This window comes from uncultured Umboniibacter sp., from assembly GCF_947497555.1.
In the GTDB taxonomy this organism is placed as follows: domain Bacteria; phylum Pseudomonadota; class Gammaproteobacteria; order Pseudomonadales; family DSM-25080; genus Umboniibacter.
This window is the reverse complement of record NZ_CANMGY010000010.1, coordinates 1-84,581: the sequence shown is the minus strand read 5'-3', so window position 1 is coordinate 84,581 and position 84,581 is coordinate 1. Positions and strand designations below refer to the sequence as shown.

The following is an 84,581-nucleotide window of genomic DNA, read 5'->3' as shown; positions in this document are numbered from 1 at the left end:
GTAGCGGTGTTGGGGGTGTGCATAATTATGCACGGATAAGTGATCGCCCTGCCCTCGCAGCGCGGGCTTTTCTTTGGGTGCCCCGTGGGGCACTCGGGGTTTTTTAGCTAAGAAACCCAGTGTTCTAGCGGTCTGTAGCGGTGTTGGGGGTGTGCATAATTATGCACGGATAAGTGATCGCCCTGCCCTCGCAGCGCGGGCTTTTCTTTGGATGCCCAGTTGGGCATTTGGGGGTTTTTGAGCTAAGAAACCCAGTGTTTTAGCGGTCTGTAGCGGCGTTAAGGGGGTGTGTCCAAATGGGCGCGGATAAGTGATCGCCCTGCCCTTGAAGAACTGGGCATACATACCGCAATCATCCCTAACCTCCCACCGAACCAGATCATGTTGAGACTGGGTTATCAGGCACATAGCACCATTGGGTTATGCCCTAACCTACCATCGAACCAGATCAGTTTAAGACTGGGTGATCAGGCTGTCAGGGAGTTGAGTTACGGAAAGGCCGGTAGCTTTGTAAATTCCGCAGAATAGATCGAACCTAATGGTAATAGCCCGTCCGACACGTATAGCGAATAACCCGTCCGACACGTATAGCGAATAACCAGTAGAACAGGTGTAGGTGTAACCAGTCCGACACGAGTAGCGAAACCCCTAGCCTCCCATCGAACCAGATCAGTTTAAGACTGGGTGATCAGGCTGTCAGGGAGTTGAGTTACGGAAAAGTCGGTAGCTTTGTAAATCCCGCAGAATAGATCGAACCTAACGGTCGCTTGGTAATTTGCGTATTTATCAAAGTCGAGATAATAGAGAGGCTAACAAATAGGAGGTTTTATGTCGTTCAACGATGAAGCGGATGAGATGGGTTTTGATGGCTGCCCGAAATGTCACTCGAATAACGTACAAGGGGGCTCGTTTGATGTGTCGGACAATACGGTAAGTCAAAAGATGTTGTGTGATGACTGCGAGGCTGAATGGTACGACGTCTATCAGTTAGTGACTCAGGAGATAGTGGAATGAGCGATGCTGAAAATGTGTTGATACTTCCTCAGTATGAGGCGGAGATTTACGGAATCAAAAACGGCTTGATTCGTGTCGAGCAGTCCCTCGGTAGGCTGGTGTTCACCTGCAACGATAAAACTAACGGGGACAAGATTGTAAGGTCTTACCCCGTTGGGAGGGTGGCTGAGGTGGCTGATCGGTTTAAGTTAGACATAGGCAACCGCACATGTGCGGGAGGAGTGGCATGATGATTAAAAAGAGCTTACATTGCCCAGCGTGCGGCTCGGCGGATTTTTTGGCGGATGTTGGTGCGACCTGGGATGTGGAAAGGCAAGAATTCGTAGTCGTGACTAATTTTGACATCTGCACCTGCAACACCTGTGCGACAGATTTTGATAAGCCCGAAGAGCGAATTCTTGCGGAGGAGGGGACTAACAACTAGGCTTTGTGTCGGAGGTGGTATCGGTGAAGTGGACAAAAGTAATTGAGTCAAATCAATCAGGCTCTTCGACCAAAATTGGTATTCGTCGTGGCCAAGAATTCCTTGGCTCCACGCACGATGACAACAAAGTGAATAGTGAGATTTTTGGGATGTCACTCTCCGACAAAGAACAATACCTGTGGTCTGTGTTAACAACGTTAATTAGCGATCGAGAGGCGGTTGATGTCGTGATCGCCGCCAGGTTTAACCTCTGGGCTGAGGTGGAGCCCGATCAGCATGTTCCTGGTAATGTTGTATCACTACGTCAACCAGTCAGTTTGCCAGCGCTCTATCGGAGTGGGGATGGATTAGGGCGTGTTGTGGTATTGGGTTTCGCTGACGAGGCCAATGCCGTGTGCGTATGCGTACCGATCGACGCAATATATCTTCGCAATAATGGCCAATTAATTCGCTATCAATCTGAGTTAGTTTTGATACCGATGCATCAGCTATCGGACTGCTTCTAAACTCTGTGTCACGCGACGCAAAATAGCCTTTTAAGCATTGTCATTGCTCAGTTTGCACTCCTAAAAAACATGGTTTAATAATCCTATAATTCTTAGGAGAGATTATCATGTCAGATGCAGAAATCAACGCTTTTTTAGCGTCCACACCGAAGGGTTCTGAGTACTACTTTACGGGCGATAAATCACTTCAACACCGCGAGGACGGATCGGTACTCTATAACGATCGGGGTAACGCATATCACCTGTTTAGCGCGATGAGTGACTTCGTGATGTTCTTCTTCGAAGGTAAGCGCGTCAACCATCAGGTATCCCTTCGTGTGGGAGAACGCGGGGATTCTGGCATTGAGTGGTTTGGTCGACCTTATAACGAGAATGAGTTGGACCCAGAAGAAGACGGCGATAGTGTCTATACGCGGTTTGTAGACAGCGATCACTAATGCCGTTCGCGCACGTAGTCTGATCGCGTGCGGCGGGAGCGTCAAGTTTCGGCCTAACTCTGCCCCTATGGGGCGGAGATGTTGAAGAAGGGCGCAGGGCAATATGCAATAGTGGTCGTATGAATATTTTGAAATGGCTTCCACTGACGATCGGGCTCATCGCGTGTCACTCAGGAGAGGTGTCTACTCCCCAGCGCGTCATTAATCTGCACCACGAAGCGGTGGAGCGGGGCGTTACGACGGTTTCTGAGTTCGAGTCGTTTATCAACGATCCGCAGCTCTTTAGCGATCGAGACAGCGCGAAGTACATCTTTAACCGAAACGGTTGGCCAGCGCGATCTCACGACGAACTGTTCGAAGAGTGGGTGTCCAGCGCAAACCTCGCAATCACTTCAATGTCGGTGACGCTCAATGAACCACCGATTGTGTATGTCTCACCACACGGCTACGCCGCTGGCGTAATGACCAAGCTAAACGATCGGCTAGTTGTGGTATTAAACCCCCTAAGAGCGGAACGGAATTGGCAGCCTGAATTTGTGACGCTTCATGAGCTTTACCATCTCTACAGCTACCAGAATGATCCAGATCGACTCGATGACTTGGATCGTCGTGCTCCGACATTCAAAGGAGTGATCCTTGATGAGGGCACAGCGACGATTAATGCGTTGTCGGATTTGAACCTTGAGTTATTGGATGTGTTTAGTCAGCCAGAGCTGGGCTTCAACGAGGCCTGGGAGCAATTCAACAACCTGCCGTTGTCTTACGACAACGAAAGGGCGATCGGTCAATGGTTTGACAATGTTAATGAGGGCTATGTCAACGCGGCATTGATCGTGAGTCGTGTTGCAGCGTGCAGTCAATTATCCGTTAGGGAGTTGAGCGTGCTATCACACCAGAGATGGATTGAGCTGGTCGAACGCGACGTAATAATGAAATGTGTGAGTCGGTAGTGAGGTTGCAATCATGGCGCTAGGTGCTCTAATCCTGATCACATTCTTGGGGTGTGCTTACGGCATCATAGGGTTGAAGCGATTACAGGGTATGTCGAGGTTATGTTCGTCTGCTCGCAAAGAGCGATATATCGATGCGTTGTTCTTCTACCTCATGAATGCGTTTGGGTTGGTATTCTTTTTACTGGTGGGCGGTATTCGTCTAGTGGGAGTGGTGGCTTGAGAGCAAAAAAGGGTGTTAAGAGGCGACTCTCTACGCGTCAGGTAAGGGCGATTCAATTTCATGGGATGTTGGCAGCGTTGGCCATTTTCTTTGGCGTGTTGATAGTAAAAGGTTTGAGTATTAATTAGGAGACTTAATCATGAAAGGATTTATAGCGCGAAATACATATCGAGCCATTGATGGCGGAGTGATCATCGTTGGTGTGGCGCTGCTGCTCATGCTTGGTGGGTTTTCAGCGACCCCAGTGACGGCAGACTCCGATGAGAAATGTCCATCGCAACTTACGTTTGGTGTTGCACCTATCGGTTACGACCATACTCGCTTCAGTCCAGCGGCGAAGTCCAGTGATCGGCTTTTTAGCGCACAGTCATTTGTCGCTGCGGTGGATGGGCTAGATGATGATAATAACGATGGGGAGAATGAATACACGATCACGCCATCTTGGGTTTCAGCCGAAATCAGGGGGCACTCAGCGAGCAGTGGTTACGCGTCAGGTATTGACCGGCCTTCGAAATGGTATCGCAATGATATTTTCGACGTAGAGCGCGACTATTTTTCTGAGCGAAATCGCGTTGATGACTCATACCGAGGCGTTGGCAATACGTGGAATCGTGGTCACATGATCTCTCGCACCGCAAGTAACCGAGTTAATGCCATGGCGGGCTGCGAAAGTCATGTTTTTGCCAACGCGGTGCCGCAAGCGGCAAAGTTTAATCAGGGGATTTGGTTAGCGCTGGAAAACCGAGAGTTGGCGATGGCGAACTACTTCGGTGCAGCGTGGGTAACCAGTGGTACTTTGTTCGAAGGAGACTTGGAAACCATCGGAGATAGCGATGAACTCCCGGTGGCGATCCCGTCGCATCTTTATAAGGTAATCGTGATTGATACTAACCAGGGTGTCGTGGCGTATTCCTTTATTTTCCCTAACGTCGCTACCGTCTCTGATGGCTCATATAAAAGCGGTCGGTGTGCGTCGGACAAATCCTATGACATAGAGCAGTATCAAGTCTCGCTAACAGAGATTGAGCGTCGTTCTGGGTATCGCTTCGCTGTGCACGACTCAACGCGATCTCGCGATCTACTGGAAATGCCCGTCGATTACCTTGATAAAGTTGGTAGCTGCTTTTAAGGCCAGCGTGGTGAGTTGCATTTTAGAGAACTGAAACATACTAAAAGTCCAATTAAACAACACCAAGGAAACTAAAAATATGTTGCAGTCGGAAGTCGTGAAATCAGCCCACCTTGTATTTTCTCAAGGCGGTTCGGATAAAGAGTATAAAGCAAATATCGAAGCGGTCTCAGAGGGCTATTTAGTCAACTTCTCCTACGGTCGACGAGGCTCAGCGCTGAAGTCGGGGTCAAAAACCACTAATCCCGTCACCTTGGAAGCGGCTGAAAAGACCTTCGCTAAGTTGATTAAATCGAAGTCCTCAAAGGGGTACACAATACTTGATGCGGAGGGCGCTGACGAGGTCATTAGCGTGCTGACAATCAAGGACGAGAGTGGTGTCCAATGCCAACTTCTTAACGAAATTAGTGAAAGCGAAGCGACCGTACTGTGTGCAGACAATCACTACGTGGCGCAGGAAAAGCATGATGGAGAGCGGCGTTTGTTGGCGTTGAGCAACGGTGAAGTAAAAGGCATTAACCGAAAGGGTTTTTACGTGCCAGTCAATCCTTCGCTCGCTACGGCGGCGCTCGCCAGCTTCCCAATGGACAGTGTTATCGACGGTGAATTGATCGGTGAAGACTTCCATGCGTTCGACGTACTCAACGTACATGGTGTAGATGTCACTGGGTTGGGATTTGGAGAGCGATACAAGATGTTGTGCAACGAGACAACTGAGTCATCACTCATCGCTGTCAGTCTCGCAGCCGCTACTGCGACGAGTAAGATGAGCTTATTGAACGCGATTAAGAACAGTGATGGTGAAGGCCTCGTGTTCAAAAATATTCACGCGCCCTACGTAGCGGGGCGACCTAATTCAGGCGGCTCACAGCTTAAATTGAAATTCTGGTCTGAATGCAGCGTGAAGGTATCTGGTATTCATGCGACCAAGCGCAGCGTATCGCTACAGCTCTCAGATAACGCTACGTGGGTTGATGTAGGTAACGTCACTATTCCTGCCAACGCCAGCATCCCAGCAGTGGGCAGTATTATTGAGGTTCGCTATCTGTATGCCTACCAAGGGGGCAGTCTATATCAGCCAATTTTTGAGAAGCCTCGCTTCGATCAAGATTTTTCAGATTGCCTCATGTCGCAACTGAAGTACAAGGCTTAAGGAAACGAACAGCGCCCTCTTAGGGCGCTTAACACGGAGATTTGAATATGCTGTTACTACTACGGACTAAAAGCCGATTCGCGCTGCTAGAAGTGAATGATAGTTTGGAGTCAATGTTGGCGAATGCCAAACAGGTCATGCTAGAAAATACTGTGCCAACGGCTTCGATGGGTTATCGCTGGAACGCTAAGGACATCGCCTTGACAGGTGTATCGCTCCAAATGGATGTTTTGTTGGAACAGGGTGATGTTGACGAATACATCAATCTGACTGACCGGCAGAATTACATTACTGTGTCGAATCTCGGGTACTGGGAGTTGGTCAGTGTTGATCGGCGACACGGTGATCGGATGGTGTTTGATGAGTGGAGTATCGACGACACGTTGAGCCTGGTTAAATACGAAGGGGGGATTCTTTACAGCTATGATAACGCTCACGGCATTGAGGATTGGTCAGATATGCTGGTGATTCGCTCAGCTTCCCCGACAATGGCTTAGCTTCTTAAAAGGCTTCTGTATTCACTTCCTAGAGCGGGGTTGATCCAGAACCCGCCTCACTTGCATTATCCAAACTGCTGTCAGAATAAGTCTATCAACTTTAGGAAGTTATTGTATGAATGCGCCAGTTAAACAGTTAGGACTTATTGCTACGGATGCGATGGCAGCAGCCGATGAACAGTGGGAGATACCCAATCAAACCTTCGAGGAAAAACTTGAGGTGGGTATCAATACCATTCGGAACCTGTTTCGAGACCCTTCGAAGCGCTGCCTAATCTCCTCGAGTTTCGGAAAGGACTCGAGCAGCGTATTGAATATTGTACTGTTAGCCGCGCTTGCCCATCGGGAAGCGGGTGAAGTTGTCCCTCGGTTGTACGTGATCAATAGTGACACGGAACTGGAAAATCCTCGTGTGAGTAACTACGCGAAGCGCGAGATACAAAAACTCAAAAACTGGGCAATCGAGCACGATTTTGACATTCAAGTCGATGTTGTCACACCTGGACTATTAGCGCACAACTTGTCGGCGATTATTGGTGGTCGGTTGATCGCATCTATGCCCGATTCGAATATGAAGTGCTCCATCGAGATGAAGGTAACGCCAATTCAAAAGCATATCAAAGCCATTCGACAGCAAGAAAAAGGCGACGGTAGAGAGTGTGTTTCGTTAATCGGAACGCGTTTTTCTGAATCAGATAAGCGTATGCGTAGCATGCTTCACAGGTGTGAGAATTCATTAATGCCAGTTAGAGATTCTAATGGTTTTTTGATGTTGAGTCCAATCGCCAGTTGGTCGTTAAACGATGTCTACACGATGCTTGGGCGGGTACGAAGCGGGGCATTACGCACCTACTCTGACTTTGAAGAACTGACGGAAGTGTATCGCGATAGCGAGTCGGGGGCGTGCATGGTCATGGCATTTTATGATGGTGACCGTCATGGTGAACAACGGGGATGTAGCGCTAGACATGGCTGCTTCACTTGCCAGGCCGTACACAAGGACCGATCGCTTGAAAATATGATCGAAAACGAAGACAACGCCTATATGCGGCCACTCAATGCCTTGCGAAACTTCATCCGCGAAACGCACTACGATCCAACCAAGCGAAACTGGATGTCACGATCCATCAACAGCGACGGTACGGTATCGTTGGCACCGAACACCTACTCGCCGGATCACGTATTGGAACTTCTGCGAATTTGCTTAAGTATCGATGCAGACGAACATGAAGCAGCCTATCAGTTAGGTATTGAGCCGCGCTTCATGATTTTATCCTTACAAAACCTACTCGCGATTCAAGTTCAATGGTTACGATATGGACTGCACGAGGGGCTAAAGGTCTTTGAAGAAGTGCTTAAGGTACAGAACGGCGCTCGGTATCACATTCCATCCGTGGGGCACGTTCACACCAAGCTGCCAAGCTATCGGGTGACATCGGTGGTACTTGGCGACGAGTTTATCGGCGACGACTATTTAAAGCTGGCCAGTGGTTCATTCCGATCGGTAGCCGGTGAGGTGGCGGGAATCTCGCCTATCGTTAAATCGTCATCAAAGAACGGTGAACGTTACTTCTACGATTGCGCGACCAGCAACGCCTTTAATGTTGATTTTGAGGGTGCTGCGGATTGGTTTACTTACTGCATGGAAGAAGATGTAGGGCGGGATTACCTCAATGCCAGTGATGCGCTAACCCGCTTGTTGTCCTATGGATTCATTGAACTCGGTAGTGGCTCTCACAGCGAGTACGATCGCATGTTGGCACGCGCCAACAAGATCAAAGAGTTGGGCTTGCAGCCGTATTTGAATGATCCAGCGAAGTTGGCAGAGATGTTGGGTACGAAGATTAAAGGTCAGGCGTCGCTTAGTTTATGACCTGGTACATCGTTACTAACTGGTCATTGCTTGCTGCGTGAAGTCGTGAAAAACAATGAGCTTTGTATAGGTTGACTAATCTGGGGTTGTCTTCACATTCGAGGATGATAAGGCGACCACCAATGACTTCCTGCGCGACGAGTATTTTCGAATACGCTTCTTGGAGAATAGACGCCAAATTAAGTGGGTTGCTAGCAATTGAAAAATTTTTACCAAGCTGGCCAATGAGAAAAGCCCTTGCTAGTTTGGTTTGGCTTTTTGTTGTGGGGATCAATTTTCTTTTAAGGGTGGCGCTTAGGTCTGCGTCACTAAGCTCGACTTCTTTAGAGGAAATAGTGAAATAAGCGAGAATATCGAAGCGTTCATCCTCGTTAACTATGATGAAGGTCCTAGCCTGATCTCTTTTTTGAAAAGTGATGGCCTTACTGTGAAGGAATTCTTTAACGTCTTGGTTGGGGGAGCTAAAAGTTTGAAGCTTGCCGGATATGGTTGATTCGTCAAACTCTTTTAGAAGATCGGCTAGCGAAACAACGAGCGTTTTAATAGTTCGATGCCCTTTTGTTTTTCAGCTTCGTAGTCTCTGATGGTCGGTTGAATTTTCCGCGGGCGATCGAGAGCCCTATTAAGATTTTCAATAGCAGTTGGATTTGTCACTACGAACTTTTTATCAAATGAGCTAGTTGCCATTTTGTATCCAAATTTACCAGTTAGTCAGTTAGTCAGTTGAGTTAGGGCTGATTATAGTAAAAAAATCTTTACATTGCTATGGGTGATTTTTCGAGTTACAGGTGTTGTTGAATAAGCGAGGTTGCATTTTTTCAAGTGTCGGTAAGCTGTAAGCATAACCAAGGAGAAAACGTTTTGGCTATTCGAACCCCTGTTGAAAAAATCATGAGCATCAATATTGACGGCCCTGCTGGTAATCCAGTGATGTTATTCGCTGAAATCGCGCCGCTCTATGAGCGTCGATACGGGAGACATACCGCGTCGATGTTTGGCGAGCAGCTATTTAGTGGTGAGTTTGACTACGAAGAGATACTACTAGCGATTGAGGTAGAGCTCGGTGACACATTGGTCTTCGAGTCGGTTGAATCACACTACCTGAACTTATTTGATGACTTGGATCGATTGGCTGATGTCGCTGATCGACTCGAGGCGATGAGCCGTCGTAAGGAGGTGGCGTAGTGAGGCGGGTTAGCTTTGAAGATCGTCTAGCACGCATTCAGTGTTCGGAGGATATAGGGGTTGAAATTAAGCGGGCGAAGCGGGCAGCGATGAACGCACGGAAAGCGGTGTCGGTGGCGGCCTTGTTGCTTAGCGAGCTTGAGGAGGCTGAGACGAATGAACTCTTCCAGAGCGCCTCAGAGCGAGATCCTGACCTTGCAGCGAAGGTCTCTGTAGCGAAAAGAGACTTGCTCAGTAAGCGAGCGGATGAGCGATTTAACGACCGGGTATTGCGTCGTCTTCGCCAGGAGATGTTTTCAATTGAGTCAACGCTCATTAGCCAGCATCGCGAGGCGGCTTTCGGTGGTCTAGCGCTTGCTGAAATTCCAATATTCTAGGAGGACACGGTATGCTGACAGTGTTGACGAAAGTTGGGAAGAACAGGGAAAAACCGCGAATCTTCATCGAGGGTAAGCGATTATTGGCCGCGGGATTGGCGTATGAGCAGCGATTCGATGTCACGATTACCGCCTCAGAAATACGGTTGCAACGCAACGACGAAACTGGGGAGCTGGGGATCTCAAAACGATCACGCCGCAATATACCTTACCCTATCTTAGACATTAATCGTGCTGGGTTAAGCCAGTTCAACGCGGGAGTTGGCGCACCGATTGAGGTTGTCATCAGCGGCAATCGAATTATTATTCGGACGCTGACTAGCCAACTGGGGTACGTGAAGTCAGCCAAGCGTGTGCAGTCTGGCAGAGTGCTGCGTGTTGCCTCGCTGTATCATGGGTTAGGTGTGCTCGATGCGGCAGTTCGACAGGGCATGGCGAAAGAAGGCCTTCGCAGTGAACTGGTCTTGGCCAATGAATACTGTTCAAAAACCGTCGACGTCGCAATGAAAAAAGAACCTGGGGCGCATTGGATTAATGGGTCGATCGCTGAAGTTAGCTTACAGCGCTTACCTGACGTTGATGTCGCGATTATGGGTCCACCGTGCACGGCAGCATCGCCGCAGGGGATTTCGAGTAAGGGCTTGAAAAAGCCGGAAGATGATCCCTTGGCTGGTCAACAGGTGGTTTACTACTTGTCGTCTATCTTGGCGATGACGCCTGCGATCGTCGTGATTGAAAATACCGAGAACTACCGCAACACCGCCTCGGCATCGATCGTCAGGTCGGTCTTGGCGGATCAGGGTTTCGTGATCGATGAGGCTGTGCTAGACGGGAATGATTTTGGCGCCTTGGAAGCAAGGAAACGCTGGGTTTTAGTGGCCAGACACCAGGCTTTGTCGCCCTATGAACTCGAGATCACGGAGTCACAGGGTTGTATGAATACCTTGACATCCTCCCCGCCCTAAAGGACGGGGATTCCTCCTGCGAGACGCTCATGCCCGAGCGCAAGAATGTTTAATGCTGCGTTGATATCGCGATCGTGGGTGACACCACACCCACTACATTGCCATTCTCTTATTCCAAGCCCTGCGATACCTTTCGGCCGCTCCGGTGGCTTATCGCCACACGAAGAACAGGTTTGGGTGGTGTAACACTCATTAACTTCTTCAAAAACAATACCTGCGTGATCGCACTTATATTCCAGCATTGTTTTGAGTGTTGACCAGCCGGCATCAAGTACCGATTTGGCCATCCGTGTTTTAACGAGTTTTTGACTACTGACATCGCCGACGAAGATAGCGGCATTTTCATCCACCAGGCGACGACTGAATTTGTGCAATGCATCTTTTCTGCGATTGGCGGTTTTGGCATGAATAGCTTTAACGCGTTGCTCCTTGTTGGCTCGCTGAGCGACTGCCAATTGCTGCTCGGACTTCCGATACCACTGGACTGCCTCAAGCTCAGTACCATCCGAACACTGGGCCAAGGTTTTCAGACCCAGATCAATGCCAACTGAACCGACACCTTCTGATTGCTCTGTTTCAATCTGAACCACAACATTGAAATACCAGCGACCTCTGGCGTCCTGGGTGAAGCTACCTGCCCGAAAGTCATACTCGCTCAAACCGTAGCTGTCCCACACCTTAAAATACTGACCGGCATAGCGTACCTGGCCATTCACCCATTGTGCAGCGCCCTTTTTAAACGGTATCCATCCCAATGAGCGCTTGGCTCCGCGAGATACCCGCCAGCGCAGTTTGGCTTTTTTGAACTGTTTACGACGGATAGCAAACTCTTCAGCAATCGCTTGAATGGCCGTGCTATCCAGTAGCATCAGCTTGGACGCACCTTTACTGTACTTCTGGAGATCGTAGCCTGACAACCACTCGCCAGTACGCTGCAAATGTGTGTAACTGAGTTCGTTGTAGAAATTCCAGACAAAATTAGCCTCACGCGCCATTTGGTCGAGCAGCTTAGCGTGCTTGTCGCGAACGCGAACTTTGAGGCTTTTTGTGTGAGTCATACGCTGTATATTAATACAGTGTGGCTATATCAGCAATACTACGTATTGCCCGCTATCCATCCCCTGCCTGAAGGAAGGGACTTTTCGCGGATTATTGGTAAAGGAGCGAGCTCGAGGTTGTTTAATCGGGGATGCCGTAGCGTTGGATGGAGCGTTAGATGAATGTGTCAGACTAGGATGTTTGGATAGTCGCGCAGTAATAACTCGTTCGCTAAAGCGGGCAATGGAGCTTAACTTTGGTGGCTCAAAGGGTTGGGTGCGAAAGCGTGATCCGAAAGGAGGGTATCGCTATTATAAAACAGCGGTTAAGCTGTCCAAAATTAAACAAATGTGATATAATTGTTTAAAATTAAACTTATCGATGATCGGAGGGATTATGAGCAACGTTATTTTAGCTAGACAACGACCAACTATTAATCCGGGTAAGGCTTTTAAGTTGGGCAATAATATTTTGACGAAATGGGGCTGCTCTAACACCGATAAAATGGCCATCATGGGATTAAAGAAAGGAACGTTTTTTCGGTATTTAAAGGATGAATCTGTGGTCTCGTTGAGTGGGGATCAGCTAGAGAGGTTGAGTTACTTAGCTAATATCCACCAAGCGCTACGGTTGGTGTTTTCAAACCCAGATAATGTGTACGGTTTCATGAGCATGGAAAACCACAACCCATTCTTTAATGGTCGCACACCACTATCGATTATAAGTGGGGGTAGCTTTGGGGCGCTACACGACGTCTACAAACGGATTGATGCGCTGCGAGGCGGGCAGTGGTAGCTGCGCGTATGGTGACGCGTTCGCATCAAGTTGGGTATCGGTTGATCAACTCGAAATTTCCTCCGGTTTCGTTATTTGATGATGTGGCTGACGAGGAGGATTTTGAGTTCGCCTTTGAGCTTCAATCGTTGACAAACCCCCGACTTTTGACGGAATTGGGAGACCTATCAATACTGCCATTGAGTCAAATACCATTCGGTATTGAAGGGGTGAATTACGCGACAGCTCCGTTTACTCATGTCACTGAAGACGGGTCACGCTTTAGCGATGGCTCGTTTGGCGTGCTGTACATGGCCGAGACGGTAAATGCGGGGATTTCAGAAACTCGCTACCACACGGAAAACTATTTTCGAAACGTACAAGATTTGAAATACGACACCATTGATATGCGTTGCCTGAAGGTGACCTTCTCTGCTGAACTGATTGACGGAAAATCAGAAAGTGCGATTCACGATCCGAATGATTATTCGTATTCTCGAGGCTTTGGGAAAAAAGCCTATAAGGATAAGCGAGCTGGTATCGAATATAACTCGGTGCGGGAAGATGCTGCGGTGTGTTGGGCTCTTTTCTCGCCTCAGTATGTAGAAGAAGTGGTGCAAACTCGCCACTTTGAATACAAATTTGATGGGGAAGCGATTGTTACGGTGAGAGAGCTGGTATTAGAGTAGTCGTTAAAAGCGTGTCGACCGAGGAATGAGCTCGACATATTTGATTGGTTAGCTAAGGGATTATGAAGCTGATGTTGAATTCAACAGTTATATCTACACAATTTCCAATGGACCGGATAGAGGACATCAAGGCCGATCCATCGCAATTCCGATTACTTGAGAAAGTGGCTTTGGGGGGGCAACTTCCTGTAGCGCTAGCTGATCCAGTCGGAGATGAACGTGCCATGTGTCTACTCGATTTCGAGACGACCGGCCTATCATCGCAGACCGATAGGATCATTGAGCTCGGAATGATAAAAGTCGATTATAGCCCAAGCGCCAATCGAGTTACTCGAGTCCTTGATTCAGTGAGCATGTACGAAGACCCTGGCATCCCTATTCCTGAAGTGATTACCCAGATTACCGGCATTTGCGACGAGGATGTTAAGGGTAAGGCGATCGATGAATCGGTGGTCGAGGCGTGGATGAAGGAGTGTGGGTTGGTTGTCGCGCATAACGCTGGGTTTGATCGTGGCTTTTTTGACAAACGCTTTCCTCACCTAAACAGTCTACCGTGGGCGTGCAGCTTAAAGGATGTCGATTGGCGTGAGTTGGGGTTTGAGGGCAACAAGTTAGAGTATCTGCTGTTGAAATTGGGGTATTTTTACGACGGTCACCGAGCTGAAGTGGATTGTTTTGCGATGGCATGGTTGTTCCACCTTGTCCCCGAGTCTTTGGCGATGCTTCGGATCAACGCAGGACGGGTCGAGCGAGTCATTAAAGCGGTGAGAGCACCGTTTGAGGTAAAGGATTCGCTAAAAGGTCAGGGATACCGTTGGAACGGAGACAAAAAATACTGGCACAAATCAGTAGATGAAAGCGAACTTGAGGAGGAACTGTTGCGTTTGGGCGGCCTTTACGATCTGACTCGTTTCCCGCCTGATGTGACGGAGACAGTGACGGCAAAAAATCGATATAGCTAGCCTTCTCGTAGTAACTCCTCGCCCTAACATCTTAGGGCGGGATATGAGGAATCCAAGTAAGAAACCATTAACCAAAAACGCCAAATCCACCACTACAAACTTAGATCACACTGATGGCGCGTTGGCCAAAACCACCACAAACTTAGATCCAAGGTATGTTCGATAGCCAAACCACCACAAACTTAGATTATTAAATCGCCGCCGTGCCTACAACCACCGCAAATTTTAGGTTTTCCTGTATTGATTTGCCTACAACCACCACAAACTTAGATCGTTAAGCTACACGTCAGGCCCACAACCACCAAAAACTTAGATCGACGACTGGATAATGATGCCCACAACCACCACAAACTTAGATTGCAGTTCTTCAAAAAGGCCTACAACCACCACAAACTTATATTTCGTGGGTCACGCGCCCACAACCACTACAAACTTAGATCCTAGCTGTTTTAAGCAAGCCCACAACCACCACAAACTTAGATTAATGCTGAGTGTTAGAATGCCCACAACCACCACAAACTTAGATTTTAATGTTTGGGTTTTGCCCACAACCACCACAAACTTAGATTAATGCTGAGTGTTAGAATGCCCACAACCACCACAAACTTAGATTCCCCGGATGAGGAGTGGCCTACAACCACCACAAACTTAGATTAACAGCTCCAAGGCCTTTGTCAACACTGGCTAGTTGTGTTACTAAAGAGTGGTGAAACAAGGCGATATAGCGTTATATTAACTGCAAGAAATTATCAACAAACCCCGTCCTTCAGTTTCAAAGGGGGGAATGTCAAAAACAATGATAGCTTAGTCGGAGTGTGCTGCATCATGGACCTATACTTAACTACAACCTACACACTCGGTTTTATCGTCGCCATGGCAATATTTTGGGACTGCAGAACTGAGGGTATGAGTGCTATTGCTGCGCTGCTTGTATTCGTGAGTGCGCCGTTGTTTTGGCCTTTTCTCGGCATGCTTTTAGTAACTTATTTGTTGTTCAAAATATCGTGGATCGTTAAGGGAGTGGATCAAAAAACCGACAGAGAAAGGTGGGTGACGTATGACGCTAGAGAACGACGATTCATTGACGCTGATCGGTAGCACTAATCAGTGTTCAGGGTCGCCTCTTCTTCGCAATGACAGCAGCGCTGTATCAATCACGACTAAGCGAAACGCCTCGATAACATCGTCGTCAAAGAACTCAGTGTGCATTGCAGGAATGTCATCCAAGGTCACAATGATAGATTGAGTAGGAAGTAAGGGGTGCTCGCATAGAAAGACCACATCAATGATCTCTTCTGCCGTGTTTAGCGCTGCGATATTAGGGGTGATGAACTGGTTTTTACGCAAGCTAGTTAGGTTGAGTGTGTTCGGTAATTTAGCCTTGACGTGAGTGTCCGGGTAGTCCTGAAAAGCGACGGCTGCAAAGACTCGAATAATATCATCGCGGTGGAGTTCTTGGGCTAAGTGCCTATGTAGCCACTGAAGTAAATCCAGCTCTCCGGGTGTTAGTGGTATTTCAGCGTTGGGGTCAAACTTGTTAATCTTGGCGGCGTCGTAAAACGGGGTGACCTCGATCGATTCGTGGCTAGAAAGATCAACCATTGTATCGATTTCCAACTGATCATCGGCGAGGAAGACCACAAAGCCCTGGTGACGATCACCAAAACTGTCCTCGTAGACTTCCTCTCGAATTACCCATCTCATCACGATTAGTCTTTCCCATAGTTGATTTGCTATAGAAGCTTATCATCACCGTCCCGATAATACATAGAGGGTTTGAAGCCGGTACTTGCATTGTTTCGTTTTAGGTTAGCTTGGAGTGATCAAAGCGAATGAGGGAAATAACAATGGACGTCTCAAACTATCAACGAACAGAAGAAGGTGGGCTTCCCGTCGAAGGGCAGGGAGAGCTTGAGCGCCTATTGGTGATTAGGGAACGAGTATCGGGACTCGTGAGCGATCTAATTACAGCCATCGATACGCTCAATAGTGTCCTTCCAGCCAGCGAATTGCGAACAAAGAGACTAGGGCTGACGTATCAGCCCGATGCGGAGTATCTGGCCAATTTGGTTCTCAAGGAACTAAATCAATACAGTGACAAAAATCAGAGCCGTGCTGACCGAGTAGCGCGGAATATTGATTGCCTTTTTTGGCGTCGAGCGATGGATGATAGTGGGCTAGGTGAATTCATGTCAGCGAGTGTTCGTGACGCGTTTGACCGCTCACTAGAAGAAAATGAATTGAAGTTCGATAGATCGCGAGTCTATCAGCAATTCGAGTCCTTAGTTGGCGCTCATCAAGCAATTTTTGTTTCGTCGGTGATTGATGTTTTTGACTCACTGGCGCCAAGATTTAAAAGTAATGACGGGATTAGCTTCGGGGATAAATTGATCTTCCCTAGCTACTTTTCTAGCGGGACCTATAGCCAATTGTGTCACACACAGGTTGATGATCTCGAAAGGCTTATTCGTTTAATCGAAGCTTGTCCCGTTGCACGAAACGAGTCGAGCGCCACGAAAATCCGCGAAGCGTTTAACAACGGTCTCAATACCTATGAAGACAGGCTATTTTCGGCGCGAATGTTTCATGGCAACCGGAATCTACACCTAAGCATTAAGTCAGCGGCAGCACTCTCGCAAATGAACCAGATCCTTGCTCGGGAAAAGGGTAACTGCCTCGGTCACAGAACCCGTAAACGCGCCTAGTTGCGTTTCTGTAAAGCTCGATATGATGGAGCCATCACTAACTAAGAGGATTGGATGATGGGAACTCAAAATATGTTGTGTGTTGAAGCGGTGGCGAAAGCGTTATCTGTGGTGAGTCAGGAATTGGCATCATTAAGCGAAGCGAAGGCCGAGCAGATAACATCCGTTCGTGCTCGATTATTAAGGGAGCTAGATCGTTCTCTTTCAACACTAAAGTCGCTGGATTCGCCAGCAATGATGTATACCCTCCAATACAGCGTCGAGCATGGTGTGAGTATTGATCGGTTAGGGGTGGTATCAAATCCCGAGCAGGCGTTAATGTTGCTCATGAGGGACGGAGACGACCCGTTCAATCCTATGGCCTATATTGGTGAGATCGAGACGGACGATGGCACTTGGCCTTACCATGATGTTGAATGCGTGGAAGACCTCGAGGCCTTCGACTTCGATCACAGGATCGACCTGTTGCGAGCGAGTGTTGCACGTTGGTTCAGCGGTGAGCTTGATGATTTCTTCGCCGAGAGAGAGTATTCGTTTGGGTTCATGCCGGTGAATTAGTTCGCCAACACGCGCCCCCCAGCGTGCGAGTAGGTGAAAGGCCTACATTTTTCATTTAAGATAACGTGAATTATTAGGAGTACGATAACACAATGCTTTCTGATCGTAATATTGAGTGTTTACAACTTGCAGCATTGGGTTATAGGTGCAGAGAAATTGGGGATAAGATTGGAATATCCGAAAACACGGTTAAGTTCCACATGAAAACCGTGAAACGCGCCTTGGGTGCAAAAAACACATATCATTGTGTCTCCATCGCCATCGCGTTAGGGGTAATCAAGCCTGATAATCGGAAGGCGAGACAACTCGTAAAGCGTGCTGCTAGTCCAAGTCGTAATCGCTGAAATGTGCTGCTGACTTCCTCATCGCCTCTTGGTTTCGTGCACTCCAATCTCTTCCAAGATAGCTCAAGCTGATATGTAGTGCCTGTCCGTCATTGTTCACAACTTTGAGATCAGGTTCTCCTGCGCCTGTGTTGCCAAGGGTAACCCGTTGGATGATCTGCGTTTCTGCCGGGCGAATGAGTAAGGTCTTGGTTGTATTACAACAGGGAAGATGAAGGCGCTTTTCATACTGAGGTGTGCTGAATACTTCTCCCTCCCAGCCTTTCGCGAGATACCTTGTCATCATTGCAATGGCCACAGCAGGGCTTAGATCACACTCATTGTTAGGAATCGCATCGGGGTGTTTTGAATCATGGGCGAAGTGTGCAATACGGCCCGTTGGATGGCGCATCAACAATGGCGCTCGGCAGCTAGGACACACGCAGTTGCAGCGACGACCATTCAACGCCAAGGGGCTGCTTGGATCGATATATTTTGCTGTGTCGCGATGAATTCCGAACGGGATGAGTAACTCCATACGCTTAATGCTGGCCTCAGTTGCATTATTGGGATCAACAGTATGCTGGATGGGTAAAAGTAAGATCAAGCTCATTCATAGGGAGATAAAAATGTCTTTTCAAACTGAAAGCGTCATTGTGGCGTGTAGTAATGCTAGCGGTGAAGCGGATATGTTTGTCGCAACAGGTATTGAAGTCACTTACGAACAGTATCAGGTCGGAATCCACTACGATCTCGCAAAGGAAATGGCGGCCGATGAAGGTTACGGTGGTCCAATGGTCTGCTTCGATAAGAATGAAGTGGCGAACATTGATCGGGTCATGTCTGAGATTAACGGCGATTCGATGGAATTTGAATTGTTCGATGCGGCGGAAGGAGAGGATGCACCGTCAATTAAGGGGCGAGTGGATGTCTGTGATGTGTCTGGCCTGTGGGTACATGTTGAGGGATATGGTAATTACTCAAGCAAGGTGGGAGAAGGGTATGTGGCGTGTATCGAGCTATACGACGGAGAGCTTAATGCGCGACTGTACAATGACATTAATGTCGACGACCCAACGTTGGTATCGCTCGAAGATGCGAAGGAGCGAACCAAAGAATCATCGATATATTTACTGTCGCCTAAAGGCTATTGTTTTGTGTTGCATTGTCCTGAATACATTGGCGAGAGGTTGTTAGCCTCAGCGTTAACGTCGTTTGGCGTCTTTACCGACCGCGAGGCGCTATTACGTCATTACCTGAATGAGAATGGCGTTGAAGCGATCCCGTTCGAAGTTCGTCAGTCTCTCGACTATGACGATTTACGCTTTGAGTTTTCGGGGGTTAACGAGGTAAGCGATGAGCCATTTCCTTTTCCCTCCTGGTCGGCGCTTTGCGATTTCATCTCGGGCTTCGAGATGTAGCCATGAAATGCCGTATACACGTTAATCAGCATGTCGTTGCGGCAAATGCGAAGGCAGGACCTATTCGTCCTGTCTTCACTGCCAAAACATATAAAAGCAACCTGAAATCCAACGAAGTCGCCCTGTTTTTTGGCGAGGAAAGAGTCGCGACGCTACGTTACAGTGCGACGTTCAAAGGTAGGCCAAGTGGCGTGAAGGGGCGAGTTTGGATTGATGTTGCCAGTGGCGATGTGATTGAGGTGCTCAAGCCAACAATCAAACGAAACGATAAAGACAAGTGTTACCGGCAGCCGCCAATTCATGTGATGAAAGCAGACGGATCGAGTCGCTTTGTCAATGCTTACAGTTTTACGTGTCCTAACAGTACGGGATCAATCGCTGAGTTGGTGTACCGGCCATTAAAGCCGCTAAGCTGCGGCGCAAAGGTGTGGATTGAAACCGACGATCTGTATTTGCGTTTGGCATCCGCTATCTAGCCCCGCTTAGGCTGTTGCGTATCGCAGATCTCTTAATAACAATTTGCGGTTCTTTTAGCTTGCCGGCTACCACTACGAGGGCTTACTGATTACGCTTACTACAGAGAACGACCGGCATATCCATGCCAAATCCACTACAATCTTGATGCGCCAAGTACCGCGAATGCCTGCAACCACTACGTACTTGATGCTACTTGAACCAACGTTGCCTGCCACCACTACACACTTGATGAAACTTGCCTTTAACCCTGCCAACCCACTACGCGCTTGATGAATGTATAGCGCTTCCTGACCAAACCACGTACTTGAATGAACGCATTAGCCGTAAAGCCTGCAACCACTACGCACTTGATGCTAACGCTCTAAAAGTTCGCAAAACACCCACTACGCACTTGATGTTAACAGTTTTTAAGGCTTTGTCAAAGCTGACTAACTGTGCTATTAAAGAGTAATGGAACAGGACGATATAACGCTATATCAGCTGCGTAAATTTATCAAAATGAAGGTGGGTTCAGGTTGGTGGTATTACATTCCTTACCTGAGCCAAATCACGCATATCAAGTCGAGCGTGTATTCACTGCGCTACCAGGGCGGTGAGTGCCAGATCGATTTATCGTCGGCGATTAGTATTTTATTTCTTGGCGAGTCGGGCGACCTCCCGAGTAAGTTTCTATTTGCGTGTCGTAAACATCGCGTTTCCTTAACGCTGACATCGACCCATCTGGATGAACCGATGGTATTCCACCCGCATGTCCGTGCAGATCGATACGATTTACTCACAAAACAGTTAAAGACACGCGACAACATTAAGCGGCAGGCTGCCGTATCAAAGGCGTTAATTCAGGCGCAGTGGTCAGGGCGTTCTTGGCTGGTCAATTCAGCAAATCATTATGGCGTGGAACTGAAAATATCAGGGCATGTCGACGATATTCGGTTGGTGGAGGCTCGCGCCGCCGCGCTGTACTGGAGAAAGGTCGGTGTGTTGCTGGATATATCAGGATTCAAGCGCAGTCAGCCACACCCATTAAATTCGCTGCTCAATGCCGCTTACCATTTTGTTGCGGGGGTATTAATGCGCTGGGTGTTGCATCATGGGCTTAGCCCGTATCATGGTTATTTACATACCGCGACGAGTTATCCGGCGCTGGTGTACGATTTATTGGAACCGTACCGCGGTCGGATAGAGCGTGTCGTAATCGACGCCTATCGGGAGGATTCCTCCATTGGGGTCGATCAGGTAATTGACGGGATAAAGGCGTGGTTTGATACCGCAATTAAGACCGAACCAACGCGTCAAGAAGTTCGCGGAGCACAATTGTTACACGGGGTAGTGTTAAGTCTTCGGCACTACCTCTTGGATTTGTCAGAGGAAGGCAAACGAAATCGATTCAACGTGCCGATTGAGGTGGATCGATTCCCACCGGGAAGAAAAAAGGTGGCGTTCAAAATACCAGGGAGCATAGGATGAAAGATAAGAAAACTGTAGGTCAAGAGCGGAAGTTAAACTGGTTCGCGCCAAGTGGTTTTGCCGTGAAGGAGCCGGGCTTAATCGAGAAGATTGTCTCGGAAACTGGCGTTAACTTGCGAGAGGGTAGAGCGGCGTTCAGTGGGAAGTTCGCTCGGTTAACCAATACAGAGAAAAAAGAAGGTCTCAGTGACCTAAAAACAATCACAGTTCCCTGTGACAACATACCCAGTCAGTTTTTCTTCGATCATGTTGAGCGCGACTATATGACGTTGTTTTCCAACAACCAAGATAGTTTGAGCTATTTTCTGGTCGCCGCGCACGCGCTTGGTTTTAGAGTGTTTGCTTCGAGCGGGGCAAGGGCTAGCTACGCTGCGTTGAGTGTCTTGTCGGACGATAACATTCAAATTGCGAAACAGCTCGCCGCCCACAATTTAACGCTGCCGTCGTTTACGGCTTCGTCCTTCTATTCGGCGTTTACGACGCCAGTAAAGGGTAAAGATGAGATTATCTTAAGCGATGCGATGAACCGATTGTCAATGTCATTATTGGGGAGGTTGGGTCAACGCAACGAATCGGCGTTCAAGCCTGAAGATGTGTTACTTCATCGCTGGTCGAATCTACTTATTGAGCAATTTGGTACCTGGGCGAACCTTCTCAACGACATCGATGGGGTCCTGATCGCATTGAAGGACGAACTCTCAGCATTGGGTATCTATTCGCTGATCGCTTCCGGTGTGGAGAAGTATGTCGAAGTACGTCGGTCACTGACGGAGGTTGGTGAGGACGCGAAGGCACTTAAAACGTCCACCATCCACTTTGATGAGAGCGCATCGAATGAGTATACCGAGGACTATAGCTTAATGTTGCTCGCTGTGGTCCGTCGATACGCGCGCGAAGGTGCGTTACTGGATGCGAACATCAAGAATTACACAAAAGAAGCGATAACCACTGCCAATGGTAATGGGTTGGGGTGGTTATTTAACAAGGGTATTAAATCGTTTCGCACGCTGGAAGTATCGAAGCTGGCTGTTTTACTAGGGGTGCCGGAGTGCTCACTGGATCGGTTGAACGTCTTGGTTGATCTGGCAAAAAATCTTCCAGCCGTATCTGCCGTCGACGATGGAGCTGTGTCAGGATCACGCGCCAAGGTGCAGGGCAGTATCGATTCAGCGGTGGCGAATTTACTTGGTCGAGCGCTCTCTGATCTAGAGACGCTGGAAGCTTTTGATATGGCTCCTACGACCGAATTTTTGGACGAACTCAGTGAGTGCGATGATGCGGAAATCGCTCGGGTGCTGGGCGCCATTGACCTAACGGTCGAAAACGTATCGGACATATCAGCCGAGGTGTCGGTGGTGATTGCTGAGGCAACGCGAGCACTTGAGGTGTTGTTGGGGCGAATTGATGGAGACTTAGCGTGGTCGGTTGAAGCGCTGGCGCGTTACGATAGCGCAAGTGATCTCGTGGGCGGGATAAAGGGTGCGATTGATGGTGCAGCAAAGCGCGGTCGAATAGCGAAGATGAGCTCGGCGAAACTTCCACTGGTTAATCGACTTCCCACCTTTAATGCGCGAGTGCCATTGGCGGAGCTACGTCGGAACAATCGCGCTACGTTGGATGTCGCTAAATCGGAGTGGAGTGAGGTATTCAACGGCCTCGCTACGACGTTTAGCTTAAGTCTTGATGCAGCGATTGATGTCTTAGGACAACAATTTGGAGGAGCTGGAGAACTGGCGGGACGAACAACTGCGTTGCGGTTTGTGTTGAACCGTTTATGTCGACTGGCTTATCAGGGCAGTGATGTGTTTCGAGGGGAGTTGATCATCGAACTGATGAACCAAGGTGTCATCGGTAGAACAAAAAAACAGCGCAGAGCGATGAAAAACTTTGTCGAACGACAGGACGGAGTGGTGTTCTTGCACCCCTTAGCGACGCGTAAAAAACCGCTGATCTCGCTCGATCTAAAGGTGATTGACCTGACGGGGTTATTCGCGGCCTTGGAACAAAAATTAAGCAGTGTCGAAGCTGAAAAGGTTAATGGGTTAAAGGCAACGATTATGCTGGGGAATCTGCCAGCGAGGGTGGGCAAATCAGAGCTCCCTGAGTTGCTGGTAAAATCCATCAATGACGACAAGGATGTTGCGAGTCGTAACACGATTCAAAAAACCATCTCGCGCGTCTGGCTCAGTAAAATTAATGGTCTTGAGCGAAACCTCGCCAAAACCCAGTTTACCGATAAATTAAGTTTGTCCTTTGGTACCAAGCAGGCGTTTGCGCTGTCGCCTAATTTGGATCGGCCATGGTACTGGCAGTCGAGTTGGTCAGACAACCCTCGATTGTCGAAGCTACTGGGGTTCGTGGTGTTTGAGGACGAAGAGAAGGGGCTGATTGATACCAGACAAACCCTAAAGGCCATCACGAAGCTAAAGTGTGAGGCGGCTACAAGCCTGCGTGAAAGTGTGGGCGATCTGCTGTCGTCGATGCCGCATAAGTGGGTCGCGTTGGTGGAGGTAAAAGGCATGTCAGAATCAGCCCAGTCGACGGTGCTAGGGTTCGACGCAAAGGGCTTTAAGATGATGAAAGGCTCGGTGACCCCCATTAATTTGAGGACAACGCGCTATGCGTCAGAAGTCCAACGGCGACTGAGTGAAGCGCTTCGAGGTAAGGTGAAGCTCAGTCCACCGAGCATTAAGGTGGTGCGCTCATTTACCGTCGAGGACCAGGGTGACGTCAAGGAACAGGTCCATAAGCGCACGCTATTGCTTGATGTGCCGATTACGAGTGTGGTTGATACCTCAGAGCACAAAGTCTGGTGTCCTAATGTCGTGATTGGCGTCGACCCAGCAGAGTCGGGTTTCGGTGTCTCAGTGGTCGATATTGATTCCGGTAGCGTATTGGATGCCTGTTTTATTTCGGTGAATGCGATTACACGTTACTACCAGTTGACGGAAAAGCATCGACAGGCCCACCAGCCTAAAGCTGCTTATCGCTCGCCCTATTCCAATCACCTCGAGCTGGCTCGAAAAGGCGCGATGGGAATGGTGACCAATATGCTCGATAAGTTAATCCTTAAGCTGGAAGGGATTTTGGCGATTGAAAGTGTGAGCCAAGAGTCGGTGACGATACGAAAGTTTTGGGAGCATGTCGCTCAGCTTTACGCGTTTGGTGATAACGGGGCACAGAACGATGTACGAAAACAACACTGGGGCGGTGGGTTTACGTTTTCTACGAATCTGTTGCGAAGCGTGCGACTACCGACAGGGAAAATAGCAGCGCCGAAGCCGTTTAACGGCGGGCCGGGAACAACCGTCAGTGGCGCCTTTACTTCATCGATCTGTCCATGCTGCGAACGTAACGGCGTGATGGCACTTAGGTCGGCGATTGCCGACGCAGAGGAGATCGAAGTCAACGGTGGGCGTTTACGTTTTGGTGATCATGTTATGAAGGTTGATAAGCTGGACCAGAATCACTTGGATATTGTGTCGAGTCGACATATCGAGCGCAGCTACTCACCGATTCGGTCGATGGATCGACAGATTATCAAGCCAGGTAGTAAGGCCGAGAAAGACCTGGTGCGATCGTTACATAAGTCAGCTCGACGGTTGCCAAAGTATCGAAAGACGACGGGATCTCAGTATAGCGAATATCATTGCCTGTACGAGGATTGTGACTACGTTGGGCACGCCGATGCAGCGGCCGCCATCAATATTGCAAGGCGACTCGTCAATAGCTTAAGCGTCGATGAAAAGGCGCTGGAAAAGACGGTTGCATAGTCATAGAAAGTGTGTAATATTAATTAAACCAACGGAGCTTTATTGTGGTTCTGCCACAACAACGACTCATACGTGAGGACGCCACGAGCTCCGTAGCGCGGCCGACGCTCTACAAAAATCGGCCAATTATTCCAAAACCCAGTTTCTTATGAGACTGGGTTTTTTTATGGGTCATTGGGTGACATTTCAATGGTCAGCATTCCGACTAGCGATGCCCTCTCTTCTTTTGCTCAGCCAGAGCTGATATTTGCCTTTGATCAGTCTTTTAAGCTCTTTTTGATTTAAAGGCCTCATTTTACTCATGTCGGCAGGCGTAACCGCGTCTAACTGGTCGTCCCAGCTTGCTGGGTATTCATCAGCACTTAGACAGTATCCAGATCCTCTTATATTTCGAAATCCCTTTAACTTTGCAAGACGGAGCGTGCATTGTTTTTCTATGTTTTTGAACACACTCGGATGATTGGAACACTCGCTGCAGTGCAAAACTGCGATGGGTGGATATTTTTTTGTCCACGCTGAGCCCGTCTTACCGTTCATTTTGAAATGAGTCCAAAGGCGCAGCCCAATGTCCTTAGCAACACCCACGTAATACTTTTCTGATTCGAGTTGTAATACATAGACATACATGATTTCAGTCCACACCTTCCGCGATCGATGAGCTCACAAACGTTGAGATACAGATGACTAACTATTGCCATAACAACCACTACCCTACCAAGGTAACAGCTATTAGTTGGGTGTAAAGGATTAAGCGCTTCGTGGTATTGATAGGATCGTAAGCTTACGAAATCATCCGATTGAGTGAATGTGTGATAGGCCGAAAGCTGACGATTTAGGCGTGGTTGCGTTTCTGCTAGGACTGATAACTTATAAACTCACTAGCAGGAGAATCAGGATGAAAAATTTAAACAAGAAAGGCGATGTGGAACTAATTTGGGAAGCTCGCGATGAGGGTGAAGGTGTGATCGGTTGCTTTCAATTTACTCACGATGCGATAGATAAGTTGGAGCGCGTTGCACGCCACTTGAACTCGATGGTTGCCTTTGCTGAGGTTGATTTAGTTGCCTTTGCTCGGATTGATTTAGTAAAGATCGGTGCTCAGGCGACGTTCAGTTTCTCGAACACTAGCGCTTTACTGGCGAGCGAAGGGTCATTGGAAGCCGCGCACGCTGATGCTGCGGCCTGCCTAAACGAAACTTCAGACGGGGATAATCACGGGTTTACGCTGGCCTCAGTCGATTTGTACAGGGATGTTAACGGCGAGTGGCGTATCTCGCCTGTGGCAATCTATAAGGATGGGGCAGAGTCGTCAGGTTATGACGTTTCATTAGACTTTCTTAAGAAGGAGGCGCGCAGGTATTTTAGCCATTTTGTCAGCATCTATAGCTGTATAGAGGGCGAGCATGTGACGCACGATCATAAGGCGCTTGAGTTGCCGCTGGATAAGATTGACGAGGTGCGCTTGCTTGAGAACACGATTGACCCTTACGTGGGATTTAATGGGTGTCTATTCGAGACCTACGGTGAGCAGGCTGAGTTGGTGCAGCAGGCCTTCAATGAAGACCCGAGCCGCGTTTTCAAGTATGAGGAAAGCGATGGTCAGTTAACGATTACCCGAGGAATTGGCGGCGATTGTATCGGCTATCTGATTGCGGAACGACCTACCTATGGACATATCCGCTTTGTGGACGCTGTGGACCAACCCTCGTTGGTGTAGGTAATTCTATGCGTCTCTGCCCCTATTGGGCAGCGTCGCATCAGATCCATAACGGGAAGTAGTTTAGATTTATAGGTAGACGTTACACATCGAGAAGGAAACCGACAATGAGATTGTTAAACCCAGAAAATACTTGGTCTAATCACCTTAAACGAGTGCCCACCAATGAAGATTTGTCGAGGTGCAGATCGACGAGCTCATTGATGCACGGGGCGTGGCTGCTATCAGGTTCGAGTGAGGCTCACCGAAACAGCAAAGCCCGAGTTTGGTGCCCCACTGACAAAACCCTGTCCAGAGAGCTTATTGACGTCAAAACCCAACGTTTGGTGACGGCGCTGGCCCGTGAGTGCGAGGAGGTGCTGAGGCGTGTCGAGGTAGAGCATTCAAAAGCACTGAGAAAGCGGAAATGGCGCAAGGCCAGTATGCGAGGGGTATTAAAGCGGATGTCGATACTCGGAGGCGGAGGAGTCACGGTGACGGGTAGAGATTTCTATGAAGTGGTGGCGCTCTCGTCAACGGGTGAAATCGGTGGCGAGAAGGAGCTGTCATTGTCCATCATGTGTTTCGATAGTGACGGAATAAGCGAAAAAACGGTGTTCACGTTCACGTATCATGCGATGGCCAGGCTGGTTGAGCGCTGGGGTGGCGAAATCGATGGACAATTAGTGAATATCTTAGCCGCTAGCATGTTTCACGCCTTAATTAATGACGCGGATGATCGTGACGAAATCAACATCTATTGGTGGCGGAAGAAAACCATCGATCTGTACATCGAAGGTGTTGGGCTATTCATTATTGCATCGGGTTATGTGGTGACCTTCGTTGGGGATGAGATGTTGTCGTCAAGGCAGAAAAAAGAAGTGGTCTCGATAAGTCCTGAACTATCGGAACGGGAGGATACTGAATGAGCAGTACGGCGAACGTCGGCCTCAGTGAATTCCGCTCCAGAACGGTCGAGCTCATGAAATCACAGATGTTCGAAAGTGACGTCGGGATCGAACCGCATATCATTGAAAAATATAGTGATAGCTTGAAAGTATGGAGTCCGACCACGGGGCGATTATCGGCGCAACTCTGCATGACAAAATCGCGGCGATTGGTTCGCAACATCGCTAAAGAAAGTGAGCGAGTAATCGAGCGGATGATGAAAGCTCACGAGAAGGCTAATAGTAAGCGAAAGTGGCTAAAGCAAAGTCGCAAGGATACTCGCAAAGCGATGGCGGTGTTTGGGGGAGGCTGGGAGATTAACTGTAGCAAGAAGTCCTATGATCGAGTCACGTTAATCGATTTCCAGCCCACCGATAACGATGACGATAGGCGTTGTAGCTTAACGCTAGTGAATCTGCATTTTGACTGCACGGGCGTACAAGTGACGGGCCTATTAAGCTATACGTACCACGCCATTGCTCGACTCATAGGTCGATGGGGCGGGGAGATAGATTACGACACCCTAAACCTGCTGGCCGTTTACATTGACCTTCAGCTCGATGCGTATACCGATGGGGATAGGGACGCACGCTTGGTCGATTGCTTTGATGTCTATGTGCCGGGTGTTGGGTCCTTCATTGTTGAGGACTCAGTGATCTTAACGTTCATCGGTGAAGACATGCTTGATGAGGAACAACTTGTTCCCGTTAGAGTCGGAAAAATAAAAACCACTAATGATGGCGGGTGTCGCGATGACGCTACGCATTGTGATGCTAAAATAGCATCAACGTAGCGCCTGTGGTGTCCGATGTTTAAGAGCGAAATTGACCGACCGGCTGAAGTGTCGCATCGTCGATTACAATTTTATCACGCAACATCAAAAGTTGTGGCGGTATCCCGTCGAATTCTTCGGCGGTCAATATCTGCGGGCTCATAGGTAGGCCTGTATAGGAGACTTCCTTCATTTCGAAGGTGTCATAAACAAAGAGAATATTCGTGACACGGACCTCCTTCGCCTTTTCGCTTTCTAATCGCACTAAGCCAGAAATAACAAGCTCATCCATGACCAAGTCACCCGGGGCGAGATCCTTGAAATTGATATAGAAGGGTGTATTAGTGTTAAGCCCAGTCACCACCTGTCCATCGTCGTCGTAGAAGGCATACTGAATGATCGTGTGACTGATATTGGTATTAGGTAAGGCAGTGACTTCGAACTCAAAGTGTACGTCAACCGTGTTTGTCATGCCGATAGAATAGTGACTAAAGAAATCCGTGATGGCGAGATGGCTATTACTGCTTCGCGCCTTGGTTATCGCGTCATGATTGGGGGATAAGGGAAAAGTGGTTGTTGATGATTGGTCCATCTTGTGATCGATCTGCCATTGCTCGAGTGCGAGAGCGGGAAGGCTCAGTGTTGCCGCGAGGGAGAGAAGGATAATCTTGTTCATGTTTCACCTATCAATGTTGTTTGGTTGGCTTATTAAATCAGATCCGATGCGCTGATTTTGCGGTGACTCTGCCCAATAGGGGCAGAGATAAACAATAAGTTGAGCGTTAATGGGCTGAGTCGAATTTGCGTTATCGAGCGGGAAGTTAGAATGACTAGATCAAACAACGGATGAGGATTAGCAACCATGAACGCGATGAAAGACTACGTAGTGATGTGGAGAATTAACGCGGCAGTGCTCGAAGCAAATAAGTGTGATAACGAAAACATTGAGAGTGAATAGCATGGAAGAACGAGCGAGGAAGCTAACGCGTGTGTTGTCACGACTACATAGGCGGATTGATTGTCGTCGTCAAACAACTGGCCAAGTCGATGCGAGTTTTGAATTCCTCGCTACGGAACGAGAATTACGACTAAATCACAGGTTAAAACTGGAACTACAGCAGGCTGAGGGTTTGTTACGTAAAGCGAGGGTGACTGCGTTTCGGGCGCTGGCGGTGGAAGCCAAAGCAGTGGGTATTAGCTTTCAGCGGTGGCGGAGGAAGACGGAAGCGGAGCGAGCGTTGATTCGAAGAGATGGCTTGCAGTGCTACTAGCCGTTCGAGATTTTATAAATCGGTATCTGGCATACTTCTACCTCACTTTTATGGGTCCAAATTTACCATAAAACGTGTCTAGAGTTCTCAGTCCCTATCACTCATAACCGGAAGTTTTTGTGAGGCTGTCACATAGCTCTTCTATCACCTCTTGAAGACTTGACGAAAGACAAGTAAGGGACGATAATCGAAGATACCACTCGAGGACTAACGTTCTCCCTAAGGCCCGATCTAGCGCAAGCAGGTTGGGTTTTTTGTTTCTACATTTTCACCCTCCTTGTTCATTTACTGGCCTTACGGACATGGCTATCAACCTGGGCGCTAATGGCGGTGTAAATCCGATCAGCGAGTCTCGCGAACGGTAAGCTTTGTAACCACACATCACCCGTACCAGAGAGCGTGGCTAAGGCAATGCCTTCGCCTCCGAACATCATTGTCTTCAATCCCCCAATCATACGTACATCGTAATCAATGCCCTGGCTGAAGGCGACAATACAGCCACTATCAACATGGATGGTCTCACCATTGAGTCGTCGTTTGGTGACGGTACCACCAGCATGAAGGCACACGACGTCGTCACCCTGTAGGCTTTGGAGGATAAATCCCTCTCCGCCAAAGAACCCCGCGCCGAGCTTTTTGGTAAAGGCGACACCAATACGCGTACCCCGTGAGGCACAGAGAAACGCATCCTTCTGACATAGAATCTTATAATTATGCTCAGCGAGATTGAGGGCGATAATAGATCCTGGAAACGGCGCACTAAAGGCGACGGTTCGACGCTGGGGCGATTCGTTGATGAAGTGGGTGATAAAAAACGACTCCCCGGTCATCAGTCGCTTGCCTGCGCTCATTAGGCCGCCAAAAAATCCCTGGTCCGGTACAGAGCCATCGCCCATCCTGGCAGAGAATTCAATTCCATCCTCGAGAAAATTCATTGCCCCGGCTTCGGCGATCACGGTCTCTCCAGGATCGAGGGTAATCTCGACAACCTGCAGGTCGTTACCGTTAACCTGATAATCAAGTTCGTCACATTGCTTGGTTGCGGTGGTTGTCATCGACATTAGGCGAACCCTTTTGGAGTGATGAAGGTTTTAAAAATCATGTTAATACCGTCAAGTGATAGGCGCTCTGGCTCCTCGGTTGAAGTGTCAGTTCCACTGAGACGCTCAATCGCCGCTTCAAGCTGGTTGTAGGGACCTGGTTGTATTAATTGATAACCCGCCTGAGAGTATGCCCCGTAATCGGATTCATCCTCGGCAAACACAAACGATACCGTGATGACTTCGCCTCGATCAGCGCTGCGTAAACCGATTGCTTTAGAGAGGGTTTCCAACAGGAACAATTCGCTCTGGGTACTGACATGCTGTGAGGTATGGGTTAAACCAACGAGGAAGCAAGGGGAGACAAGACCCACATGAGGAGACACGGTAATGGGGTCAAGCGGTTGGAATAAATTAATGGCTCGGATTAATAGCGGGTGTTCATCTAATGCAACAATCATCTCGTAGGTGCTAGTCAGTCGCTTTAGATTTAATACCGCCATTGTCACCGCGTCTTCTTCAAGGACCTCACCGTCGCCATCAAGCGAGCTGAAGGTGACTAACTCCAACGCTTCGGTTTCGAATTCGGTGAGTTGGTGGCTAAGTCGGTAATGATGATGACGAGTTGGTGTAACCATAACTGCCTCAAAGTGGATAAGATTAAGTAAAGATTAGCGGATTATTTGATGAAGAACAGAGAGATCGCTGCCCCAAAAGGGCAGAGATGCGTTAATAATTGATCACGTTGCAAAATAGCGTAAAGGGATACAGTGGGAAGGAATCTAATCAATCAGAAGGATCAATCATGGCCATTACTCCAGCGCATCGCTTTCTACCCAAGTCAGTTCGTCGCCAAATCGACCCTCAATTCAGACGTGAGGACGATAAGGCCAAACTTGATGAATTACAGCGATTAAGCCCTGTGGCGAGCAAGCTACTCGCTTGTAATGATTTACGCCTGCTTTCACAGCCAATGAAGGTGGGTCCTAAGTCGGGCTTTGTGCGAGAGATTACGTTTCGAAGCGGTCACCAACTGAAGTCGTGGCTCAAGGTGTACGGCCGATCACACATCCATGTACTGAAAAGTCAGAGCAAAGCCGTTCACCAAATTGAGATTAATGACCTGACTCTGCCCCTATAGGGCAGGGTTGAGGGGTTTTCCTCTGATCGGAATAGGTATGCTATTGGGAAATGAGGAGAAAACTATGTTAGGAATTAGAGCACCAAGATTTCGATTACCGATGAAAGACACAGAGCGAATGCTGTGTGTGATTGCCAGTTTTATGGTTGCGATGGGACTCTATTTAGTGGTGTCGCGAATAGAGTTTGGACATCATTCATTGTTTATAACCTTGATGTTTGGGTTCCCACCGGTGCTTGGGTTACCACCGATAGTGCAGGCTGCGATAATCGTTATGGTGGTTAAGGGTGTTAGGGTAGGGATTCCGCTTTTCGTCTTTCTTAGTCCGCTGATTATGATGTGGTACGTGGCGACGATTTGGGTCGCTGTTAGCCACGGTCAAATAATTGTTTCGGCCATGTCGTCGCTATTGCTATGGCTTTCATTTTGGTCTATCGGGGCCTTGAGAAAGGACTCGCTCGCGGGGCGTTGATCGCGCAGTGGTAGGCCAAGTGCCGCATCACGACATTGAGGGCAGTTCTTGGATAATAACCGAGACAGATGGCGAGGGCTATACCCCCAACGTAGCGCAACTTCTTTTACGAGCCAGCCTTTCGATCGAATAATAGATTTTATAGAGCGTTGATTGATTTGTGTCATGATCCGGGCACCTGTTCAATTGAAGGCATGATACGTGGTAATTATTGATACATCAATTGAACGTTTTGTGTACAGGCTAAGTTTGGGACATTCGTCCAGTTATGGTATTAATAATTATTAATATGACGCTGCCGCTGGCCGAGATTTTCAGTGATTGCCACGCTGCGGATAGTCATCGTGTTTACCGCGACGTCATTTTTAAGGGTTTTTTAAAAATTTTTGGTCGGAGAGGCAATGCAAAAAATTACATCACCGTACCGGGCAGGCCATTTCCTCAAGCGAGGTCGAAGGGTTGATCTTATCGAACAACTTCCAACCGCGGTGAAGATATTGTCGAGATGGGGTGTCCATCCGAATGATCAACCGATGGTGCTGGGGTTCAATAGCACCCTCATGTTGACCAATATCCTAGAGGGATCAGTCATTCCCTTACTAACGGAGAACCAGGCCGCTCGCTGCGGTATCGTTTATAGCTTGAACTATAAACTGGTCGCGCAATTCCAAACGAAGGAACGAATTAATAATTGGCTCAATGCACCGTCGGGCAAGCGCTATGCGAACAAGTCGCCCATGGATGTCTTGTGCCAGGAAAATAATGCCGAAATGCGCCGAATTTTCGATATGCTGCGCGGCGAATAACTCACCAGGGAGTCACGAATGTTAGCCTTAGTCAAATATCCTTATACCGTCAATGTCAGCCTTAGAGAGATGGGAGGTGTCAACCGGGCAAAGCACGAAGTGATCGATACCTGCTGGGGTGGGGTCGACGATCTACTACAGCGGAACTTTTACGCACACGATAGCGAACACTTCCAAATGACACCTCCGGATCTGGACGACCTTCTGGGTCAGGGGTTTGATGACGGTTCAGCAATTTGGCTCGTGGTGAGTGATAAGGAGCTAACCGACTATCACGGCGTCGTTACTGAGTCGACGTTCGAAGAATACGTTGAAGGTGAAGGTTACTTCGACATCATCGACCAGGGTGTGATTATCTATCGGACACGTAGGGATCTGATCCAGATTACCCGATTTGTGCGTTTTGACGACCTGCGAGGTCGAGGCAACTACGCCTGGGTGATTGATGAAGACGATGGAACTTGCGAACGGGTGAATTGGAAAACTCAAAAACAAACCGCGGCAACTCAGGCCGAACAACAACTGATTGGCCACATACGATCACTTGAGGAACGCCTAAAGGGTGTCAACATTAAGGACCCAGCTGCGGGCGACGAGCTTATTCGTATTACTAATACATGGATGGGTAGCGCGCCGATTTCAGCCGTTAATCTCGATGGAATTTTGGATGAGGTTGAGGCGATGGCCAGTGAGAGCTAAGCGGAACTTAATCGCGGTGATCAGCGGTACAACCAGCGGTATCGGTGTTGCTGTAGCCAGTGCGTTGCACCGTGAAGGGTGGCAGGTGATCGGTGTAAACAGAAACCCGTCACTCCTAAAACAAGAGCTCGGCGAGGGGTATGCAGAGCTGATTGTTGGCGATTCGCTGGAAGACTATGAATCGATTGGGAAACAGCTTGCAACGATCACCTCACACATCAATTTCGTTTTTTGTAATGCCGGCTATGGTCTGCAGGTCGCGATGGAGGATGCCCAGCTTGATGCGTTGGAGCGCATGATGCGGGTCAATGTAACGCTCGCGGTGGCGCTGGCGAATGGTGCGCTACCTTTGATGTTCGCGGCGCCGACACCGAGTCGTAGACCCTGGTTATTGTTCAATTCATCCGTGTTAGGCATCGAAAGCTTAGCCTTCCGAGGCCCCTATGCGGCCAGTAAACATGCTCTGGAGGCGATGGCCACCAGCTATGGGATCGAGCTCTCTGGCAAGGTGGATGTGAGTACGCTACAACTCGGACCAGTCGGTACTGGGTTTAGGCAACGGGCGCTGCTTGAAATCAAACAGTCGAAGCTAACAGGGGCTCGACTTGATTATCGACGACATATACAACGCTTAGCCAATAAGAACGGAGCATCGGATACCCCGACGCATCGCGTTGCTGACCGTGTGCTTTCGTGCCTTGCCGGTCGTCGTCCGGCTCGATTGAGAGTGGGTGCTAAGGTGTTTGTTGTGGTCGTATTAAAACGATTACTTTCAACAAACTGGATGCGGGCTTTCCTTGGTTCCGTGGAGCCTGCAGAGGAAGTGAGGCGTATACCTCCTCGACTCCTCGATGAGTAGTTGCAATTTCCCTGCATCAGTCATGATGGGTTGATGGCGCCACGCCAGAAACGTTTGGAGGTTCTATGCAACATGCAAAGCACACAGAGTTACAGTCGTCACTGATGCGATCGCTGCCACTCTACAACCTAACCGCGCGATTAACCGCTCGCCAGCAGTTAATTGGCCCAATCTTGGTAGATAGCCGCCTGGGGCTTACTCGGGCTCGGCGATTCACGACGATTAAAGAGCTTAACCGGTGGATTGCTAGCGGTGGGTACCGGGTTTTAGCCACAAAACAAATCGATAGGTGGATGGTGTTCGATAGCGTGCACTACACGAAACTTAAAGACCGAGGGGGAGAAAAATGTACCCAGTAACCAACGCAGAAAATTATTCAATTCTTCGGCAGATGGATGTTGGCACGACAACGCGCTACCTGCTACGACAACCCGTCGATGAGGTCGTGACGATTAATCGTGTATTGACGACGCTGAAGGATAACGAAGCGATCGAGAAGCTAGAGTACAAGCAAGCCAAGGCACAGATCTTCGATCTGTTAGTCGCTCAGGGTTTTTATCGTCGCAAAGCCGCTGGACGTTATCAGCGTACTCAGAAACCTGGCGATGAATTTATCCCCGTTAAGGTTCTCATCTCACGGAGCGATCATGTATCGCTTTAACGACTAGCGTACTCAGACTCACGTCGTTGACGCTGAACCAAGGGGTTAGCTGAGTCTGTCGAGAAGGCGTTGCATGAAAAATAATGAGAATTAGTTCAAAATTGTAGTAATTAACGAGTTGATGATTAATAATCGAATCATAAGTGTTAAGTGGATGTAATGGAGTACATTTATGGTTTTAGCAGGACTCGCTTTAGGTTTGATTGGTCTAATGGATTGTCATTGCGATGCAATGAATTTAACTAAAAATTACATCTCTTCAAATTACGTGCAATTAGTGAAGATTGAAGCACGAACCCCCCATGACAATGTGGTTGATATTCAGCTCGAAGTGGTGATGGATATTAAGAAGCCCTTGGTTTCTGGACAGCCTAAAAGCAACTTCGTGATGCGATTTTCCAGTGATGAGTGTGAATGTAAGGCGTCAACAGGGGAAAATTATGCCCTGGTGTTCTTCGATGAGAGTGGGGTACTGGTTGACACGATAGGAGATAGTTGTCGGCAGTTTTACGAATTAGGCGGTAACCTAAATGACCCGGCTATCGACCACATGATTAACTTATCCAAACAGGTAGACAGCGATGATCTCGCGGCACTCATCGAAGCTGAAATGATCGCTCCGTAGCAATTTGCATAGTGGGAAAATCGGTTAAATTGGGTAATGAAACCCACTTAACCAGGACACTATTATGCGAATCAACAAGTACATCCTCTCGTTCGCCTTCGGCGACGTTTGCGACACTATTACCCCACGCGTTTCTCTCTTCAATTCAATCGAGGCGGCTTACGAGCACCTTGACCAAGCGGCTAAAACCTTTCTTGAGGGACAGGGCATTGCACTGGATAAAGACGGAGACTACTACCAGCAGCTTCAAGCCGAATTTGAATCGTTTATATTCTGCGACACCGTAGAGGCGGTTGAGATAGAAGTGAATGACCCGGATGTTCTGGGATTCACCAAGTCGGACTTCATGCACTGCGAAGAGTTCATAGCGGGTGTGCAGAACGAGAAATTTACGTCCATGACACCTGAAGGGCGAGGTGACTTCTTCGATTACGTGTTAGGGGAATTCGATTTCAGCGGGTGGAACGAGGACTTGAATTTCGCGATCGAACATTATCTACGCTAAGTGTAGCACGACAGATCAATGGCGAGTGATCACGCTCACCATTGATGTGAATCCCCGCCTAGTGCCTCGAGTTTAAAGAGGAACTGAAATCCCTGAGTATTCGCAATGGGATCGAGTATATTAGTAAACCCTGCGTCCTCATATTCAGCGTGTCCCACTTTATGAATGGTATGTGAGACAAGCAGCGCGTAGTCATTGGCTTCAATACCCACCACCTTCTGCGCTACACGATGCGCGACATCGTGCAGTATCGTTACTTCGTCGCTCGGAGTGACCTTATGAGAGATCCTTAACAGGACGACGATCGCGCGCGGCATATCAGGTCGACCACGAAGAAATTCTTGCTGGCAAGCAAGCTGACGAAATGCTTTCTTATTAGCATCGACGTCGAACAAGCTAATGGCAGGGATTAACTCCGCGTATGAATCCAGCAGGCATAAGAAACTATACGGCTTAACTTCCGAAGGTTCGAAGGCGGCGAATAATAAGTCGTGGTCGGTGGCGTATTCAGACCGATAGGTAATCAAAGCGGGGTGATCATCGAAAGACACGAGGTCAAAGTTATCAGCCTGGAAGTTCATTGTGGTATTAGGAATCATAGATGCCTCATTGCTGAATTTGTTGGGATAACCAGGGAAAATCCTCTTCGGTGACTACGCTGGAGTGATCGCACTGGTTGATCATTAACATCGATTCGGACGTCTCATTAGGTTGGCGTAGGGCAAAGACAAGATCACCAGGCTGGATTGACAGGCCGCAGCTCGATGTCTCAACGGAACTAACAAGGAGTCGAGCCGATTCAAGTCCGGGCGTGAAGGAATGGTGTAGTTCAACCTGGGCATGGAGCAAATCCGGGAAGTTTGGAAGAGAAGCCGGCTGTGTTTGTACGGACGTAACGCGGAATACGCTGGCCGATGAAGCGTGCTTCAGTGAGTCCTTTAGGCTAACTCCCGCACAAGTGCAGGAGGGTTCCTCAGCGAAACTGAGCAGCGGGAATAAGCAGAGTATGGCGAAGGTACCTCGAATCATGAATTTCTCCTAAAAAGAAAATCATAGCGAGAACCCGCGGGCTATTTTTGCGTGTCGCTGCCCAATAGGGGCAGAGCAGCGCTTATTTATGGCGAAGGTGGTCGAGCAGTGTTCGCGGTAGAAGTAAAATAACAGCGAGAAGATCTAGGGGCGTGTAGAGTCGCTGATGGATGGTTTTTGAGGATAACCTCACCAGATGAACCGATGCGCCGAGAACGCCTGACACGACGCCTACTGTGAGGTAAAACATCGCCATGACGAGTTCACTTGCAAACGAGGCGAGTAAAGCCTCGAGCGAGTACGCAAGGAGACCGATTGTAGCGATCACAGCAACAAGAATTAGGGCGGTGTTAATCTGGGTGAAGGTCGGGGTCACTTTTTTTATCATTGCTGTTTATCCTGCTTAGTTTTTCGATGTTGGGCAACCTGTAAGACTTGCCACCACAAATGGGCTCGGTAGGCAAACCAAGCATAGGCAACGAGAATGCAAAGAGCGCCAAGAATGAATAACTCACCGAGAGGGAGTGTCGTCGCCAAGACAAAGGGGGTAAAGACACCTAAAAATAGCATCAATCCAAAGGCGATAATCTGAGGGTGTTTTAATTTCCCTTGGCGGGTGATTAACCAGGGTGCGTAAATCAATCCTGATAGGGGCATGGTTTTGATGTGACAACGAACATAAAGGCGCCGGGTAACCGCGAGTAGTAACGTTAAGGTCGATGGCTCAGTCTTGCTCACGTAAATCCACCTCCAGTCGTGTCATTAGGTAGTCAAAGGTATCCAAGTTATCAAAGGACAGAATAATACGTCCCTGGGTTGCAGTATCGCCTTCAATTCGCGTCGCAACACCGACTTGGTGAGAAATCGCTTCAGCAGGGATTGAAAAATCCGCTGACGTATCTTCGGTAAAGACAGGGGTAGGATCACTCCCATCAATCTCGCTGCGTAATCGACGAAACGAGTAGTTCAGCTTAGCAAGCCACTCATTCTGTTCAGTATGCGGTAGCTTGGCGATGAGCCGGGCTTTTGAGACGCTGAGCGAACCGTTATCAAGTTTGCGTAAGGCAGAATTGCTCAATTGTCTGCCAATGCAGGCGAGATGCCGCAAATGACCTGCCGAGATCCCCACACCGTGGCTGAGCCGATCCGATGTTGCGCTGTAACCATGAAATAGATGATGACAACACGATGCCAGCTCCGCCGGGCTCAACAGATTACTGCCGAGGGCGTGCCGGTTGATTGCGCTACGTAACATCGAACGATCATCCCGAGTGGGGAGATAGTCTGCAATGTTATTCGGCTCATATTTTGAGGTGTCATACTTTCGTTTGGTCATACTATTGTTTTACCACGAGGCGATCAGAGTTCCAAACTCTCAGGGAAGCTGATCGCCTATCGGAGGGTGGCCAATTACATTAAGGTCGCTGTCGTTTCGGTTTGTAGAAGAATGAGTTTGTTGTTGTGGGTGTCGATGGTTAAATCGCCCTGAAGATCATCATCTTCGGTAATGGCGTAAAGCTGATCGCCGATCGAGATGAAGTCGATAGGGAGTGATTCGGACAGGGCGTTCATGACCAGAGGGATTGAATCGTCATCCAAAAAACTCAGGAAGTAGACACAGGTTTGATCGGTAAACGTAAAATAATCTTCGACCGTGGAAAAATCAGGGTGATGGGTTACCTGTGACGGGGCAACGCGTTGTAGTGTTAAGTGAACATCCATGTTGTGATCCTTGTCGTAGTGTTAAGTATTATATCCATCGGTGCAATAAGTACGAGATGTTGTTCTCCAGCGATACCAGGGCAGTCGATGAAGCGTAAGAGCGTGAGTGCCCTGGTTAAGCGTAATCAGTCCATCTAGTCGTTGGTCGGAACTCACAAAGAGCTCTCCGTCTATCAAGGTGAATTCAGCGCCGAGCGAATACGCAATCTGCTTAAGTGCTTCTTGGTAATCGTTGGATAGATCAATGTCGTAATATGGGCTATACGCTCCATCCTGAATACGGTTCGGGCCCCTTTCCCAAGCCGCCGTGACTTTATATGGCCCGAACTTAAAGCGTGTTGGGCGAAATAATGAATCGATAACGTGTCGCAACGAGAGGATCGTTCTTAAATGTATCTCACTGTACATAACATCGCTTTCTCCTAAGAAAAGAAACTCATTAACCTTGCTCGAGTGTCGCTTGCTCAATATACAAGTCGTTAATGTTGACAAGTTGGCGGTGCACTGCATCATATTTCGGATGGATCAACTCAAGCATTAATTCAGAGCATCGTGCGTTGCGCGGCTGACGAACGTTTAATGTCCAAATCCAGTTATTTAAGTCTTCCTTAATCACGGTACTGACGTCAAGTGTCTCGAGATATTGGTCACGGTACACGTCCAGGGCGTCACCATAAACTAACAACTCGACAATGTGCTGTGTCTCATCATAACTGTGATCATTCAGTCGGTCATCGTGTCCGGTCGGTGCAGGTTCAGAGCTAAAGGACACCTCGGAGGGGTCTTTTTGACATTGATAACCCGGATCTGGGGCGCTCGGATCAATCGCTTCTTCGTCGCCATCCGACATCGCGTCAGGCGGCGGCGCACTGGACTCACCGGCCGTTTCATGGGCATCAAGTAGGTCGGATGCCTGGGACGCTAGGTCATCCTGTTGAGCGCGAGCCTTCGACTCGGCCGCTTCCTCATCGGTGGGGACGTCGGCGTCGGCTTGGCGAAGCGTGCTCAGTACCTTGCTGGTGTCTGACCGGGTTAAGCGTGTGCTTGGATGCTCAGCCTTACTTAATAGTTCCTGGTAACGCTCCGCGTTGAGGGAAAGGATGCTGCGAAGGTTGTTAATGATATTAATGTCTTTAATGACGCCAGATTGAATTAATTCAAGGCCGCGATCATCGAGCTCGATGATATTAATGTAGCGCTGAACCTTATCATCGTTGGGCTTGGACTGTTTGCCCTTAGCTACTTTGCTTAACCAACCGATACGTTCTGCTATCTGAAGCGCGGTGAGGCCAAGTTCCTTGAGCTCGTTCAAGGCCACTGAAATCTCATAGGGATTAAGCTGGTTTCGTTGTTCGTTGGCCACAATCTGAGAAATTAATAAATTGGCACGATCGTCCCGATTGAAATCTAATTTCACCACGGCGAGAAGTTTAAATCCCGGAATCGTTTTCGCTGCGCGCCAACGACACTCACCATCGATGATGGTGTAGGTGGTGCCGGTCTTTTGGACAATAATAGGCAACTGTTGGCCGACCGAGCTTAACGACGCGGCCATCTCTTCAATCGCTTGATCATCGAATTGTCTCCTCACCTGCTCGAGCGCGGTAATGCTATCGGGAGAGAGGGTAATGAGTTCAGTATTGGCGTTGTTGTTCGCATCGGACAAAGTAATTGGCGCGTTCATTTCGTCGTTGCCTCCCGAGGGTGAGTGAGCGACTTGCTGTGAAGAGGGGGTTGAGGCAATTGAATGACCTCGATTAAATACCGGCAAAGTAGCCAATAATTTCTCAATTTTCGATAGTGAGCCCATGTCGCTTGTTGTCCTAGTTCCAATTCTAATCGGACCCGCTGTACTCTGAGGTTAAGATCTGCCTCAATAAGCCGAAGGCGATACCATGCGGCAGCAGGGGTGAGATGAACGATGCCAAACCAAGGCGATGAGCGGTAGTCTGCGCGGTTGGTGTTCGGAGAGAGATTCCAAGCAATCGCGGCCTCCAATGCCGTAGTGGACGGAGCGGCGGCGGTTGAACAACCGGTACAATGTGAGGTGTAATGTTGGGTATCACTCTTCTCGACAACTGCCGGTGCTCCACAAAGGCATGACGATAACGTCAGAAATCGATTATCGGACTCACCATAAATACGTGTAGGCACCAAATTGCGCTCTTCGAGAACGCCGATCTGCTTGATTACCGACACCAGGCTTCGGTAGACCGCGGCCTTATCCGACATTACGAAATAGCCCCCGCAAACCAAAAGTAGATGCGGTTCCACACTTGGGGAATGAAATGCGCCATGAGCAGCGCCATGAGATAGCCAAGTGCAAAAAAGAACGCTAGGTTGAGTTTCCGAAAATGACGGTATCGACGATATTGCCGTGCCATCAGTTCGGAAAGAAGAAAAGGGTTAGCCGCCGATAAGGGTGTGCGCGACGGCTTAGGCGCCGGGGGCGCCTCGCTAGCGGTAGGATTTGTCTTCTGAGTTGTGGACATAACGTCTAATTAATTACCTGTCTGCGGGTTCTCTTGTGACGTACTAATTTGAATCATTCGCTCAATCGTCGCCTCAACAGCCTGAAGGGGCTGAGCGCCTCGCAACATCACGTACTCTCCGGTTTGGTTATCAACAATAAAGCTCGTCGGCGTTGAATCGACACCCATCGCGTCGGCACGCGCTAGGTGGGCATTGACCGTTTCAAATTGACGACCTGATGAGATACAGTCTTGCGCCTTAGACGGGTCGACACCGTAGTCAGCGATTAAAGCGGGAAGATCTGATACGCCTTGGCCATTGCCCGCAGAACGTTTAAAGACGCCCTCAAGGAAGCCCCAAAACTTCTGATTACCGCCAAGCTCGCGTACACACTCCGATGCGACGGCTAAGACTTGTGCGGCCGGATTATGAAAGTCCAACGGCATGTGTTGCCATTGCCAATTGACCGCACCGTCATACTTATCAACGACTTGCTTTGGTGTGTCATGGAATCGCTTACAGAAGCCACACTCAAGGTCGCTGAATTCCACCAAGGTGAACCGGGCGCTGGGGTTGCCATACACCGAATTTGGGTTGGCATCACCAGTCACCACCTCGCGATAGCCAGAAAGACGAGATTCAATGGCCGCTTGCTGCTCAGCCTCCTTTTGTATGGCCATCTGCTCAGCGACGATCGCTGCAAGATCACCTGGATTGGTCACGGCGTCCTGTTGTGACGACGAATCGCTCGTTAGTAACACTACAATCGTTAAGCTTAGGCTCACCGCACAGAGTAAGAACAAAGCGATGATCGCCTTGAGTAACTTCGAGGTAGAATCTTGTAAGGCGGTGATTTGCTCAGTAGGGATGTTCGAGTTGTTGTCGCTCATGGCGCTCTCCTGTAATGCGGTCAAGCCGCTAAAATAAAGTTAATCCATAAAAAGTGAATACCGACCGCGTTAGCCGCGATCAGAAAGACCGCACCAAAGGCTGATAGCAGCGCGGAAACGGCGCGAGTAGTTACTTTTAAGCGGTGCTTAATTACCATTGCCATCTCATTGAATCTCCATGGTCTGACTCACGCCGTTAATGCCCTGGGCAATGGCTTGACTAACACCATCACTAATGCCCTGTTCAACTTTCATTGATAGCGCGCTTAAAAAATCGCGAGTGGGGGTATAGTTGACTTCGTTGTGATCGATGCCCGACGTAGCAGCGAGTTCCATTGGGGTTGCAAAACCATCAGCAAGTCCCAGCTCAACACTGCGACTACCTGTCCAAACTAGGCCCGTGAAGATGTCAGGAAAGTCTGGATGCTCATAGCTTAAGCGCTCACCGCGACCCTCAATGACCGCTTCAATGAAGTTTTCGTGGACCTCACCGAGCATTGTCTCCCAGTAAACACGAAGCGATTCAGGAAGCGGCTGATAGGGGTCCATCAATGACTTGTTAGTACCGGAAGTAATCACTCGACGCTCTACGCCAACCTTATCCATGAGTTCAGTGAAGCCAAAGCTCGAGGAAATCACGCCAATGGAACCGACGACCGAAGAGGGGTTGACGTGGATCTCGTCTGCCGCTGCTGCAATATAGTAGGCAGCTGAGGCACCCAAATCGCCGATGACAGCGTAAACAGGTTTATTCGGGTGGAGTGTTTGAAGGCGATCGATCTCGTTGTAGATACGATCCGCGTGTACCGGGCTGCCGCCAGGGGAATCTATCTTGAGTAAAACAGCTTTCGACAGGGAGGCTTCAAAGGCGCGCTGAAGCGCAGGGATGAGGACGTCAGCATCAACGCCACCTCCCGAACCCACATCGCCTTTAAGTGATAGTACAGCGATGTGAGGAGCGGTCTGATCGCCGGACGCGAGTGACATTTGACGGTCGCCCAGGTTGTACGCAATCACAACCAGCATTATTACAATAGCCGGCCTGAGAAACAACGCTAAAAGTCGTGAGCGACGCGCTGACCTAAGTTCCTTAGTGGGAAAGACGATAAGCTCTCTGGCCAAATCGATTGGAATCGAGACCGTCGCGACCGGTTCACTAGGTTCGGCAGATTCGTTGTTTTCGTGAGACATAGATTATTCCTTGGGTGGTGGAGAATTCAATCTCCTTAAGCGTCGCTTGTGTTCGACAGGAGCTGGAGCAAGTACCAGGAGGACGAGCAGGAGGACAAATAACTGATACGCACCCGTTACCAGGCTAATTAAGGCAGTTGAAATAATCAGTGATATAATTAATTTGTCCGACATAAGCACCTCCATATACGTTATTAAATCGGAGAAAAAGTGGTATGTCAGACGTTACTCTGCCCAAAAGGGGCAGAGATAGAACGATAATTTAAAGGAGTGTTGTGTGAGCGTTAAAGTGAAGCAGGGTTTGCCAGTGTGGTTGGTGGTCTACGTCAATCTTTTGTTTGGTTTTCTGATTGTACCGCTAGCGTTTGCGATTTGGCATACGGTTAAAATTAAACGGCGCTCAGTGACGATTAGTGATAAACAGATCGTATTACGAGAAGGTGGTAAAGACACGTCAGTCATTGAACGAGGCGATTTAACCTTCGCGGATATTTACCAACACTATATTCATCGAGTGACGGGAACCGGGGATCTGATGTTCAACGACAAGCATGGGAACGTCATAGGAGTGAGTAGCGCGTTGTTAAACGACGAGCTCGTAGGGGTACTACGTGAGATGGCGCCCGCATCGACAATTAACAAGCTCGCGGTGAGTACGTAAGTAGTGGTATTTCTCAACCAGCTTAGCCACACCCTGATGATCCTTGAGAGGAACCTCGACAATGGTCACTTCACCACGTTGGTTTTCACAACGAAGAAAGCCAGTGGTCAATACACGGTATCCTCGTGAACGTAAAATTTCCGCATAGCTAGAAAGTTGCGCTACATCACTCGGGTAATATCGAGTTCGCTCAGTCTGCTTATTGTCCACGACCGCAAGCTCACCGCTAGTCAGTTTGAACACCTGGTCGAAGCGACCGGCAATTTGAATCGCGTGTTTTTTAGGTGTGTTAAGAAAACGCTCATTGAGGAAAAGGCGACTGCCGTTGAAAATAGAGGGTAAGTCTCGCGTAAGGCGATGACGGTTATAGAGGAAGTACGCCCCCACGATCATCATGAACAAGGAGAGGGTGATCGCAACACTGGAAATCGATAGGTCGTCCAGCGATGCGAAAACACTCATCGCTTAAGCAGAGTCCCGGCAACGGTATTGCTCAATGTCGAAGACCGATGCGCGAGACAGGTTTTCCAATCTTTCGATGTTAAGGTGAGAACCATGCTCAAGTAATCTGAGAACATTAAACAGAAGCGAACCATCATCGACCCAATCGACATCAGAGCTATCGATGTACATAGTCATTCTCATCGGCTCGCCAAATTGATCGTGTCGGTAGGAATATTGAAAAACGACACCTACCCTAATTTTGGTCATCAACTCAGGATCAGCACAAAAACCCATCATCGACTCGACGACAAATTCCTGCTGGTGTGGCGACTCTGAGAGTTCCCTTAGTTCGTGAACTAAAACATCCCCAGACTGCTTGTTAGTTATCTTTATGGTCAATGGAATATTATTCATAATATTTTCCTAGTGCGACTCTAGGTGAAAATTGTGATTGCTATAACAATTGTAGTAGAGATTACGACGAGTGCGTATCCGTAGTTGCCCAAAGAATGAACTGTTCGATATTTTTGATGCTTTTTGATACCAATTTTGCGTTGACGTTCCTGTGATTTGGAAATCACCGCGTCGTGATGAACGCTCGCTTCACAAAACTCCATGGACGATAATTGCGTCGGAGTGACGAAAGATCGGACGTGTCTACTCATTTTCAAGCGCCTCGAACAATATCGGAAAGACCTGGCCTTTCATGGTGCAAGTGTTGATCGCCTTAAGCCCCTTAACAATCTCAATGAGTGTTAGCTCAATAGCTCTGCGACGGTCATCGTATTCGTGAATCATATCGATGAAAACTTGATCTTCAATGTACGACGTTTTGATGGCTTGACGACTGGTTAATTGATTTGTCTTGCCAATGGGAAGACGCCTATAAATGACACGCCTCTTTTGGGAAGATGAACTCGGTGTGCTGAAGTGAGCGGAGCAAAATCTGAACCGTGGGGTCTTGGACACAAGGTAGCTCACTTGATGTGTTTCGATGTCGTCATCGCAGTCAACCGTCAAAGACGGCCACGAAAAAACTCGGCGCTGGTCGTCGTTGATCAGGCGGTCCCTTGTTGACCAAGAGAGATCATTGAACTCCTGGGCAATATGCTTTGCAACGACGATGGTGTTGCGATACATCTGGCGGTAACCATCTCGGACCATTTCAATACCGGATACAGTTTCATCCAGTGCAGAGATCGCTTCATTGCGAGGTTGAATTGATATGGACATCAGAAAGCACCTAAATTTTCAAATTGCGTGAACCATTAATGTACTTTTTTTATCCTACAATATCTATACCATTTTTTAAAAAAATGGTTAAGAATGTTAATTCCGATAGTAAAAATCCATAAGGCGTTGATTTTAATAGTTTTTTTTAGCCTATTAGAATAAAAAATACCGCTATGTGTAAATTTAAAAAAAACACGGGAAAAATTAGTATTAAGTGAAAACGCTAGCGGTAGAAAATCGAGCAGAGCGGACAGCGTCAAGACGAAAAAATAAGCGTAAATAGTCGAATTTATGGAAGGGTAAACGTTTAGATACGAAGGGGTTTAGGGGCGTGACAATAGCACGAAACCATCTCATTGGTATGAGTAGTTTGGTATCCATAGGTGAGGCATTTAGGGCAATACTCCCAGAGAACCTCCTCGGTTACTAATGCGATATAGAACTCTGCTACGGCGTTGGCGAGGAGAGCGGAACGGTTAATTCCGATGATTTTTCGTGCAGATAAATAGCTCAGGTAGATGGCGTGAGCGCGAGTCATTGTGAGTGGAAGTTGGTTGAAATGCGAACCTAGTGTGGCAAAGATAATATGGAGAAGTAGGTTGTATTCCTGCATGTCGGAGAAGCGATTGTGTTTCTCTGCGGAGCGAAAAGCGCTGTAAATACGAAGCGATTGATCAGTGTTAGGTGTGTGCTCTTGTCGGGCCATTGAGGTGCGATAACGCTTGGTTGAAAGCGTGTGAAACGCATCAGTAGAGATCGGTATTTTTTGAAAAATGACGGGGGTAAATCCCGACGAAGTAAGTCGGTCAACGACGTCATCAAGCGCTTTTTTATGGGCGCCGGATGAGGTGGGAAAGGTTGGCTCCTTGAAGAGAGAGTGGGTAATTAACCGTTTCTTATGGGCAGCTGAAATTGACGTTAGGTACATGGTTTCGACGTCGCGAGCGTTTGACGGCGTTTTTTTAGCGATCAAGTCTGTCAAATATTTTTGACAAATTGTCACACCAACGTGAGGTTTAAGTGCATCATGTTCGGCCTGTAAAAGGACTTCATCGATGGGGATTCGACCTGATGAAGCAAGGTGCTCGTCGGTGATAGAAGGGTTGTTGAGAACGATCTGTATAGGGTGGCTGTCTTGAAGCTGGGTGCGTTCTCTGACAAGTGACGAAACGGCTATCTGGTTAAGAGTAAGGGGCATAGATTAAGCTCTGCTTAAATGTTTTTGTCTGAAAAGTTCAAGCTCTGATTCGGGAACAACTAGAGATTCTGAGTCGTTATCGCGAATGACTTCAGCGATCGGGATGATGGTCAATGGGGTAAAATATAAGAAGCGTTCCACAATATTGAGTTGAGATAAGTCGGAAATTTGAGGGTTACTCATTGTGGAAAGTGTCTCGGCGAGGGAGGCAGGTATTCCTTGGTAGGCTGGCTCTTCTAGCGCTCTGTCGAGGCCAAGCTGTTGAACATCGTGCGCTATCGCCTGAAGAAACGACTCATATCGCGACATCGATTTTAGCCTCGAACTTTGACATTTGAACGCTGACTATAGCGGGTAATTTATAGGCCAGTGCGGTAAGTTTTTCATCCGGACATTCAGCAATGGCGGTAGCAAGATCATAGGAGAGGTTGGGGTATTTGCAGGCTAATGAAATAAAGCCGCCACCTTTCATTTTATTCGTCATCGCCTCTTTAACATCGTGAAAAAAGAGCTCATTGATCAGCATGAGTTATGTCCTCTAACTTCATTAAATTGGAGTAAACTTTCAACACGCGCTGTCCGTATGCAATGGCGAGAGGGTGGCGTGAAGAATGGTATCGCCCAATCCTCAACTCCAAAGGTTCGTCACGAGATAAGTAGCTTGCGAGCAGTTCTGAAGCCCAGGTAACTTGTTCTTCTGGATCGAAGAGGGCTTCCCCGTCTTGGGGTGGATGCCAGTAAAGGTTGCGCTGCATCATGCCGACATCAATGTTGTCGGTAGTCTCAAGTGCTTTTTCGAGGGCTTGTTCGGCTTCATCGCGAGCGTGAAAGAATTGTGGACCGTCAGACGTTCGAAAGACGTATGGATGGGGGGTAATGGTCTCGCCATCCCCAGTGCCGGTAGCTGATTCGACGATCGCAATAGAGTACAGAAGTAATGGATCGACACCAGACTGAATACCGATACGCTCAAACATGGTGTCAGAGGTGATGGGATCTGCGTTAGTCATAACGGCTGCCAAGCAGAAAGTTGTGGTAATGCGCTTAATCATCATGAGCCATAACTTGTTTGGTTTTCATACAAAGTTACGGTTTACCGAAAGACCTGTCAACAGATTTTAAGAATAAAATATATAATAAAGCATCTAAATTGTGATGTTTATCAGATTGTGAGGGGTGCCATCGAGCAATTCATTGACGGTGTTCTCAATTTTTTGATGGACTAATTTCTTGCTGAGCTTATACACCCCAGTGAAGGAGAGTTGATCAACGCTGAAGCTAACGACGATTCGCTTAACGGCTGCTTGACGGTTTAGGGGGACCTCTAGAAAACGTTTATGAGGAGCCGGGGCGTAGCGTTTATAGTAGCGACCGACGTATGAGTCTACCAGGTTAGTCATTGAATCGACCATAGAGATAGGTTCAAAACGATTATCCTGACCCGACAACAACCAATGCGACAAGGCGGTTGGTTCCGTGAACGGTAGATTAATATGATTGGTCATGAAGAAGGCGAACTGAAAGAGACGCTTCGGGGTGGGAGGTGAGTCACCATGTAAGCGCCCGCCACTGTCTAGGCCAGTCCAGCCCATTATTTGAGTTAGCCAAGAGGAGCGGCCCAAATAGGGAATGTCTAAGTCAGAAAAATCTAATAATTGATTAAACCGCAATGAAAATCCTTCATACAGGCAAGACTCGTCAACGGATTGTTTAATCTCGTTGAACTCCGACTTTAGCTGTGTGAGTTGGATGTCGTTCATTGTCTTAATAGAACCTAGAAATGGTATGTATTGTCAATAATGTTCGTTTAAAGGTTATTTTGCAAATTTGTTCGACAAACGGTAGTTAGATAAACGGATCAAAAAATCGGATAGACGTTTCTTGGAATGTGATGAGTGTCACGTTTTGAGTGGAGGCGGAGGAGTTTGACGTAATCAGATAGACATACGTGGCCGTTTCGTCGTTAGAATATCGCAAGTTGCTAATAGGTCCAGTATGCAAAAAATAATTTGGTGGGGACGGAAATATTCACTTGCGGCGCGATTGATCGTGATGGCTATGCTGTTAAGTTCGTATTGGGCATTTGAGTATTACGAGGGTAGAACTCGAATGGACAATGTTGACGGTAAAATCATCGCGGGAATGAGAAATAACGTTAACTACGTGTTGAGGCCGGCGCTTGCTAGCTTGTTGGAGCGAGGTGATGTAGAGAGTGTTGAACTCGTTCTCTCGAGCCTTGTGGGGCACCCGGCGGTGGATGGCGTGTGGATGACCATAAATGGCGGTGGTGGAAGTGCGTTTGCGGCCGTTGAGGATGAGGTTAAACAATCATCGGAGCTCCATGTTTTCGATATTCGAACCGATGCAGGAAATTTATTGGGTCGGCTTTCCTTAAGTTTTAATCAAGACGAAGCGCTTACTGGAATAGATGACGGAAAAGTCAGCATCGCCTACGTTTTGCTGTGGGTAAGCGTGATAGTAGGTATTTGGATATTAATGACGATCGTGCACGGTATTGCGATGATCAGCAGGGATCTGAAGCGTTTTAAAGGTGGCGACCTGGAAACCAAGGAATCGCTCAGATTCGGAGCCGACGATGAGTTCGCTAGAATGTATGTGGCTATGCGAAAGATCTTAAGAGAGCGTATCGAGTCGGTGGGTAGGATTCTAAACGAAACGTTGGAAGCAAGTAGTGTCGTCTCAGATGAGAACGTGAGTCTTAAGCAGCTTAATGAAGAAACAACACTGCTCCTATCGGAGATAAGACAGTTAGCGTCCAGCGATGCCATTTCGCTTGAGCAAATAAAGTCTAAGCATAGAAAAGGCGCGGAAAACTTCGGTGTTAGGTTAAACCACCTGCGACAAAATATCAGTATCGCACAGGTGTACGTCAACAAAATAATTGCGAGTGACGAGGCTGGGGAGCTATCGAGAAATGAAAGCTTGAAATTTATCACCGCGTCAATTGTTGAGGCAGACATAATGATTGCCGACATTGAAAGCTTTTTAGGTGGAACAGTTTCAGGGGATAGGCTGTCATTACTTCGCTCGCGATTCAGCGTGGGGGAGGTGTTTAATGATGTCAGGAGTGATGCGGATCTAGGGGAACGAATCGCATCAATTGAGGTAGATAACGAATCGACGAATCTTGTCATCGAGCAATTTAAGGAAGGGTTGGTAGACTGCGTAGGGTCGCTAGTGAGGGTCATGTCGAGTCTCAGGCCGTGCGAAATTAATGTCTCCTCAAGTCGACAAAACAATGAAGAGGTCGGAGTTGTCATCAATGTGATCGGTGAGTTATCACCCTATGATGTCGATTTTATCTCAAAGGTGATGAGTAGGTCGCCGTCTGCCTTAGTCGGTGGGACGACGGTTTCGGAGCACTTCGAGCGGGCTATCAACCTAGAGCAACAGTTTAACTTTAACGTCGGAATTAGTAAGTCGAATAGCGGGGAGCACATGTGGATCTCAACTCTTCAGTTACGTACTGAGATCGCAGATACTGAGAAGTTAGTGGATGAAGTTGAAAATATTCTCTATTTACGCGCCTACATCGGTGAAGAAGGAGGAGCTCGAGACGAGGATTCGTTAGACGAGATGTTTAAACTAGTGACGAACCGTCAGACTTCGAACGTGGAGTTCCTAAGAGATGTGACCGAGCTTCGAGGTTGGATGACACAATTCAAATGCAACGTAGTCATGTTTGAAGACGAAACACTGTTACAAAAAATACTCGAGGTGGGGCGCCAACAGTCTTACTATGTGGATGTTGTATTAGTCCGGAACAACCTTACTAAAGGGACCCAATCTTCCGCGCTCGCGCTAGGCGCCAACGACGTCATTGTATCACCAGTGGATGTGGAAAGTTTGGAGAGTCTGCTTTATCGAGTGCGGGCTCGTATTCGTAGTGAGGAAAAGCGGGCGACGGGTATTCCGCTGCTGTCGGTGGTCGAATAGGGGAGATTTCTCCCCTATTGATCAGTTTGCCGGAGTGGATTGCCGCGCTACTTTTTCTTCAAGCTGATCTCTTAGTTCTGTGCCATCTCGAGAAGCGGTTTCATTCACCTGAGCTCGGGTATGCTCGGCGGTTTGAAGTTCGGTGAACCCGTTTGCCGTACCGAGGCTATCGCCAAAGTTACCAGCGCCAGTGACGACGGCAACGGTTGCATTCTGATAGCGAGCGAGATCATCGTCAACCGGGCTAATATAACCTTGGCTATCGGTTACATAAGCCGGGCTTGAGTAATCGATAACTTGTGGGGTGTTCCCATTTTCATCAACTACAGGGTCGCCCTTATAGTCGGTAGCGTCCTTCATATAGAAGGCCATACCCGAATCGTTTGGACCAGAGATGGCACCGCGATCATTCACTAAATCGACAGCAAAGGCATTATAAGCTGCTTTATAGTCTTCCTCGTTGCCAACACCAAACGCGGTTTTAAACGATTCAGCCGTAAGATTGGTGAGAGAATCGGTGCCGAGGTTCAAGTTTTTAGCTTGATCCTCGAGCGCGACACCAACATCTCCGCCTCCGGCTTTAGAGAGCCGCTCCCTCATTTCACCGATGATCTCGCCTCGCTCTGTTTTGGCGGCGTTATCATACGCTTGGAGTGTCGTGAGCTGAGCAAGCTTATCAGGACTGACCTGCTCAAGTACCTCTCCGCCATCAACTGAACTATTCATCAAGTCATTTGCGAATCCGGTTCCTTGTATGCCTGAGACATCGACATTGGGGTACTTGGCTTCAAGCGCTTCAATTTGACGATCGACGTAGGCCTCAGCTTGATCAGGGGAGAAGTTTGCCCCATTGAGTGCATCGGAAAGGCCTTGACGGGTTTCAACGCCCTGTTGAACTTGAGCTACCATATCAGCGGCATAGCTGGCACCGCCGGAAACAATCGAATCGAACCCGCCGAATGAGGTTAAAAAGTCACCCGCGTTCTCAAAGTTCCGTGCTGCGTAAGAGAAATTATTTTGGTCTGCGCCGTCACTATCGAAAATTTGAGAGGCGAAGCGATTCTGGGCTGCGACAGATTTTTCTCTTGCTGTCTCAATCTGATTGCTAGAGGCGACGTCAGAAACGGCAGATTCGTTGCTATCTTGGCGTGATTCGACTTGCCCGCGATTGCTTTGATCTTGCGTGCTAGGGTCGTTTCGTTGGGCGGCAATGTCTTGCGCTGAAATGTCGGTGCTAGTGAGACGGTCGCTAGCATTACCCGCATTCTCTCCGGCGGTTGTGGCGGCGGCAGCTACTTGATTAAATTCGGCGTCGCTAGCAGGTCTGCCGAGGCCGGAATTTTCTCCTGGGTTAGCGTAGCTAGGCTGAGAAGAAGTGACCACATCTAACTGGTCGGTTTGTGCAGTGTTAAGTAGCTTTCCGTAGCCTTCAAATCGGGACTCTTGACCACCAACGCGTGATAACGAGCTAGCGATGGCCGCTAAGCCATCGTTACCTGAACTCGCAAGTGTCTGGGTGGCGGCCCAAATCTGATTTTCTCGGTCCGTCTCGAAGACGCTCCTGTCATGGATGGCGTTGTAATTAGCTTTGTAGGCCTCGGTTGATTTAATACTCTGTCCATCGATGGTGGTGTTGAACAAATCGTCTTGAGCTCCAGTGCTGCTGTTAATAAACTTTGTGGCATCTTTGACCGAAATACCGTCATTCGCCCCGCCGCTTTGGGTGGCACTAGCGCTCTCAAGGAAAGTATTGGTCCTAGCTTGTGACTCAACGGCGCTTTGGGTTGCTGTTTTGGTATCGGTGAATGCCGTGTTTCCACTAAGGGTTTCAGAGTCAACCTGATTAAAGCTAGCGTTGAGAGAACGCTGAGCGACATCTTGGATTGTTTCGCCGCTCTGTTGGCTGGAGGTGTTCATGGCATTTATAGCGAAGGATTGAGCTTCTGAGAAAGCTTCTCCCTCACTTTGATTTCCGGATAGTGCAATCTTAGCGCCCGAGCCAACGAGGAATTCGGCTGGGGTGCCAATGCTTGCGGAGGACATCAGGGACATCATGGTGGCAGCTTGAGCGGTGGTCATGTTGGAATCAGAGAATTGTTTAGAAAACTGCTGGGCCTGAGCTTCGGAGTAAACACCACTACTGATGAGATTTGCTCCAACCGCTTCGCTAAGCTGGGATTGTTGTGCGCTGCTCCAGCCACTCATGTTTGAAGAACTCAATAAGCTGGACACCTGCTGAGCGGCAGATTGTTGAAGTTGACTATTGTTTGCAAGCGTTGATGTCTGAGCGGCTGTGAGGCCGCTATCGAACTTGAGCTGTGAGCCGAGTTGGTCAGCACCTGCTCTCGCTCCGCCAAGTGCGTCCTGTTGAATTGAGGTGTTTAAGCTAGCGACCGAGGGCGTATTAGACGTTTCGGGGGAGATCAGCTTCTCATTCATATTATCAGGGGACATGCCACGGGCTAAACTGGTGGCGGCGTAGGAAGATCCATACATTAACATAAGCGCTAACACAGGAGTCGACGAGGCGAGATAGCCACCTGTGGCAATCCATGTTTCAGCGGTTTGATACGCGTTATTAAGGGCGTAAAAAGAATTCCAGTCGTAATTGGTAAGTAGTGTGTAATTATCCCAATCTCGAGTGGCGCCGACGTAGATGTAAAGATTGATAATGGCGAGTATGGGATACCATAGCTGAATCCACACTAAGAACATTAAATACTTGGATCCTAACTTCAATCCAAACGACCCCAACGCCAAGACAAACGCCATGATCGGTGCGATGGCGAACGTAAATGCCTCTAAAAAAGCGATCATTGGTCTGACTATAGTTTGAAAAAATGAATAGTCGGAAGCCCACTGACTATTTCGTAGCATGATCGCTTCATTGATCATTTGAGCGGATGATGTATCGAGGTGGTCAGTATACTTTCCACGCAGGGCATCTTGAAGAATAGGTTCGAGTAACGATAGGCGAACGAACTGCTGCGCGTTGAGACTTCCAGCAGTCATCATATTTACAGCGGTAGCAGCTTTAGCGAACGAATTTGCATTATCTGTTTCAGGATCGATACCGAGAATAGAATCGTAACCCGCAATCACTTGCGCGTTGCCGGTCATGGTAGTCAGTGCTGTGTCGATTTTGCCCCAAGCTGTAGCGCAAGTGTCAAGAACAGGGTCGCCAACCGTACCGAGATACGTGCTCGTGGTGTAGAAGGGAGACATATAAGGAAGCGTGCTATCTAAATCACCGGTAGCGAGGTCTGCATAGCTGAGCTCCTCGAGAGCGACAGCCTTCAGGGTACAGTTTTTAATGTATTCCTCTAGGGTTCGCTTAAGGTCTGCTCCACTTCCCAGCGCGCTATTCGCGGCGGTAAATATACCTTCTTGTGTGGCATTTCGTCTGAGACCAGAAATGATGCGAAGGGGCTCCATAAATTCCCCATCGGTCATTTTCGGGGATACCGGGTCAAAGGCGGCTTCCATTACTGAGGTTAGTCGATGGCCGATCGTGGATACAACGGAGCCGGTAAAAGCTATCCCAGCGGGAACATTCGCGACAACCCTAACTTGCCCAGTATACACATCAGTAATGACGACTTCGGATTTTGGTATAAAGGCGATCTGGATAATAATGACGCTGAGTATCCATGCACCAAGATCAAATTTTTGGCCGTTACTGCCTGCTAGCGAGCTAACGATCATCATTAGGAATCCAATGATTAAACCGAGTTTCACTAACGAAAAGAATGTGCCTGTCTGAAAGAAGATTGCAATCGAGATCAGAACTTGTTCAAGAAAGGCAGAGTCGCCAATAGAATAAAGGTCAAAGCTCATGGAGTTTGTCCTCCACCAATGCTAGTTCCATTAAGCGCTGTTTCGGCAAACGCTCGAGCTTCTTGCTCTGAATCTGAATAGCGAGGAGCAAGCTCAGCGAGCTGTGACTCAATGCGTTCAATGCTTATATCAATCGCTTCGATGGAGGCAGTCCGACCCTCCGATTCCTTTCGGTCGACCACGGCGACGCGAGAGGCCCTAAGAATGCTAAGTATCGCTTCGCCGGTCATCTTAGCGGCGAAGGAATCTTGAAGAAATTCATAGTATTTCCTTGCTGCTTCGACGCCATCGCCTTCGATCTCTAAGAGATCGGTCATTTTGGAAAAATGTTCTCCTCCCATAGCGAGCATGACAGATTGATCAGCTTGATTTAGGATCGGGTTCCCAGGGTCGGCTTGAAGTGCTGTGAACGCACGCTCGAACGCGTCAGCGATCTTGGCTTTAAGTGGCTCGTGGTCGATCTCGTGGGTAGCGTCGGGAGTGATATTGCAGGTGTCGGTGTCGGCACTGCAGTCATAGACAATAAGTTTGTTGGTGTCAGTCCCCTCAACGATGTCTTTAAGTGAGATATTGAGAGGGGGAAGGGTACGCATGTCTAACGTGGTTTTACCTTCATCGTCATCAATAGTCGCGGGAATGACAGGTGAGCCGGATAGAGAAATGATGAGCTCGTATATGCTATCGTCAGTGGCAGCCATCCACGACGAGAAATTGCTGGCCTTTAGTCCCCGATAGACAAGGGAGCCATGGTATCTGGCGGCAAAGTCGGTTGGGTTAGCGTTCCGCTCTTCACCGATGGCATTATAAACCGCGGTTGACGCCTCAAAGACGTCGCCAAACAAACCTGAAAGTGTGGTGCCCTGTTCTGCAACTTGGTTGATACGCTCCGTACCTGACGCCTCTCCCCATGGATTAGTGGTGGTAATTAATCCTTGGGCTAGCTGACATGAATTTCCCATGTATTCGTTCAACGCGGCAATTTTTTGCTGGAGGTCATTCATCTTCTCGGCACATGTTGGACAGGCGGCTTCGATGGCAAGTTGGAAGGCGTAGGCAGGTGCTTGCTGGGCTATAGCTCTAAAGAGCTCAATTAGCCGCTCGGAATTAATGAAGCTTAGAGACCCCGCGTATGCGTCAATTCCTCCACACCCACCGCTCGCAGAAGGCATCGTGACGGAGAGCCAAGTGGGGTCAATCGTCATGCTTTTCGCGGTAAAACGACCACCGTAATAACCGTGTCCTTGCGCGGTTTCGAAGCCCCCTGGAGGGGTGTAATTGGACATCTGGTTATAAATATTGTCCATTGAGGCCTGCATGCCATCGGCATAAATAACAGAGCAAGGGAAGATCAACGAGGCTAAGAGGATTGGTCGTAGTATCGTTTTGAGGTTGGGCTTATTCACGGTAATCTCCTTGGGCGTTCAACGCCGATCGAACGGCTTCAGACGTAAATGGGGTGTTTTCATCGGTATCCGCACGGGTGGGTATGTCTTCGTCGCGGTGATTGAATTTCTGTGTTGAGAAATATTCTTCGTCGGACAATATATTGAGGCGGTGGGCTGAAATGAGTGTGCGATCAAACAGTTCGGTCATTGAGATCGAGTTTCCGGCGATTTGATCGCGACGGCCATCTGGGGAGACGGCATAGATGCTAGGATATGTGGACACGCCAAACTCGGCAGCGTGACCATGATCAGGTCGAACCCCTCGATTAAAGGCGGCCTCATCAAAGGGGTCGATACTAATTTTTACCGTCCCATACCCGGCAGAGGTTTCGAAATATTCAACGATTTGAAGCTGCAGCGCAGAATTGGCGGTATCATCAAGAAAAACAAAGAGTCCCATGCGATCGGAGAGCGATGCCAGAATTTCTCGCTTATTTTTCTCGGCTTCTCGATCCAAGGCATTGCCACCGGAGGTGGAGGTGGGCCGGCGATTGTTTTGGTCGAGAACGGGATGTCCTGTAACAACCCTTGCTGTAACTTGTGAAAAAACCTGAGCACGATCTAACGCCAATTTTTGTAAAAGGTAGTAGGCTTCAACATTCTCAGGAGTGGGATCATCGATGGCTTGATTAAGATAAACTGGCAGGTTTTCTTTGAGCCAAGCAGTGTTCATGATCGCTGGGCTTGGCTGCGTCGGCTCCGGGGGTGTTGGAGGTGGTGCTGGCGGGATCTCAGTTTTTTCGGGTTCTTCCGGTTCTTCTTCTGGCGGCAATTCATTATAAAAGAACCAGCCTTCATCCGAGCGCTTCCGCCATTCGTCATCCGTGTTATCTTGCGCCAAAGCAGGCATAAAGCCAGAGATGGCGGCGACCAATAATGTCGAGATAAGTTTGTTAACGCGCACGCAATCCTCCTATTAAGGCTTTAGTCTACGGGAGGAAAGCGCGGGAAAAAGCGTTGTCTCTGCCCCTTTTGGGCAGAGACAAGCAAAAAGTTGCTAATATTCAGGTAATTCTTGCCACTCATCACTATGAGTAATGGAGACGCGTGCTGTGTTTGCAATAGTGTTGTCACTACCTGCCACTTCTAATATTTAGATATTGTAACTCATTCTCCTTCCTCATCTAACTGGTCATCCAACAACTGGTTAAGTAGGTCTAAGCTTTTACTCTCTACCTCTTGTACTTCCTCCAATACTAGTACTTGTTCATCTACGTAAGCTGCTAATAGTAGGTGCGCTGTATCTTTGGATGGGAGTAGTATGAATACAGACCACAGAAGAATAGCCCAAATCGCAAATTTCTTAGCTTCTTCCGAGTGGACTGCGCCAAATGTTAATGCCGTCAAAATAATGGCTACTAAAAATGTGACTCCTGTCAACGCAGGTAAAATACCTAATAAGTAGATAGTTAAATAGATCATTATCGGTTCTCCCAATTAGTTTTAATATAGATAGGCAGGATTCCAAATAAGAACAAACCTTCGCGTACTCTTTATGAAAGCATACCTTTAACACCGCGTACCATAAATTTATGTAAGATCATTTTTATTGCTTGTAAACACCACGGTCTGCATCTAGTTGTACTTCGATGCGAAGATCTTTACGACCAGCCCACTGATACATCCGTTAAAGCATTTGATCTTACCTCGCATCCGTACTAAGGTCGCGATGTTGCTCGAAATGGGTGAGCAGCGTTGACGTTACCGGGAGGGCGCGGCGGCTCAACGATTCGGTGCGAGGATATTTTAATCCTTCCAGGCCGAGATAGATCTGATCAAGGCTAGGCTGTAAGGGGATAGCGGGTGAGAAATCACTCACCGAATGGGGCCGACGTAATCCGTTGTCAACGACGTAAAGCGAAGGAATATCTCTTAGCTCCGCTACGGATTGACGCGATGGGAATGGGGCTTCTGAATCATGCATGAGACGATGCCACTTCCTGAGCGAGTTGAAGTCAGTCATCTCGGGGAGCTTTTGATCATAAAAGGGAGTCTCAACTTGGCCGAGTCGCACAAAGCTTGTGTTAGCAAACTCAACGCCCAAGAGTGTTCCGCCCTGAAAATTAGTAACGGGAGTCATCCAGGTGTGATCAAATCGTGGTGGTAAGGTGTCCGTAGTGCGAGTCGGAAACGGGTAGCGGTAAAGCTCTGCACGAAGGGGCTGACTGTCGTTTACTTCTCTGAGGTAGTTATTGAAATCACTCAATCGTCCAGATCTCCAGAAACGCCGAACGTAGTAGCTGTCCTCCGGGGCCTGAAGTCCCAATTTTGAAACAATACGTTCGCGTCTCATGAGGCGATGGCTGTCATCTTCCCACAGCTCATCGATGAACAACCGCGCATTGATGCGGGCAACGATGCTCGGAGTAATCGGGTGGTTCCAGTCGTTGCCAGCCTGTTCGCAGTCATGTAACGCATTGGGAAACTCTGCGCTAAGGTGGTCGCGGCTACTAGCCGTGACGGATGCGCTGCACATTACGGAGAGAAACAGCGCGGCAAACTGAGTTTTTGAAAACAACATCGCTCTAGCTCCTGTTTTGATGTTCGATGAATACCAGTAGTACCACGACATCGTGAAAGTCCCAAATAATGAGCGGCTAATCGTGAGTTAAAGGAGCAGTTTGACGGTAGTGGGGGTATAGCATAGCCCTTCAAGCGCACAGCCTTGATAAGTGACCAGGATATACGGTGATGTGGTAGGTGGAAGGTCGGCGACAATAGCGCCAGAAAGCACCGGTTTGAACTCATCAAAGAACTCATCATAGAGCAGTTGGGCTTCAGGTAATTTGAGAGACAGTAGTGAATCGTCGCTGTCTTTAATGATTAGGCTGTCGGCATACAAGAAATAGCCCTCAGCGATGTCGAAGGACAGAATGGCGTCGCCTTCATCAGAGCTTGATATAGCTGGGCTAAAAGCTGACTGGGCGCTTAGAAAGTTGTCGCCGCCAATGCTTTGGCTGGGTATAAGGATCGCGAGTAATCCGATAAAGATTAGCAGTTTAGACATTAATAGAGCTCTCAGTTTGTTCGTGACTACCGTAAAACAAGTTGTGACGACTGGCAACCTTTGGAGAACCTTGAGCGTATGGGATTGGAAGAAAATGAGCATTGGAAAACGGAAGTTTGGGGAGTGGTTGCAGCGGTGGTCGACTATGTTAGCCTGTTGTTAAATCACAAGGAGATCAGCAAGAATGGACGTAGCATTGTCAGCGGATGAAAGTAAGGCGGTATTCGAGGTATTCGTAGGATATAGCAAGCTTCGAGACATCAAAATACGAAGTGAAGAGTTTCAAGGAGTGATAAAGCCGATGCTGATAAAGCATCGGTGCTCGCTCTATGATCTGGCGGATGCGGTAGAGGACCTATGGCAGCCCTATTTCAATCATCAAGCGCTTAGATCGAAGGCGCTCAAGCGCGAGTGGAAACAACCTGCAGTGTTTCATCGTTCAACCAGTTCGCAGTACGAAGTGGTTAATTTTATCGAAGAGCTGGATGTCATCTTAGAACGTTATGAGGGCGATTATGATTTGCCGTCCGTCGCTGAATTCAGAGGAATGGGAGAAATCGGGTTCCTTAAGCGATGTGATCGTTACTTTGGTGGATTAACGACTTTTTTGAGTGTGATCGGCAGAGATGATCTCGTTAGAAAGGCTGGAGCAGTGGCTAAGAAGGATTGGAGTCTTGACGATACGTTGGACGAGACCATGTTAGTCAGTATTCAGCTCGGTCATTTCATAAAGCAGAAGGAAATAGAGAGTGAAGGTTACAGTCGTCTTAGGTCAAACTTAAAATTCCACTTCGGTAAGTCAATTCTCTCCAAAGCGCGAGTAGCCTGTTCACAAAGACTGCCGATGTTTGGTCGTTGGTTAGCTAATACGGAGATTGTTCACGAGCTGGTGGCGTCGGCGCCTACTTCAAAGTTGCGGGAGTTCGAATCGGCGTTGAAGGAAACAGGCGTGACGATCAAAGCAACTGATCGCGTATACCTGAGTGAGTTGTCGGATCTCGAACGCGAGGAGTTCCTGTGCAAGTATGCAATTGTGCAGGGGGAGTGCGTCGACATAATTGAGCTTGACGGGATCATCGGTGTGAAAGCATCGGAAGCGTCGAGTTCGGTCGATTTTAATATGCTAGCAAGCGCAGAAGAATTTTTAGCTGAGGTTTAGACTGAGGGGCAGGGATTTAGACAGATTTTGAAAAAAACGGTTGTTTAGATTCATAGATTGCAATTTTTGGCGTTGAGGTAACCTATCAGTACCTAAACAGAAGGATCGATTTATGAATAACGACAACGTGTATGAGGTGGAAATTAAGTGGAAGGACGCAATTAATGACGAAGCGATGAGCGCGCTATTTTGTGAGACAGATGATATTGGGGGTGACGACGACAATATCTTCTTCTATGGCTTGTCGCGTGACCAAGCGAATAAGCAAGCGAAGGCTTTTCAGAAGACCGGAAGTATTGATAGTTGCGAAGAGTGGTTTATTGTTTCGGTGTCATAGTGCGTTGCACGCGTGCGGGTTGAATAGCAGGTTGCGCTAAACTGATGATAGAGAAAGAGAATGAAGAAGCCGAGATTATCTCGGCTTTTTTGTGCCTGGTGTCTGTGAATTAGGCGGGTAATTGCGGTTGGGCGGAAAGCCTGTGTTTTAGCAACACTTGAAATAACTCTCATTATTTCAAGTAAATTAGCTGTGATTTTGTGTTATTAAAATAACATTTGTATTATAACATTATACTGGGTATATTGGTGTTAAGACTAATTTACGCAATAAGAGGTTGTTCATGGATGTAGATACAATCGCATCAGTTGCTACTGCCATTGGTGTAGCGGTAGCAGTTTGCCAATTCCGAGAGTCAGTAAAGCTAAGTCGGAGCGAATTCGAAGATTCACTCGATCAGCAATACCGAGAGCTCTCCTTCCAAATTCCTGTCGACGTAATACTGAGTGGGTCTATGAAAGACATAGATACCCGCGACTTAAGACATGCAAGAGAGTCTATTTACAACTACCTCGACCTGTGTAATGAGCAGGTCTACCTCCGATCTAAGAATCGGGTTACAGCGGCGCGCTGGAAAGAATGGAATAGTGGAATTGAACAGAATCTTCAACGAGCGTATTTTGCGACGATTTGGAAAGAGGTTAAGCGTAAAGCCCCAGGAGCTTTTTCTTATCTCGAGGCTTTGGAGGTGAGCGACTTCAAAAAAGATCCAATTGAAAACAGGTTCGATGTGTTTGGATTGTTCAAGACGCGTTAGATATTATCGATCGACGAAAATACAACGCAAATCGGAATGGCGACGTCACAAGGTCGCAACGATGAATAAAACGTCATTGGAGGAAAGGAAATGACTGTAATATATGCTGCGGTAATTTTAGTAGGCATCATTCCGATGGTGCTTTATATCATTTTCGGTTGGAAGGGCACGTTAGATGTTATCGGTCTACGAAAATACAACGCAAATCGGAATGGCGAGGTTTCGCCGAAACTAAACAAAGAAAATGGAGTACCAATCACAATGGAAGTATCAGGTAAAAAAGTATTAAGTTCAGTCGGCGGTCTACTCGCCTTTATGGTCATTTGGATGTCATTCTTCACCGTAGAGGAAGGTCATGTAGGCATCGTCAAGCGATTCTCAGAGGCGCGTTATCAGGTGAATCCTGGTCTGCACTTTAAAGTACCGTTCATTGATAGCGTGGAAGAGATCGAAGTCAGAACACGCAAGAACGTCGAGAGTATGCTGTCGAGCAGTTCAGAGCAGATGCCTTTGACCGTCGAGGTGTCCGTGAACTGGACGGTTGAACGTGACAGTGCGCTGGATTTGTTTAAGCGATACGGCGGATTGAACCAGTTTGAACAGCGTATTTTAGATCCACGGTTTCGCAGTGTAACAAAGAACATCTTACCGCAGTTCTCAGCGGAACAGTTGATTCAAGATCGTGCGTCAGCGATTCGACTGATCGAGGGTCAGTTGATCGAAGAGATGGCTGAGTTCCCAGTTGGAGTCGATAACATTCAAATTGAAAACATCGTGTTGCCGCCTCGATACATCGAATCAATTGAGACCAAGCAGCGAGAACTTAATCTCGCAGCAGCCGAGCAGCACAAGTTGGAACGTCAACGACTCGAATCACTACGACAAGTAAACACCGCAGAGGCTCAGGCACAATCCATTGTGAAAGTTGCAGAGGCAGAAGCGCAGGCGACTCGTTTGCGTGGTGAGGCGGAAGCCTCTTCGATTGAGGCACGAGGGGCTGCACTTCGTAGTAACCCACTCATTGTTGATCTTACCGAGGCCGAGCGTTGGGACGGCGCCCTACCCACGATGATGACCGGTGAAGGTACGTTACCAATATTGGATATGCGTCAAGATAACGACTAGAAAATTACACGGGTTAAACGAGGGTTTGGCCCGTGATTCATTTAGAGATTGTAAACATGTCAACTAAATAAAAAACTGACGAACAGGCATGTCTTGATAACGGTCATGTTTTTTTGCAATAAGTTTTTTGTTTCATGTGGCGCCACATCTGATCGCAGAGGGAAATATAGAGAAAGGACGAGCTTCGTTGTGACGACTCTGTACTTCTTGTGTACTTCATGTTTCATTAACATAGAGATGCTATATACAGAGTCGGTTGTCGAAACAATAGTAAGCAATAAAGAAGAAACGGTTAATTAATCATGGCAAATTCAGATCGAGAGAATTGTTACCGAGATTACTACTATAAGCAGTTGATAAATGAGGATAAACCTCAAATCGGAGCGAGTGCGCTGGTGGAGAATTGCGGTGGCTCGATGACCACTGCCCAACAAGCCATTAAGACATTTCAAGTCGAGATACGTTCGATCGTTAGGCGAACACAAGAGCTAGGCGATGACCTCTATAGAGATGCGCTACCCGGTTTTATCTCGATGGTGGAGCGTATCGATAAGTTAACGAGTGCGCGAGATACAGAACGACTCGAGGATGCAGACCAAAAAATTAGCGACCTGCAGAAAGAGGTCGCTGAATCAAAGCATCGGTTGGTAGAGTTGAAGTTGAAGATTGAAATGTTAGAGAAGGATGTCAGGGATCGCGATCATAGAATTGCTGGTCGTGATGCACGGATCAGGTCACTGATAGTCGCCAAAGATGATGCTACGACCAAGTGCCGTGAACTCAATGATCGAGTAAGCGAACTTGAATCAGCAAATGAAAAACTAAAATTGGATGGCGCTAAACTTGAAGCGCAAAAGGAAGCGATCGCAAGTCAGCTTAACCAGGCTGCTGAATCGAATGAGTTGCTACGCAGGAACAGTGACAAAGCTAAGGATGCGATGTCGAACGAGCGCGCAGGCCTGCAAGGTGAACTAGCTGAAAGACTCAGTGAGATCCAAAAGCTAACTGAGCAATGTGCAGACCACGAAGCTGTGGTCGAACAGCTCACGCAGGCGACGCGACGCACAGACGCCCTACTCGACTCAAATAACAGCCTGAAGGCGCAGTTAAATGATCAGATGGAAGCGACTCGACGAGTTGAAGAGGCGAAGGATGCGGTCATCGAGGGGCTTAGGTCTTCCCTATCGATAGCAGAAGATGAGCGTAAAGCGATGCTGGACGCGCAGGATAACGATCGTCAAAACGAAAAGGATCTCGAGAAGCTTAGAGCGGAAAATGACCGTTTGTGGAGGCTCTTAGGGGAGCGGCTAGAAAAATGAGCGCCCCCAGTAAATACACTCCGCCCCTATATCCTGCAATCTTGACTCGCTCAAAGGACGATGGGATTGGATTGCCTGTAAGCTACACTGATCGAGTTGATGGTTATGACTTAAATAGCCCAAGAGAGCGATACCTCGTGCTGGCTAGGTTTCTGTTGCAGAGTCCAGGCGGTGAACCACTCTACTCAAAAGCGACCCAAGCAGCTTACCGTACCGAGGTGTTACGTTGGTTCGCATACATTGACTATCGTGAGATGCACGGTGGCTATGATGGGGATCTCTACTTGCCCAAATTTGGTTTTGTAGAAGAATACTTGGCGTGGTTAAAATGCCCGCCTCGCGAGTATATTGGTAGCGCCAAAGTTAGTATCAGCCACCCTGATTATAAGCTCTTTCATCAGTCGATAGCGGACCAGGAGAATAACAAGCCGTTTGCGGTGTCACCCAAGGGGGTTAATCGGAACGTTAGCGCGTTGAGTGCCTTTTATTTGTATGTTTCGGAGTTTATCGAAGATATAAGACCCACCTCAAACCCTTTTCGCCGGATTCTGAGTAAGCAGCGAAAGCCAAAGCGAGCGTTAAAAATCGATCATGTATTGGAATCACATGAAGTGGATGCGATTCGATCCTACTTTAGCCAAGAGGTGAATGATCGCTTGTTGGAGTTTCGACTAGAACGAGAGCGGTGGCTCTTTTTAGGGTTACTACATACGGGGTTGAGACGCGCCGAATTTATGTCGCTGAGGCACGAAGACGTTCGCTTGAAAACGATCACTGACCACCGGACTAACTTAGAGCTTCGAGTAGCATCGCTTAATGTGTTGCGTAAGGGTGGCGGGATGGACCGGGAGGAACATATTTGCTCCTCGTTTGTCTGCGAGGAGTTCCATCGATATGTTGGCTCACTCAGCGCCGTGGCGAGCAATGAATTGAGCGCCGAAGCGGTGCTCTACTCGCTGCCTAGCAAAAATTGGAAGGTAAGACCGCTTCAGGAAAACGCCATTGATTTCGTGTTCGCTCAAATGGCGGGTTCGATGGCTGAATTTTGCAAAGGCCATCCAGAGTATAAACATTGTGCAGAGCGCATCGCAGAAATGACGCCTCACTGGTTACGCCACACCGCAATCACAAAGGTGGCCAATACCCAAGGTGTTGTAGCGGCCAAAGATTTCGCTAATCATGCGAGTTTGAATACAACGACCATCTATACGACCACTAAGGCTTTCGAGCTTGCGGAAGCGGGCGATGAGTTGAAGCGAAGCTTTGGCCTCTAGTTCGATGCAGAGCCCTGCCCTTTTTGGGCAGGGTTTTGTCTGATAGATCGTGTAATTTGGTTTTCAATAAGGAATCTACTAGCGAGGCCTTTATGAAACTAATCAACAGCGAAAACAAAATAAACTCGAACGTCAGAGACTTGAAGCGTTGCGAGAAGTGAATACTGCTGACGCACAAGCTCAAGCGATTATTAAGGTCGCTGAAGCCGAAGCTCAGGCGACGAGATTGCGTGGTGAGGCTGAAGCCGAAAGTATTGAAGCGCGTGGTGCTGCGTTAAAGAGCAACCCGTTAATCGTCGATCTGACTGAGGCTGAGCGCTGGGATGGTGCCTTGCCGAGTATGATGCTCAGTGATGGCGCAATGCCAATTATTGACACGCGTAATTCAAACAACTAGGCAGAGTAACCGCCTGACATTGATCCCACCTGCCATAGGTGGGATTTTATTATTGAGAATGATATTTAGGCCTAATAGCCACCCACCCCACTACACTGTCAATCAGGCCTCTAGCTCGCACCATACAAAACCGATGTTAGAATGCTTACCTAAAAGCCAGTGACCATTACCTACTTAAATTACTTAACTTCCTAGAGCCTTCGACAACTACAAGATCATGTAATTTACGCTGACGAATGCTATCAACCACTACGTTTCAAGAATGCGATACCAGAGAAGCCAAACTTAAACTACCGATATGGTGCCTTTTAGCGTAGAAGCCACCTTACACTGCATATTAACGAGTTTTGGTTCTGATCCCTTAAGCAAACATTTCCTGTGCGACCACATCGTACCAACTGTCGTTTTGTATGGCAAAAAGTCTATTGAAATAAATAAGCCGAGCGATCGATGGTCTTGAATAGTGGACAATTGAAATTTTAACCGATGCTAACTAATCGTCTATCTCTGCCCTAAATGGGCAGGGATCTCGAAAACTTTTCGGCGGAACTACGTTGTAATGAGGCTACTTTATTTAGAGAGGTTCACATGGAATTAGTTCACAACGTCAACAACTCAGCGCACGAACAAGCCAAGCCAATCAACGCTGGGGTGAAGCTAATGCTAGAGAGCGTATATCAACGCAGTGACACACGGTTTGATCGGCCGATGTATTCGAGTTTTAAACTGCATTTAGGCAGAAATGGGGATGGTTGGGCTGATGCTGGTGTTGAGATGTGCCGAGCCGAGCGCCAGCAAAACGAGGCATTCTACGATGAATTTGAGGGCAGGATGACGCCGGTAGTTGGCGCAGCGCACGTAGAGGGTGACGGGATTGATTGTGGCGAGGTCTCGCTTGAAATTAAGCCGAATGCGAATGCTTCAAAAATACGTATTAAGCTGCCCGAAATAACGGATAGGTTTGGCCATGTGTGGTCGCCCTTGAACGAGTTCATCTTATTCGAAGACTATTTGATTGCTGTATCGGTGATTATGAAAAGCTATGTGCCGTTGCAGTCGGGAATTGTATTCAATAGTAATTCGGGCTTCATTGCGCCAAATAGCATTCGTGTGAAAAGCTTTCTGAGTGCGCTGAACGATCTAGGGTTATCGATGAGCGGCCTGAAGTCGATGAAGCTGAAGTTGAAGGCGCTCTTAAACACCTATTACGAAGGTCACCTTTACCATCTCGTTTCAACTCCCTGCATGAGTGTTGATATTAAGGATTCAGTGAAGTTTCCGTTAGGTGCGGTCGTGCTGATCAATCAAGCGATGGTATTCATCATTGAGAAAGATGTTGTGAAGGTGTGTTCGCATGCAGAATTTAGAGGCTTAGTAGAAGAGGAAGAGCGATTATTGTGGGGAGGTGATAACGCGCCGATGCCCACTCACCTGCTCGATGTAATCTGGGAGAAACGCTGGAATTGCTGGCAGGAAAATAGTCAATCGCGTGATATTGATCTGGTTACAGCGAAATCGATGGATGTGGCCGGCTGCTATAACACGTACTATCTTAAGCTGATGAAGTACATGATTAAACGAAATCGAGCTGATCAAAAAATAGGCAATGGTCGCTAATACTACCATCGTTGCGATGCAGGCTTTTGAGGGGCGTTATCCACAGATTTTTGCCCCTTTTTTGTGGACAACTCAAATCGACATTGATGAGAAATGAGGGAAAGATTAAGCAACGGTGAGGATAAATCCTCACTACGTTGCTTGGGTGGCCGATTACGCGACAACGTATTGCCGTCGGAATGATCGGTAGGTCATCTTCCATTGAGTCGGGGTGGCCCAAAGATTGATCTTTAGGCTAAATAGCCGAGCAAGATTAATCGTATCTCGGACTGGTACCCCACTCGCTTCTAATGCGAAGTAGGATAATGCAAAAGCATCGAGCTTCGAATTATCAATCGCTACCTCACCCGCATCAAGTACGAGCTCAATTTGGTTGTATGTGAGGTGTTTGATCTCCAGATAGCCGTTAAGCTTTCTAGCGACCTGCTTAGGAAGAAGATTGAGTCGTTGCTCGATACGAACAACGTTCGATTCATGCGCCGAAGTCGGCGGTGAATACGAAGATTGGACAGATTCCATCATGTTAGTAGACTCCGAATAATCCGGACTCACACCCTATAGGGCGGAGAGCCCGGTAGGGTTAATGGCGGAACGCCGTTACGAATTAATCAGGTTTGTTTATGTTGAGTAATTCGTAATCTTCATCATCGAGTGGCAAGCCAGTGGATTTCTCGTTCTTTTTGACTGAATAGGCAAAAAACGCACAAAATCCGGCAAAGAAAATGACTAGCGAGAGACTGATTAGTACATCAAATGAGCTCATAAAAATAAAATTCTCCATGTGGAGTTCCTTCTAATTATAGCATCCTGGCTAACACAAGCCAGCTAAGCTGAGTAATGTTAGCGACGTTTCTTCCAGTGACGAGGTTGACCCTGTTGGGCTCGCCTCATAACCAGAATCTCGTCAATGATGTGCTTCAAGTAATGCAGCTTCGATAGCGAACCTAGCACTCGAAAAAAGGCTGTATTGGTAGGTAATAACAACACACCAAGGAAGATAATAAGCTTAAGCTCATCAGACGCCCATGTGAAGCGGAAGTTATTACTGATCAATTCAGCGCTGAAAAGACCGGTGAGCGAGACGAGGGCTGCAGTAGTTATTCCCAATACATAGGTATGGGAAGTGATTTTACTGCGAATTGTCGCCCCGATTTGAACAAGGTCTTTCGTTTTAGTTTTACTGAATCGTTCGAATTCAGTTTCTGTTTCTTTAGTTTTGGCCATAAGGCTCTCCTGTGTAAAGGGGAGCAGCGACCCAGAGGGTAGAAGCCCCCGTGGGTTTAGTGGCGCTAGGCCGTTAGTTAGGTCGTTTAATGACTTCAATATCCGATCTATTAACTGGGGTACGTATAGGTACCCAAGCATCTCGCTGAGAGATAACCGTATTGATTGTAATTTCCGACAGGTCGTGCGGTCTAATGGTTGGCAAGCACTGGAATAGCCAAACAGTCCCATCAGAGGGCTGTTCGCCTTTAGCGCTGACAGCTAGCCGCTCAAAGCGGTTATATTGCTGGCCATTGTAGAAACATTCCGCCAACGTTATTGACGGGATGAAAAGCACGATTAACGCGAATCCGATTGCTGCTCTCATTTAGTGAACCTTCTCGATAAAAGCAGGAACAGTGACGACAGACGATTCAATCTTCGCTTCGGGATGATGGATAGCGGGCGCTACCAAATCAAAGCGATTACTGATTGTTAGTACCGCTTCGTCTACGATGAGTCGCACACCAAAGGTCGGTTCAGGAAGTCCTGTTACGTCGCCAAAGCGTTGTACGAGGATGCCAGAACGTGTTTCGGTATACAGTCTTTCTACAGCCGCTAAGCCCTGTGAAGGGTACTCAGAGCCGTCTAAAGTGCGGATCGGGGTTAATGTGTAGTTGATATATTGCATGACTATCTCCATGAAAAAGAAGGAGATGCCCCGAAGGTGCAACCCCTTCGGTGGTTTAGAATGCTGAGTAACGTCAGCTCGTTGTTAGTCAATAACATTGACAACATCTTTAACATACTCTCTACCCAATGTTTTGTAAAGTCAGCCATTAACGGATTACGCGTGATTCATCGAAGGGAATGTTAGATTCGTTTTGCTCGGGGGGAGAGGCTACGTCAGCGTCATGGCGGACAGCGGCGGGTTGGTTGGGTTGCGGGGGATGCGCTGCATCGGGACAAAATACGGTGGTTTTTAGCTCCCCGTCTTGAAACGAGTTATAAATCCAGCCGCCTTCAACGCGAGCGCGCGTGTGGTGAACCGGCTTCTTGAGGCGTTTCTGAGTTGACGTCTTTACTTCTTCAAATGCTAATACCGACTCCGAATCCTTGCCGGTAATCATATCCATGAGGCTCATCTTGTTTCTCCCGGTTAAAAATTGTATCGAAGACCCACCCAGAGCGAGGTGGCTTCTGCGTTGGCCTCGTTGAGGGGGGTTAAATAGGTGACGTATCCCTGCGACGCGAGGTCGTCGATGACAAAGGTCTGATCTACCCCATCAGACGCTGAGAGAGACTGGTAATTGGCGCGCACAAACGTGTCAATGGCTGACGTGATGGGGATGGTCCAATCGATTGTGGCGGTGAAGCCCGTACCATTGGCCTCGTGAGTGAAGCTTTTTGGCTGACGTAGATTTTGGCGCAGGTTCCACTCCCCTTCCCCATCGAAGCGAAGGTGTGAATGATACTTGGCGGAAATACCTAAAAACGTACTGCCAAGTTGATGTTCCGTTGAGAGTTTGAAAAAGACGCCGCTAAATTCGGCTTGGTATCGCGCATCGAGACCTGGGAACGGGCCAATGAACCTTGGGTCGGGGTTCCCGAATTCGTCGGTCAGAACAGACTGGTAGCCGTTGACCATCTGCATATCCCAGGTATCGTGGCTAAAGCCAACGCTGGCGCTGGCGTAATGCCCGACTGAGCCTAGCCAGCGGGTTTTAACGCCGCCAGAAATGGACCAGCTGTTTCGATCGTTCCCGTCGATGTCAGAGTAAGAACGAGAAAACTCGCCCTCGCGGTCATTCAGGTCATAGTCGCTATCTTGTACGGTGCCCTCCGGCGGCATGGTCTTGAGGTAGGAAAGCTCGACGATAGCGGCCCAATCTTCGGACAGTAGTTTCATGCCGTTAATGTGAACATTGAGGGCCGGGGAGTCCATGTCGCGAAAGGTAAGCTCAGATAAAACGTTGGGGGACTCAGCATATTGCGGTAGTCCAGCGATATTCCAATCAACCTCTGACATCTCGTAACCCACATCGAGTTGCAAAACAAACGCATCGATAAATAATCCTGTTAGCATAATTTAGCTCCTTGGTAGTTAGGGGTATTATCTCGACTTGAGATAAGAAATATCGCGCTGAGTCTGCCCATTTGGGGCAGAGTGGCGCAAAAATACGTAGTATGATCGGGGTAAGATGGATTTTTAAGGTGTGAGCAAGGATGATTGGTTTGTTGAGCTGGGGTCGAATTATTAAACTGAGTGTGGTGGTGTTCTTTATCTGGTGTGCGCCACCGGTATTAGAGCGCTACAACGAAGACCGTAAGCTGAATAACCTGGTCGCTTCGATACCGCAAAATATCGTCGAAGAAGGCTCGAAATCTGAGGTGAGAGATTGGCTGAGTACGCAATGGGAAATTGAGTCAGGTGAGCGCTGGGACTTCGACAAGTCGTGGTTCCAAATATCCGGCAGAGCGTCGTCAGGCTATGCGTACACTTGGTCCTACGAGACTCGCGATGTTATGACCGAAACCATTGTAGTGGTGTTGAGCTTTGAGGGGACGTTTCCCGAAAATAATCACACGGACGACTAAGATAGCTCGTGTATTGTTGGGTAATTTTATCAACGGATCAAACACCTACCCTGACGGATCAGATTTCGATATTTACTGTGAGTGATAACTGATAGTCTATGTGTGGCCGAAGTAAAGATTGATACCGAGGTATAAAAAACAAAACTCGTGAAGGCTGTGAGATGCCGATCATTCGAAATTGGAGAAAGAGACAAATATGAAGAAACTAATTTTACCTTTGGTTGTTGCGACCCTTACAGGTTGCGCCGTTAATGACTACGCCCAAATGAGTCAAGGAAGCGGGATAAATGAATTAGAGCTTTCAACAAATTGCGAGCCCATATCATGCTCGTATGACAAGATCAAAGGTCGAGTTGAAGCAACGGCTAGTGATATGAATGTGTTCCTAAGTATCAATGGCAGCGAGACTCGTACTATTCAGTACAGATGGGTAAGTGGATCGAATACTATTTATATCGACGTTTTCTCTACAAACCTCTACAGCAGTTGGTCATTTGTTGAAAGTGCTGAAATATATATCGGTAGCGAGTTGGTGACTAAAGTGTCTGGGAGGGTTGATCGCCAAGTTGGATACTACAATGACGTTGCCAGAGAGCATGAGAAAGTTGAACGAATTAGCGACGTCATTAGTATTGAGGACGCAGAAAAAATAGCGAACGCGAATTATGAGAGCGTTACGATCCGATTCTATGGAAAAAATGGCTATCAAGACGTGGAGCTCCCGAGAGAACACAAACTGATAAATATTGTAAAGTTGGCTAAATCGGCTTAACAAGTTAGTCATAACTCAAGGAGTTCGAAGTCATGACCTTTAAAATAGCGGGAATTATGGCGGTGGTGGGATTGATCTCTCTTCCAGCTCTGGCAGATATGTTCACACCAAGTCATGCTTGCAGCAAGCCATTTAAACCCTATCAATTTAATTCGCAGTGGGAACTTGATCGATTCAATAACGATGTTCAAAGTTACAGGAGATGTATTACTGATTTTGTCGAGGAACAAAATGACGAAGCAGATAGACATCGAAACGCAGCAAACGATGCAATCGATGAATGGAATTTTTTTTTGGAGTATGAGCTGAACTAACCTGGACTTGCTAACAAACCAGTAAAGCTAAACAAAAGGGTTGGTGTTTTTTGTCGAATGGCACATTACGCCACCGTCATTTCAAAGTCTTTTTGATACGGAATAACGATAACGTCGGCGTTATTGGCTTCTCGGCGGGTCTTAAAGCGCGATCTAATGGTTTGAACGCGCACTTCTACCTGCGGATTCTGCTTGAGTAAATTCACCACGCTGGCTTTGGTTAAGGCAATTTGCCAATACTTTAAAGCGGGCACATAAACCGTGATTTTACCGGGGTCGTGCTGAATGAGGGCACGAAGCATCAGGTAACAGCAATTGAATTGCCCTTGAAGTAGTGGCTCACCGTCTTCGTTATCAAATTCATACACCCCCTCGTCAGGACGAACACACAGCACACGAAGCGGATTGTCTTCCAGCGACACGCCTTTGGTGTAGCTCTTGTGAGCGTGATTAACGATATAGACGGAACGATTTTTTGACCAGTCCGGAGACGCGAGCAGTTGGTGTCTCCCTACAATTTCCTCGATGTGCATTTTCAGCGTCGGTAAGTAGAAAAAATTATAATCAAGATTACGCGGGAAGCGTTCCCTCGGGGGGATCGGGGCGAACGATAGGCTGGGATTGCGAAAGAGATGGCTATAGCCTATACGCGTAACGACAGGTGGTAGCCTTCGACTAACGTCAACGTTAATGATCAGGTAGTGCCCTGACGGGGTATAAAACAAATGTTCGCCCGGTTCGAGCCGGTGATTAATCTGATCGCGGGGTAACTCCGTCACTTTTCCGCCGACAATAGGGGCGATGAGCGCAGGCCAAAAGGATGTCTTGCGTTTGATCGCCTCTGGCGATGCGCCCGACTCTCGCATTAGTTTTCGGCGAGCGTCAATAAAAGGCGGAACGGCATCGTGGTGAACACTCAACCAGCCAATCATATCATTCAGTACATAGCAAACGGGCTGATAGGGAAGTTTGTCCACCCTTAAGGAAATGGACGCGCGGAAATTACCCAGGGTTTCGTCAACGACAGCGGAAATTAGGTGGTAGTGATACCGTCGCGCCGCATAAAAGTAGTCTCGAATGGGCTGGAGTGCGGGCGAGCGCGGCAACGCGGTGTCCACGGGAAAATTGGTGTAGATGTGTACCAGCTCGGGCTGGACCTGATTGTAGTTAGGCAGGGCTTGGTGGAACTGGAGCAAGTGTTGTAGCGCAAAGTAATGGGCCGTTTGGACGCCTTGCTCGGCCTTGGTGAAGTTCCCAAGCACTTCAATCGGCTGCCAGTATTCCGTAGCCTCTTCGATCATTCGCTCATACCTCATCCGGGCGAACATAAATCGCACTTTTCGCGGGGTAATACTGTCCAGAAGTAAGGTGAAGGTGTACATCGTTAACACTCCCTGTGAAAAGTCAATGTAACAAACTCGGCGGCGCTTGAAAATACTCGTTCGACTGATAGTATGTGATGAGGTCGCCTGAACCTGGCTCGACGCACGTTGCTAAACCACAGGCCTTTGTACTACCACACGGCAATAAAACAGTGATTTCAATTGTTAAAGTTTGTCGATAAAGCGTCAATCGAAAGACTTGCTAAACAAGGGAAATTTACGATGACCACACCGATTAATTTGGCGCGAAAGCAGCTGAGTGCCTGTGCCAAAGCACTGAAAAACCACCTTACCGCTCGACACGAGCTCACGCTATCCCACGCGCAATCACTCAACGCCATGGCGATCAGTCTAGGCTGGGCCAATTTCGATCACTTCAAAGCGAAGAGCGAGGACCCCGATGCGGAACGCCTCAGCCCCGACGCAGGCCTTTCATTGCTCGTAAAGACGGAGGCGCTGTCGGTCTATTGCACCGACATGTCGCAGGCCTACGGGTATGCGGAACTCAACACCGTCAAACCCAACTCCGGAATGATTATCTGGACAACGCAACCTGTTTGGGAAAGCTTCTACCGAGACCTTCATAGCCTGAGTGACGAGGTTGAAGCGCTTAACTTCGATTTGTCCGAAGTTATTTTGGGGTGGGCCTACGAGGTTCGGCACACCTTGATGGGCGATCGCTGTCAATATCGCTTTGGCCTGAATGATAAGGAGCAGACGCTCCAGGGAATGCCAATTTTGAATGTTCAATCACCGCATATTACTAAGACCATGGAGGGTTTGGTGAAGGACTTTCCTCACCGGGTAAGCCCCGACATATTTGGTTTGATTGCCGACATCGAACGCCGACTTCGGGTGCAGTCCTATGGGCGATACCATGCGGATTTCGTTGGTAGTGGTCACGCATCAACGGCCTAGCGCGAGCCAACTTGCATTACTAGCGAGGACGATAGACTGATCTCTCATCAACCGGAGATCAGTCATGTCACAGAGTAAGACGAACGAACATTCTCAATTCATGCTAACGCCCTTCCCCGCCGTTGTCTCGGTGTGGTCGGAGGCGGGCGATGTTTACCAGTGGGACTACGAGGTGCTGGGGGTATTTAGCGACCGCGCTAGTGCGATAGCGGCTTTGCTGCGCCATTTCGGTGACGAGGTAAAGGATTACTATACCGACAGCGAGGAAGCTGGCGATGCGAGGACAGTGACGGATGGAGTCATTAAGGCGTTGGACGACGCGAAGAAGGCGGCGCTCCTCGAGGCCGTTATGGGTGCGGAGGCGCACCAGGGCTATCGAGCGGAGTCGGTAGCGATCAAAGAGTGGTACATTGTCACGGGGCAAGTCAGCTTGGGTGAGGCAACAACCTGCGCGGTGTATGAGAAGGTGGAAGCGACAAGCCCAGGCGATGCGTACAGAACGGTGCAAGCGCGACTCATAAAGCACTGGGGCACTCAATACACGGAGTTCAGTTTAAGTATCGCGGATCGGCTCTGGGAGTTCACACCCGAACCAACACGCTAAAAACCAATAATATTATACCACGACAGACCAAGCCAAGCGGCACGACACGTAACCCCACCTGTGTGCCCCCCCTCACGCCCCGCGTGAGCATAGGGTTCGCAAGGTTTAGGAAGGCTTATTAAGGGTATTCGATCCAGGCACGGGGTAGTATTGAGCGTGATATGATGGTCTGTCGTGGTATAATATGTATTGTTGTGCTATCATTTATTTTTACTTTTACAATGTAAATGTTAAGGTCGTTACATGGATTACTTTGAACTGTTTGCTCAGCGTGTGGGGGACTTAAGCCACGTCGCTAACGTCACTCACGATCGATTGACCTGTGCCGCTCGGCGCGGGGAGCTGATGCTCGTCGCCCCGGTTGCGAGAAAGTGGGATATTGATGACGCGATCGCCGCCACCACGTCACTGACTCGGGACACCCATCGGGAATCCTGTCTGGGCGCCATCATTGAGTGTGACGTAGACACCCTAGAGCAGCTTCATCGGCTTAATGACGTGAAGATGGATTTTAAAAACACCGTCAGTAAAATTAAATCACAGCCGGATGGACACACCCTATTTGACACCATTCGACGACGACAACAGGACAATGACCTTGATCTGGCTCGGTGCTACCGGATGGTGGGAATGATCGAGCCGGGTATCCACCTGGCAAGTTTTAGTTGGTCCGGCGCCAACCGAACCGTTAAACGCCTCGACCGCCAAGCGGTCTTCGCGCTCATTAACGACAGCGCCAACCAGTTATCCGAGGAAACCCGCGCAGTGCTCAACGATCAACTTAATCACTGCGCCGATACGCACTTCGCTCGCGTGGATCGCGCTCGCTACTCACTGCGACTCAACTTAAAAATAGGGTCAGGAAAGGAGGCAGAACGCTCTCAGAAAGTCGTGTCAGGCCCCCTATTCACCCTCCGAACGCCCGGTGATGTCATTCACCGTGAGAAGCCCGATGAAGAGAATCCGACCCTGCGCGCTCAACGCGACGATGCAAAGGTCAGTACGGAGCCTTGGTCTACGGCTCTGCGATTGCACCGATATTTGAGATAAAAACAACTGAGAACACTAAAGATATGAAAACAACGCTAATCAGCCAATTCGAACACCAGCGAGCAACCGCCGTACTCACGTTGATGGTCGATATGATGGATTCCGACTACTGGCTCATTGCAGTGAGTGAATTTAATGCTGAAATTATCGAGCGCTGGCAAACGCAACGCCCACACATGGCAATGCAGGATCAGCATATTCAGTTTTGTGTCGAACAGGCCTATCCCCTCTATCAACGTTGGCGAGAGGTCGTTAATACCTGGTCAATAGCCCTCGGGATCGACGCCATCCCAAGTAGCGAAGGGCTTCAAAGAGCGCTTGAGCGGGGGAACCTCTCAAGTGCGAAAGGGGAACTGCGACAATTCGAGGCGCGCTGTGCCCTGATCAACTACCAGTGTGAAACACAGGTACGGGGTAAGAAATAGTCAAAAGCGATAACACGAGGGGGATGGTGGGATATGAACAAGTTAACAGCGCTCGATAAACACCGTTTTTTCGGCACGAAAGCCGCCGCGATCATTGAGGAGCTGCCGCAAGGCCAGTCAGAGGGCTGCGCGTTGTTTGAAATAGCTTATGGAAAGGGATTGGCCTCCTACGCGTGGGGAGAAAAGCTTTCCTTTAGATTAAGCACCAGTGAGGTGTACGGGCTACTGGGTGTTTGGTTAGGCTATCGCGATGAATTGAAAGTGGTGCGCGAGGGTAAGCAAATGCGCCTGGTGAGACAGGAGAAGCATCTGTATCTAAGCTGCTCTCAACACGGAGAGCCCTTCGCAGCACTGCCTATTCCGTTCGAGGAGGCCGCCATCGCCAGCAATATCTTGATTCGGGTGATTCGACTACGCTACCCCGCCACCAGCTTCTCAGCGATCGCGGCACAGTTGTATGCCGCCAACCCCACCCCACGCTAGGCAAAAAAAAGCGACATAACTGTCGCTAAAGGCAATACCGAAAAAGAGAGAGAGTCTATGAGCCGGTATTGAAAAACTATCGAACAACGCGTAAGTGATTAGACTTAATCGGTGCGACTCGGGGGGACGATACTTCATCACTTAAAGAGGTCGCGAGCGCATAGATGGCGTTAAGGCGACGGGTGGCAGTGTGTTGGGCGGCAGCAAGCTGATCGTCTAAGTGAGTTTTAACCTTATCAAGCTCGCTAAAAATGAGGTCGATTTCATCTTGTATTTCGTGTTTTGGACGCATTATTAAAGCCTCATGTCAAAATTGACTTATCATTGATTGTATTGACAATTAAGTTGATTATCAACATTTATGTCGTGTATTTTTGGTCATCGTTTAACATCGAGTCAGGCTCAAGAAAAAAGCGTCCCCTGCACAAGGCGGGGGAGGCTTATTAGGCTACAGATCGGCGACCGATTAGATCGATCGACGGAAATGCACCCGCACCGAAGCGATCCAAGACTTCTGCAAAGTCGAGTGACTTGGCAGCATCGCGAATCTGACCCTCGGGAATATGGAGCTCGGCATCAACACCACTGGCTAACAGTGCATCACGCAAGCGTGCTCCTTTGCTTTGACCATCGTTGGAACGATCCTTATCCGCAAAGATATGAACCTTCCGTACACGCGCTGGTGGACGGAACGATGGGAGTAAGCTAGATGTCACCCTAGCCCAGACTGGTAATTGATAGACCGACATGGCTGCCCAAGCGGTTTCAATCCCCTCAGCAATTCCAATCTCGTCGCTTAAACCGCCGAGTTGAATCGCTGCTGACGGCGTAAAATCACGACTTAACGTGGTCATCTTACGAGCCATTTCAACATCCGCCTTAGCACCGTCGAAGGTCAAATACGTGCGATGTAGTGCAATCACGCTGCCAAAGACATCGCGAATGGCGGCAACCATCGCTGGATGACGCCCTACAATCTGTATTTTACCGTCAACTTCCTGATAGTAAGGTAATGCATCGTGATAACGGATGTGATCATGCTTGTACATCATGGCCATGTGCTTCATGCCACGATTGTTCACATAATCAAAGATCGGGGTGGGTACTGCATCGGTGATCGGGGTGCAGGACTGCCACAACCGTTCATTCGATTCCGCCGCTTTCTTCTTCCGTTTTTCCTGAGCAATAGACTGTGCTTTTGATCGCTCAGTCGCCTCAGCTATCCGTGTTGCTAGCGTGGTTGAGACGGACTTCGACGAAGATCGTCGAACACCGCTTTGCGCCGGCTTTCCTTGGCAGCCAAGTACGTCGCCGATCTCGTTAATGAGATCGTATTTTGACGAACCCGTCGACCATTCCAGCAATGACAGACCACTGGCGAAAGTACCATCTCGATTGCTCACCCCGCCGCCGGTTTCGGCCGCGTTATCAAACAATCGAAAGCCATCGCCTTTACCCGCAGCATTGGATGTGCCGTTTACCGGGTCAGTGACGTGCCGACCAACGCGTTCAACCGCGTCGATTAAGTTAGGTGATATGACCGCAAGAACATGCAGCCAATTACCTTTGGCCGCCTCGAGGACTTCATCTAACTGGTGTATGACATTATCGTCAGACATATATCGTACTCCTTATAGTTACGAAGCGAACCAAGAATCACTGCATTAAGCAGTGCGACCGGAAGGTTCACAGATCTCCGATCGAAGTGTGTGCTGAGTTAGTTGAGATACGTCAGCTCGCATCATTACCACTAGGGTAAATTCCGTTAACACTTTCGATTCACCCCTGTCGCTAAAGAGTGAATAGAAAGCGCTAAAAGGCGCTTAATCATGGGCGGATCAATGACACCGGTTGGTATCACTGATCGCCATGGGTTGAGATAGAACATCTCGGCGCACAGGCGCTAGTCGTAAAAGAAACCTTGATAGCGACAGGGTGTGGAAGCACCGTGTCGATCAAAATCGCAGTTCGGGTCAAAGCTGAGCTTAAGCGGGTGCTTGAGCTGCGTGGCGAAATCGAAGTCTTCGATGATGCCTTTGGCTTTGAGTTGGTTCATATTGGCATCGCCAAAGTGATCGATAGGGGAATCGTAACCTGGAAAAAACTGAACATGACTCGCAAACTGAGTCAGGCCGTTAATGATCAAATTACGTTCCGCCTCGTCGAACGCGAAGTCACAGACCCAGAAGGTATCGGTCTCACGATGATAGTTCGTGCCGCAATCTAAGATGATTCCCAGAGCACGGCTATCAATACCTGTGTTAGCGATTGCTAGCCAAGTATGAACATCGGTGTCGTCAATTCGACCGTAGCCATCATAGAACCCGCTCACTGCACCAATGCCTTCGACAGTGGGTAAGTAGACTAATCGCGGCGCTGCATAGCGCGACGAAGCGGGAGCCGGGATGGACTCGCTAGTGTCGCAGGTGTTATATGAAAAGAATCCCATTGTCGGCCTCCTTCTCGCATAACATGACTTGCGGCTGATGAATGTCGAATTCTAAAACGGCCGTGTTAAACAAGCCTTTAAGATTCGCTGCGACACCTGTTAACGACTGAAACGGGGCCGGTAGGGTCGCATCATCAAAAGCGTGTTCACTCCACGCAGTATGAATGGTTAACGATTTCACAACGCCATCATTGAATTGAACTTGCGCCCACATTACATCGTTGTGAATGAAATCCAGCATCGACTGGAGTATCTTTTCCTTATCAATAGTAAACATCTTGCGTTCTCCAAAAAAAATTGGAGGCCCAACCCGATTGGGGTAAGCCCCCAGAGGGTTAAGCAGCTTGATTAGCTACTAATGAATGTCGGTAATCTGCAATGAGATCACCCACAAGGTCTCGGAAATGTTCATCCGGGCGAAATGAATCACCCTCTTGTTCAATTTCCGTTGTATACCATGCTACAACTTTCTCTTCTCCATCGTTTTGAACCTTGAGAAAGACTTCACCGACATAATACTGAAGACTATTTCGATCCGATAAATGTAGAAACCAGGAAGCAATATCCTCCGGGTCGATACACGGGTCGCGATAGTCAATCCAAGGCCAATCCTTAGATTGTTCGAATGTAACGGTGACGTTGCCAATGGTCCGTTTGTAAAACATAGGATCGGTTGGCCACACTGACTTCAATGTGTCATAACAGCGTATGATCTTCTCAATGCGCGAAGCGTAATAGCTTTCTACACTTTGACGAATGAGACGATACTGACGACGGATAAAGTCGTCATGACTGAGAACCGGGTCAACAGACAAAAAACGAACCAGACGATTAAGCTGAGGATACTCGTCGTTCAACGGCCAATGAGTAATTAGCGTAGAAAACTGATCTTCAGCACATTCGCAATCGACATCAGAACCTTCAACCGAGAAGCTAAAGGTTAAGTCATAGTCGTTATCAAGATACTGACTGAGTGAGTTAGTACATCCTCGATAGAAGTAGCGCGCCGTAATGAGCGCGAAGCGATCAAGCATCGTTGCTGACGCAATTTGCTCTGCGAGAATCGAGTCGACGATTGAAGGTTCGCACGAAAACTCGAACCCAAGGGACGTTGAACCACACACAGAACCCTGAATGGAAGAATGTTCCGTACAGTTTTCAAGCGTAAGATCCATCGCTAATTCAAGCGCATCAAGGAAACGATTAGATTGAGTAGCCATAGGCTCTCCTTAAAAAGAAGGAGGCCTAACCCTATTGGGGTAAGCCCCCAATGGGTGAGTAACGACGCGTTAGACGTTAGAGTTGAACACCAGCACCTTGATTGAATGATTCAATCATGTGCGGCATGAGATCAGCGATTTTGTCATCCGCTTCGATGGTTCGAAAAGGATTAACATCCGCATTTTCATACTGACGACCTAAGTAGTAGCTCAAATTTCTAGCTAAATTCAACCGGGCATCTGGTGTAGCTTTTCGGCACTGTATATCACGAATCAGTGATAATGCCTGGGCTCGAACGAGCAATCGTTGGTATTTAGGCATGACGCACCTCCTTGTGGTTAAGCACCTGCTGAAAAAGCGCCAGCATGGGCTCATTGCCTTGGATCAAGAAGTAACGTTGCCATTCATTAAGCTTGGTGGGACACACATCAATATTAGGGCGTTCAAACAGGCCCCAAAGTTGATGCTTAACGCCGTAATCCAAAACATTGAGTAAGGTATTCAATGGCGTCATGGTTAATGACAGGACGGGCGCTTTTGAAGCAAGGTTAGCAGCTGTAACGTTCGAGATCGGTGTGACTGATCCGGCTGATACATCGATCAAGAATGCGTGGCACTCAAGACCGCTTCGCTCTACATAATACTTAATTGGTTCAGGATCTAAACCAATTCCCAGCTTAAACAAGTTTGTTCCGGCGGTGCGTAACAGCCAGATGTATTGCGCGGAATGGCCATGCATTTGAATCGAATTAAAATCCAATCGCAGGTCATCACGGTAATGACAAGGTAGACCTATGCTATCGCTAAGGTCTTTCATTTTAGAAATGATGGTTTCGCTCATGTTGCGTCTCCAAAAAAAAGGGGACGCAACCCCATTAGGGATTAAGTCCCCGATGGGTTGAGTTAATGCTGATTGTGTCAGCTCACTTTTTTTGTACCGAAGCACAAAAAAGATGACACCTCGATGTGATCTTTTTTATGTTTAAGACATTTTGCATTTAAAAGTTAATGCATACACTATTGATATAACCATTAAGTCAATTGGATTTCAAGTATTATGAGAACATTGATCTTTACTACGCTAGTCACCATTTTGAGCTTTACATCCTGGTGGATGTACGAACTGGGGAAATACCCCTTTATCTATCTCTATCCGGTCCCGGAAACGGTGGAAGAACGCTTCAACCAGGATTGGAGTGGTTACCTGGAGTATGAGCAAATCAGTGAGATCAGCTTTGGCGATAAGCCGCTGAAATCATTAAGAATGATGCCGGCGTCATTAACTGTCGGTAATGTATCGCGCGATTTCGAAGTTGAGAATCTCATGTTGGGTGTCATTCACATTGAGAAAGTAGATAGCAGGTACAAGGTATACTGGCGACAGTACAAAGAGGTTGATGACATTACGGCTCGAGCGGAACTTAATGTCGCTGTGACGAGCCTTCTCCCTAAATAGGGAGACAAACAGGCTCGAAACAACGGTACTACGAAGAACTGTGCTACGCTGCAAATCCTTCAAATCCAAATAGATCGTCCATTTTTGAATTCTTCAGATTGTTAATAGCTCGATCAATTTTATACTCAATCGAATCCCTCGTATCCTCAAACGACAAAAACTGGTGACGTTTGAGGAAATCGTGGATTAAGTCTCGGAATATTCCGGGAATCAATCCCTGCTCTACGACAACATTTACAAAGGAAAATGGCAATGGTGTTCCAGTGATAGCGTCTTCAACTTCATCACTATCGAGCCACGACATAATCTCTTCGCGCATATCTTGAGAGCACCTTGCGTCAGCTAAGGTTGCTAATGAACTCACGAGCACTTTGTAGCGGATGCATTCGAGTTCGTCCTCGGGGAAAAAATCATCGAGCGCTTTCATTTGCTCATCCCGAGTCTGATACAAGTCATAGTTGTTGTTAAACATGACAATGCCTCTTTTGAAAGAGGGACCAACCCCCAAAGAGAGATCAAGTCCCTCATGGGTTATGCGATGTTTGGTTCGGATAAATCGAGCCAAAAATCACAGAGTTGGCGATAACGTAAACTCGCGTTATCGTTGCCAACGCCAACTACCTCTACATCCATCTCGCTAAGGCGAGATACTACCGGTGCAAAGTCAGCATCATTGCTGAATAACGCCATCACATCAGGTCGATATGGCGAGTGAGCATCAGATATAGCCGTTACAGCTAGCGCTATGTCAGCCGCATTCTTCCCTTTGTTGGTTAGCTTAAGACAGTGTTGAGGATTGACTCTCCAACGCCGACACAAACTTAACCACGCTCCAGGAACATGATGATCCGCCCAATTCGCAAAAACCTTAATCTCCCTAATTTTGGCAACCGCTTCAAGTTGTTGAAGGGCCGACTTAGCTAAGGAAACGTTGATGTTATCCGCGTCGATATATACAGCTACAGATCGTTTCATAACTCACTCCTTTACGCTGCTGACGTTAAAACGTCAGTCATGGCGCGAAAGAGATTGCCACTTAGATCGTCAAGTGTATTGACCACAAAGCTGCGATTAAACAATCGGTTGACCGATGAATTTAAGATGCCAATACCAATCATCTCAATTCCACTTTGTTCAGCGCGCTTAATGACGGAATACGCAGAGGTAGCATCATCAGGCTCGCCATCGGTGAGTACAATCATCACATGACGTGTCGCTTTTTGATTGCCACTTAGTGCGTACAGTGACTTCCAAATTGCTTCAGTCATCGGCGTTGAGCCAGACGGCGCGTTATAGAACGCTCCGGCTTTCCGACGTACATCATCATCGTTGCCGACAATGGATGTATCGCGAGTACCAAAGGACGAGGCAGTGACTTTAACACCGTCAATTGCATCAAGCGCCAAGGCAATAGCCAACGCGCTTCTACCCGCCACATTGTCTTTGTCATCGTGCATTGAGCCCGATTGATCAAGGAGTAAATGAACCGCCGTGTTTGGCGCCTCAATTTTTGATCGTCGGGAAAAAACACGCGCATCAGAAAACGCTAGACGCGTAAGTCGATTGGTTTTTAAGCGACCGCTCTGCCCTATTTTCTCAGGAGAAAAGCGTGACGCCTCGACAGCAGACATAAGCTGTGATCGCAAGCGATTACTAATGGTTTTCGCACTTTCAATGAGCGCCGGCCCATTGTTTGATACAAACCGATCCGCAACATCGTGGACATCAATCTCGATTGAGTCACCATAGTTAGACTTTAAGTCAACAGAGGGGTTAGTACGCTCTTCCGTTTTTAGATCCTCAAGAAGTTGTTCATAAACCGTTTGCTGAATTTCATCAGCTTGGGCTTGTAGAACGGAACGAAGGATTTCAGAACGAATAGTGCGACTCGATTGAGATGAGCTGCCTTTAGAGTCGTCAGAGTCACCGTCAGAGTCACCATCAGAGTCACCATCAGAATCACCATCAGAGTCACCATCAGAATCACCATCAGAATCACCATCAGAGTCACCGTCAGAGTCATCATCAGAATCACCATCAGAATCACCGTCAGAGTCACCGTCAGAGTCACCGTCAGAGTCACCATCAGAATCACCATCAGAATCACCATCAGAATCACCATCAGAGTCACCGTCAGAGTCATCATCAGAATCACCGTCAGAGTCACCGTCAGAGTCACCGTCAGAGTCACCATCAGAATCACCATCAGAATCACCATCA

The 84,581-nt window shown here is 48.2% G+C and carries 108 protein-coding genes; 56 read left to right on the top strand and 52 right to left on the bottom strand.

Annotation, left to right across the window (positions count from 1 at the left end):
- Positions 1–828 precede the first annotated feature (828 nt).
- The 14 genes from Q0698_RS11535 (at position 829) to Q0698_RS11470 (ending at position 10,733) form a co-directional block, all read left to right on the top strand.
- Positions 829–1,014 (top strand): hypothetical protein, encoded by a 186-nt coding sequence (locus Q0698_RS11535; protein ID WP_298636789.1) that lies wholly within the window; start codon positions 829–831, stop codon positions 1,012–1,014.
- The gene (locus Q0698_RS11530; RefSeq protein ID WP_298636788.1) at positions 1,011–1,244 is read left to right on the top strand and encodes a hypothetical protein; all 234 of its coding nucleotides are present in this window, start codon (positions 1,011–1,013) and stop codon (positions 1,242–1,244) included. Before Q0698_RS11535 ends, Q0698_RS11530 begins: the two co-directional genes overlap by 4 nt.
- Positions 1,241–1,438, top strand: coding sequence for a hypothetical protein (locus Q0698_RS11525; protein WP_298636787.1), 198 nt, complete (start codon positions 1,241–1,243; stop codon positions 1,436–1,438). Before Q0698_RS11530 ends, Q0698_RS11525 begins: the two co-directional genes overlap by 4 nt.
- Positions 1,439–1,461: 23 nt before the next feature.
- A complete protein-coding gene (locus tag Q0698_RS11520; RefSeq protein WP_298636786.1) occupies positions 1,462–1,944 on the top strand; it encodes a hypothetical protein in 483 nt (160 codons plus the stop codon).
- 107 nt (positions 1,945–2,051) lie between these two features.
- The gene (locus tag Q0698_RS11515; RefSeq protein WP_298636784.1) at positions 2,052–2,381 is read left to right on the top strand and encodes a hypothetical protein; all 330 of its coding nucleotides are present in this window, start codon (positions 2,052–2,054) and stop codon (positions 2,379–2,381) included.
- 119 nt (positions 2,382–2,500) lie between these two features.
- Positions 2,501–3,331, top strand: coding sequence for a hypothetical protein (locus tag Q0698_RS11510; protein ID WP_298636782.1), 831 nt, complete (start codon positions 2,501–2,503; stop codon positions 3,329–3,331).
- Between the two features lie 13 nt (positions 3,332–3,344).
- Positions 3,345–3,554, top strand: coding sequence for a hypothetical protein (locus tag Q0698_RS11505; RefSeq protein WP_298636781.1), 210 nt, complete (start codon positions 3,345–3,347; stop codon positions 3,552–3,554).
- A 139-nt stretch (positions 3,555–3,693) separates the two neighbouring features.
- On the top strand, positions 3,694–4,683 hold the full coding sequence (locus Q0698_RS11500; protein ID WP_298636780.1) for a DNA/RNA non-specific endonuclease: 990 nt from the start codon (positions 3,694–3,696) through the stop codon (positions 4,681–4,683).
- 79 nt (positions 4,684–4,762) lie between these two features.
- The gene (locus Q0698_RS11495) at positions 4,763–5,836 is read left to right on the top strand and encodes a WGR domain-containing protein (RefSeq protein ID WP_298636779.1); all 1,074 of its coding nucleotides are present in this window, start codon (positions 4,763–4,765) and stop codon (positions 5,834–5,836) included.
- Between the two features lie 47 nt (positions 5,837–5,883).
- Positions 5,884–6,333 (top strand): hypothetical protein, encoded by a 450-nt coding sequence (locus tag Q0698_RS11490; protein ID WP_298636778.1) that lies wholly within the window; start codon positions 5,884–5,886, stop codon positions 6,331–6,333.
- A gap of 115 nt (positions 6,334–6,448) precedes the next feature.
- Complete coding sequence (locus tag Q0698_RS11485) at positions 6,449–8,206, top strand: phosphoadenosine phosphosulfate reductase family protein (protein WP_298636777.1); 1,758 nt, start codon at positions 6,449–6,451, stop codon at positions 8,204–8,206.
- Between the two features lie 861 nt (positions 8,207–9,067).
- Entirely contained in the window at positions 9,068–9,391 is a 324-nt protein-coding gene (locus Q0698_RS11480; RefSeq protein ID WP_298636776.1) for a hypothetical protein, read from the top strand.
- Entirely contained in the window at positions 9,391–9,768 is a 378-nt protein-coding gene (locus Q0698_RS11475; RefSeq protein ID WP_298636774.1) for a hypothetical protein, read from the top strand. Before Q0698_RS11480 ends, Q0698_RS11475 begins: the two co-directional genes overlap by 1 nt.
- Before the next feature lie 11 nt (positions 9,769–9,779).
- Positions 9,780–10,733, top strand: a complete 954-nt coding sequence (locus Q0698_RS11470) for a DNA cytosine methyltransferase (RefSeq protein ID WP_298636773.1) — start codon at positions 9,780–9,782, stop codon at positions 10,731–10,733.
- Here Q0698_RS11470 and Q0698_RS11465 read toward each other — a convergent pair.
- Positions 10,730–11,791, bottom strand: a complete 1,062-nt coding sequence (locus tag Q0698_RS11465; protein WP_298636772.1) for a transposase — start codon at positions 11,789–11,791, stop codon at positions 10,730–10,732. The genes Q0698_RS11470 and Q0698_RS11465 overlap by 4 nt on opposite strands.
- Positions 11,792–12,167: 376 nt before the next feature.
- Here Q0698_RS11465 and Q0698_RS11460 point away from each other — a divergent pair, with 376 nt between their 5' ends.
- From Q0698_RS11460 to Q0698_RS11450, 3 genes are all read left to right on the top strand, one after another.
- A complete protein-coding gene (locus Q0698_RS11460) occupies positions 12,168–12,566 on the top strand; it encodes an MbcA/ParS/Xre antitoxin family protein (protein ID WP_298636770.1) in 399 nt (132 codons plus the stop codon).
- Between the two features lie 8 nt (positions 12,567–12,574).
- Positions 12,575–13,234, top strand: coding sequence for an RES family NAD+ phosphorylase (locus Q0698_RS11455; RefSeq protein WP_298636769.1), 660 nt, complete (start codon positions 12,575–12,577; stop codon positions 13,232–13,234).
- Positions 13,235–13,305: 71 nt separating this feature from the next.
- On the top strand, positions 13,306–14,196 hold the full coding sequence (locus Q0698_RS11450) for a 3'-5' exonuclease (protein ID WP_298636767.1): 891 nt from the start codon (positions 13,306–13,308) through the stop codon (positions 14,194–14,196).
- A 1,104-nt stretch (positions 14,197–15,300) separates the two neighbouring features.
- Here the strand turns inward: Q0698_RS11450 and Q0698_RS11445 are convergent.
- On the bottom strand, positions 15,301–15,903 hold the full coding sequence (locus Q0698_RS11445; RefSeq protein WP_298636766.1) for a hypothetical protein: 603 nt from the start codon (positions 15,901–15,903) through the stop codon (positions 15,301–15,303).
- A 140-nt stretch (positions 15,904–16,043) separates the two neighbouring features.
- Here Q0698_RS11445 and Q0698_RS11440 point away from each other — a divergent pair, with 140 nt between their 5' ends.
- The 3 genes from Q0698_RS11440 (at position 16,044) to Q0698_RS13350 (ending at position 17,803) form a co-directional block, all read left to right on the top strand.
- Positions 16,044–16,901, top strand: coding sequence for a DUF4942 domain-containing protein (locus Q0698_RS11440; RefSeq protein WP_298636764.1), 858 nt, complete (start codon positions 16,044–16,046; stop codon positions 16,899–16,901).
- 54 nt (positions 16,902–16,955) lie between these two features.
- Entirely contained in the window at positions 16,956–17,459 is a 504-nt protein-coding gene (locus Q0698_RS11435) for a hypothetical protein (protein WP_298636763.1), read from the top strand.
- 92 nt (positions 17,460–17,551) lie between these two features.
- Positions 17,552–17,803, top strand: a complete 252-nt coding sequence (locus tag Q0698_RS13350; RefSeq protein ID WP_366140334.1) for a helix-turn-helix transcriptional regulator — start codon at positions 17,552–17,554, stop codon at positions 17,801–17,803.
- Here the strand turns inward: Q0698_RS13350 and Q0698_RS11430 are convergent.
- Positions 17,781–18,389: a hypothetical protein gene (locus Q0698_RS11430; RefSeq protein WP_298636762.1), complete on the bottom strand. Its 609-nt coding sequence runs from the start codon at positions 18,387–18,389 to the stop codon at positions 17,781–17,783. The genes Q0698_RS13350 and Q0698_RS11430 overlap by 23 nt on opposite strands.
- A gap of 22 nt (positions 18,390–18,411) precedes the next feature.
- On the opposite strand from Q0698_RS11430, the gene Q0698_RS11425 reads away from it, so the two are divergent.
- The 4 genes from Q0698_RS11425 (at position 18,412) to cas12c (ending at position 24,920) form a co-directional block, all read left to right on the top strand.
- A complete protein-coding gene (locus Q0698_RS11425; protein WP_298636761.1) occupies positions 18,412–19,203 on the top strand; it encodes a hypothetical protein in 792 nt (263 codons plus the stop codon).
- 2 nt (positions 19,204–19,205) lie between these two features.
- Entirely contained in the window at positions 19,206–19,679 is a 474-nt protein-coding gene (locus Q0698_RS11420) for a hypothetical protein (protein WP_298636760.1), read from the top strand.
- 451 nt (positions 19,680–20,130) lie between these two features.
- Positions 20,131–21,147, top strand: a complete 1,017-nt coding sequence (locus tag Q0698_RS11415; RefSeq protein WP_298636759.1) for a CRISPR-associated endonuclease Cas1 — start codon at positions 20,131–20,133, stop codon at positions 21,145–21,147.
- Positions 21,144–24,920, top strand: coding sequence for a type V CRISPR-associated protein Cas12c (cas12c, locus tag Q0698_RS11410; protein WP_298636757.1), 3,777 nt, complete (start codon positions 21,144–21,146; stop codon positions 24,918–24,920). The genes Q0698_RS11415 and cas12c overlap by 4 nt, the downstream gene beginning before the upstream one ends.
- 186 nt (positions 24,921–25,106) lie before the next feature.
- On the opposite strand, the gene Q0698_RS13345 is transcribed toward cas12c, so the two are convergent.
- On the bottom strand, positions 25,107–25,547 hold the full coding sequence (locus Q0698_RS13345) for a GIY-YIG nuclease family protein (RefSeq protein WP_366140333.1): 441 nt from the start codon (positions 25,545–25,547) through the stop codon (positions 25,107–25,109).
- Between the two features lie 268 nt (positions 25,548–25,815).
- Here Q0698_RS13345 and Q0698_RS11405 point away from each other — a divergent pair, with 268 nt between their 5' ends.
- The 3 genes from Q0698_RS11405 to Q0698_RS11395 all read left to right on the top strand — a co-directional run bounded on the left by Q0698_RS11405 (position 25,816) and on the right by Q0698_RS11395 (position 28,357).
- Positions 25,816–26,637 (top strand): hypothetical protein, encoded by an 822-nt coding sequence (locus Q0698_RS11405; protein WP_298636756.1) that lies wholly within the window; start codon positions 25,816–25,818, stop codon positions 26,635–26,637.
- 203 nt (positions 26,638–26,840) lie between these two features.
- Complete coding sequence (locus Q0698_RS11400; RefSeq protein ID WP_298636755.1) at positions 26,841–27,545, top strand: hypothetical protein; 705 nt, start codon at positions 26,841–26,843, stop codon at positions 27,543–27,545.
- Positions 27,542–28,357, top strand: a complete 816-nt coding sequence (locus tag Q0698_RS11395) for a hypothetical protein (protein ID WP_298636754.1) — start codon at positions 27,542–27,544, stop codon at positions 28,355–28,357. The genes Q0698_RS11400 and Q0698_RS11395 overlap by 4 nt, the downstream gene beginning before the upstream one ends.
- 19 nt (positions 28,358–28,376) lie before the next feature.
- On the opposite strand, the gene Q0698_RS11390 is transcribed toward Q0698_RS11395, so the two are convergent.
- Entirely contained in the window at positions 28,377–29,012 is a 636-nt protein-coding gene (locus Q0698_RS11390; protein WP_298636753.1) for a hypothetical protein, read from the bottom strand.
- Positions 29,013–29,295: 283 nt separating this feature from the next.
- On the opposite strand from Q0698_RS11390, the gene Q0698_RS11385 reads away from it, so the two are divergent.
- Positions 29,296–29,607 (top strand): hypothetical protein, encoded by a 312-nt coding sequence (locus Q0698_RS11385; protein WP_298636752.1) that lies wholly within the window; start codon positions 29,296–29,298, stop codon positions 29,605–29,607.
- Positions 29,608–29,888: 281 nt separating this feature from the next.
- On the opposite strand, the gene Q0698_RS11380 is transcribed toward Q0698_RS11385, so the two are convergent.
- Both Q0698_RS11380 and Q0698_RS11375 read right to left on the bottom strand, forming a co-directional pair.
- A complete protein-coding gene (locus Q0698_RS11380) occupies positions 29,889–30,662 on the bottom strand; it encodes a TIGR00266 family protein (RefSeq protein ID WP_298636790.1) in 774 nt (257 codons plus the stop codon).
- A 5-nt stretch (positions 30,663–30,667) separates the two neighbouring features.
- Entirely contained in the window at positions 30,668–31,285 is a 618-nt protein-coding gene (locus Q0698_RS11375) for a hypothetical protein (RefSeq protein WP_298636751.1), read from the bottom strand.
- 167 nt (positions 31,286–31,452) lie between these two features.
- Here Q0698_RS11375 and Q0698_RS11370 point away from each other — a divergent pair, with 167 nt between their 5' ends.
- The 9 genes from Q0698_RS11370 (at position 31,453) to Q0698_RS11330 (ending at position 36,415) form a co-directional block, all read left to right on the top strand.
- Positions 31,453–31,788, top strand: a complete 336-nt coding sequence (locus Q0698_RS11370) for a hypothetical protein (RefSeq protein ID WP_298636750.1) — start codon at positions 31,453–31,455, stop codon at positions 31,786–31,788.
- Positions 31,789–31,852: 64 nt separating this feature from the next.
- Positions 31,853–32,260, top strand: coding sequence for a hypothetical protein (locus Q0698_RS11365; protein WP_298636749.1), 408 nt, complete (start codon positions 31,853–31,855; stop codon positions 32,258–32,260).
- Between the two features lie 401 nt (positions 32,261–32,661).
- Positions 32,662–33,066, top strand: a complete 405-nt coding sequence (locus Q0698_RS11360) for a hypothetical protein (RefSeq protein WP_298636747.1) — start codon at positions 32,662–32,664, stop codon at positions 33,064–33,066.
- Positions 33,067–33,084: 18 nt separating this feature from the next.
- Positions 33,085–33,765, top strand: a complete 681-nt coding sequence (locus Q0698_RS11355) for a hypothetical protein (protein ID WP_298636746.1) — start codon at positions 33,085–33,087, stop codon at positions 33,763–33,765.
- Positions 33,755–34,624, top strand: coding sequence for an SDR family NAD(P)-dependent oxidoreductase (locus Q0698_RS11350; protein ID WP_298636745.1), 870 nt, complete (start codon positions 33,755–33,757; stop codon positions 34,622–34,624). Before Q0698_RS11355 ends, Q0698_RS11350 begins: the two co-directional genes overlap by 11 nt.
- A gap of 65 nt (positions 34,625–34,689) precedes the next feature.
- A complete protein-coding gene (locus Q0698_RS11345) occupies positions 34,690–34,983 on the top strand; it encodes a hypothetical protein (RefSeq protein ID WP_298636744.1) in 294 nt (97 codons plus the stop codon).
- Positions 34,971–35,285 carry a hypothetical protein gene (locus Q0698_RS11340; protein WP_298636743.1) on the top strand — a complete coding sequence of 105 codons (315 nt, stop codon included), beginning with the start codon at positions 34,971–34,973 and terminating at the stop codon, positions 35,283–35,285. Before Q0698_RS11345 ends, Q0698_RS11340 begins: the two co-directional genes overlap by 13 nt.
- 172 nt (positions 35,286–35,457) lie before the next feature.
- The gene (locus Q0698_RS11335) at positions 35,458–35,910 is read left to right on the top strand and encodes a hypothetical protein (RefSeq protein WP_298636742.1); all 453 of its coding nucleotides are present in this window, start codon (positions 35,458–35,460) and stop codon (positions 35,908–35,910) included.
- Positions 35,911–35,974: 64 nt separating this feature from the next.
- Positions 35,975–36,415, top strand: coding sequence for a hypothetical protein (locus Q0698_RS11330; protein WP_298636741.1), 441 nt, complete (start codon positions 35,975–35,977; stop codon positions 36,413–36,415).
- Between the two features lie 35 nt (positions 36,416–36,450).
- Here Q0698_RS11330 and Q0698_RS11325 read toward each other — a convergent pair whose 3' ends face one another.
- The 13 genes from Q0698_RS11325 to Q0698_RS11265 form a co-directional block, all read right to left on the bottom strand.
- A complete protein-coding gene (locus tag Q0698_RS11325) occupies positions 36,451–37,014 on the bottom strand; it encodes a hypothetical protein (RefSeq protein WP_298636740.1) in 564 nt (187 codons plus the stop codon).
- Between the two features lie 7 nt (positions 37,015–37,021).
- The gene (locus Q0698_RS11320) at positions 37,022–37,444 is read right to left on the bottom strand and encodes a hypothetical protein (RefSeq protein WP_298636739.1); all 423 of its coding nucleotides are present in this window, start codon (positions 37,442–37,444) and stop codon (positions 37,022–37,024) included.
- 82 nt (positions 37,445–37,526) lie between these two features.
- The gene (locus Q0698_RS11315; RefSeq protein ID WP_298636738.1) at positions 37,527–37,832 is read right to left on the bottom strand and encodes a hypothetical protein; all 306 of its coding nucleotides are present in this window, start codon (positions 37,830–37,832) and stop codon (positions 37,527–37,529) included.
- The gene (locus Q0698_RS11310; protein ID WP_298636737.1) at positions 37,829–38,182 is read right to left on the bottom strand and encodes a hypothetical protein; all 354 of its coding nucleotides are present in this window, start codon (positions 38,180–38,182) and stop codon (positions 37,829–37,831) included. Before Q0698_RS11310 ends, Q0698_RS11315 begins: the two co-directional genes overlap by 4 nt.
- Entirely contained in the window at positions 38,169–38,780 is a 612-nt protein-coding gene (locus Q0698_RS11305; RefSeq protein ID WP_298636735.1) for a hypothetical protein, read from the bottom strand. The genes Q0698_RS11310 and Q0698_RS11305 overlap by 14 nt, the downstream gene beginning before the upstream one ends.
- A 74-nt stretch (positions 38,781–38,854) precedes the next feature.
- Positions 38,855–39,166, bottom strand: a complete 312-nt coding sequence (locus tag Q0698_RS11300; protein WP_298636734.1) for a hypothetical protein — start codon at positions 39,164–39,166, stop codon at positions 38,855–38,857.
- Between the two features lie 21 nt (positions 39,167–39,187).
- Complete coding sequence (locus Q0698_RS11295) at positions 39,188–39,574, bottom strand: hypothetical protein (protein WP_298636733.1); 387 nt, start codon at positions 39,572–39,574, stop codon at positions 39,188–39,190.
- A gap of 31 nt (positions 39,575–39,605) precedes the next feature.
- Complete coding sequence (locus Q0698_RS11290; protein ID WP_298636731.1) at positions 39,606–40,850, bottom strand: ParB/RepB/Spo0J family partition protein; 1,245 nt, start codon at positions 40,848–40,850, stop codon at positions 39,606–39,608.
- Entirely contained in the window at positions 40,847–41,398 is a 552-nt protein-coding gene (locus Q0698_RS11285; protein WP_298636730.1) for a hypothetical protein, read from the bottom strand. Before Q0698_RS11285 ends, Q0698_RS11290 begins: the two co-directional genes overlap by 4 nt.
- A complete protein-coding gene (locus Q0698_RS11280; protein WP_298636729.1) occupies positions 41,398–41,658 on the bottom strand; it encodes a hypothetical protein in 261 nt (86 codons plus the stop codon). The genes Q0698_RS11285 and Q0698_RS11280 overlap by 1 nt, the downstream gene beginning before the upstream one ends.
- Positions 41,659–41,667: 9 nt before the next feature.
- Positions 41,668–42,528 carry a DsbA family protein gene (locus tag Q0698_RS11275; protein ID WP_298636728.1) on the bottom strand — a complete coding sequence of 287 codons (861 nt, stop codon included), beginning with the start codon at positions 42,526–42,528 and terminating at the stop codon, positions 41,668–41,670.
- Positions 42,529–42,548: 20 nt separating this feature from the next.
- Positions 42,549–42,692, bottom strand: a complete 144-nt coding sequence (locus Q0698_RS11270) for a hypothetical protein (protein ID WP_298636727.1) — start codon at positions 42,690–42,692, stop codon at positions 42,549–42,551.
- A 1-nt stretch (position 42,693) separates the two neighbouring features.
- The gene (locus tag Q0698_RS11265) at positions 42,694–43,719 is read right to left on the bottom strand and encodes a S49 family peptidase (RefSeq protein ID WP_298636726.1); all 1,026 of its coding nucleotides are present in this window, start codon (positions 43,717–43,719) and stop codon (positions 42,694–42,696) included.
- A 277-nt stretch (positions 43,720–43,996) separates the two neighbouring features.
- Between Q0698_RS11265 and Q0698_RS11260 the strand changes: the two genes are divergently transcribed.
- Positions 43,997–44,380: a hypothetical protein gene (locus Q0698_RS11260; protein ID WP_298636724.1), complete on the top strand. Its 384-nt coding sequence runs from the start codon at positions 43,997–43,999 to the stop codon at positions 44,378–44,380.
- Here the strand turns inward: Q0698_RS11260 and Q0698_RS11255 are convergent.
- The 8 genes from Q0698_RS11255 to Q0698_RS11220 all read right to left on the bottom strand — a co-directional run bounded on the left by Q0698_RS11255 (position 44,327) and on the right by Q0698_RS11220 (position 49,015).
- On the bottom strand, positions 44,327–44,842 hold the full coding sequence (locus Q0698_RS11255; RefSeq protein WP_298636723.1) for a hypothetical protein: 516 nt from the start codon (positions 44,840–44,842) through the stop codon (positions 44,327–44,329). The genes Q0698_RS11260 and Q0698_RS11255 overlap by 54 nt on opposite strands.
- A 3-nt stretch (positions 44,843–44,845) precedes the next feature.
- A complete protein-coding gene (locus Q0698_RS11250) occupies positions 44,846–45,238 on the bottom strand; it encodes a hypothetical protein (RefSeq protein ID WP_298636722.1) in 393 nt (130 codons plus the stop codon).
- Positions 45,239–45,481: 243 nt separating this feature from the next.
- A complete protein-coding gene (locus Q0698_RS11245; RefSeq protein WP_298636721.1) occupies positions 45,482–46,057 on the bottom strand; it encodes a hypothetical protein in 576 nt (191 codons plus the stop codon).
- A gap of 307 nt (positions 46,058–46,364) precedes the next feature.
- Positions 46,365–47,255 (bottom strand): hypothetical protein, encoded by an 891-nt coding sequence (locus tag Q0698_RS11240; protein ID WP_298636719.1) that lies wholly within the window; start codon positions 47,253–47,255, stop codon positions 46,365–46,367.
- Between the two features lie 3 nt (positions 47,256–47,258).
- Positions 47,259–47,564, bottom strand: coding sequence for a hypothetical protein (locus Q0698_RS11235; protein WP_298636718.1), 306 nt, complete (start codon positions 47,562–47,564; stop codon positions 47,259–47,261).
- A complete protein-coding gene (locus Q0698_RS11230; protein ID WP_298636717.1) occupies positions 47,551–47,781 on the bottom strand; it encodes a hypothetical protein in 231 nt (76 codons plus the stop codon). The genes Q0698_RS11235 and Q0698_RS11230 overlap by 14 nt, the downstream gene beginning before the upstream one ends.
- Positions 47,768–48,310, bottom strand: a complete 543-nt coding sequence (locus Q0698_RS11225; RefSeq protein ID WP_298636716.1) for a hypothetical protein — start codon at positions 48,308–48,310, stop codon at positions 47,768–47,770. The genes Q0698_RS11230 and Q0698_RS11225 overlap by 14 nt, the downstream gene beginning before the upstream one ends.
- A 90-nt stretch (positions 48,311–48,400) precedes the next feature.
- Entirely contained in the window at positions 48,401–49,015 is a 615-nt protein-coding gene (locus tag Q0698_RS11220; protein WP_298636714.1) for a hypothetical protein, read from the bottom strand.
- A gap of 235 nt (positions 49,016–49,250) precedes the next feature.
- On the opposite strand from Q0698_RS11220, the gene Q0698_RS11215 reads away from it, so the two are divergent.
- Positions 49,251–51,212 carry a hypothetical protein gene (locus Q0698_RS11215; protein ID WP_298636712.1) on the top strand — a complete coding sequence of 654 codons (1,962 nt, stop codon included), beginning with the start codon at positions 49,251–49,253 and terminating at the stop codon, positions 51,210–51,212.
- A gap of 21 nt (positions 51,213–51,233) precedes the next feature.
- On the opposite strand, the gene Q0698_RS11210 is transcribed toward Q0698_RS11215, so the two are convergent.
- The 6 genes from Q0698_RS11210 to Q0698_RS11185 all read right to left on the bottom strand — a co-directional run bounded on the left by Q0698_RS11210 (position 51,234) and on the right by Q0698_RS11185 (position 59,501).
- Positions 51,234–55,049, bottom strand: a complete 3,816-nt coding sequence (locus tag Q0698_RS11210) for a conjugal transfer protein TraG N-terminal domain-containing protein (protein WP_298636710.1) — start codon at positions 55,047–55,049, stop codon at positions 51,234–51,236.
- Positions 55,046–56,452 carry a conjugal transfer protein TraH gene (locus Q0698_RS11205; RefSeq protein WP_298636708.1) on the bottom strand — a complete coding sequence of 469 codons (1,407 nt, stop codon included), beginning with the start codon at positions 56,450–56,452 and terminating at the stop codon, positions 55,046–55,048. The genes Q0698_RS11210 and Q0698_RS11205 overlap by 4 nt, the downstream gene beginning before the upstream one ends.
- Entirely contained in the window at positions 56,445–57,398 is a 954-nt protein-coding gene (traF, locus tag Q0698_RS11200) for a conjugal transfer protein TraF (protein WP_298636706.1), read from the bottom strand. The genes Q0698_RS11205 and traF overlap by 8 nt, the downstream gene beginning before the upstream one ends.
- Before the next feature lie 203 nt (positions 57,399–57,601).
- A complete protein-coding gene (locus tag Q0698_RS11195; RefSeq protein ID WP_298636704.1) occupies positions 57,602–57,916 on the bottom strand; it encodes a hypothetical protein in 315 nt (104 codons plus the stop codon).
- A gap of 220 nt (positions 57,917–58,136) precedes the next feature.
- The gene (locus tag Q0698_RS11190) at positions 58,137–59,066 is read right to left on the bottom strand and encodes a hypothetical protein (protein WP_298636702.1); all 930 of its coding nucleotides are present in this window, start codon (positions 59,064–59,066) and stop codon (positions 58,137–58,139) included.
- Between the two features lie 36 nt (positions 59,067–59,102).
- Positions 59,103–59,501 (bottom strand): protein-disulfide reductase DsbD domain-containing protein, encoded by a 399-nt coding sequence (locus Q0698_RS11185; RefSeq protein WP_298636700.1) that lies wholly within the window; start codon positions 59,499–59,501, stop codon positions 59,103–59,105.
- Between the two features lie 184 nt (positions 59,502–59,685).
- On the opposite strand from Q0698_RS11185, the gene Q0698_RS11180 reads away from it, so the two are divergent.
- The 8 genes from Q0698_RS11180 (at position 59,686) to Q0698_RS11145 (ending at position 67,486) form a co-directional block, all read left to right on the top strand.
- Entirely contained in the window at positions 59,686–60,660 is a 975-nt protein-coding gene (locus Q0698_RS11180) for a hypothetical protein (RefSeq protein ID WP_298636698.1), read from the top strand.
- Positions 60,661–60,772: 112 nt separating this feature from the next.
- Positions 60,773–60,997: a hypothetical protein gene (locus Q0698_RS11175; protein ID WP_298636696.1), complete on the top strand. Its 225-nt coding sequence runs from the start codon at positions 60,773–60,775 to the stop codon at positions 60,995–60,997.
- 283 nt (positions 60,998–61,280) lie between these two features.
- On the top strand, positions 61,281–61,754 hold the full coding sequence (locus Q0698_RS11170; protein ID WP_298636694.1) for a hypothetical protein: 474 nt from the start codon (positions 61,281–61,283) through the stop codon (positions 61,752–61,754).
- Positions 61,755–61,844: 90 nt separating this feature from the next.
- Positions 61,845–62,879 carry a prohibitin family protein gene (locus Q0698_RS11165; RefSeq protein ID WP_298636693.1) on the top strand — a complete coding sequence of 345 codons (1,035 nt, stop codon included), beginning with the start codon at positions 61,845–61,847 and terminating at the stop codon, positions 62,877–62,879.
- A gap of 302 nt (positions 62,880–63,181) precedes the next feature.
- Positions 63,182–64,198, top strand: coding sequence for a hypothetical protein (locus tag Q0698_RS11160; RefSeq protein ID WP_298636691.1), 1,017 nt, complete (start codon positions 63,182–63,184; stop codon positions 64,196–64,198).
- On the top strand, positions 64,195–65,472 hold the full coding sequence (locus Q0698_RS11155) for a site-specific integrase (RefSeq protein ID WP_298636689.1): 1,278 nt from the start codon (positions 64,195–64,197) through the stop codon (positions 65,470–65,472). The genes Q0698_RS11160 and Q0698_RS11155 overlap by 4 nt, the downstream gene beginning before the upstream one ends.
- A gap of 157 nt (positions 65,473–65,629) precedes the next feature.
- Positions 65,630–65,869 (top strand): hypothetical protein, encoded by a 240-nt coding sequence (locus Q0698_RS11150; protein ID WP_298636686.1) that lies wholly within the window; start codon positions 65,630–65,632, stop codon positions 65,867–65,869.
- Positions 65,870–66,457: 588 nt separating this feature from the next.
- Positions 66,458–67,486 carry a hypothetical protein gene (locus tag Q0698_RS11145; RefSeq protein WP_298636685.1) on the top strand — a complete coding sequence of 343 codons (1,029 nt, stop codon included), beginning with the start codon at positions 66,458–66,460 and terminating at the stop codon, positions 67,484–67,486.
- Between the two features lie 153 nt (positions 67,487–67,639).
- Here the strand turns inward: Q0698_RS11145 and Q0698_RS11140 are convergent, their stop codons facing one another.
- The 7 genes from Q0698_RS11140 to Q0698_RS11110 form a co-directional block, all read right to left on the bottom strand.
- Entirely contained in the window at positions 67,640–68,008 is a 369-nt protein-coding gene (locus Q0698_RS11140) for a hypothetical protein (RefSeq protein WP_298636683.1), read from the bottom strand.
- A gap of 82 nt (positions 68,009–68,090) precedes the next feature.
- Entirely contained in the window at positions 68,091–68,267 is a 177-nt protein-coding gene (locus Q0698_RS11135; RefSeq protein WP_298636682.1) for a hypothetical protein, read from the bottom strand.
- 59 nt (positions 68,268–68,326) lie between these two features.
- A complete protein-coding gene (locus tag Q0698_RS11130) occupies positions 68,327–68,710 on the bottom strand; it encodes a hypothetical protein (RefSeq protein WP_298636681.1) in 384 nt (127 codons plus the stop codon).
- A 73-nt stretch (positions 68,711–68,783) separates the two neighbouring features.
- On the bottom strand, positions 68,784–69,077 hold the full coding sequence (locus tag Q0698_RS11125; protein WP_298636679.1) for a hypothetical protein: 294 nt from the start codon (positions 69,075–69,077) through the stop codon (positions 68,784–68,786).
- Positions 69,078–69,380, bottom strand: a complete 303-nt coding sequence (locus tag Q0698_RS11120; RefSeq protein WP_298636677.1) for a hypothetical protein — start codon at positions 69,378–69,380, stop codon at positions 69,078–69,080. It abuts the gene before it with no gap.
- A 148-nt stretch (positions 69,381–69,528) separates the two neighbouring features.
- Positions 69,529–69,834: a hypothetical protein gene (locus Q0698_RS11115; protein ID WP_298636675.1), complete on the bottom strand. Its 306-nt coding sequence runs from the start codon at positions 69,832–69,834 to the stop codon at positions 69,529–69,531.
- A 14-nt stretch (positions 69,835–69,848) separates the two neighbouring features.
- Positions 69,849–70,775 (bottom strand): hypothetical protein, encoded by a 927-nt coding sequence (locus Q0698_RS11110; RefSeq protein WP_298636673.1) that lies wholly within the window; start codon positions 70,773–70,775, stop codon positions 69,849–69,851.
- A 140-nt stretch (positions 70,776–70,915) separates the two neighbouring features.
- On the opposite strand from Q0698_RS11110, the gene Q0698_RS11105 reads away from it, so the two are divergent.
- The 3 genes from Q0698_RS11105 to Q0698_RS11095 all read left to right on the top strand — a co-directional run bounded on the left by Q0698_RS11105 (position 70,916) and on the right by Q0698_RS11095 (position 72,373).
- Complete coding sequence (locus Q0698_RS11105) at positions 70,916–71,287, top strand: hypothetical protein (protein ID WP_298636672.1); 372 nt, start codon at positions 70,916–70,918, stop codon at positions 71,285–71,287.
- A 196-nt stretch (positions 71,288–71,483) separates the two neighbouring features.
- Positions 71,484–72,059 (top strand): hypothetical protein, encoded by a 576-nt coding sequence (locus Q0698_RS11100; RefSeq protein ID WP_298636670.1) that lies wholly within the window; start codon positions 71,484–71,486, stop codon positions 72,057–72,059.
- Between the two features lie 32 nt (positions 72,060–72,091).
- Entirely contained in the window at positions 72,092–72,373 is a 282-nt protein-coding gene (locus Q0698_RS11095; RefSeq protein WP_298636668.1) for a hypothetical protein, read from the top strand.
- Between the two features lie 65 nt (positions 72,374–72,438).
- Here Q0698_RS11095 and Q0698_RS11090 read toward each other — a convergent pair whose 3' ends face one another.
- On the bottom strand, positions 72,439–73,755 hold the full coding sequence (locus tag Q0698_RS11090) for a hypothetical protein (protein ID WP_298636666.1): 1,317 nt from the start codon (positions 73,753–73,755) through the stop codon (positions 72,439–72,441).
- 222 nt (positions 73,756–73,977) lie between these two features.
- On the opposite strand from Q0698_RS11090, the gene Q0698_RS11085 reads away from it, so the two are divergent.
- The 5 genes from Q0698_RS11085 to Q0698_RS11065 all read left to right on the top strand — a co-directional run bounded on the left by Q0698_RS11085 (position 73,978) and on the right by Q0698_RS11065 (position 77,235).
- Complete coding sequence (locus tag Q0698_RS11085; RefSeq protein WP_298636664.1) at positions 73,978–74,673, top strand: hypothetical protein; 696 nt, start codon at positions 73,978–73,980, stop codon at positions 74,671–74,673.
- A 64-nt stretch (positions 74,674–74,737) separates the two neighbouring features.
- Positions 74,738–75,277, top strand: coding sequence for a hypothetical protein (locus tag Q0698_RS11080; protein ID WP_298636662.1), 540 nt, complete (start codon positions 74,738–74,740; stop codon positions 75,275–75,277).
- 243 nt (positions 75,278–75,520) lie between these two features.
- Positions 75,521–76,327, top strand: a complete 807-nt coding sequence (locus Q0698_RS11075; protein ID WP_298636660.1) for a hypothetical protein — start codon at positions 75,521–75,523, stop codon at positions 76,325–76,327.
- A gap of 23 nt (positions 76,328–76,350) precedes the next feature.
- Positions 76,351–76,752, top strand: coding sequence for a hypothetical protein (locus Q0698_RS11070; RefSeq protein ID WP_298636658.1), 402 nt, complete (start codon positions 76,351–76,353; stop codon positions 76,750–76,752).
- A 33-nt stretch (positions 76,753–76,785) separates the two neighbouring features.
- Positions 76,786–77,235, top strand: coding sequence for a hypothetical protein (locus tag Q0698_RS11065; RefSeq protein WP_298636657.1), 450 nt, complete (start codon positions 76,786–76,788; stop codon positions 77,233–77,235).
- Positions 77,236–77,311: 76 nt separating this feature from the next.
- On the opposite strand, the gene Q0698_RS11060 is transcribed toward Q0698_RS11065, so the two are convergent.
- The 7 genes from Q0698_RS11060 to Q0698_RS11030 all read right to left on the bottom strand — a co-directional run bounded on the left by Q0698_RS11060 (position 77,312) and on the right by Q0698_RS11030 (position 81,746).
- Positions 77,312–77,527, bottom strand: coding sequence for a hypothetical protein (locus Q0698_RS11060; RefSeq protein ID WP_298636656.1), 216 nt, complete (start codon positions 77,525–77,527; stop codon positions 77,312–77,314).
- Between the two features lie 151 nt (positions 77,528–77,678).
- A complete protein-coding gene (locus Q0698_RS11055) occupies positions 77,679–78,854 on the bottom strand; it encodes a toprim domain-containing protein (protein WP_298636654.1) in 1,176 nt (391 codons plus the stop codon).
- Between the two features lie 284 nt (positions 78,855–79,138).
- Positions 79,139–79,684, bottom strand: a complete 546-nt coding sequence (locus Q0698_RS11050; RefSeq protein ID WP_298636652.1) for a hypothetical protein — start codon at positions 79,682–79,684, stop codon at positions 79,139–79,141.
- Positions 79,665–79,961, bottom strand: a complete 297-nt coding sequence (locus Q0698_RS11045; protein WP_298636641.1) for a hypothetical protein — start codon at positions 79,959–79,961, stop codon at positions 79,665–79,667. The genes Q0698_RS11050 and Q0698_RS11045 overlap by 20 nt, the downstream gene beginning before the upstream one ends.
- 58 nt (positions 79,962–80,019) lie before the next feature.
- A complete protein-coding gene (locus tag Q0698_RS11040) occupies positions 80,020–80,904 on the bottom strand; it encodes a hypothetical protein (protein WP_298636640.1) in 885 nt (294 codons plus the stop codon).
- A gap of 76 nt (positions 80,905–80,980) precedes the next feature.
- On the bottom strand, positions 80,981–81,226 hold the full coding sequence (locus Q0698_RS11035) for a hypothetical protein (protein WP_298636639.1): 246 nt from the start codon (positions 81,224–81,226) through the stop codon (positions 80,981–80,983).
- Positions 81,219–81,746: a hypothetical protein gene (locus Q0698_RS11030; protein WP_298636637.1), complete on the bottom strand. Its 528-nt coding sequence runs from the start codon at positions 81,744–81,746 to the stop codon at positions 81,219–81,221. The genes Q0698_RS11035 and Q0698_RS11030 overlap by 8 nt, the downstream gene beginning before the upstream one ends.
- Before the next feature lie 216 nt (positions 81,747–81,962).
- Between Q0698_RS11030 and Q0698_RS11025 the strand changes: the two genes are divergently transcribed.
- The gene (locus tag Q0698_RS11025; RefSeq protein WP_298636634.1) at positions 81,963–82,361 is read left to right on the top strand and encodes a hypothetical protein; all 399 of its coding nucleotides are present in this window, start codon (positions 81,963–81,965) and stop codon (positions 82,359–82,361) included.
- 43 nt (positions 82,362–82,404) lie between these two features.
- Here Q0698_RS11025 and Q0698_RS11020 read toward each other — a convergent pair whose 3' ends face one another.
- The 3 genes from Q0698_RS11020 to Q0698_RS11010 all read right to left on the bottom strand — a co-directional run.
- Positions 82,405–82,833: a hypothetical protein gene (locus Q0698_RS11020; protein WP_298636632.1), complete on the bottom strand. Its 429-nt coding sequence runs from the start codon at positions 82,831–82,833 to the stop codon at positions 82,405–82,407.
- Between the two features lie 59 nt (positions 82,834–82,892).
- Positions 82,893–83,336, bottom strand: a complete 444-nt coding sequence (locus Q0698_RS11015) for an NYN domain-containing protein (RefSeq protein WP_298636630.1) — start codon at positions 83,334–83,336, stop codon at positions 82,893–82,895.
- 11 nt (positions 83,337–83,347) lie between these two features.
- Positions 83,348–84,581, bottom strand: a 1,234-nt coding sequence (locus tag Q0698_RS11010) for a vWA domain-containing protein (RefSeq protein WP_298636628.1), incomplete at its 5' end; no start/stop codon positions are given.

What these genes read in the sequence shown, in the direction of transcription:
- Q0698_RS11535 (WP_298636789.1), top strand. Translation starts at nt 829, where the DNA reads ATGTCGTTCAACGATGAAGCGGATGAGATGGGTTTTGATGGCTGCCCG.
- Q0698_RS11530 (WP_298636788.1), top strand. Translation starts at nt 1,011, where the DNA reads ATGAGCGATGCTGAAAATGTGTTGATACTTCCTCAGTATGAGGCGGAG.
- Q0698_RS11525 (WP_298636787.1), top strand. Translation starts at nt 1,241, where the DNA reads ATGATGATTAAAAAGAGCTTACATTGCCCAGCGTGCGGCTCGGCGGAT.
- Q0698_RS11515 (WP_298636784.1), top strand. Translation starts at nt 2,052, where the DNA reads ATGTCAGATGCAGAAATCAACGCTTTTTTAGCGTCCACACCGAAGGGT.
- Q0698_RS11510 (WP_298636782.1), top strand. Translation starts at nt 2,501, where the DNA reads ATGAATATTTTGAAATGGCTTCCACTGACGATCGGGCTCATCGCGTGT.
- Q0698_RS11505 (WP_298636781.1), top strand. Translation starts at nt 3,345, where the DNA reads ATGGCGCTAGGTGCTCTAATCCTGATCACATTCTTGGGGTGTGCTTAC.
- Q0698_RS11500 (WP_298636780.1), top strand. Translation starts at nt 3,694, where the DNA reads ATGAAAGGATTTATAGCGCGAAATACATATCGAGCCATTGATGGCGGA.
- Q0698_RS11495 (WP_298636779.1), top strand. Translation starts at nt 4,763, where the DNA reads ATGTTGCAGTCGGAAGTCGTGAAATCAGCCCACCTTGTATTTTCTCAA.
- Q0698_RS11490 (WP_298636778.1), top strand. Translation starts at nt 5,884, where the DNA reads ATGCTGTTACTACTACGGACTAAAAGCCGATTCGCGCTGCTAGAAGTG.
- Q0698_RS11485 (WP_298636777.1), top strand. Translation starts at nt 6,449, where the DNA reads ATGAATGCGCCAGTTAAACAGTTAGGACTTATTGCTACGGATGCGATG.
- Q0698_RS11470 (WP_298636773.1), top strand. Translation starts at nt 9,780, where the DNA reads ATGCTGACAGTGTTGACGAAAGTTGGGAAGAACAGGGAAAAACCGCGA.
- Q0698_RS11465 (WP_298636772.1), bottom strand. Translation starts at nt 11,791, where the DNA reads ATGACTCACACAAAAAGCCTCAAAGTTCGCGTTCGCGACAAGCACGCT.
- Q0698_RS11460 (WP_298636770.1), top strand. Translation starts at nt 12,168, where the DNA reads ATGAGCAACGTTATTTTAGCTAGACAACGACCAACTATTAATCCGGGT.
- Q0698_RS11455 (WP_298636769.1), top strand. Translation starts at nt 12,575, where the DNA reads ATGGTGACGCGTTCGCATCAAGTTGGGTATCGGTTGATCAACTCGAAA.
- Q0698_RS11450 (WP_298636767.1), top strand. Translation starts at nt 13,306, where the DNA reads ATGTTGAATTCAACAGTTATATCTACACAATTTCCAATGGACCGGATA.
- Q0698_RS11440 (WP_298636764.1), top strand. Translation starts at nt 16,044, where the DNA reads ATGGACGTCTCAAACTATCAACGAACAGAAGAAGGTGGGCTTCCCGTC.
- Q0698_RS11435 (WP_298636763.1), top strand. Translation starts at nt 16,956, where the DNA reads ATGATGGGAACTCAAAATATGTTGTGTGTTGAAGCGGTGGCGAAAGCG.
- Q0698_RS13350 (WP_366140334.1), top strand. Translation starts at nt 17,552, where the DNA reads ATGCTTTCTGATCGTAATATTGAGTGTTTACAACTTGCAGCATTGGGT.
- Q0698_RS11425 (WP_298636761.1), top strand. Translation starts at nt 18,412, where the DNA reads ATGTCTTTTCAAACTGAAAGCGTCATTGTGGCGTGTAGTAATGCTAGC.
- Q0698_RS11420 (WP_298636760.1), top strand. Translation starts at nt 19,206, where the DNA reads ATGAAATGCCGTATACACGTTAATCAGCATGTCGTTGCGGCAAATGCG.
- Q0698_RS11415 (WP_298636759.1), top strand. Translation starts at nt 20,131, where the DNA reads ATGGAACAGGACGATATAACGCTATATCAGCTGCGTAAATTTATCAAA.
- cas12c (WP_298636757.1), top strand. Translation starts at nt 21,144, where the DNA reads ATGAAAGATAAGAAAACTGTAGGTCAAGAGCGGAAGTTAAACTGGTTC.
- Q0698_RS13345 (WP_366140333.1), bottom strand. Translation starts at nt 25,547, where the DNA reads ATGTATGTCTATGTATTACAACTCGAATCAGAAAAGTATTACGTGGGT.
- Q0698_RS11405 (WP_298636756.1), top strand. Translation starts at nt 25,816, where the DNA reads ATGAAAAATTTAAACAAGAAAGGCGATGTGGAACTAATTTGGGAAGCT.
- Q0698_RS11400 (WP_298636755.1), top strand. Translation starts at nt 26,841, where the DNA reads ATGCACGGGGCGTGGCTGCTATCAGGTTCGAGTGAGGCTCACCGAAAC.
- Q0698_RS11395 (WP_298636754.1), top strand. Translation starts at nt 27,542, where the DNA reads ATGAGCAGTACGGCGAACGTCGGCCTCAGTGAATTCCGCTCCAGAACG.
- Q0698_RS11390 (WP_298636753.1), bottom strand. Translation starts at nt 29,012, where the DNA reads ATGAACAAGATTATCCTTCTCTCCCTCGCGGCAACACTGAGCCTTCCC.
- Q0698_RS11385 (WP_298636752.1), top strand. Translation starts at nt 29,296, where the DNA reads ATGGAAGAACGAGCGAGGAAGCTAACGCGTGTGTTGTCACGACTACAT.
- Q0698_RS11380 (WP_298636790.1), bottom strand. Translation starts at nt 30,662, where the DNA reads ATGACAACCACCGCAACCAAGCAATGTGACGAACTTGATTATCAGGTT.
- Q0698_RS11375 (WP_298636751.1), bottom strand. Translation starts at nt 31,285, where the DNA reads ATGGTTACACCAACTCGTCATCATCATTACCGACTTAGCCACCAACTC.
- Q0698_RS11370 (WP_298636750.1), top strand. Translation starts at nt 31,453, where the DNA reads ATGGCCATTACTCCAGCGCATCGCTTTCTACCCAAGTCAGTTCGTCGC.
- Q0698_RS11365 (WP_298636749.1), top strand. Translation starts at nt 31,853, where the DNA reads ATGTTAGGAATTAGAGCACCAAGATTTCGATTACCGATGAAAGACACA.
- Q0698_RS11360 (WP_298636747.1), top strand. Translation starts at nt 32,662, where the DNA reads ATGCAAAAAATTACATCACCGTACCGGGCAGGCCATTTCCTCAAGCGA.
- Q0698_RS11355 (WP_298636746.1), top strand. Translation starts at nt 33,085, where the DNA reads ATGTTAGCCTTAGTCAAATATCCTTATACCGTCAATGTCAGCCTTAGA.
- Q0698_RS11345 (WP_298636744.1), top strand. Translation starts at nt 34,690, where the DNA reads ATGCAACATGCAAAGCACACAGAGTTACAGTCGTCACTGATGCGATCG.
- Q0698_RS11340 (WP_298636743.1), top strand. Translation starts at nt 34,971, where the DNA reads ATGTACCCAGTAACCAACGCAGAAAATTATTCAATTCTTCGGCAGATG.
- Q0698_RS11335 (WP_298636742.1), top strand. Translation starts at nt 35,458, where the DNA reads ATGGTTTTAGCAGGACTCGCTTTAGGTTTGATTGGTCTAATGGATTGT.
- Q0698_RS11330 (WP_298636741.1), top strand. Translation starts at nt 35,975, where the DNA reads ATGCGAATCAACAAGTACATCCTCTCGTTCGCCTTCGGCGACGTTTGC.
- Q0698_RS11325 (WP_298636740.1), bottom strand. Translation starts at nt 37,014, where the DNA reads ATGATTCCTAATACCACAATGAACTTCCAGGCTGATAACTTTGACCTC.
- Q0698_RS11320 (WP_298636739.1), bottom strand. Translation starts at nt 37,444, where the DNA reads ATGATTCGAGGTACCTTCGCCATACTCTGCTTATTCCCGCTGCTCAGT.
- Q0698_RS11315 (WP_298636738.1), bottom strand. Translation starts at nt 37,832, where the DNA reads ATGATAAAAAAAGTGACCCCGACCTTCACCCAGATTAACACCGCCCTA.
- Q0698_RS11305 (WP_298636735.1), bottom strand. Translation starts at nt 38,780, where the DNA reads ATGACCAAACGAAAGTATGACACCTCAAAATATGAGCCGAATAACATT.
- Q0698_RS11300 (WP_298636734.1), bottom strand. Translation starts at nt 39,166, where the DNA reads ATGGATGTTCACTTAACACTACAACGCGTTGCCCCGTCACAGGTAACC.
- Q0698_RS11295 (WP_298636733.1), bottom strand. Translation starts at nt 39,574, where the DNA reads ATGTACAGTGAGATACATTTAAGAACGATCCTCTCGTTGCGACACGTT.
- Q0698_RS11290 (WP_298636731.1), bottom strand. Translation starts at nt 40,850, where the DNA reads ATGAACGCGCCAATTACTTTGTCCGATGCGAACAACAACGCCAATACT.
- Q0698_RS11285 (WP_298636730.1), bottom strand. Translation starts at nt 41,398, where the DNA reads ATGTCGGATAAGGCCGCGGTCTACCGAAGCCTGGTGTCGGTAATCAAG.
- Q0698_RS11280 (WP_298636729.1), bottom strand. Translation starts at nt 41,658, where the DNA reads ATGTCCACAACTCAGAAGACAAATCCTACCGCTAGCGAGGCGCCCCCG.
- Q0698_RS11275 (WP_298636728.1), bottom strand. Translation starts at nt 42,528, where the DNA reads ATGAGCGACAACAACTCGAACATCCCTACTGAGCAAATCACCGCCTTA.
- Q0698_RS11270 (WP_298636727.1), bottom strand. Translation starts at nt 42,692, where the DNA reads ATGGCAATGGTAATTAAGCACCGCTTAAAAGTAACTACTCGCGCCGTT.
- Q0698_RS11265 (WP_298636726.1), bottom strand. Translation starts at nt 43,719, where the DNA reads ATGTCTCACGAAAACAACGAATCTGCCGAACCTAGTGAACCGGTCGCG.
- Q0698_RS11255 (WP_298636723.1), bottom strand. Translation starts at nt 44,842, where the DNA reads ATGAGTGTTTTCGCATCGCTGGACGACCTATCGATTTCCAGTGTTGCG.
- Q0698_RS11250 (WP_298636722.1), bottom strand. Translation starts at nt 45,238, where the DNA reads ATGAATAATATTCCATTGACCATAAAGATAACTAACAAGCAGTCTGGG.
- Q0698_RS11245 (WP_298636721.1), bottom strand. Translation starts at nt 46,057, where the DNA reads ATGTCCATATCAATTCAACCTCGCAATGAAGCGATCTCTGCACTGGAT.
- Q0698_RS11240 (WP_298636719.1), bottom strand. Translation starts at nt 47,255, where the DNA reads ATGCCCCTTACTCTTAACCAGATAGCCGTTTCGTCACTTGTCAGAGAA.
- Q0698_RS11235 (WP_298636718.1), bottom strand. Translation starts at nt 47,564, where the DNA reads ATGTCGCGATATGAGTCGTTTCTTCAGGCGATAGCGCACGATGTTCAA.
- Q0698_RS11230 (WP_298636717.1), bottom strand. Translation starts at nt 47,781, where the DNA reads ATGCTGATCAATGAGCTCTTTTTTCACGATGTTAAAGAGGCGATGACG.
- Q0698_RS11225 (WP_298636716.1), bottom strand. Translation starts at nt 48,310, where the DNA reads ATGATGATTAAGCGCATTACCACAACTTTCTGCTTGGCAGCCGTTATG.
- Q0698_RS11220 (WP_298636714.1), bottom strand. Translation starts at nt 49,015, where the DNA reads ATGAACGACATCCAACTCACACAGCTAAAGTCGGAGTTCAACGAGATT.
- Q0698_RS11215 (WP_298636712.1), top strand. Translation starts at nt 49,251, where the DNA reads ATGCAAAAAATAATTTGGTGGGGACGGAAATATTCACTTGCGGCGCGA.
- Q0698_RS11210 (WP_298636710.1), bottom strand. Translation starts at nt 55,049, where the DNA reads ATGAGCTTTGACCTTTATTCTATTGGCGACTCTGCCTTTCTTGAACAA.
- Q0698_RS11195 (WP_298636704.1), bottom strand. Translation starts at nt 57,916, where the DNA reads ATGATCTATTTAACTATCTACTTATTAGGTATTTTACCTGCGTTGACA.
- Q0698_RS11190 (WP_298636702.1), bottom strand. Translation starts at nt 59,066, where the DNA reads ATGTCGTGGTACTACTGGTATTCATCGAACATCAAAACAGGAGCTAGA.
- Q0698_RS11185 (WP_298636700.1), bottom strand. Translation starts at nt 59,501, where the DNA reads ATGTCTAAACTGCTAATCTTTATCGGATTACTCGCGATCCTTATACCC.
- Q0698_RS11180 (WP_298636698.1), top strand. Translation starts at nt 59,686, where the DNA reads ATGGACGTAGCATTGTCAGCGGATGAAAGTAAGGCGGTATTCGAGGTA.
- Q0698_RS11175 (WP_298636696.1), top strand. Translation starts at nt 60,773, where the DNA reads ATGAATAACGACAACGTGTATGAGGTGGAAATTAAGTGGAAGGACGCA.
- Q0698_RS11170 (WP_298636694.1), top strand. Translation starts at nt 61,281, where the DNA reads ATGGATGTAGATACAATCGCATCAGTTGCTACTGCCATTGGTGTAGCG.
- Q0698_RS11165 (WP_298636693.1), top strand. Translation starts at nt 61,845, where the DNA reads ATGACTGTAATATATGCTGCGGTAATTTTAGTAGGCATCATTCCGATG.
- Q0698_RS11160 (WP_298636691.1), top strand. Translation starts at nt 63,182, where the DNA reads ATGGCAAATTCAGATCGAGAGAATTGTTACCGAGATTACTACTATAAG.
- Q0698_RS11155 (WP_298636689.1), top strand. Translation starts at nt 64,195, where the DNA reads ATGAGCGCCCCCAGTAAATACACTCCGCCCCTATATCCTGCAATCTTG.
- Q0698_RS11145 (WP_298636685.1), top strand. Translation starts at nt 66,458, where the DNA reads ATGGAATTAGTTCACAACGTCAACAACTCAGCGCACGAACAAGCCAAG.
- Q0698_RS11140 (WP_298636683.1), bottom strand. Translation starts at nt 68,008, where the DNA reads ATGATGGAATCTGTCCAATCTTCGTATTCACCGCCGACTTCGGCGCAT.
- Q0698_RS11135 (WP_298636682.1), bottom strand. Translation starts at nt 68,267, where the DNA reads ATGGAGAATTTTATTTTTATGAGCTCATTTGATGTACTAATCAGTCTC.
- Q0698_RS11130 (WP_298636681.1), bottom strand. Translation starts at nt 68,710, where the DNA reads ATGGCCAAAACTAAAGAAACAGAAACTGAATTCGAACGATTCAGTAAA.
- Q0698_RS11125 (WP_298636679.1), bottom strand. Translation starts at nt 69,077, where the DNA reads ATGAGAGCAGCAATCGGATTCGCGTTAATCGTGCTTTTCATCCCGTCA.
- Q0698_RS11120 (WP_298636677.1), bottom strand. Translation starts at nt 69,380, where the DNA reads ATGCAATATATCAACTACACATTAACCCCGATCCGCACTTTAGACGGC.
- Q0698_RS11115 (WP_298636675.1), bottom strand. Translation starts at nt 69,834, where the DNA reads ATGAGCCTCATGGATATGATTACCGGCAAGGATTCGGAGTCGGTATTA.
- Q0698_RS11110 (WP_298636673.1), bottom strand. Translation starts at nt 70,775, where the DNA reads ATGCTAACAGGATTATTTATCGATGCGTTTGTTTTGCAACTCGATGTG.
- Q0698_RS11105 (WP_298636672.1), top strand. Translation starts at nt 70,916, where the DNA reads ATGATTGGTTTGTTGAGCTGGGGTCGAATTATTAAACTGAGTGTGGTG.
- Q0698_RS11100 (WP_298636670.1), top strand. Translation starts at nt 71,484, where the DNA reads ATGAAGAAACTAATTTTACCTTTGGTTGTTGCGACCCTTACAGGTTGC.
- Q0698_RS11095 (WP_298636668.1), top strand. Translation starts at nt 72,092, where the DNA reads ATGACCTTTAAAATAGCGGGAATTATGGCGGTGGTGGGATTGATCTCT.
- Q0698_RS11090 (WP_298636666.1), bottom strand. Translation starts at nt 73,755, where the DNA reads ATGTACACCTTCACCTTACTTCTGGACAGTATTACCCCGCGAAAAGTG.
- Q0698_RS11085 (WP_298636664.1), top strand. Translation starts at nt 73,978, where the DNA reads ATGACCACACCGATTAATTTGGCGCGAAAGCAGCTGAGTGCCTGTGCC.
- Q0698_RS11080 (WP_298636662.1), top strand. Translation starts at nt 74,738, where the DNA reads ATGTCACAGAGTAAGACGAACGAACATTCTCAATTCATGCTAACGCCC.
- Q0698_RS11075 (WP_298636660.1), top strand. Translation starts at nt 75,521, where the DNA reads ATGGATTACTTTGAACTGTTTGCTCAGCGTGTGGGGGACTTAAGCCAC.
- Q0698_RS11070 (WP_298636658.1), top strand. Translation starts at nt 76,351, where the DNA reads ATGAAAACAACGCTAATCAGCCAATTCGAACACCAGCGAGCAACCGCC.
- Q0698_RS11065 (WP_298636657.1), top strand. Translation starts at nt 76,786, where the DNA reads ATGAACAAGTTAACAGCGCTCGATAAACACCGTTTTTTCGGCACGAAA.
- Q0698_RS11060 (WP_298636656.1), bottom strand. Translation starts at nt 77,527, where the DNA reads ATGCGTCCAAAACACGAAATACAAGATGAAATCGACCTCATTTTTAGC.
- Q0698_RS11055 (WP_298636654.1), bottom strand. Translation starts at nt 78,854, where the DNA reads ATGTCTGACGATAATGTCATACACCAGTTAGATGAAGTCCTCGAGGCG.
- Q0698_RS11050 (WP_298636652.1), bottom strand. Translation starts at nt 79,684, where the DNA reads ATGGGATTCTTTTCATATAACACCTGCGACACTAGCGAGTCCATCCCG.
- Q0698_RS11045 (WP_298636641.1), bottom strand. Translation starts at nt 79,961, where the DNA reads ATGTTTACTATTGATAAGGAAAAGATACTCCAGTCGATGCTGGATTTC.
- Q0698_RS11040 (WP_298636640.1), bottom strand. Translation starts at nt 80,904, where the DNA reads ATGGCTACTCAATCTAATCGTTTCCTTGATGCGCTTGAATTAGCGATG.
- Q0698_RS11035 (WP_298636639.1), bottom strand. Translation starts at nt 81,226, where the DNA reads ATGCCTAAATACCAACGATTGCTCGTTCGAGCCCAGGCATTATCACTG.
- Q0698_RS11030 (WP_298636637.1), bottom strand. Translation starts at nt 81,746, where the DNA reads ATGAGCGAAACCATCATTTCTAAAATGAAAGACCTTAGCGATAGCATA.
- Q0698_RS11025 (WP_298636634.1), top strand. Translation starts at nt 81,963, where the DNA reads ATGAGAACATTGATCTTTACTACGCTAGTCACCATTTTGAGCTTTACA.
- Q0698_RS11020 (WP_298636632.1), bottom strand. Translation starts at nt 82,833, where the DNA reads ATGTTTAACAACAACTATGACTTGTATCAGACTCGGGATGAGCAAATG.
- Q0698_RS11015 (WP_298636630.1), bottom strand. Translation starts at nt 83,336, where the DNA reads ATGAAACGATCTGTAGCTGTATATATCGACGCGGATAACATCAACGTT.